This window comes from Dongshaea marina (assembly GCF_003072645.1).
GTDB classification, from domain to species: domain Bacteria; phylum Pseudomonadota; class Gammaproteobacteria; order Enterobacterales; family Aeromonadaceae; genus Dongshaea; species Dongshaea marina.
The window spans coordinates 1,857,528-1,972,870 of record NZ_CP028897.1; the positions used below are offsets into that span (position 1 = coordinate 1,857,528).

The 115,343-nt window shown below is 52.3% G+C and carries 107 protein-coding genes and 7 pseudogenes (1 of these 114 only partly in view); 67 read left to right on the top strand and 47 right to left on the bottom strand.

All coding sequences use genetic code 11. The features are described 5' to 3' along the window. The 14 genes and pseudogenes from DB847_RS08950 to DB847_RS09015 form a co-directional block, all read left to right on the top strand. Window positions 1-1,516, top strand: partial view of a DUF2169 family type VI secretion system accessory protein gene (locus DB847_RS08950; protein WP_159084495.1) — the 3' portion only. 245 nt of this gene lie to the left of the window's left edge; the window shows 1,516 of its 1,761 coding nt (coding positions 246-1,761); its start codon lies beyond the left edge, outside the window; the stop codon is at window positions 1,514-1,516. A 1,004-nt stretch (window positions 1,517-2,520) separates the two neighbouring features. After that, window positions 2,521-2,628, top strand: a pseudogene (locus DB847_RS26620) (pentapeptide repeat-containing protein); the annotation flags it as partial. Between the two features lie 39 nt (window positions 2,629-2,667). Next, on the top strand, window positions 2,668-3,441 hold the full coding sequence (locus DB847_RS08960; RefSeq protein WP_108650373.1) for a pentapeptide repeat-containing protein: 774 nt from the start codon (window positions 2,668-2,670) through the stop codon (window positions 3,439-3,441). Further along, window positions 3,428-4,453: a pentapeptide repeat-containing protein gene (locus tag DB847_RS08965; protein ID WP_108650374.1), complete on the top strand. Its 1,026-nt coding sequence runs from the start codon at window positions 3,428-3,430 to the stop codon at window positions 4,451-4,453. Before DB847_RS08960 ends, DB847_RS08965 begins: the two co-directional genes overlap by 14 nt. A 31-nt stretch (window positions 4,454-4,484) precedes the next feature. Next, window positions 4,485-5,138, top strand: coding sequence for a DUF3540 domain-containing protein (locus DB847_RS08970; RefSeq protein ID WP_108650375.1), 654 nt, complete (start codon window positions 4,485-4,487; stop codon window positions 5,136-5,138). A gap of 9 nt (window positions 5,139-5,147) precedes the next feature. Further along, window positions 5,148-5,555 (top strand): hypothetical protein, encoded by a 408-nt coding sequence (locus DB847_RS08975; RefSeq protein WP_108650376.1) that lies wholly within the window; start codon window positions 5,148-5,150, stop codon window positions 5,553-5,555. A 47-nt stretch (window positions 5,556-5,602) separates the two neighbouring features. Beyond that, window positions 5,603-5,908 carry a type VI secretion lipoprotein TssJ gene (locus DB847_RS08980; RefSeq protein ID WP_159084496.1) on the top strand — a complete coding sequence of 102 codons (306 nt, stop codon included), beginning with the start codon at window positions 5,603-5,605 and terminating at the stop codon, window positions 5,906-5,908. After that, window positions 5,905-6,165 carry a hypothetical protein gene (locus DB847_RS08985; RefSeq protein WP_108650378.1) on the top strand — a complete coding sequence of 87 codons (261 nt, stop codon included), beginning with the start codon at window positions 5,905-5,907 and terminating at the stop codon, window positions 6,163-6,165. Before DB847_RS08980 ends, DB847_RS08985 begins: the two co-directional genes overlap by 4 nt. An 18-nt stretch (window positions 6,166-6,183) precedes the next feature. Further along, window positions 6,184-7,557, top strand: coding sequence for a type VI secretion system baseplate subunit TssK (gene tssK, locus DB847_RS08990; RefSeq protein ID WP_108650379.1), 1,374 nt, complete (start codon window positions 6,184-6,186; stop codon window positions 7,555-7,557). Between the two features lie 2 nt (window positions 7,558-7,559). Continuing rightward, window positions 7,560-8,231, top strand: a complete 672-nt coding sequence (locus DB847_RS08995; RefSeq protein WP_108650380.1) for a DotU family type IV/VI secretion system protein — start codon at window positions 7,560-7,562, stop codon at window positions 8,229-8,231. A gap of 17 nt (window positions 8,232-8,248) precedes the next feature. Continuing rightward, the gene (locus DB847_RS09000) at window positions 8,249-11,653 is read left to right on the top strand and encodes a type VI secretion protein IcmF/TssM N-terminal domain-containing protein (RefSeq protein ID WP_108650381.1); all 3,405 of its coding nucleotides are present in this window, start codon (window positions 8,249-8,251) and stop codon (window positions 11,651-11,653) included. Window positions 11,654-11,655: 2 nt separating this feature from the next. Beyond that, entirely contained in the window at window positions 11,656-11,973 is a 318-nt protein-coding gene (locus DB847_RS09005) for a hypothetical protein (RefSeq protein WP_108650382.1), read from the top strand. A gap of 479 nt (window positions 11,974-12,452) precedes the next feature. Further along, a complete protein-coding gene (gene btuC, locus DB847_RS09010) occupies window positions 12,453-13,457 on the top strand; it encodes a vitamin B12 ABC transporter permease BtuC (RefSeq protein ID WP_199911780.1) in 1,005 nt (334 codons plus the stop codon). Continuing rightward, window positions 13,444-14,202, top strand: coding sequence for an ATP-binding cassette domain-containing protein (locus DB847_RS09015; RefSeq protein WP_108650383.1), 759 nt, complete (start codon window positions 13,444-13,446; stop codon window positions 14,200-14,202). The genes btuC and DB847_RS09015 overlap by 14 nt, the downstream gene beginning before the upstream one ends. 60 nt (window positions 14,203-14,262) lie before the next feature. Here the strand turns inward: DB847_RS09015 and DB847_RS09020 are convergent, their stop codons facing one another. Then, complete coding sequence (locus DB847_RS09020) at window positions 14,263-15,342, bottom strand: 3-deoxy-7-phosphoheptulonate synthase (protein ID WP_108650384.1); 1,080 nt, start codon at window positions 15,340-15,342, stop codon at window positions 14,263-14,265. 353 nt (window positions 15,343-15,695) lie between these two features. Continuing rightward, complete coding sequence (locus DB847_RS09025) at window positions 15,696-16,478, bottom strand: substrate-binding periplasmic protein (protein WP_108650385.1); 783 nt, start codon at window positions 16,476-16,478, stop codon at window positions 15,696-15,698. Window positions 16,479-16,797: 319 nt separating this feature from the next. Between DB847_RS09025 and DB847_RS09030 the strand changes: the two genes are divergently transcribed. Next, the gene (locus tag DB847_RS09030) at window positions 16,798-17,523 is read left to right on the top strand and encodes a hypothetical protein (protein ID WP_108650386.1); all 726 of its coding nucleotides are present in this window, start codon (window positions 16,798-16,800) and stop codon (window positions 17,521-17,523) included. Between the two features lie 47 nt (window positions 17,524-17,570). Here the strand turns inward: DB847_RS09030 and ppsR are convergent, their stop codons facing one another. Then, a complete protein-coding gene (gene ppsR / locus DB847_RS09035) occupies window positions 17,571-18,383 on the bottom strand; it encodes a posphoenolpyruvate synthetase regulatory kinase/phosphorylase PpsR (RefSeq protein WP_108650387.1) in 813 nt (270 codons plus the stop codon). 182 nt (window positions 18,384-18,565) lie between these two features. Here ppsR and ppsA point away from each other — a divergent pair, with 182 nt between their 5' ends. Together ppsA and DB847_RS24330 are read left to right on the top strand one after the other, a co-directional pair. Beyond that, window positions 18,566-20,929, top strand: coding sequence for a phosphoenolpyruvate synthase (ppsA, locus tag DB847_RS09040; RefSeq protein ID WP_108650388.1), 2,364 nt, complete (start codon window positions 18,566-18,568; stop codon window positions 20,927-20,929). Window positions 20,930-21,207: 278 nt separating this feature from the next. Then, window positions 21,208-21,351, top strand: coding sequence for a hypothetical protein (locus DB847_RS24330; RefSeq protein WP_159084498.1), 144 nt, complete (start codon window positions 21,208-21,210; stop codon window positions 21,349-21,351). A 51-nt stretch (window positions 21,352-21,402) separates the two neighbouring features. Here DB847_RS24330 and DB847_RS09045 read toward each other — a convergent pair whose 3' ends face one another. Together DB847_RS09045 and rdgC are read right to left on the bottom strand one after the other, a co-directional pair. Continuing rightward, the gene (locus DB847_RS09045; protein ID WP_108650389.1) at window positions 21,403-22,167 is read right to left on the bottom strand and encodes a substrate-binding periplasmic protein; all 765 of its coding nucleotides are present in this window, start codon (window positions 22,165-22,167) and stop codon (window positions 21,403-21,405) included. A gap of 92 nt (window positions 22,168-22,259) precedes the next feature. Continuing rightward, entirely contained in the window at window positions 22,260-23,219 is a 960-nt protein-coding gene (rdgC, locus tag DB847_RS09050) for a recombination-associated protein RdgC (protein WP_108650390.1), read from the bottom strand. Between the two features lie 177 nt (window positions 23,220-23,396). Between rdgC and DB847_RS09055 the strand changes: the two genes are divergently transcribed. Beyond that, complete coding sequence (locus DB847_RS09055) at window positions 23,397-23,852, top strand: GNAT family N-acetyltransferase (protein ID WP_108650391.1); 456 nt, start codon at window positions 23,397-23,399, stop codon at window positions 23,850-23,852. A gap of 18 nt (window positions 23,853-23,870) precedes the next feature. Here the strand turns inward: DB847_RS09055 and DB847_RS09060 are convergent, their stop codons facing one another. After that, window positions 23,871-24,848 carry a TIGR02285 family protein gene (locus tag DB847_RS09060; RefSeq protein WP_159084499.1) on the bottom strand — a complete coding sequence of 326 codons (978 nt, stop codon included), beginning with the start codon at window positions 24,846-24,848 and terminating at the stop codon, window positions 23,871-23,873. 115 nt (window positions 24,849-24,963) lie between these two features. On the opposite strand from DB847_RS09060, the gene DB847_RS09065 reads away from it, so the two are divergent. The 3 genes from DB847_RS09065 (at window position 24,964) to DB847_RS09075 (ending at window position 27,424) form a co-directional block, all read left to right on the top strand. Beyond that, entirely contained in the window at window positions 24,964-25,956 is a 993-nt protein-coding gene (locus tag DB847_RS09065; RefSeq protein ID WP_108650393.1) for a 3-hydroxyacyl-CoA dehydrogenase family protein, read from the top strand. Window positions 25,957-26,116: 160 nt separating this feature from the next. Further along, window positions 26,117-26,863 (top strand): M15 family metallopeptidase, encoded by a 747-nt coding sequence (locus DB847_RS09070; RefSeq protein ID WP_108650394.1) that lies wholly within the window; start codon window positions 26,117-26,119, stop codon window positions 26,861-26,863. Between the two features lie 21 nt (window positions 26,864-26,884). Beyond that, a complete protein-coding gene (locus DB847_RS09075) occupies window positions 26,885-27,424 on the top strand; it encodes a DUF924 family protein (RefSeq protein WP_108650395.1) in 540 nt (179 codons plus the stop codon). Window positions 27,425-27,479: 55 nt separating this feature from the next. Here DB847_RS09075 and DB847_RS09080 read toward each other — a convergent pair whose 3' ends face one another. Next, a complete protein-coding gene (locus DB847_RS09080; RefSeq protein ID WP_108650396.1) occupies window positions 27,480-27,683 on the bottom strand; it encodes a hypothetical protein in 204 nt (67 codons plus the stop codon). 213 nt (window positions 27,684-27,896) lie between these two features. On the opposite strand from DB847_RS09080, the gene DB847_RS09085 reads away from it, so the two are divergent. The 4 genes from DB847_RS09085 (at window position 27,897) to DB847_RS09100 (ending at window position 31,415) form a co-directional block, all read left to right on the top strand. Further along, on the top strand, window positions 27,897-28,454 hold the full coding sequence (locus DB847_RS09085; protein WP_159084500.1) for an SH3 domain-containing protein: 558 nt from the start codon (window positions 27,897-27,899) through the stop codon (window positions 28,452-28,454). Window positions 28,455-28,636: 182 nt separating this feature from the next. Next, window positions 28,637-30,184: an IS21 family transposase gene (gene istA, locus DB847_RS09090; RefSeq protein WP_108649425.1), complete on the top strand. Its 1,548-nt coding sequence runs from the start codon at window positions 28,637-28,639 to the stop codon at window positions 30,182-30,184. A gap of 9 nt (window positions 30,185-30,193) precedes the next feature. Further along, window positions 30,194-30,949, top strand: coding sequence for an IS21-like element helper ATPase IstB (istB, locus tag DB847_RS09095; RefSeq protein ID WP_108649424.1), 756 nt, complete (start codon window positions 30,194-30,196; stop codon window positions 30,947-30,949). 79 nt (window positions 30,950-31,028) lie between these two features. Further along, window positions 31,029-31,415: a C40 family peptidase gene (locus DB847_RS09100; protein WP_108652942.1), complete on the top strand. Its 387-nt coding sequence runs from the start codon at window positions 31,029-31,031 to the stop codon at window positions 31,413-31,415. A 53-nt stretch (window positions 31,416-31,468) separates the two neighbouring features. Here the strand turns inward: DB847_RS09100 and DB847_RS09110 are convergent. Continuing rightward, window positions 31,469-33,105 (bottom strand): annotated as a pseudogene (locus DB847_RS09110) (peptide ABC transporter substrate-binding protein). Window positions 33,106-34,186: 1,081 nt separating this feature from the next. Here DB847_RS09110 and DB847_RS09115 point away from each other — a divergent pair. Beyond that, window positions 34,187-35,287 carry a porin gene (locus DB847_RS09115; RefSeq protein WP_108650400.1) on the top strand — a complete coding sequence of 367 codons (1,101 nt, stop codon included), beginning with the start codon at window positions 34,187-34,189 and terminating at the stop codon, window positions 35,285-35,287. Window positions 35,288-35,373: 86 nt separating this feature from the next. Here the strand turns inward: DB847_RS09115 and purB are convergent, their stop codons facing one another. The 6 genes and pseudogenes from purB to cspD form a co-directional block, all read right to left on the bottom strand. Further along, window positions 35,374-36,750 (bottom strand): adenylosuccinate lyase, encoded by a 1,377-nt coding sequence (gene purB / locus DB847_RS09120; RefSeq protein WP_108650401.1) that lies wholly within the window; start codon window positions 36,748-36,750, stop codon window positions 35,374-35,376. 20 nt (window positions 36,751-36,770) lie between these two features. Then, window positions 36,771-37,394 (bottom strand): high frequency lysogenization protein HflD, encoded by a 624-nt coding sequence (hflD, locus tag DB847_RS09125; RefSeq protein ID WP_108650402.1) that lies wholly within the window; start codon window positions 37,392-37,394, stop codon window positions 36,771-36,773. Between the two features lie 15 nt (window positions 37,395-37,409). Continuing rightward, window positions 37,410-38,513, bottom strand: a complete 1,104-nt coding sequence (gene mnmA, locus DB847_RS09130; protein WP_108650403.1) for a tRNA 2-thiouridine(34) synthase MnmA — start codon at window positions 38,511-38,513, stop codon at window positions 37,410-37,412. A gap of 50 nt (window positions 38,514-38,563) precedes the next feature. Next, complete coding sequence (locus tag DB847_RS09135) at window positions 38,564-39,031, bottom strand: NUDIX hydrolase (protein WP_108650404.1); 468 nt, start codon at window positions 39,029-39,031, stop codon at window positions 38,564-38,566. Next, window positions 39,031-39,648 (bottom strand): annotated as a pseudogene (gene rluE / locus DB847_RS09140) (23S rRNA pseudouridine(2457) synthase RluE); the annotation flags it as partial. The pseudogene rluE and the gene DB847_RS09135, both read right to left, overlap by 1 nt. Window positions 39,649-39,790: 142 nt before the next feature. Next, entirely contained in the window at window positions 39,791-40,069 is a 279-nt protein-coding gene (gene cspD, locus DB847_RS09145) for a cold shock domain-containing protein CspD (RefSeq protein ID WP_108650406.1), read from the bottom strand. 235 nt (window positions 40,070-40,304) lie between these two features. Between cspD and clpS the strand changes: the two genes are divergently transcribed. Then, the gene (clpS, locus tag DB847_RS09150) at window positions 40,305-40,622 is read left to right on the top strand and encodes an ATP-dependent Clp protease adapter ClpS (protein WP_108650407.1); all 318 of its coding nucleotides are present in this window, start codon (window positions 40,305-40,307) and stop codon (window positions 40,620-40,622) included. Window positions 40,623-40,665: 43 nt separating this feature from the next. Further along, window positions 40,666-42,933 carry an ATP-dependent Clp protease ATP-binding subunit ClpA gene (gene clpA, locus DB847_RS09155; protein ID WP_108650408.1) on the top strand — a complete coding sequence of 756 codons (2,268 nt, stop codon included), beginning with the start codon at window positions 40,666-40,668 and terminating at the stop codon, window positions 42,931-42,933. Window positions 42,934-42,993: 60 nt separating this feature from the next. On the opposite strand, the gene infA is transcribed toward clpA, so the two are convergent. From infA to aat, 4 genes and pseudogenes are all read right to left on the bottom strand, one after another. Continuing rightward, window positions 42,994-43,212 carry a translation initiation factor IF-1 gene (infA, locus tag DB847_RS09160; RefSeq protein ID WP_108650409.1) on the bottom strand — a complete coding sequence of 73 codons (219 nt, stop codon included), beginning with the start codon at window positions 43,210-43,212 and terminating at the stop codon, window positions 42,994-42,996. A 79-nt stretch (window positions 43,213-43,291) separates the two neighbouring features. Next, window positions 43,292-43,995 (bottom strand): annotated as a pseudogene (locus tag DB847_RS09165) (arginyltransferase). A 277-nt stretch (window positions 43,996-44,272) separates the two neighbouring features. After that, complete coding sequence (locus DB847_RS09170; RefSeq protein WP_234418541.1) at window positions 44,273-44,767, bottom strand: substrate-binding periplasmic protein; 495 nt, start codon at window positions 44,765-44,767, stop codon at window positions 44,273-44,275. Window positions 44,768-45,200: 433 nt separating this feature from the next. Continuing rightward, window positions 45,201-45,902: a leucyl/phenylalanyl-tRNA--protein transferase gene (gene aat / locus DB847_RS09175; RefSeq protein ID WP_108650411.1), complete on the bottom strand. Its 702-nt coding sequence runs from the start codon at window positions 45,900-45,902 to the stop codon at window positions 45,201-45,203. Window positions 45,903-45,927: 25 nt separating this feature from the next. Here aat and DB847_RS09180 point away from each other — a divergent pair, with 25 nt between their 5' ends. After that, the gene (locus DB847_RS09180) at window positions 45,928-46,407 is read left to right on the top strand and encodes an outer membrane lipoprotein (RefSeq protein ID WP_108650412.1); all 480 of its coding nucleotides are present in this window, start codon (window positions 45,928-45,930) and stop codon (window positions 46,405-46,407) included. A 693-nt stretch (window positions 46,408-47,100) separates the two neighbouring features. Beyond that, window positions 47,101-48,198 (top strand): L-rhamnose/proton symporter RhaT, encoded by a 1,098-nt coding sequence (locus tag DB847_RS09185; protein ID WP_108650413.1) that lies wholly within the window; start codon window positions 47,101-47,103, stop codon window positions 48,196-48,198. 79 nt (window positions 48,199-48,277) lie between these two features. On the opposite strand, the gene DB847_RS09190 is transcribed toward DB847_RS09185, so the two are convergent. Then, window positions 48,278-49,522, bottom strand: a complete 1,245-nt coding sequence (locus tag DB847_RS09190; protein WP_108650414.1) for a response regulator — start codon at window positions 49,520-49,522, stop codon at window positions 48,278-48,280. A 202-nt stretch (window positions 49,523-49,724) separates the two neighbouring features. Beyond that, entirely contained in the window at window positions 49,725-50,684 is a 960-nt protein-coding gene (trxB, locus tag DB847_RS09195; protein ID WP_108652943.1) for a thioredoxin-disulfide reductase, read from the bottom strand. 589 nt (window positions 50,685-51,273) lie between these two features. Here trxB and DB847_RS09200 point away from each other — a divergent pair. Beyond that, entirely contained in the window at window positions 51,274-52,665 is a 1,392-nt protein-coding gene (locus DB847_RS09200) for a D-alanyl-D-alanine carboxypeptidase family protein (RefSeq protein WP_108652944.1), read from the top strand. Between the two features lie 370 nt (window positions 52,666-53,035). Next, entirely contained in the window at window positions 53,036-53,833 is a 798-nt protein-coding gene (locus tag DB847_RS09205) for a substrate-binding periplasmic protein (protein ID WP_108650415.1), read from the top strand. A gap of 32 nt (window positions 53,834-53,865) precedes the next feature. Here the strand turns inward: DB847_RS09205 and ald are convergent, their stop codons facing one another. Next, window positions 53,866-54,984, bottom strand: coding sequence for an alanine dehydrogenase (ald, locus tag DB847_RS09210; RefSeq protein WP_108650416.1), 1,119 nt, complete (start codon window positions 54,982-54,984; stop codon window positions 53,866-53,868). Between the two features lie 157 nt (window positions 54,985-55,141). Between ald and lrp the strand changes: the two genes are divergently transcribed. Together lrp and DB847_RS24335 are read left to right on the top strand one after the other, a co-directional pair. Further along, window positions 55,142-55,639, top strand: a complete 498-nt coding sequence (lrp, locus tag DB847_RS09215; protein ID WP_108650417.1) for a leucine-responsive transcriptional regulator Lrp — start codon at window positions 55,142-55,144, stop codon at window positions 55,637-55,639. A gap of 30 nt (window positions 55,640-55,669) precedes the next feature. Then, the gene (locus DB847_RS24335) at window positions 55,670-55,834 is read left to right on the top strand and encodes a hypothetical protein (RefSeq protein WP_159084502.1); all 165 of its coding nucleotides are present in this window, start codon (window positions 55,670-55,672) and stop codon (window positions 55,832-55,834) included. Window positions 55,835-56,172: 338 nt separating this feature from the next. Here the strand turns inward: DB847_RS24335 and DB847_RS09220 are convergent, their stop codons facing one another. Continuing rightward, on the bottom strand, window positions 56,173-57,057 hold the full coding sequence (locus tag DB847_RS09220; protein ID WP_108649240.1) for an IS982 family transposase: 885 nt from the start codon (window positions 57,055-57,057) through the stop codon (window positions 56,173-56,175). 537 nt (window positions 57,058-57,594) lie between these two features. Here DB847_RS09220 and DB847_RS09225 point away from each other — a divergent pair. From DB847_RS09225 to DB847_RS09270, 10 genes and pseudogenes are all read left to right on the top strand, one after another. Next, on the top strand, window positions 57,595-60,030 hold the full coding sequence (locus tag DB847_RS09225; protein ID WP_108652945.1) for a DNA translocase FtsK: 2,436 nt from the start codon (window positions 57,595-57,597) through the stop codon (window positions 60,028-60,030). A 4-nt stretch (window positions 60,031-60,034) separates the two neighbouring features. After that, complete coding sequence (gene lolA / locus DB847_RS09230) at window positions 60,035-60,721, top strand: outer membrane lipoprotein chaperone LolA (RefSeq protein ID WP_407644442.1); 687 nt, start codon at window positions 60,035-60,037, stop codon at window positions 60,719-60,721. Beyond that, a pseudogene (locus tag DB847_RS09235) lies at window positions 60,718-62,066 on the top strand (replication-associated recombination protein A). The gene lolA and the pseudogene DB847_RS09235 overlap by 4 nt, the downstream one beginning before the upstream one ends. Window positions 62,067-62,230: 164 nt before the next feature. After that, window positions 62,231-63,529, top strand: a complete 1,299-nt coding sequence (gene serS / locus DB847_RS09240; RefSeq protein WP_108650418.1) for a serine--tRNA ligase — start codon at window positions 62,231-62,233, stop codon at window positions 63,527-63,529. A gap of 507 nt (window positions 63,530-64,036) precedes the next feature. Next, entirely contained in the window at window positions 64,037-64,576 is a 540-nt protein-coding gene (locus DB847_RS09245; RefSeq protein WP_159084503.1) for a hypothetical protein, read from the top strand. 30 nt (window positions 64,577-64,606) lie between these two features. Further along, on the top strand, window positions 64,607-65,623 hold the full coding sequence (locus DB847_RS09250) for a glycosyltransferase family 2 protein (protein WP_108650420.1): 1,017 nt from the start codon (window positions 64,607-64,609) through the stop codon (window positions 65,621-65,623). Beyond that, entirely contained in the window at window positions 65,620-65,991 is a 372-nt protein-coding gene (locus tag DB847_RS09255) for a GtrA family protein (protein ID WP_108650421.1), read from the top strand. The genes DB847_RS09250 and DB847_RS09255 overlap by 4 nt, the downstream gene beginning before the upstream one ends. Continuing rightward, a pseudogene (locus DB847_RS09260) lies at window positions 65,991-67,141 on the top strand (hypothetical protein). The gene DB847_RS09255 and the pseudogene DB847_RS09260 overlap by 1 nt, the downstream one beginning before the upstream one ends. A gap of 240 nt (window positions 67,142-67,381) precedes the next feature. Next, entirely contained in the window at window positions 67,382-68,155 is a 774-nt protein-coding gene (locus DB847_RS09265) for a Zn-ribbon-containing protein (protein WP_108650422.1), read from the top strand. Between the two features lie 81 nt (window positions 68,156-68,236). Continuing rightward, the gene (locus tag DB847_RS09270; RefSeq protein WP_108650423.1) at window positions 68,237-68,455 is read left to right on the top strand and encodes a hypothetical protein; all 219 of its coding nucleotides are present in this window, start codon (window positions 68,237-68,239) and stop codon (window positions 68,453-68,455) included. Window positions 68,456-68,603: 148 nt separating this feature from the next. On the opposite strand, the gene DB847_RS09275 is transcribed toward DB847_RS09270, so the two are convergent. From DB847_RS09275 to acuI, 3 genes and pseudogenes are all read right to left on the bottom strand, one after another. After that, complete coding sequence (locus tag DB847_RS09275) at window positions 68,604-68,906, bottom strand: Rieske (2Fe-2S) protein (RefSeq protein ID WP_108650424.1); 303 nt, start codon at window positions 68,904-68,906, stop codon at window positions 68,604-68,606. A 152-nt stretch (window positions 68,907-69,058) separates the two neighbouring features. Then, window positions 69,059-70,299, bottom strand: a pseudogene (sstT, locus tag DB847_RS09280) (serine/threonine transporter SstT). Between the two features lie 1,159 nt (window positions 70,300-71,458). Next, window positions 71,459-72,442 (bottom strand): acrylyl-CoA reductase (NADPH), encoded by a 984-nt coding sequence (gene acuI / locus DB847_RS09285; RefSeq protein WP_108650425.1) that lies wholly within the window; start codon window positions 72,440-72,442, stop codon window positions 71,459-71,461. A gap of 136 nt (window positions 72,443-72,578) precedes the next feature. Between acuI and DB847_RS09290 the strand changes: the two genes are divergently transcribed. Beyond that, the gene (locus DB847_RS09290; protein ID WP_108650426.1) at window positions 72,579-73,523 is read left to right on the top strand and encodes a LysR family transcriptional regulator; all 945 of its coding nucleotides are present in this window, start codon (window positions 72,579-72,581) and stop codon (window positions 73,521-73,523) included. A gap of 209 nt (window positions 73,524-73,732) precedes the next feature. Here DB847_RS09290 and DB847_RS09295 read toward each other — a convergent pair whose 3' ends face one another. The 6 genes from DB847_RS09295 to pspF form a co-directional block, all read right to left on the bottom strand. After that, window positions 73,733-74,140, bottom strand: a complete 408-nt coding sequence (locus DB847_RS09295; RefSeq protein WP_108650427.1) for a hypothetical protein — start codon at window positions 74,138-74,140, stop codon at window positions 73,733-73,735. An 89-nt stretch (window positions 74,141-74,229) separates the two neighbouring features. Further along, window positions 74,230-75,015: an ATP-binding cassette domain-containing protein gene (locus DB847_RS09300; protein ID WP_108650428.1), complete on the bottom strand. Its 786-nt coding sequence runs from the start codon at window positions 75,013-75,015 to the stop codon at window positions 74,230-74,232. Next, a complete protein-coding gene (locus tag DB847_RS09305; protein WP_108650429.1) occupies window positions 74,963-76,012 on the bottom strand; it encodes an oligopeptide/dipeptide ABC transporter ATP-binding protein in 1,050 nt (349 codons plus the stop codon). Before DB847_RS09305 ends, DB847_RS09300 begins: the two co-directional genes overlap by 53 nt. Further along, window positions 76,012-76,899, bottom strand: a complete 888-nt coding sequence (locus tag DB847_RS09310; RefSeq protein ID WP_108650430.1) for an ABC transporter permease subunit — start codon at window positions 76,897-76,899, stop codon at window positions 76,012-76,014. The genes DB847_RS09305 and DB847_RS09310 overlap by 1 nt, the downstream gene beginning before the upstream one ends. After that, window positions 76,883-77,848, bottom strand: a complete 966-nt coding sequence (locus DB847_RS09315) for an ABC transporter permease subunit (RefSeq protein ID WP_108650431.1) — start codon at window positions 77,846-77,848, stop codon at window positions 76,883-76,885. The genes DB847_RS09310 and DB847_RS09315 overlap by 17 nt, the downstream gene beginning before the upstream one ends. A 3-nt stretch (window positions 77,849-77,851) precedes the next feature. After that, complete coding sequence (gene pspF / locus DB847_RS09320) at window positions 77,852-78,898, bottom strand: phage shock protein operon transcriptional activator (RefSeq protein WP_108650432.1); 1,047 nt, start codon at window positions 78,896-78,898, stop codon at window positions 77,852-77,854. 172 nt (window positions 78,899-79,070) lie between these two features. Between pspF and pspA the strand changes: the two genes are divergently transcribed. The 3 genes from pspA to pspC are packed head-to-tail and all read left to right on the top strand — an operon-like array spanning window position 79,071 to window position 80,366. After that, entirely contained in the window at window positions 79,071-79,745 is a 675-nt protein-coding gene (pspA, locus tag DB847_RS09325; protein WP_108650433.1) for a phage shock protein PspA, read from the top strand. Between the two features lie 11 nt (window positions 79,746-79,756). Further along, window positions 79,757-79,999, top strand: coding sequence for an envelope stress response membrane protein PspB (pspB, locus tag DB847_RS09330; RefSeq protein WP_199911781.1), 243 nt, complete (start codon window positions 79,757-79,759; stop codon window positions 79,997-79,999). Then, complete coding sequence (gene pspC, locus DB847_RS09335; protein WP_159084504.1) at window positions 79,989-80,366, top strand: envelope stress response membrane protein PspC; 378 nt, start codon at window positions 79,989-79,991, stop codon at window positions 80,364-80,366. The genes pspB and pspC overlap by 11 nt, the downstream gene beginning before the upstream one ends. Window positions 80,367-80,418: 52 nt before the next feature. Here pspC and DB847_RS09340 read toward each other — a convergent pair whose 3' ends face one another. Both DB847_RS09340 and cysS read right to left on the bottom strand, forming a co-directional pair. Further along, window positions 80,419-81,402 carry a pseudouridine synthase gene (locus tag DB847_RS09340; RefSeq protein WP_159084505.1) on the bottom strand — a complete coding sequence of 328 codons (984 nt, stop codon included), beginning with the start codon at window positions 81,400-81,402 and terminating at the stop codon, window positions 80,419-80,421. A 49-nt stretch (window positions 81,403-81,451) separates the two neighbouring features. Next, window positions 81,452-82,852, bottom strand: a complete 1,401-nt coding sequence (gene cysS, locus DB847_RS09345; RefSeq protein ID WP_108650436.1) for a cysteine--tRNA ligase — start codon at window positions 82,850-82,852, stop codon at window positions 81,452-81,454. A gap of 162 nt (window positions 82,853-83,014) precedes the next feature. On the opposite strand from cysS, the gene DB847_RS09350 reads away from it, so the two are divergent. Both DB847_RS09350 and DB847_RS09355 read left to right on the top strand, forming a co-directional pair. Further along, entirely contained in the window at window positions 83,015-83,506 is a 492-nt protein-coding gene (locus tag DB847_RS09350) for a peptidylprolyl isomerase (protein WP_108650437.1), read from the top strand. 94 nt (window positions 83,507-83,600) lie between these two features. Beyond that, on the top strand, window positions 83,601-84,323 hold the full coding sequence (locus tag DB847_RS09355) for a UDP-2,3-diacylglucosamine diphosphatase (RefSeq protein WP_108650438.1): 723 nt from the start codon (window positions 83,601-83,603) through the stop codon (window positions 84,321-84,323). A gap of 8 nt (window positions 84,324-84,331) precedes the next feature. Here DB847_RS09355 and DB847_RS09360 read toward each other — a convergent pair whose 3' ends face one another. From DB847_RS09360 to DB847_RS09385, 6 genes are all read right to left on the bottom strand, one after another. Continuing rightward, window positions 84,332-85,171, bottom strand: a complete 840-nt coding sequence (locus DB847_RS09360; protein ID WP_108650439.1) for a pyridoxal phosphatase — start codon at window positions 85,169-85,171, stop codon at window positions 84,332-84,334. A gap of 190 nt (window positions 85,172-85,361) precedes the next feature. Then, window positions 85,362-86,150: a hypothetical protein gene (locus DB847_RS09365; protein ID WP_108650440.1), complete on the bottom strand. Its 789-nt coding sequence runs from the start codon at window positions 86,148-86,150 to the stop codon at window positions 85,362-85,364. A gap of 32 nt (window positions 86,151-86,182) precedes the next feature. Beyond that, window positions 86,183-86,635: a SycD/LcrH family type III secretion system chaperone gene (locus DB847_RS09370; protein WP_108650441.1), complete on the bottom strand. Its 453-nt coding sequence runs from the start codon at window positions 86,633-86,635 to the stop codon at window positions 86,183-86,185. Window positions 86,636-86,835: 200 nt separating this feature from the next. Beyond that, window positions 86,836-87,219, bottom strand: coding sequence for a hypothetical protein (locus DB847_RS09375; RefSeq protein WP_108650442.1), 384 nt, complete (start codon window positions 87,217-87,219; stop codon window positions 86,836-86,838). 18 nt (window positions 87,220-87,237) lie between these two features. Next, window positions 87,238-89,109, bottom strand: a complete 1,872-nt coding sequence (locus DB847_RS09380) for a sensor histidine kinase (RefSeq protein WP_108650443.1) — start codon at window positions 89,107-89,109, stop codon at window positions 87,238-87,240. A 52-nt stretch (window positions 89,110-89,161) separates the two neighbouring features. After that, window positions 89,162-89,737, bottom strand: a complete 576-nt coding sequence (locus DB847_RS09385) for a response regulator (RefSeq protein ID WP_108650444.1) — start codon at window positions 89,735-89,737, stop codon at window positions 89,162-89,164. A 126-nt stretch (window positions 89,738-89,863) separates the two neighbouring features. On the opposite strand from DB847_RS09385, the gene DB847_RS09390 reads away from it, so the two are divergent. The 13 genes from DB847_RS09390 to DB847_RS09455 all read left to right on the top strand — a co-directional run bounded on the left by DB847_RS09390 (window position 89,864) and on the right by DB847_RS09455 (window position 100,555). Then, window positions 89,864-91,189 (top strand): HD domain-containing phosphohydrolase, encoded by a 1,326-nt coding sequence (locus DB847_RS09390; RefSeq protein WP_159084506.1) that lies wholly within the window; start codon window positions 89,864-89,866, stop codon window positions 91,187-91,189. After that, window positions 91,186-91,839, top strand: a complete 654-nt coding sequence (locus tag DB847_RS09395; RefSeq protein ID WP_108650446.1) for a response regulator — start codon at window positions 91,186-91,188, stop codon at window positions 91,837-91,839. The genes DB847_RS09390 and DB847_RS09395 overlap by 4 nt, the downstream gene beginning before the upstream one ends. 70 nt (window positions 91,840-91,909) lie before the next feature. Beyond that, window positions 91,910-92,908: an ABC transporter substrate-binding protein gene (locus DB847_RS09400; protein ID WP_108650447.1), complete on the top strand. Its 999-nt coding sequence runs from the start codon at window positions 91,910-91,912 to the stop codon at window positions 92,906-92,908. Window positions 92,909-92,925: 17 nt separating this feature from the next. Then, window positions 92,926-94,356, top strand: a complete 1,431-nt coding sequence (locus DB847_RS09405; RefSeq protein ID WP_108650448.1) for a sensor histidine kinase — start codon at window positions 92,926-92,928, stop codon at window positions 94,354-94,356. After that, window positions 94,340-94,789, top strand: coding sequence for a response regulator (locus tag DB847_RS09410; protein ID WP_108650449.1), 450 nt, complete (start codon window positions 94,340-94,342; stop codon window positions 94,787-94,789). The genes DB847_RS09405 and DB847_RS09410 overlap by 17 nt, the downstream gene beginning before the upstream one ends. Before the next feature lie 11 nt (window positions 94,790-94,800). Next, entirely contained in the window at window positions 94,801-97,266 is a 2,466-nt protein-coding gene (locus DB847_RS09415) for an EAL domain-containing protein (RefSeq protein ID WP_108650450.1), read from the top strand. 100 nt (window positions 97,267-97,366) lie between these two features. Continuing rightward, window positions 97,367-97,642: a hypothetical protein gene (locus DB847_RS09420; RefSeq protein WP_159084507.1), complete on the top strand. Its 276-nt coding sequence runs from the start codon at window positions 97,367-97,369 to the stop codon at window positions 97,640-97,642. 395 nt (window positions 97,643-98,037) lie between these two features. Continuing rightward, window positions 98,038-98,241, top strand: coding sequence for a hypothetical protein (locus DB847_RS09430; RefSeq protein ID WP_108650453.1), 204 nt, complete (start codon window positions 98,038-98,040; stop codon window positions 98,239-98,241). Between the two features lie 21 nt (window positions 98,242-98,262). Continuing rightward, entirely contained in the window at window positions 98,263-98,556 is a 294-nt protein-coding gene (locus tag DB847_RS09435) for a hypothetical protein (protein WP_108650454.1), read from the top strand. 107 nt (window positions 98,557-98,663) lie between these two features. Then, window positions 98,664-99,035 (top strand): hypothetical protein, encoded by a 372-nt coding sequence (locus tag DB847_RS09440; protein WP_108650455.1) that lies wholly within the window; start codon window positions 98,664-98,666, stop codon window positions 99,033-99,035. 138 nt (window positions 99,036-99,173) lie between these two features. Further along, window positions 99,174-99,431 carry a hypothetical protein gene (locus tag DB847_RS09445; RefSeq protein ID WP_108650456.1) on the top strand — a complete coding sequence of 86 codons (258 nt, stop codon included), beginning with the start codon at window positions 99,174-99,176 and terminating at the stop codon, window positions 99,429-99,431. 178 nt (window positions 99,432-99,609) lie between these two features. Continuing rightward, window positions 99,610-99,999 (top strand): H-NS family histone-like protein, encoded by a 390-nt coding sequence (locus DB847_RS09450; RefSeq protein WP_159084508.1) that lies wholly within the window; start codon window positions 99,610-99,612, stop codon window positions 99,997-99,999. Window positions 100,000-100,009: 10 nt separating this feature from the next. Beyond that, window positions 100,010-100,555 carry a hypothetical protein gene (locus tag DB847_RS09455; protein WP_108650458.1) on the top strand — a complete coding sequence of 182 codons (546 nt, stop codon included), beginning with the start codon at window positions 100,010-100,012 and terminating at the stop codon, window positions 100,553-100,555. A 31-nt stretch (window positions 100,556-100,586) separates the two neighbouring features. Here DB847_RS09455 and DB847_RS09460 read toward each other — a convergent pair whose 3' ends face one another. Next, window positions 100,587-100,766: a hypothetical protein gene (locus DB847_RS09460; protein WP_108650459.1), complete on the bottom strand. Its 180-nt coding sequence runs from the start codon at window positions 100,764-100,766 to the stop codon at window positions 100,587-100,589. A 162-nt stretch (window positions 100,767-100,928) separates the two neighbouring features. Here DB847_RS09460 and DB847_RS09465 point away from each other — a divergent pair, with 162 nt between their 5' ends. Further along, window positions 100,929-102,668 (top strand): ABC transporter transmembrane domain-containing protein, encoded by a 1,740-nt coding sequence (locus tag DB847_RS09465; RefSeq protein ID WP_108650460.1) that lies wholly within the window; start codon window positions 100,929-100,931, stop codon window positions 102,666-102,668. Further along, window positions 102,668-104,407: an ABC transporter ATP-binding protein gene (locus DB847_RS09470; protein ID WP_108652948.1), complete on the top strand. Its 1,740-nt coding sequence runs from the start codon at window positions 102,668-102,670 to the stop codon at window positions 104,405-104,407. Before DB847_RS09465 ends, DB847_RS09470 begins: the two co-directional genes overlap by 1 nt. A 1,769-nt stretch (window positions 104,408-106,176) precedes the next feature. On the opposite strand, the gene DB847_RS09475 is transcribed toward DB847_RS09470, so the two are convergent. From DB847_RS09475 to DB847_RS09485, 3 genes are all read right to left on the bottom strand, one after another. Next, a complete protein-coding gene (locus DB847_RS09475; protein WP_108650461.1) occupies window positions 106,177-106,650 on the bottom strand; it encodes a DUF1353 domain-containing protein in 474 nt (157 codons plus the stop codon). A 127-nt stretch (window positions 106,651-106,777) separates the two neighbouring features. Beyond that, window positions 106,778-107,254: a BUD32 family EKC/KEOPS complex subunit gene (locus DB847_RS09480; RefSeq protein WP_108650462.1), complete on the bottom strand. Its 477-nt coding sequence runs from the start codon at window positions 107,252-107,254 to the stop codon at window positions 106,778-106,780. Further along, a complete protein-coding gene (locus DB847_RS09485; RefSeq protein WP_108650463.1) occupies window positions 107,251-107,580 on the bottom strand; it encodes a hypothetical protein in 330 nt (109 codons plus the stop codon). Before DB847_RS09485 ends, DB847_RS09480 begins: the two co-directional genes overlap by 4 nt. Before the next feature lie 465 nt (window positions 107,581-108,045). Here DB847_RS09485 and DB847_RS09490 point away from each other — a divergent pair, with 465 nt between their 5' ends. Continuing rightward, window positions 108,046-109,152: an efflux RND transporter periplasmic adaptor subunit gene (locus DB847_RS09490; RefSeq protein WP_108650464.1), complete on the top strand. Its 1,107-nt coding sequence runs from the start codon at window positions 108,046-108,048 to the stop codon at window positions 109,150-109,152. Between the two features lie 38 nt (window positions 109,153-109,190). Next, window positions 109,191-112,382, top strand: a complete 3,192-nt coding sequence (locus tag DB847_RS09495; RefSeq protein WP_108650465.1) for an efflux RND transporter permease subunit — start codon at window positions 109,191-109,193, stop codon at window positions 112,380-112,382. A 138-nt stretch (window positions 112,383-112,520) separates the two neighbouring features. Here the strand turns inward: DB847_RS09495 and DB847_RS09500 are convergent, their stop codons facing one another. The 4 genes from DB847_RS09500 to DB847_RS09515 all read right to left on the bottom strand — a co-directional run bounded on the left by DB847_RS09500 (window position 112,521) and on the right by DB847_RS09515 (window position 114,601). Beyond that, complete coding sequence (locus DB847_RS09500) at window positions 112,521-112,721, bottom strand: hypothetical protein (RefSeq protein WP_108650466.1); 201 nt, start codon at window positions 112,719-112,721, stop codon at window positions 112,521-112,523. A 227-nt stretch (window positions 112,722-112,948) separates the two neighbouring features. Continuing rightward, window positions 112,949-113,398 (bottom strand): pilus assembly FimT family protein, encoded by a 450-nt coding sequence (locus DB847_RS09505; RefSeq protein ID WP_108650467.1) that lies wholly within the window; start codon window positions 113,396-113,398, stop codon window positions 112,949-112,951. Window positions 113,399-113,616: 218 nt separating this feature from the next. Continuing rightward, complete coding sequence (locus DB847_RS09510; RefSeq protein ID WP_108650468.1) at window positions 113,617-114,075, bottom strand: type IV pilin protein; 459 nt, start codon at window positions 114,073-114,075, stop codon at window positions 113,617-113,619. 70 nt (window positions 114,076-114,145) lie between these two features. Continuing rightward, on the bottom strand, window positions 114,146-114,601 hold the full coding sequence (locus tag DB847_RS09515) for a prepilin-type N-terminal cleavage/methylation domain-containing protein (protein ID WP_108650469.1): 456 nt from the start codon (window positions 114,599-114,601) through the stop codon (window positions 114,146-114,148). Between the last annotated feature and the right edge of the window lie 742 nt (window positions 114,602-115,343).

Sequence of the window (115,343 nt, forward strand, 5' to 3'; positions counted from 1 at the left end):
TCGCTCCAGGGTAAGGGTCGGTGCCGGTGTTGCCGACTGCAACAAGGTGCTGGATGTTTACGGTCCCCGCCAATGGCTGAGTAATGGTAAGGCGAGTGATCCGCTACCATTTGAGCGTATCCCTCTCGAGTGGACCTATGCAGTCGGAGGCGTCGCCAAAGATCCAATTCTGAATGATCCATTGCTTGAGGCCGAGCCCTCTCAGGATCTGCTACCGGCTTCTATCTTCTATCCATCCCATATTCAGACCCTGCGTAAGCAGAAGATCCCTGCAGCGGGCTTTGCCCAGCTGGGAATGGAAGATCCGGCCCGCCGCCAGTACCTTGGAACCTATGATAGCCACTGGCTCAAAAATAACTGGCCCGGTTTTCCCGACGATTTTGATCTGCGTTACTTTAGCGTAGCCCCTGCCGATCAACAGCTTTCGGGTTGGGTTGAGCCCGGCTCCGAATATAACCTGGTCAATCTTCATCCGGAGCGAGCAGAGATCACCGGACACCTGCCAACCTACCGGCCACGCGCCTTTATTAAACACCAGGTTAAAGATAAAGAGCACTTCAGTGAATTGGGCCTGCGCTGTGATACCGTCTGGTTCTTGCCCGATGCCGGGATGGGAATAATGTTGTATCGCGGGGTAATGGATGTCCTCGATGATGAAGCCCTGGATGTGAACGAGATCGTATTGGGTCTTGAGGCTCCGGGAAGTGAGGCTCTGGGCTGGGAGCATTACCTGGCGGAGTCTCAAAAGTCTCTGGCGGAGCGGATGGCTCCCGAGACCATGGCCGTTGCTGCAGAGGCTCAGGAAAAAATGGCCGAGGGCAAAAAGCTGCTGGCCCAAGGTAAAAAGCAGATCAGCGATATTCCCAAACTCCTCAACTTTAAGCTGGATCAGATCAAAGGAAAGACGCCATCACCGCAGATGAGCATGATGGATATGGGGCCGGCGATGAGTCGTCAGCTCGATGGACATGTGGAGCGTTTGCTTTCGATGAAAAGCTGGCTCAAGACCCAGCCGGTGGATGATAAGGCTCTGGCCTCAGTCGATAATGCTCATGCCAGCCTCCTCAAACAGCGCACCCGCATGGGCGCTTTGCCGGCAGAGCTTGCCAAGCAAAAACAAGAGGCCCAGCAGCAGATTGCCAAGGCCGAGCAGCAACTCAATCAGCAGATGACCCAGCTGCCGCAGCTGCGCCAGCACCCTAATGTCATTGAGGGGATGCAGAATCTTGAAAAGATGAAGGCTGAGTATGCCCAGATGTTTGAAACCCCAAAAACCTGGTCTGCTCAGGCCAGCCGCTTGGTGTGCCTGGCACAGCAGGGGCTTTCGAATAAGCAGGCTGAGTGCGATGAGTTGGGTTTAAGACCCATGAGCTGCCAGCGCTATCTCATCGGATATCTGGATAGGGCACACCCATTTGAGCCGGAAGATTGGCAACTCGATGAGCCCGCCGAGCGGGAGCATATAGGCCCGGGTGGCTGTTTCCCGAATACCGGGAAGGAGAGTTTACCGGTCTGACGGTTCGCCCTCATGGTTTGGATGATGGGTCGGATGAGTACCGGGTCCAGGGGAGTGCAGACCCCTTTGGAGCTCAGGCCCACCAGAGCAGGATGCTCCGGCTCTGGTGGTCGAAGATCAGCTGACGGCATATCTGCTTGCTCAGGATCTGGATGATTCGCTGCATGTGATGCTGGCTCCAACCCCTGAGAGTGAAGGGGCCGCTGAGCTTGCACAGGCGAATCCTTTACTCATACCTGCCTCTTTCTCAGAGAGCCGGGATGGTGAACGATTGGCTCCCTGGGCCGGGCTCAATGAAGCCGCCAGGCTCTGGCTGCTGCCCGAAGAGAGTGAGTCCTTAACTCAGTTTACCCGGGATGGAAAAGATAGCCGAGACTGGCTCAAGCCTTACCTTAGAGATGAAGAGCTCAAGGCCCCGATCACAGCGATTTTCGCAAGGCGATGCTGGAAAAGCACACCGGAGGGTTGGAGGTTAAAGAGTATATCCAGCAGCAGATGGAGCAGGGGCTTGTTGAGGCTCAGCAGCATATTCAGAAGATGCCGGATGGCAAGTCTCAGGAGGTTGCGCTCAAGGGGCTGTCTGAGCTTAAAGGCAAATACCAGCAGGCGTTGAGCCAGCCCCCTAAGCCCAGTAACCCGGCCGAAACCTTTAAAGAGCTCCGTGCCCAGTTGAATGAGGCCTGCCGTAAGGCTGAGAGTCAGAGCAGCGGGATCAAAACACCGCTGCCGGCCGATGCGCAACAGAAGATCGCCAGCGGCATGGACAACCTTGCCGGCTTTAAGCAGAAAATGCTGGCAACCCTGGATAAGCTGGAGCCGCTGGCGATGGAGGCTCCCAAAAAGATTGAGGAGGCGAAACAGCAGGCCGAGGCTCTTAAAAATGACCCTAAACTTGCCCAGATGAGTTTTCGTAAACTGAGTCGCCCTGAGTTGGAGCAGGCTTATGCCAGGGGGAGTCACTTAAACGCCTTGATCTCAGTGGTCTGGATCTTCAGGGGATCAAGCTGCAAAACGCTGATCTTTCCGGCTCACTGCTTCAACAGACCGATTTTAGCGGGAGCGATCTTAGTGGGGTCAGCCTGCGCTCAGCGATCGCCAATAAAATTAACCTCAGTGAAGCCAACCTTGAAGGTGCCGATCTGAGTAAGGCGATGATGCCCGAGGCACAACTGGCCGGTTGCAGGGCCAGGGGCGCCGTGTGGGATAGTGCACTGCTTAAAGGCTCGGATCTCAGTGGTGCGGATCTTCGAGAGGGACAATTTAATAAGGCCCTGCTTGAGAGTGCCAATCTTGATGAGGCATCTCTGGTGAGAGCGGATCTGAGCTCTATGTACGGGATCAACGCGCAATTGAATGGCTGTGATCTGCGAGAGAGCAGGATGGAGCAGGTGGTTTTGAATAATGCACAGCTTCGAGGGAGCAAGCTGCAAAATGTCCAAGGCCCCAAGGCTTGTTTGTGGGGGGCCGACCTCCGCCAAGCCAACTTTTCAGGTTCTAAGCTGTTTAATGTGCGCTTTGGGCCGGCCAGGCTCGATAGTGCGCAATTGGCAGATTGCGATCTCAGACGGATGAATCTTCTCCAGGCCCAGGCTCATCAGGCTAACTTTACAGGCTCCAAAATGAATGAAGCCCTGGTCAATGATTCAGTGCTGACCCAGTGTGATCTCAGTAAAGCAACGCTGCGGCGTAGCCACCTGGCCCGCTGCGATCTGGAGGGTGCCGACCTGCAGGGAGCGGATATGATGAACTCACGCCTGACTAAGGCCCGTCTGGTGGGAACCGATCTCAGGGGAGCGAATCTCTACTGCGCCGAAGTCACTAAGTTGGTGATGGGGGAGACCCGGCTGGCCAGAGCGAATCTGGATTGCACCAGTTTAGAGCGACGTGAACATCTGGTGGAGGAGATCAATCATGAACCGCAATGAGCTGCAGCAGCATCTGAAACGCTCGCCGATCATCAAAGACCAGATGTTCTGTGGTGAGGATCTCAGCGCCCTTGCCTGTGACAAGGGGATCTTTGAGAACTGCGATTTTTCGCAGAGCCTGCTGTTGGGAGCCCGCTTGCAGGGCAGCATGTTTCGTAATTGTCAGTTTGATCAGGCCCAGCTCGATGGGATTGATCTAAAGCACTGTGTGCTTGAGGAGTGCACTCTTAACCAGGTGACTCTGACCGGAGCTCAGCTCGCCTCCGCCCTGATTAAGCGTTGCCAGTTAACGGGAGCCCAGCTCAACGGAGCTCAGTGCCGCAATACCCTGTTTGAAGAGTGTGATCTCAGTGATGCCTCTATCTTGCAGGCGCAGCTTCAAAAAAGCCTGATCACTAAGTGCACACTAAAAGAGACACAGCTGTGTGATAGTCTGATTGAGTCCTGTATTCTGTCTGAGTGTGAACTGACGGGGCTCAACCTTCAGGGAAGCTTTCTGGATAAGAGTTACCTGGCTAAGCAGGATTTGCGGCAGGTGAAACTCAGGGGGGCTCGCCTGTACGCCAGTAAATTCAATGAATGCCAGATGCAACAGATGGATCTGAGCTCACTGGATATGCCGAACTGCTGTTTTATCCAAAGCCAGTTGGAGCGGGCCAATCTCAACAAAGCCCAGGTGCCCTATGGGATCTTTCAGGAGGCTGACCTCACGGGGGCATCCTTGAACCAGACACAGCTAGCCTGTAGCAACTTTGATCAGGCGAAGCTGGATGGGGCTGATTTCACGGGCAGTAACCTGAACATGTCGGTGATGACCTCGGCCGAGGGACAGTCGGTGACCTGGCGTGATTGTGATTGTAGTTACAGCGACTTCTCATATGCCAGGCTGAGCGAGGTTGATTTTGGTCAGGCGAACCTGAGCCGGGCGCGTTTTCACCGAAGCGAACTGGATCAGGTGAATTGGCAGGGGCCCGGCGCATCGGGATCCAATGGAGTGATGAGAAATTACTAAAGGCCGAAACCTGGTCTTTGAGGAGATAGATATGATGGAAAATATTGCACCTAAGCCGATCTCAGAGCCAACTCTTGAGGCGATGCAAACGGGAATGATCACAGGGATGGCACAGGGATGTTTTGAGGTGAGTTGCGGCGATGAAGTTTGGCTGGCCCGGGCTGCGGCCAGTTGCCTGCTGGCACCTGAGCTCGGCGATCAGGTCCTGCTGGCCCGCGCCGAACAGTGTTGCTGGATCCTGGCAATTTTGCAGCGTGAGACCAGCAGCCAATATCTGATGCAGGTTGAGGGATCCCTCTCGATTAAGGCCCGTGATACGCTGGAGCTCCAGGGAGAACGCACCCTGGGACTGCACTCTGCCGGCGAGACCCGAATGGTGAGCGAGCAGTTGAGCCTGGATACCAACAGTGCCGAGATGCGTTGTCAGAGTGTTGGTCTGATCGCCCGGATGGCTCGGGTCAGCCTGGGAACCTTCAGCCAGGTCGCCGAGCGACTGGAGCAGACCATAGAATCTGTTATCGCCCGCATCGGTCAGAACTTTCGGATTGTTCGCGAGCATGATGAACAGCGCAGTGGCAGTCACCGCCACATGGTGGAGGATACCCTCACCATAGAGGCAAAGAACTGCACTCAGGTTGCAGAGCAGCATATGACCATTGATGCCGAAAAAATTCACCTGGGCTAGGAGCAAGGGATGAGTGCACCGCTTTTTTACGCAAATAATCTGATGGGAATGCGGATTTCCCCGCTGGATGTTCAGCTGGTTCCTCCTTTTATGACACCAACCCCCTTTCCAAATGTGGATACCAATGCCATGTGCAACCCGGGTACCCTCTGCATGAAAGTGGTGATGGTGGGAGGCTTTGTGCAAACTCTGGCGACCATGAAGCCGATGACCCAGGGCTCTCCCCTGATCGGTTCGATGGATGGGGCTCCGGGGATGGGGCCGGCACAGAACACGGATGGCAGCATGAAGGTGTTTTATGAGGGAATGCCGGGTCACGGTGCGATGAACATGCGGATGAAAAACCTCACCAATGTCCCACCGCAACCCGTCATTCCGGATGCAGGATTTCAGACCAAGGTGATGGGGATGAGCTAGGTTGTAGCGATTTGACGCAACGGAGTGTGAATTTTATGAGACGCATAATGAAATTCTTGCTGCCTGTTCTGGTGGCAATCATTCTGGCGGGGTGCTCCAGCTCCCCGTCGGACTCTACAGCCGGAACGCCACAGCCGGTTACAAGTCCTGATCAGATCAAGTGGGACTGGCAGCCCGATGCCCTGGAGCTGACCCTGGATTCAAGCAAACAGCTCAACTGGTATGACGGCCAGTCACACAGCCTGATGCTCTGCATGTACCAGCTATCGGATATGGCAAGCTTCAATGAACTGAGTAAGACCCAGGGGGCCGTGATAAGCTCCTGGAGTGTCAACACTTCAGCGGCACCGTGACCTACCAGTATCGGCTGTTTGTTCAGCCCGGAGAGTATTCAGGCCAGACCTTTGCCCGTTATCCCAATAGTCGTTTCGTGGCCCTGGTCGCCGGTTATCAGGGCAACAGTGGTCAGAAGATCATCATCAGTGAGCCTTTCCCGGTTGAACACACCACCTCGGGTATTTTGTTCTGGACTAAATCGCAATATCAGCCGGGAAAACTGAGTATGCGGCTGCGTCTTGGAGCCCAGTCACTGCAGAAAAGCAGCCAATAGCATGATTAGGAGAATGAAGTGAACAGAAATGCCCCTCTTTATTGGCATCAGGGATTGCTGTTGCAGCCACAACATTTTCAACTGGAATCACAATATCATCAGGCCCATGTGACTCGTATTACTCAGCTCCTTGGCAATGACAGCTGGGGGGTGAATAGCCTGACGATTCATGAAGATGCCCTGGCGGAGAAGCGGCTGGTGGTGAGTGAGGGAGAGCTGCTGTTTCCCGATGGCAGCCTGTGCTCAATCCCTGAGTCTGCGAGTGTCTCCAGCCGCCAGTTTGATCATGCCTGGGTCGAAACCGGCCAGCCCTTCACCGTCTATCTGGGGCTTCGCCAGTGGCAAACCCAGGGGAGTAATGTGGCCGAGGTAGAGGCTGGCGCCAGCGGTGCCGAGCTCGATAGCCGCCTCATCACAGACTTAGATCCCCACACTGTGCCGGATCTCTATGGCCAGGGAGCTCCGGGACAGGCGCGGCAGATGCGCTACCTGGTGAAGATCTTCTGGGAGAGCGAGGTGGAGCAGGCTGGAGATTATCAGCTGATCCCGATCGCCCGCCTGGAGCGCGATGGCCCGAATATCCGGCTGTGTGAGCGGTTTGTGCCGCCGCTTTTGAATGTGCAACAGTGGCCGGGACTGCGCTTTTTGCTGACCGATCTTAGGGATCAGATGGTATCACGGGCGCGTCAGGTGGAGCGCTTTAAGCAGCCCGGCGAGCGGATGCTCGAAGAGGGGCAGTTTGATGTGGGACTGATGCTGGCGATCCAGGCCCTCAATCGCTGTGCCTGGCGGGTTCAGGATCTGGTGGAGACCCCCGTGGTGCATCCGCGGCTGATGTGGTCCTCCCTGTGCTCTATGGTTGCTGAGCTCAGCAGCTTCGTGATGGATCTGTCGGTGGCCGGGGAGCCGGGAACCGACCGTTGGCCCGAATACGATCACTGCCGGCTGGCCCAGGTGTTTGATCAGCTGCAGTATCAGCTCAAGCGAGCGCTGCGGGGGATCATAGTCGGTCCCGAGTATGTGGTGCGTCTTGAGAAGCAGCAGGGGATCTGGAGCTGTGAGCTTGAGGAGCGGGCGCTGTCGGGCGAATTCCGTTACTGGCTGCTGTTTCGTGGTTGTGAGCGGGAGAAACTGCTGGGTGATCTGGGTCGCATGGTCAAGCTGGCTTCGACCGAGGGACTGACCGCCCTGATGGCGCGGGCGGTTTCCGGGATCCCCCTGACCCCTCAGGAGAGCACCCCTCATGGTCTGCCCTATGTGGAGGCGGGCCTTTATTGCGAGATCGACAAGGAATCGCCGCTGTGGCAGCAGGTCTGTGATAGCCGCAGGCTGGGCCTGTATTGGATGAGCCCGGAAGAGGGACAGGTGACCCTCTATATCACCCGAGGATAGTTATGGTTTTATTGGGAATTTATCAGCCATTTATGGCGGCGGTGTCCCTGGTGGCCGAAGGCAAGTGCCAGCTGGAGAGCGCCGCGATCGGTGACTGGCTGGAGGAGCTGCGCGAGCAGACCAGCGCTCAGATCGGGCGTCTGCGGGGTGCCAGTGAGTGGCAGGGGGATGCGGATTTTGCGGTGTACGCCTGGGCCGATGAGATGTTGCTGCTCTCAGAGTGGGGAGTAGCCCAGGGGTGGCAGCCACTGCAGATGCGCTTTTTCGGGACCAACTGCGCCGGAGAGGAGTTTTTTGTCAGGCTTGATAGCCTTCTGGCAGGGCACCGCAAGCAGCAGACCAATCCGGCACAGCTGGCGGTGGTGACGGATCTGCTGTCTATCTACGGGGCTTGTCTGGCCAGTGGCTTCAAGGGGCGCTTTTACCATGAGGGAGAGGCGCACCTACAGCAGGTTCGCCGTGAAATCGATGAATGCCTGGGACACGAGGAGCAGGAGACTCTGTTTGATGTGCTGCATGAGAATCCGACCAGCTCACGCAAGCGAATTAAGGCGTGGCACTGGATTGATCCACTGGGGATCGCGCTGATCATCGGGGCATTGATTGGGACCCTGGTGGTGTTTTTGGTCTATCACGATCTATTGGTGACTGAGCTGTTGAATTGGCCCGGATAGAGGGATTGGAGAGCCAAATGCGTAAGTTTTTTTGGGGTTTGCTGAAGTGGCTGCTGCTTTGCCTGGTCATTGCCGCGGTTGCCGGCGGCGTTTATTACCTGGTTGAGATCTATCACTGGCCCTGGTGGGGAGGAGCAACCCTGCTCTCGGCGATTGCCGGTGTTGTGGTGCTGGTGATCGTGCTGCGTCGCTACATGCTGCGTTATCGGGAGAAGCAGTTTGTGGAGCGGGTGGTGCAAAGCGATGCCCGGCGCATCGCTGAAGCCGAGCAGGTCAGCAAACTTAGGTATCAGGAGCTGCAACAGCGCTGGCTGGATGCGGTCAAAATGCTCAGAGGCTCCAAGCTCAACCAGCATGGAAACCCCCTCTATACCCTTCCCTGGTATCTGGTGTTCGGTGAGTCGGAGTCAGGAAAGACCAGTGCGATCACTCATTGTGGTCTCACTTCGGTACTCTCCAAGGTGGGCCCCGAATCGGGGATGACCTCGACCCGAAATTGTGACTGGTGGTTTTTCGAAGAGGCGGTTGTCCTGGATACCGCCGGACGCTATGCGGTACCGCTCAGCGAGCAGGAGGATGAGCAGGAGTGGCTGGATTTCCTGGGACTGCTGGCGAAATACCGCAGACAGGAGCCGGTGAATGGTCTGGTGGTGACAGTCCCGGCTGAGAAGCTACTCGCCGGGCAGGAGCAGGCGCTGCAGGAGTATGGACGCTATATCGGCGCCCGACTGGATCGCCTGGCCCGGGTCATCGGGGCCAGGATCCCCATCTACCTGGTGATCACAAAGGCCGATCAGATCTATGGTTTCGTGGATTATGCAAAACACCTGAGCGCGGAGAAGAAACGCCAGCCCTTTGGCTTTACCAGTGCCCAGCCTCAACCCGCCTCAGGGCTTATTCTGGCCGCCGTAGACGACATGGTGGCACGGCTTAATCAGCAACTGTTGCAAACCTCATCCGAGCATATTAACAGTGGGCGGCTCGCCTTTGCCTCAGAGCTGGGCCTGTTGGCAGAGCCTCTGAAGATGTTTTGTGACAGCGCCTTCGGCCACCAGAACTATCATGAGGAGGCGTTGCTGCGCGGTTTGTACCTGACCAGCGCCCTGCAACCCGTTGCCGCTAAGAGCCAGTGCCTTGAGCAAGCCGCAAGCTCACCGGCCAGTGAGGGCAGTGAAGGGCTGTTTTTGCACGATCTGTTTGCCCGGCTACTCCCGGGCGATCGGAACCTGTTTGAGCCAATTAGCGAATTTTTGCGCTGGCGAACCTTAACCAGCAATCTGTCGCTGCTTGTGGTACTGCTGGGTACCTTTGCCGTGGTTGGGGTGATGAGCCTTGGCTACATTGACAGTGAGCAGCAGATCCGAACTTTGCATCAGCAGCTGGTACGGACCGAGGAGAGCAAGGGCTCGGTGGAGCAGGAGATCATGTCTTTGCAGGCGCTGCAGCAAACCATGAGCCGGATCCATCGTGAGGAGTCCCAGTGGTATCTGCCGAAGATGACCCTGGAAAAGCCTGTGTATATCGCCCTGCAGCGGGCGCAACAGAGCTTTGTTAAACTGTTTGCGCAGCGGGTTCTCGCTCCGGCAAATGGTCAGCTGATAAGCCAGGTGAAGACCCTGGACTCAAAAAACTCCTCACAAGTTTCAATTGGAGATGCCGTGGATCATCTCTCATGGCAGCTTCAGGTGATCCACGCCCGGTTGGATGGCTCGGTGATGCCGGGGCTCAGTGGTTGGGCGCGTGGCAGTAAGGCGCTGGCCGGGGTGGATGTGGAGTATCAAAACGCCTTTGCGCTTCTGTATTCAGACTATGTTCTCTGGCTTGGGGATTCCCAGCTCCTTCAGGAGCTGGCGACCTCGACCCGGCAAAACCTGGCAATGTTGCTGACGACTCATAGCGATCTGAACTGGATCACTCAGTGGGCCAGTGACAAGATCCCTCCGGTGCGGGCGGCCAGCTTCTGGCAGTTGCCTTTGAGCAATCCGCTGGAAGTTCCCGGAGCCTATACGGAGCAGGGATATCGGCTGATCAGTATTTTGCTTCGTCAGATCCAGGTCACCAGTGGGGTGGCTGATATTCAGGATCGGATCAAACGTTTCAAGAGTTGGTACGCTCTGCGTTACCTCCAGCAGTGGAAGAGCTTTAACAGTAATTTTGTGGCCTCGGGGCAGAACCTGAGCTCAGCGGATCGCAAGATGGTTTCACTGACCCTGGATGGCCAGGATAACCCCTTTATCAGCCTGCAGCGCCGAACCCTGAAGGAGCTCAGTGTGATCGAAGGTCTGACAACGGTTGATCTTAGCTCACTCAAACTCTCTCAGGCGATCATCAATAGCTACTGGGCACATCAGGAGAAAGGGATCGTCAGTACCACAGAGCAGGGTCAACAGCTGATGGCGAGCGCCTTTGCCCAGGACTCAACAACAGACACCCAATACTTCACTCTGATGTCCAGTGGTGAGAAAGCCTATAGCCAGCTGGAGGATGGCCTGAGCAGCATGTTACCAACGGTCAACAGCGAGTCTGCGGCTGCACGGAGTATGGGGCAGTTATTCAGCTATGCGAGTCCTCAACAGGGGGCTGTTGCTGCGCACTCTGCGGTCCAGGAGCTGCATAAGTTATTAAGCAGTAAGCATAAGGCCCAGTCGATCAATGGTGCTCAGGTCTTTTTGAATATGTATCAATTTATCATGGATACCGAGTTGGATCTGGCGGCCTGCCATCTGCAAAATCAGTGGCAGAGCAATCTGTACGGGGTGCTCAAATATATTCCAACCGCAGAGCAGCGCAGTCGTCTGTTTTCTCAAAGTGGTTTGCTCACCAAGTTTCTGGAAGGGCCGGCGAAACCCTTTATTGAGCTTAAAGCGGATGGCTGGCATCCGGCCAGTTACAATGGGATGAGCCTGCCATTTAATCGGGACTTTTTCAGCTTTATTGAGCAGGGCTCCTACCTGCAAGCCGAGAGTAAAGATTCCTACTCGGTTCAATTTAAGGCGCTGCCGCTCAATGTAAATCCGGGAGCTAAGCAGAAACCTTTCCAGTCTAGCCTTATTCTGCAGTGTGCCGCAGGAGCGCAAACGCTGCAGAATTATAACTACCCGATAACTCAAAGCTTTACCTGGAAGCCGAAGAGTTGTGGGACCACCCGGTTGCAGATCGATTTCAATGGATTGGAGCTCACCCGGAGCTGGCAGGGATCCAAGGGATTTGAAAAGTTTTTGCAGGAGTTCCGTAGTGGTGAAGTGGAGTACACGCCCGCCGACTTCCCTGATCAGGCTCAGCAGCTGCAGGAGCAGGGGATCCAGTGGATCCGTGTGAAATATCAGATCTCAGGAGCGTATCCGGTGCTTTCTCTGGCACAGGGAGACAAGCTTGCCGTTCCGATGAAGATCGCTCACTGCCAGGGAGGCTTGAGTAGCTAATTATGACTTTGTTTAGAAAAGTACCCGTTATCTTTTTTGGTGTATGGTGTCTCGGTATCCTGTTGATCCTGGTGGTTGCGGTTCACGGGAGCCAGCGCTCTTTCGGTGAGCTCAGAGTGGGAACCATGATGCAGGAGGCGGTCAATCTATGCCATGGCCTGGTCGACTCAAAGCAGAGTAACGATATGTTTTCCGAGGGTTACAAGGGCTCCCAAAGCGACACGGTTATTTTACGCCATCAACTCTATCTGCCTGAGTCATCTGCACAGGCGAGTTTGTCTGGAGCAGCAAAGCCTCCTGTAAGTCAGGAAGCGAACTGATTGCGACAGGCTGTTGATCATCCTGCATCTCACAGGGCAGGATGATCTTTTTCTCAACCATCCCGCCTTCTCCGGATATAACCGCGCCGTCGTTATCAAAATGTTTCTGTCGATGAGCGCCAGGCTTTCACCTTGTTACATCAGACCCGGACCGATCGTCCCTTTGGGGAGATGGGAATGATGAGCTCAAGAATCTTTTGATTCTGTGGATCAATCAGGTCATCATATCTAGGCCTGAAGTACCGGCTTTTAGCTGTGCTCGTCGGTGTGGCACTATCGAAGTCTGATGATTGACTCCTTTGGACTGGCAGTGCTGTGGTTTCCCTGATTGAAGTGGCAGCTTGGATCTGGGGTGATGGCCATTGCATTGCTCGATAAACTTTACCGGCCGATGATCGCGGCGCTTACTCTCAATATGGTTGAGTACTTCAGGCTTCTTTCCTCACATTAGATCTTGACTGGCAGGGTGGTAAAGGCGGGTGATTGAGCAATATCTGCGACGGGAAAAACGTCGGCAGTGGTGGGTGTTGAGTGCATTGTGCCTGCTGCTGGTGATCATTTTTTGTGTCAATCTGGTTAGTGGTGCTTTTCCTGTTAGCTTACATCAACTCATCGAGGGGCTCAGCTCACTGCAGCGTCAGGTGTTATTTGAGCTCAGGCTCCCCAGGGCATTTATTGCGGTGCTGACCGGAGCCGGGTTGGCGGTTGCCGGTGCGGTGCTGCAGGTCCTGTTACAAAACCCGATTGCCGAGCCGGGATTGACCGGGATCTCGGGAGGGGCGAGCCTGGCGGCCGTGTTGGTGATGGTTGGACTGGGACATCATTATCTCCCCGGGTGGGCGGTATCGGCCGCCGCATTTTTGGGGGCTTTGGTGGTCACAGTGCTGATGATCAGCATGGCCCGCTGGCGTAAACTGGATACGGCCCGGCTGTTATTGCTTGGGATCGCGATCGGCATTCTTACCAATGCAGCGATGAGCTGGATCCTGTTTTTCTCTTCGGATCACTCGTTGCGTGAGATCCTGTTTTGGATGATGGGGAGTCTCTCCTATGGTCAACATCGATTGGCCTGGTGGTGGCTACCCTTCGTGTTGGTGCTCGGCTGGCTCTGTAGCCAGGGAAGTATTCTGGATCGCCTGATGCTGGGTGAGGAACAGGCCAGGTTACTGGGGATTGATATGGGGCGGGTCCAGCGGCGCCTCATCGTCGGCGTGTGTCTTGTGACCGGGTTCTCGGTGGCGATGGCCGGGGTGATCGGGTTTATCGGTCTGGTTGTGCCTCATTTGGTGCGGCTTGCTTTGGGAAATCGCCAGAGGTTTGTGCTTCCTGCCTCGGCCTTGCTGGGAGCCTGTCTGTTGCTGGCCGCCGATCTTGCGGCCCGAACTCTGCTCAGTGCCGGAGAGCTTCCCATTGGGGTGGTGACTGCAACGTTCGGGGCTCCGGTATTTATCTATATGTTGGTGCGTTCCAATGCTGTCAGTTAATCATCTCTGCCTGGACAAGCGTTTAAACCAGCTTAGCTTTGAACTGGCTCCGGGGGAGCTGGTTTGTCTGCTCGGGCCCAACGGCAGTGGCAAATCGTCGCTGCTGAGTTCCCTGTCAGGCTTGCTGACCGACTATCGGGGTGAGATCACTCTGGGCGCCCATGATCTGAGGGAGTATAGCCTGGCCGAGCTGGGACGGGTTCGTGCCATGCTACCCCAGCGGGCCCAAAGTTTTCTGTCGATGCCGGGCTTTCAGGTGATGGAGCTTGGGGCATCTTTGCTCGGTGTGCCACGCTCCCAGTGGTTGAGTGCGGCAGAGGAGTTGATTGAGCGCCTGGAGCTTGAGTCCCTGGTCACCCGGGATTTCACTCAGCTCTCCGGGGGGGAGCAGCAGCGGTTGCTGCTGGCTCGTACCCTGCTACAGATCTGGCCAACCCTTAACAACCAGGGGCAGCTGCTATTGCTGGATGAGCCTTTGACTGGCCTGGATCTCCATCATCAATGGATCGTTCTTAATCTTCTGCAGGAGCTCAGCCAACAGGGGATCTGTGTGGTGTTGTCGATTCATGACTTTAATCTGGCGCTACGCTTTGGCAAGCGACTGCTGATGCTTAAGCGTGGTGAGCTGGTGGCGGATGGTGCCCCCGGGATCCTGGATCGCGCCCTGCTTAAAAAGATCTTTGGGATTGAAACGGCTCAGGCCGAGATTGATGGATATGAGGTATTTATTCCGGTTGGAATGTAGGCTCTGCTGAACATGACGAGCAGAGCCTCTTTCGGAGAAACGAAGTTATCCCATGAGATCTTAGCCAAGCTCTAGGCGGGCTCGAGCCGCATCCGCCAGCTGATGGATGAGTCGCTCTGTGTCTTGCCAACCGATACAACCATCAGTGATGCTCTGACCATAGGTCAGGGGGTGGGGCAGGTTTAGCTGCTGGCGGCCCTCTTTGATAAAGCTCTCTACCATGACGCCAGCGATATTTCGGTTTCCTTCTGCAAGCTGTGCGCCGATCACCTCGGCCACGTGCAGCTGCTTATCAAACTGCTTGAGACTGTTGCCATGGCTAAAGTCGACCATCACCCGGCTGGGTTGCTCGGCTCGAGCCAGGGCCGCGGATGCCTGCTCGATATCTTCCTGATGGTAATTTGGAACTTTACCACCACGCAGGATCAGGTGGCCATCGGGATTTCCCAGGCTCTGGAACATCGCCAGCCGGCCCTCACCATCGGCTGCACAATAAGGGTGGCTGTGAGCTGCGGCGCAGATTGCATCGATGGCGATCCGGATATTGCCATCTGTGCCATTTTTAAAGCCGATGGGGCAGGGGATGCTGGAGGCCATCTCTCTGTGGATCTGACTCTCGGTGGTGCGTGCCCCTATGGCTCCCCAACTGACCAGATCACTTATATAATCTGCGGTCAGGGGATGCAGAAATTCGGTCGCAGTGGGAAGTCCTAACTGGCAGACCGAAAGCATCAGTTTCCTGGCGGTGCGCAGGCCAAGGTTGATATCACCGGATCCATCGAGCTTAGGGTCATTGATAAGGCCGGTCCAGCCTATGGTGGTGCGCGGCTTCCTGAAGTAGCAGCGCATCACGATCTCAAGGCTGTCGTGATACTCATGGTGAAGCTTGGCTAAGCGGTTTGCATAGTCCAGAGCGGCGGTTGGATCGTGAATCGAGCAGGGACCAATCACCACCAGAAGTCGCTGATCCTTGCCATGAACTATATCTGTAATACGCGAGCGTGCAGCAGAGATCTGAGTTGCAATCTCGGGGGAGAGGGCAAACTCATTAAATAACTCTTGTTTACTAATCAGAGGATAACAGGCATTGGTGGTGCTGTTTGCTCCAGCTTGTGATTGAAGGTTGCGGCTCGATGTCATGGTACTGTTAAGCTATCCTGTTTGGTCTTGTATAGGTTTTAACCTATTCCATTACATTCAGTTATACTGCGCTTTGCTGAGGATTTCGAGTTGCATATTGTCTCAAACCATCTCAGCAGTGTTTACACATTTAGATATGCTGAACTGCCACACTGCCTTCTACCCTGATCGGATGTGACTCAAAATATAAGCCCGGAGCTGTGGCAACAGGTCCGGGCTGCGACTGCAAATCCTTTGAAGTCATAGGTGCCGAGGATAGCATAGCCACCGGAAAATACCCAGATTGTCGCAATCTGCTTAGGCGCAAAGGTTTTCTTGGTCAAATAGCAGGGTTACTTAATCCGGGGCTTAGGTTAATTCTCAGCGGCCGAGATCCCGGCTCGCTTTTTCATGAGGCGAAGCATTGGCTGATTGTTGGCTAAAAATGTATTGAACTCTTTAATTATTTTGGGGTGCTTTATGGTTGCCAGGTGATAAGCATCTTTGGTAAATGGAAGATGGCGATTAAAGACCAGAGAGCCTGGCCCAAGGATCACTCTGTTGAGCAGGAAGTTCGCGACATCAAGGTTAATATAGACGCCAGCGGCCCGCCCTCTAGCCACCATCTTCACTGCTGCTATCGCTGAATTTGAGGGAACTGTTGCGATCTCCCAGCGGCTAATCTTCTCTTGGTAGCCGATGGGACTGAAGCCCCGGATCAGTGCCAGTTTTTTTAATTGGCTTATATTGATCTTTGAGCGCTCTTTGCTGACCATCACGCCATCGATATAACTGACAACAGGTTCACTGTAATATAGCTGCAGATCCTGCTTGAGATCCTCTGACCAGTTCGGGTTTTCTGGGAATCGGAAGTCCAGATCTTGGACGGTTAAAAACTGATAATTGAGCCGGGCCACCGGCATCGCCTTGTATTCAAACTGATAGCCATAGGTTTTAGCGAATGCATCGAGAACTTGGCGATTAAATCCGGAGTATTTACCATTTTCTGACACTGAGTAGGGCAGGTACATTAAGCTTTCCACTCCGATGCAGTAAACCCTTTGTTTGGATGCCAGCATGGGCGAGCAGAGCATCAGGGCTGTAATGAGTAAGGCCCTCAGAGGCTGAACTGAAAAAAGCTGAATATCCTTGAGCATATAAAGCCCCCGGGAATACCGTCACCTCATTGTGAGTATAGCCCGGATGACTCCATCGCCTGCTGAAACCAGCACATCTTGAATGCGAGTAACTGCTCAAAGGCATAATCCTATTTTGAATTGGTTCGAAACGAAAACCTGGCAAATATAATGGCTTCTAATGTCAAGACCTTAGGTAGTTGTTTAGAGGAAGTTACTGAAGAAATGTGAAAGATCTATATGGGAGGTGATGGAATCATCCTTGGATCTTGATGATCTTTCAGTAGGAGGAGAGTCAGGATTACGGCTTTAATTTTGAGTCATTAGAGGAGACATCTTCATGCAAAATATTGCGACATCCCTGGGGGGAGTACGTCCGTCGGTACCTGGATCAATCGCTCCATCATCTCAGGATATCTTTAAGCTGGATCCACAACTTAGCTATCTTCAGCTTGGTTCAGAGGACATTATGCAATGTAAACCATATTTTATGGAGGTTTTGGCTAACTCTGAAGCGCTCAAAAGTGGGGTGACGATTGATTACAACCCTCAATCTTCAGGTTCTTATAAACCGAGTACAGGTCACATTGAGATGGGGCCGATAAGTGATCCAAAGGATCCTATGCAGCTTTCTGGTCAAGTGGCAGCACTTGCACACGAGTTATCTCATGCTAAAGACGCTCATGAAGGGCGTGTTACTGCTCGTCAAATGGCTCAGTTACATAGCCCTGATCTACAAGGTGATACAAGGGCTATGTACAAGACTGAGCTGAAAGCTTGGATGGTTGAGGCTTTGCAGAGTAAGGTTTCAATGGATGCGGGGATTCAACCAACGACTCGGATGAAAGATTTAGTTAAAGATCTGTCTACTACTGTGAATAAACGTATTGAGTTATATCGTTCACAGGCATCTCTTCCTCAAAGCTGGGGGGCTGAAAAGATATTACAAAAAACAAAATTAGAGCAGCCATTGAAGGATGCTATTGAATATGTTGAAAAGACTTCAATTTCCTCTCCAGAGGAAGCTGAGGCCGCACTCAAGGAGCTTGATAGGATTTTTGCTTGAATTTACTCGATAACCCCACACCTTTGGTGTGGGGCCTTGTTACTGTATTAGCTCAGGGTCCGTTTAAGTCCGGTCTGATCGATCACCTTGGCGGAGATCTCCTCGACCGAGTGGTCGGAGGTGTTGATGTAGGGGATCGCCTCCAGGCGGAACAACTGCTCGACCCGCTCGACCTCCCTTTGGCACTGCTCCAGTGAGGCATACTGGCTGTTGGCGCGGCGCTGGCTGCGGATCTCGTGCAGTCGGCGAGGATCGATCGTCAACCCAAACAGCTTATGGCGATTCTGTTTGAGTGGATGGGTTAACTCCAGCTGATCCATATCCTGATCGATAAAGGGGTAGTTGGCGGCCCGGATCCCAAATTGCAGCGCCATGTAAAGGCTGGTCGGTGTTTTGCCACAACGGGATACGCCAAGCAGGATGATCTGCGCTTCGTCATACTCCCTGGTTGAGATCCCATCATCGTTGTCCAGGGCATAGTTCACCGCATCGATTCGCTGATCATAGAGGCGGCGGTTATCCAGGCCATGGGTCTTATGCAGCCGGGGCTGGGCCTTGAGTCCCAGCTGCTTCTCTATGGGAGAGACAAAGTTATTCAAAAAGTCATAGCAGGCAGCCCGGCTCTGGGTGATCTCATTGCGTACCTCGGGGCAGACAATGGTATGAAATACCAGGGTTTGCGAGTTGTCCTGCTGCTGGCTGAGGTCTATCTGCTCACGTACCTGGCGGGCACGCTCGACACTATCGACAAAAGGAATGGTGATCGACTCAAACTGGGTTGGAAACTGGCTGAGAACCGCATGGCCAAAAACTTCAGCCGTGATGGCTGTACCATCAGAGATATAGAAAACGCGATGCACGAAAAAACTCCTTGTTAGTCCAATATCCCCCATTTGGGTAATTTACCCCCGGGGAGGATTAGGGCATTGTATGAGGCACAGGATGAAGGCTGAATGCCGGCTCTTACCTTAACCAAAGCCGTAGCCTGCAGCAATCCAATATTCAATAAAGCTGCAGGGCGCACCAACAGGGAGAACAGAAGGTGGAACAATATATCGCATGGTACAACGAGTTGGGAATGCAGGATATCGATCGTGTTGGAGGCAAGAATGCATCTTTGGGTGAGATGATCTGCAATCTGAGCCGGGCGGGCGTCATGGTTCCAAATGGCTTTGCAACTACCGCCAGTGCTTATCATGATTTTCTTGAGTGCAGTGGATTGGGAACACAGATCGAGGCTGAGCTCAGTACCCTGGACACCTCCGATGTAATAGCTTTAGCCCGTTGTGGTGAGAAGATCCGCAGCTGGGTTCTTGAGACTCCCTTTCCTGCCGAGCTGGATCAGGCTATTCGCCGTGCTTACGCGCAACTTACAGATAGCCATGCGGATCGCTCCTTTGCGGTACGCTCCTCGGCAACCGCAGAAGATCTCCCCGATGCCTCCTTCGCCGGCCAGCAGGAAACCTTTCTCAATGTGCGGGGGGTGGATGCGGTCCTCACCGCCATCAAGCATGTTTACGCCTCTTTGTATAATGATCGCGCCATCTCTTATCGGGTACACCAGGGATTTGAGCATCAGGCGGTTGCCATCTCTGCCGGAGTGCAGCAGATGGTCCGCTCCGATCTGGCGGCATCCGGGGTGATGTTTACCCTGGATACCGAGTCTGGCTTTGAGGATGTGGTCTTCATCACCTCCTCCTATGGCCTGGGCGAGATGGTGGTGCAGGGGGCTGTCAACCCGGATGAGTTCTATGTCCATAAGCCAACACTCAAGGCAGGCCATCAGGCTCTGGTGCGTAAAAAGCGCGGCTCCAAGGCACTGAAGATGGTGTACTCCCAGAGTGAAACCCATGGCGAGCAGGTGACCACCGAATATACAGATGTGGCAGATCAGCAGCGCTTCTCCCTGAGCCAGAAGGAGGTGCTTGAGCTTGGGCGGATTGCCATGACCATAGAGCAGCATTATGGTCGCCCCATGGATATCGAGTGGGCTAAAGATGGTTTGGATGGTCAGCTGTATATCGTCCAGGCTCGCCCGGAAACCGTCTGCAGTCAGCATGATTCACACCTGATTGAGCGTTATGCCCTGGAAGGCGAGCGACTGGTTCTCACTCAGGGACGTTCCATTGGTCACAAGGTGGGCCAGGGGCAGGTCCGAGTCATCGATAGTGTCGATAAGATGAGTGAGCTGCAGCCCGGAGAGGTGCTGGTTACCGACATGACGGATCCCGACTGGGAGCCGGTGATGAAGATTGCCAGCGCGATTGTCACCAACCGTGGCGGGCGTACCTGTCATGCGGCGATTATCGCAAGGGAGCTTGGGATCCCGGCTGTGGTTGGCTGCAATGATGCAACCCGAAGCCTTGATAATGGGACAGAGGTCACCGTCTCCTGCGCCGAGGGGGATACAGGCTTTGTCTACCAGGGGTTACTGGAGGTGGAGATCTCCTCTCAGGAGATCTCTGATATGCCGCGTCTGCCCCTCAAGGTGATGATGAACGTGGGCAATCCGGACCGGGCCTTTGACTTTGCTCGTCTTCCCCACGCCGGAGTGGGTCTGGCGCGCCTTGAATTTATCATCAACCGGATGATCGGTATTCACCCCAAGGCACTGCTGAACTTTGACCAGCAGCCTCAGGAGCTCAGAGAGCAGATTGAACCACGGATCGCAGGTTACGAGTCTCCCGTTGACTTTTATGTCGATAAGCTGACCGAGGGAGTGGCTACCCTGGCGGCAGCCTTCTGGCCGGAGCGGGTGATTGTCCGGATGTCCGATTTTAAATCCAACGAGTACGCCAACCTCATCGGGGGCAGCGAGTATGAGCCCCATGAAGAGAACCCCATGCTTGGATTCCGGGGGGCGGCGCGCTATATCTCTGATGATTTTCGTGACTGCTTTGCCCTGGAGTGTCAGGCAATTAAGCGGGTGCGTGAACAGATGGGGTTGACCAACGTTGAAGTGATGATCCCCTTTGTACGAACCGTTTCTGAGGCCCGCTCCGTCAGTGAGTTGCTGGTGGCTAATGGTCTCAAGCGCGGAGAGCGGGGGCTCAAGGTAATTATGATGTGTGAACTTCCATCAAATGCTCTGTTGGCCGATCAGTTCCTGCAGTACTTTGATGGCTTCTCTATTGGCTCCAACGATATGACCCAGCTCGCCCTGGGGTTGGATCGGGATTCGGGCCTGGTGGCGGAGATCTTTGATGAGCGTAACGATGCGGTGAAAGCGCTGCTGGCGATGGCCATTGATGCCGCTAAAAGAGCCGGTAAATATGTCGGGATCTGTGGCCAGGGGCCGTCAGATCACCCGGATTTTGCAGCCTGGTTACTGGAGCAGGGGATCAGCAGTATCTCTTTGAACCCGGATACTGTGGTGGATACCTGGTTGCACCTGGCTAAGCAGTAAAAACCATTTCTATCAAAAGACAGAGGAGTAAATCCTCTGTCTTTTTTCTATTTTTCCCCCTGAGTCTCCTGCTCACCCCTGATTTTTCCATCGGCCGATTCGCCTGCCTGTGAAAATATTGATGTTTATTCAACCTGCGGGCTTAAAGTAATAAATCCTTCTGTAATTTAAAGCTATTTTCATTAAATATCCTGTTTTGTGATCTTGCTCACGGACAGCTTTGTTATTAGTCAAAGATGCGGTAGGATCAATTTTTTAACCTTTGGAGGGAGGGACTTATGGACAAGGAACGATCTTCTTTTTGGGAGTGGCTGCGTTTTTCAGGGAGTGTTTTTGCCATCGTAGCCTTGGGGGTCATTCTTCAGCTGATGGTTCAGGGCAAGATCAATGCACCCAATCTGGTGCATTGGTTGCTGCAATAGCTGTTTTCACTCTGACCGTTTCAGAATCTCACCGGTGAGGTTAATGGCGGTTTAATTGCAGCTGGCCAGAGATGGTGGTGCTGCCTGATAGCTTTGATAGATCTCGGCAACCCTTCCGGATGTTGCCATCTGTTTGATCACTGTATTGAGCTTTTCATACTGTTTGGCGTGGGCTGAAAGGCGCGACATCCCGTAATAGTTACCAATCACCTGGCGGTAACGATAGTTTGCATAGCTATAGTCATTGAACTCATGGGCGCTGAGGGCCGACTCGATCGCGGTCTTATCCAGGACCGCCATGGTCTTAAAACGCCCGCGCATAAACATCCCCGCCATATTGGCATCGTCTTTTTGCTGATCTTTATCGATCTTGCTGTCGCTATCAAAAGGTTGGAAATAAGCTGTAGCGCGTTTGACGCCTACTTTTATCAAGTACAGATCCTCATAGCGATTAATGAGAGATTCCTGACCCTTTTTGACCAGAAACAGAATATCCTTGGTTTGACAGCCGATGGGTCCCAGGTAGAGGACGAACTCTTCACGCTCCCTGGTACGGATCAAGCGTGGCACTATATCTACACTGCCATACTTAAGGCCATGTAAGCTTCTGGGGAAGGGCGCTGCCCGCCATTTAATCTTAAAGCCTATGGCAGATACCGCTTCCTCGATAATCGTTTTGAGCGGGCCGCTGCTCTTACTCTTGGATTCGAGGATCATCTCAGGGGGACGATGACGGATATCCGCATTCAGTGAGTCTGCTGCCGGGGCTGGGGTGGTAGCGGTTAACAGAGCGATGAATATCCAGTATTCCTTCATCGGTCAGCACATGGGTTGATGGTTAGTATCTTAAGTGTAGAGGTTGGCGGGGTAGAAGGTGAGAAGGGGCCCAAGGCCCCGTCCGGATTGGGTTACCAGGGAAGATCTTCGGCTGGCTCCCGGGAGTCCTGGGAACTTTCTTCTGCCGAGGGCTCCGTTTGCTCCGCGGCAAACAGGGTGAAGAGCTCACTAAAAAATGAGCTGAGCTCACCGGTCATCAGTGCAAAGTCACTGTCAAAGCGTGCGGCCGGATCTTCATGCTCCTCGAGCTGCTCTTTAAATTCATCGCTGAATTTCAGTCGACGCAGGCTGAGATCATCCCCTAACACAAAGCTCAGGGTCTCCCGCCAGTTCAGGGCGAGCTTGGTCACCCATTTACCAGCCTCAAGGTGCGAGAGGATCTCATCACTGCTCAGATCCTGGTGGCGGCAGCGGATGATCGCTCCCTCGTCGGTTGCGGCTCTGAGCTCAGCCTCGTTTTCAACTTCAAAACCTGCCGGAAGCTGGCCATTCTTGATCCAGTCGGTCATGGTGACTTCGGCTGGCTTTTGTGGGGCAAAGGGGATGACAGGAACGCTGCCGATGCTCTTGCGCAGCAGTGAGAGTAGCTCTTCGGCTTTCTTGATTGAGGCACAATCCACGGCGATGAGATCCTGCTCCGGGTTGATCCAGGCAAAGACTCGCTCACTGCGGCTAAAGGCACGAGGCAGCAGGGTCTGGGTGACCTCCTCCTTGATCGCTTCCTTCTCTTTTTTCTTGAGGGGGCGATTGTGCTCGATCTCCAGGTGTTCAATCTTCTCCTGCATCTCTTCGCGGATCACCGAGGCGGGAAGGATCTTACTCTCTTTTTTGGCACAGATCAGTATGTTGTTGCCACATACATGGGTGAAAAGCTGACCCTCTTTACCCATGGGGTAGCTCCAGCCAAAGCGGCTAAGGTCCTGACTGCCACAGGGAGTAAACTGGTCCTGGGCTAACTGTTTTTCCAACTCTTCAGCGCTGAGGGAAAAAGGCTTGGAGAAGCGGTAAAGCTGAATGTTTTTAAACCACATAGGGGGATCTCATGAATGATTGACCCTGCAATTCTACTGTAATTTTTGCGTGTGACCAGTTCGACATTCTCAAATAAAAAAGTGGAGCTGACTCACAGCCTGCCAGATTGGCGATGGAATAATCAGTTGTCATCTTCTTAAAATCATTGATACGTACCAAGGATGGAAACGGAATTTATGATCAGGCCATTTCGACAACAGGATATGGATGCTCTGCTGGAGGTATGGTTGCTCTCTTCACTTCAGGCGTGTGATTTCATCTCGGCTTCCTTTTGGTGGCTGCATCAGGAGGAGGCTCAAAAGCGTTATCTGCATTGTGCCGAGATCTGGGTTGCTGAGGAGCAGCAGGAAGTGGTTGGCTTCATGGCCCTGGTAGGGGACTACCTGGTAGCCCTGTTTGTTCGCCCCAATGAACAGGGGCGAGGGGTGGGTAAACAGATGCTGGAAAAAGCCAAGGGGCTGCGCTCACGACTGGTGCTGCGTATCTTTGCCGACAATGATGTGGCCGTGCGTTTTTGTCAGCATCAGGGCTTTATGATCAGTCGTGAACTCATCGATGAAACGACTCAGCGATCCGAGCTTCTGATGGAGTATTCACCCCGCTCCCCCGATTATCAGCAGGCTATGTGTTGAGCTCAGCTGCAATCTTCTTTATTCGTCTGTGTCTGTGACCGGTGAGTCTGATTGAGAGGTACCTGTCTTAGTCAGAAACTGTCGGTCATAGGCGGTGCGATAGCTGGGTATAAAATCCGGAGTGAGCCAGCGTTCGATGATCTGGCGATAGTCTTGTTGCGGTCGCAATTTGAGAAGGGCCTGGTTGACCGAGTGAATGATTTTCTTTCCCTCGGGGGTCTTTGAGCAAACGATGTGTGAATAGGTATAGCCCGAGGCCTCGCAGATAGGAAGAAACTTAATCTTAGACTGGCTCTCAAGCTGCAGGGTGAAAAAACCAAACTCAACGGCGTAACCCAGGGCATAGTCGATGCGTTCACGCAGGATCATCTCGAGCAGGCGATCCGTTGAACCTCCCATTGAAACCCGCACCATATTGAGCTGGCCGCTGTTCGCCTTCAGCAGGTTGTCGATGGCTTTGCCATAGGCCCTCTCTCTGGAGATACCGATTTTGAGATGGGGATCCCTTAACAGAGATTGAAGCGAAGCGCACTTCTTGCCAAAGTGTGAGGTGTTCTTGCTGAGAAATGCGATGCCATTGGCGGGGATAAAAACGCTGGGGATTGAGTAGTAGAGAAAGGATTCGCGTTCTTTGGTTTTTTTAAAGGCGGGATTACATACATTGGGGCGTTTCTTGAACCAGTTAAACAGGGCCTCTCCCGACATTATTTTTCTCTCATGCTCAAAGCCTGGCATCTGTTGCATCAGCATTGCGCTGATCCCATCGGTGATCCCCAGGTTTTTCCATGGGCCATCAGGTATATGGTGATAGGGGGGCAGGACTACATCGGCCCACACTACCCGTGGTTTGGGTTCCGAAGCATTAGCCTGACCGCTGATAAGGAGCAGCAGTAGCCACAAAAAGGCAGTTATGCTCGCTCTTTGGCAAGGGGAGCTGGTTTGCCGGGAGCGGCGAGTCGTTTTAACCTCAATTGCATTCCCATTGCATGCATTCATTGCAGATCCAACCGAATGATCCCTCTTCTGATCTATAAGAATAGATGCAAGTTGCCTCCTGTTAAATGTCTGGATAGGCCGGTTGCCATAGGGCATTGGCTAGATCCTCGCCGATATGCGTGCCAAACTCATTAACGTACTGAAGATGAAAACTCTGGTGCGGGTGATCGCCAGGCTGGGAGGCTCGATGGATAACTCAATTGAACGCATCTGTGTGGTTGGTGCAGGCTTCATGGGATCACAAATTGCCCTATATTGTGCCAGTCATGGTCATGATGTTTGGGTCTATGATCATAGCCCGGATGCCCTGCAGAAGGCTGATCTGACGTTTCGGGAAATTTTAGCCCACCGTAGTGAACAAGAGCTACTGGAGGAGGAGCCTGCAGAGATACTGGCGAGACTGCATATCATTGATAGCCTGCACCTGGCGGTATCGGATGCGGATCTGGTGATTGAATCCGTTCCCGAGAAACTTGTCCTCAAGCAGCGGGTATTTGCCGATCTGGATGCGCTGGTGCCGGAGCACTGCATCCTGGCCACCAACAGTTCGGCTATCTGTGTGAGTCAGTTGGAGCCGAGTGTCAAGTTGAAAGAGCGGATCGTCAACATGCATTTTTATCCGCCGATCTGGCAACGGCCCATGGTTGAAATCATGGGAACAGATAACACCAAACCCGAGTGTATCAAGCAGCTCAGGGACTTTTGCTGCCAGCTTAACCTGACCCCGCTGATGGTGAGTAAAGAGAGTATGGGGTTTATTTTCAACCGGGTTTGGCATGCGATCAAGCGTGAGTGCCTGCAACTGGTTGATGAGGGGGTGTGTAGCTTTCAGGACGTGGATCGGGCCTGGATGATTGCGACTCGCTCTCCCATTGGTCCCTTTGGGATGATGGATATGGTTGGTCTGGATGTGGTGCAGGATATCGAGCTGCTCTATTTTGAAAAATCAGCTGATCCGGCAGATGCTCCCTGTGCTCTGCTAAAGGAGAAAATCAAGCGCGGAGAGCTGGGGATCAAGGTGGGGCGTGGTTTTTACCAGTATCCCCAGCCCGAGTTTCAAAGGGTCGATTGGCTGACCGGAGGGGACTCCTCCCCAAAAAAACCTTAGGGCCGGTAACGCTTTAAGCCTGAGGTAATATCCAGCATAAGGGAGACCCAGCTCTCTGTACCCGGCTTCACTTGGGAGTGTCCTCTCTGAGTGCTATAGTTCCTCGCTCATTCTTATCCGTACGGATACAAACCTAAATACAGATAGTGAGAAGGGATCTATGAGCCAATTTGAGCAACCGATTGTGGCTGATTATCAGCAGGCCACCGAGCAAGAGTGTATAGCACTTTGTGAGCAGCAGGAGCTGGTGACTCTGCCTGAACATCCACGTTGGCGGTTGGAAAACTCATACTATCGGGTGGGGCTCGATGGGGCATTGCCTTTGATGTGGGTTCGCCGCTCGGTATTAGAGCGACTGTACCGGATGCTTGAATTGATCCCTGAATCTCAGGGGATCCTTATTTTCGATACCTACCGTAATGGCGCCACCTCTCTGGCCATTTTTGAGCATATCCGGGACTCCATCTGGCGGGAACATAGTGACTGGGATCTGCAGCAGGTCGAGAGTTATACCCGTAAATTCTGTGCTCACCCGACGGATAAGGGTCATTACGCCATCCCTCCCCATAAGAGTGGCGGTGCCATCGATCTGGCGCTGTTTGAGCTCAAAACCGGCAAGATGCTTGATTATGGTTGTGAGTTTGATGATTTAACTCAGGTTGCCCAGACCCGTTTTTTTGAGACATCCTGGTCTGAGGAGCTCCCCTTTAGTGAAAAACGCTGGCTTGAGGCACAGAAAAACCGGCGCACCCTGTTTAATATGATGAAAACACTTGGGTTTGCCAATTACCAGGGGGAGTGGTGGCACTATGATCTGGGGGACTGTATCTGGGCAGAGCTAAGGAACGCGGGACAATGGCTCTATCAGGACGCCGCAGAGTTGCTGGCTGAGACACAGGCCGTATAAAGATTGAGCTGGGAGAACGATATGGATTATTTGGCGGTTCTTAAGTTCTGGTTTGAGGAGTGTACTCCCAAGCAGTGGTTTGACAAGGACCCGGCATTTGATGCACTGATTAATGAGCGTTTTGGACATATCCACCGTGCCGCCGCAGCGGGGGAGCTTTCCCGCTGGAGGGGCCATGCCAAGGGACGGCTGGCTGAGGTGATCGTGCTGGATCAGTTTTCCCGTAACATCTATCGCGATAAGCCCCAGGCTTTTGCTTATGATGGGATGGCACTCATCCTTGCCCAGGAAGCCCTGCGCCGTGGGATCGCGGTTGAGCTTGAGCGGGTCGAGCGCCAGTTCCTGTATATGCCATTCATGCACAGTGAGTCGGCCGCGATCCATGAGCATGCGCTGCTGATCTTTGATGAGGTCGGGATGGAGTCGACGCTCGAATATGAAAAGCGCCACAAGGCGATTATCGACAGGTTTGGCCGTTACCCTCACCGTAACGCCATTGTGGGTCGGGAGTCGACTGCTGAGGAGCTGGCTTTTTTACAAGAGCCGGGCTCTTCATTTTAAACAAAAGGGCGAAAGCCATGGCGGCTATCGCCCTATCTCAGGGATATAACCAGGGTTAGTGGAGCTGTGGTGGAGCGCTCAGATGTTTTCCTGAGACCACGACAGATCCAAGCTCTGCCTGAAACTCTATCACTTCATGTTTCGAATGATGGGTGATGGCAACCAGGTAGTTGGCCAGGATTGGAGCCAGTTCATCGGGGCCATTCTCTTCGGCAAACTGCTCGATAACATCCATCAACTGTTCCGCGGTTACTTTCATGATGCTACCTCCATAAGATCGGGCCTGTAACCATCCTATCAGCTTTCCCGGGATTCACGTATCTAAATCATCGGCATACAGTCAGCTTGCTCATTGATTGAGCAGGGAAACGCAAGGTAGGGGGAATTTATGCTGGTGTTTTCGAAAAGGGATCCCAGGATTGGAGCGAGGTGGTAGATTATGCTACTCAGAAACTCTGAAAAGGAATTGAGAATGGATTTGATACCGATGAAGCGACTCTGGGCTGCCGGCGTGTTGCTGCTGATATCGCACACTGTTTTTGCCTCCCAGAGGGTCTCCCTGCCGGTGACTAACCTCTTTAAGTCTCCGGCACTGGAAAGTCCTGTGGTCTCTCAGGCCCTCTATGGGGAGAAAATCCGGGTGCTTCAAACCAAGCCTCACTGGCTGTATGTCGAAACACCGGATCAATACCGTGGCTGGGTGGCGCGTTCGGCCGTAGCACAAACAGATCACTATTATAAGAACTCACAGCCTCTGACCACGGCCAACCGTCAGGTTCATATCTATCAAACTCCCAGCACCGCTCAGCACAAACCCTTGCTCACGCTGCCCTTCGGTGTAGAGCTGGCGGCTCAGGGAAGCTCTTTGCAGGGACAGCAGCGCTGGATTGAAGTGAAACTACTGGATGGCAAAAAGGCCTGGATACAGAGGGGGATATCCACCCGGGGCGCTACAATCTTTCGATTCCACAGATGGTATGCGTTTTTTGGTCCATCGCGATCACCCAATAAGATCGATAGCGATCACTGAATAATATCGATCGCGATCGCTCAATAATATCGATGGCGATCACTTTTGAGTTTTATATTATTGGGTGATCGGCATGAATATTATGCAGTCCCGACCGAAATGTTATTCATTTCAACTCCCGTTTCGCAGGTGTTTTTTTAACCGGCTATGCTCTCTGTTTGACCTCGAGCGGAGAGCCAGCCATGCCAACGGTGCATATCACCATGCGAAAACTCAAAGAGATCCTCAGACTCAAGTACCAAGGCGGCCTGAGTCACCGCCAGATCGCAAGCAGCCTGTCTGTGTCTCCGTCGACTGTGTCCAATTACTGCAAAAGGGCCCAACAGATGGGGCTATGCCAATGGCCTCTGCCTGCTGAGTGGGATGAAGAGCGGCTGCGCCGTGAGTTCCTTGAGACCCGGATCACGGTTCGTCAGACACCTCCTCTGCCGGATTGGGCCGTGGCCCATCAGGAGCTCAGACGCAAAGGGATGACGCTACAACTCCTGTGGGAGGAGTATGCTGAGCGACATCCCAAGAACCACTACAGCTATAACCATTACTGCATGCGTTATCGTGAGTGGCGTAAATGCCAGTCTCCCTCAATGCGTCAGAGCCATAAAGCCGGTGAAAAACTGTTTGTTGATTACTGCGGTCCAACCGTGCCCATCGTGGATCCGAGGACTGGGGAGGAGCGTCGGGCTCAGATCTTTGTCGCTGTGATGGGTGCATCCAGCTACACCTACGCCGATGCAACCTTGAGTCAGGGGCTGGAAGACTGGGTGATGAGCCATAAACGGGCCTTCGAATTTCTGGGGGGAGTACCAGAGATGATCGTTCCGGATAATCTCAAAAGCGGAGTCAGTAGAGCGTGTCGCTACGAGCCAGATCTCAATCCTACCTATCAGCAGCTGGCTGCACACTATGGTGTTGCAGTGCTTCCTGCCCGTCCTTACAAGCCCAAAGATAAAGCCAAGGCTGAGGTGGGCGTGCAGATCGTTGAGCGCTGGATCCTGGCAAAACTGCGCCATGAGACCTTCTTCAGTCTGGCTCAGCTAAACCAGCGGATCGGGGCTCTGCTCACCGAGTTGAACAATCGCCCGTTCAAGAAGCTGCCGGGAAGCCGTAAATCACAGTTTGAATTGCTAGACAAACCGGTGCTCAAATCGCTGCCTCAAAACCCCTATCAGTTCACCCGGGTGAAGGCGGTTCGGGTTCATATCGACTATCACATCGAGCTCGACAAGCACTACTACTCGGTTCCCTATACCCTGCTCAAACGCAAGCTTGAAGCGCATATCTGCGACAACCTGGTACGGATCTATCATGGTGGTCGCTGTGTCGCGACACATCCACGCAGCTATCAGCAGGGAGGGCAAACCACCCACCCCGATCATATGCCGGTCGCACACCAAAAGCAGATGCAATGGACCCCGGGACGCTTTCTGAACTGGGCTCAGGAGATAGGCCCCTCCACGCTTGCGGTGATCAAACAGCTGCTCTACCGAAAGTCCCACCCGGAGCTTGGATATCGGGCCAGCCTTGGGATCCTCAACCTGGAAAAGCGATATGGACGCCCCCGCTTAGAAGCGGCCTGCCAGCGAGCAGACCGAACGGGCGTTTACTATCAGAAAGGGATCCGCTCCATCCTGGAAAAGGGGCTGGATGGCCAGCCACTGCCCGAAACTCAGCCGGATCGTCTGGCGGAGCTCACTCACCTCAATATCCGTGGCTCAGGCTACTATCACTAAGGATCAAAGATGACAGAACAACTCAAACAGCAACTTCGGGAGCTGAAACTAAGTGGTATCCGGGATGCCCTGGAAAGGCAACATCAGCAACCCGGGCACTACCAGGAACTCGGGTTCGAAGAGCGACTCAGCCTGCTGCTGGAGCAGGAGCTGACGGATCGGTCTCAGCGGCGGATCGAGCGCCTTATCAAGCAGGCCCGATTCCGGCTGCAGGCAAATCTGGAGCAACTGGATTATCGAAGTGATCGCGGCTTGCATAGAGCCCAGATCCGCTCACTGGCAGAGGGATACTGGCTTAGCCTGGGGCAGACTCTGATCCTGACCGGGGCGACCGGGTGCGGGAAAACCTATCTGGCCTGCGCCCTGGGCCATCACTTCTGTCTGCAGGGACTCGGGGTTCGCTACTTCCGGTTTAAAGAGCTGCTGGAGCAACTGCAGCTGGCTCAGGCTGATGGCAGCTATCGAAAGCTGATGGTTCAGTTGAGAAACACGCCGCTTCTGATCCTCGATGACTGGGGACTGGAGTCGCTGAATGCGCTTCAGCGTAGCGATCTACTGGAGTTAATCGATGCTCGCCATGGTCACGGAGCCACACTGATCGGCAGCCAGCTTCCGCTGGAGCACTGGCACACAATGATCGGTGAATCAACCCATGCGGATGCGATCCTGGATCGTCTGGTTCATGGAGCGATCCGTGTAGAATTATGCGGAGAATCGATGAGAAAAATCACCGCAGAGTTGACGGATGCCGATCACTCAGGGTAAAAAATAACCCAGTCTGTGAGACGGGATGTTGAGGTGATCGACATCATATTATTCGGTGATCGCCATCGCGATAATACGCATGGTAAGCCTGTCGACCCGCTTTATCGGAACCCCCTATACCTGGGGAGGGAGCTCTAGCTTTGGTTTTGATTGTTCAGGTTTTGTGCAGCAGATGTATAAAACCATGGGGGTTATCCTGCCACGCGACTCTGGCCCCCAGGCCCAGTGGAAGGGTTTTCTATCGGTAAAACGCAACGCTTTGCATCCGGGTGATCTGCTGTTTTTTGGCAAGGACAGAGTGACCCATGTGGGGATGTTCCTCAAAAAGCAGCACGACAAATTGCTGTTTATCGATGCCACCGTCTCCGATAACCAGGGAAAAAATGCCCCCTACCTGCAACTCAGTGATCTGAATGCAACGTATTGGAGCAAGCTCTATCTGGGCGCGAGGCGCCTGAAATCCTGATAACAGTCCCAAAATGGCGCTAAGCGCCATTTTGGGGCTCCCGAGAAGCGGATTCAGGAGTGGGCCTTGATGTAGAGATCTTTTGAGTAACGCATCCCCATGGGGTTAAAGGAGTAGCCACCCACGTAAGATTTGACCAGCTTGTTTCCACCCGAGCCATAGATACCGGTCATCGGGAACTGCCGCTCTATGATGGCTTCCGCTTGCTGATAATCTTTAATGCGACGCTTTTCATTATTGGTTGCTCTTGCATCATCGAGCAGTTTGTCAAAAGCAGGATCACACCAGCCGGCACTATTGTTGCCATCAGAGCAGCGCATGATCCCAAGGAAGGTGGCTGGGTCGTTAAAGTCTGCCGACCAGCCCATGGAGACCACCTCGAACTGGCCATGATTGACTCTATCCAGAAATGTTTTCCACTCCAGATTGTCGTAGCTGATCTTCACCATGGGGCCGAAAGCCTGCTGCCACATCGCGCCCATGGCAACATTCAAGCGTTTTACCGATGGCGTCTTGGTGTAGGTGGTGTGAAAGACCAGGGGTGGCTGGCGCTGTAGCCCGCTTCTTTCAGCAGCTTTCTGGCTTTTTGATCCCTCTGCTTTTGGGTCCATTGTGACCATGGCAGCTTAGGGGCAATAAAGTCGTGGGTAATAAGGGGGGTAAAGCTATAGGCGGCTTGATAGCCTACATCCATCAACACATCTTTGACAATTACCTCCCTGTCGATGGCATAGGAGAGGGCTCTGCGCACCCTGACATCATTAAAGGGTGGTTTGCGGGTATTAAAAGAGAGGTAGTTGACGGTTAAGCTTGGGGAGTGGTGAAGCTCCTGGGGATAGAGCTTTTTCATCCGGTGTACCTGCATGGCCGGAACACTTGTGACATCGACACCTCCGGCCATAAAGCGGTTGATTCCCGCCTGCTCATCGGTAATCGGCAGGTAATCGACCTCCTGAACAACAGTGTTGTTGTGATCCCAGTATTCCGGGTTAGGTTTTAGGACTATTTTTTCATTCACCACCCAGTTATCGAGCTTATAGGCGCCATTACTCACCATGTGTTCGGGACGGGTCCAGTGATCACCCCATTTAGAGATGATTCGCTCGGGAACCGGGGAGAAGATATGGTGTTGCAGCATTTGCACGAAGTAGGAGACGGGCTGAGCCAGGGTTACTTGCAGCGTGTGTGCATTGATGGCTTTGACACCTAAAGTTTCTGGTGATTTTTTACCGTCGATAATTGCCTGAGCGTTTTTCAGGTTGGCCATAGCGACATAGCCGGCATAGGGGGCGGCGGTGTTAGGATCAACGGCGCGCCGCCATGAATAAACAAAATCTTCGGCTGTGACCGGGGATCCATCAGACCAGCGGGCATCTTCTCTGAGGTGAAAGGTATAAGTCTTACCATCTTTGCTGACGTGCCAATCTTTAGCAACTCCGGGTCTGACTCCACCCTCAGGTGAGGCAATAACCAGTCCCTCAAACAGATCATTGTCGATAGTGCCGCCGTATAGTCCGGATACTTTCTGGGGATCGAGAGATTGGGGTTCAGCATCATTATTGATGTGAATCACTTGCTCTTTGGCAAGCTTAACTCCGGAGGGAACTTCGGCAGCATGAACGAGTTGCAATGAGCATAGGCTTGCTCCTGCGATCAGCACAGAGGCTGTAGCCCGATTGAAATGAAACATAGTGGCTCCTTGGTAAAGGTCCCTGTCACAGCATGGGTCGGGATGAAGGCTATTTATCGATATTCTCAGAGCGTGTGATAGAGAAATTTATCTCATAAATGCACAGGCATGTAGTATGAATTATTAGATATCATGCCGGTAAACAAGCTGAATGTTTTTTTCGGTGAACTCCATGGATAAAAAATCATTCACGATGGCGACTTGATTGCTGGCATAACCTATACATATAACGCGCTCTGTTTAACCTCCTAGAAACTAACATAGTGATATCTTATTAATCAACAAGTAAACGACGGGTTACAAACCGTTACTCTTTAGTGGAGGTCAGTGCTAAGTCTTGTTTTTTATTTTGATCGTTAGACTAGAGGTGAGTTATTTCAGGTTTCCTAATAAAGAAGTGGCGTTTGCAAATACTTTTGTTATTCATTCAGTTACTCCGCTGAGGATGATGGGAATAAAAGTTTATTCATAGAGTATTACAGAACTAAATTCGAATGATATTTAATTCGTCATTTGGTGTTGCGAATGCGGTCCTTATCACGGTCTGGTGTCTATTGTGTTGATATTTAAAGGGTATTTAATTCGGTCATTAGGGTTTTTGCTATTGGATATCGGGGGTTGGCTTATGGATTCAGAGGTGGAGGCTCTGGTTAAAATTTAACTTGCTCTATAGTTGTTTACTTTCATAAATATGTGATTGATATCAAATTTTCATTGAACGCATTTTTTTCCAGTGATAGGGTTAATTAGCTCATGACAGAACATGACATGCAGCTGAAGATATAAAACTGTAAGAGGGAGCTTAATTAAGGTGCTATAACTGCATTTCAGAGGTTTATTTTTTCACTGTTTCATATGATGGGCCATGCTTTATTCATGGATCTTTTCATATAGGTATATCCTATTCATCATGATTCGATACAAATATGCCATTTATCTGATGGCTCTTTGAGTGTGCCAAAAATCTGAGTGCTTCACCTTTTCGGGGTATATCCGGTACAGGGAATAATAAAAACGGGAATAAAGAACCCGAAATAATTAGATCTTTTTTTGTTTAATTGTTTCTTTAGGTGACAGATCTATGAAAAAAACAGCTACTGCAGTCGTGGTTGCGGCTCTTTGTGCAAGCGCCGCGGCGAATGCAACCACCACGATTTATTCTAAAGATGGGAGTACCGTCGGTCTTTATGGACGGGTCAATCCACGCTTTCTTACCGGGCATGATAATAATGCCCGCCCCACAGATAACCCCGGCAGTGAGGGAGATAACACCCACTTTACCGCCAGTGCCCGTTTAGGGTTTGATTTAACCCAGAAGTTAAACGAGCAATGGGATGCGGTCAGTTCAATTGCCTGGGATGTTGCAGCCGAGCGCAGCAGTGACGGAACCTTTGATTCCAGGCAGGCTTACGCGGGTTTTAACGGGCATGAATACGGTACATTGACCTTTGGTCAACAGGCGGGAGCCTTTAGCATTCCGTGCGAAATTGCAGATATCGTCTGGTACTTTGGCGGAGATAGCTATGAGGATCGCAGCTTTGAGCAGGGTGTGGTGAACTATGCCGTATCAGTGCATGGGTATAATTTGCAGTTTACCGCCGGTGCCCATGCCTCGGGAGATGCGGATACCTTCTGGCAAACTTATGGTACCAAGGATGCGGTGCGTACCAATGTGTTTGAGGCCTCGGTAGAGCATCCCTATGATTTCAAAACTGCCGGTGTGTTAGATCTGGCAGCCGGAGTTCAGTCGGTGAGCTTTGAGACCGGTGTTCACGAAGTGAACTGGTCCGTTGGCGGCACCTATAATCTTAAGGGGCTGCAACTGGCTGCAAGCTATGAATATATGACCATTAAGAATACAGATGTGCCGGATGCCAGCAAAACTCAGGATATTGCATCCAATGGGGTGGTATTGAGTATTCAGCACCACTTTAAGCAGTGGACTCCTTATGCTGAATATAGCTACCAGAAAGCCTCTGATGGAGATGTGCCTTCAGGTGTGAGCTCAACCTTTTCTAACAACCTGGTGCTTGGCTCTAAGTACAACTTCACCTCAAATATATTTGCGGTGACCGAGTATGTGTTTAATCACAAGATCTTCAGTGAACAGGATGACTCCGGTAATCCAGTGGTGACGGATCCGGATAATCAGCTCTATGTGGGTCTCTACTATTACTATTGATCGCTTCCCTGTGCGATCTTGCTAATCGTCCAAGCCATAAAAAACCCGGTAGATGCCGGGTTTTTTGCGGGTAGTCAGAGCTTAAATTAATACTCGCCGAGCTTATCGACCAGGCTCGGTGCTGCCCCAATATAGTTGGCCGGGGTCATCGCCTTAAGCTCCCGCTTGGCCTGCTCGGGCAGATCCAGAGAGTCGATGAATTGCTGCATCGCCTGTGCATCAACGCGCTTGCCCCGGGTCAGCTCCTTGAGCTTCTCGTAAGGCTTTTCGATCCCATAGCGGCGCATCACGGTCTGAACCGGCTCGGCCAGAACTTCCCAGTTCTGGTCCAGCTCGGCAGCTAGTTGTGCCAGGTTGATCTCAAGTTTACCGATCCCCTTGAGGGTCGACTGATAGGCGATTAGCGAGTAACCGATGGCAACTCCTAAGTTACGCAGCACGGTAGAGTCGGTGAGATCACGCTGCCAGCGAGAGACCGGAAGCTTGCTGCCCAGGTGGCTGAACAGGGCGTTTGCCAGACCAATGTTGCCTTCGGAGTTTTCAAAGTCAATGGGGTTGACCTTGTGCGGCATGGTGGAGGAGCCAATTTCTCCGGCCACGGTTTTTTGCTTGAAGTGACCCAGGGCGATGTAACCCCAGATATCCCGATCAAAGTCGAGCAGTATGGTATTAAAGCGCGCCAGGGCATCGAACAGCTCTGCGATGTAATCGTGGGGCTCGATCTGGGTGGTATAAGGGTTCCAGGTCAGGCCCTGCTGCTCGATGAATTGCTGGGCAAAATTGTGCCAGTTGATATCCGGATAAGCGCTCAGATGTGCGTTGTAGTTGCCAACGGCACCATTGATCTTAGCCATGATTTCGCACGATTCGATCTGACGGATCTGGCGCTTGAGACGGTAGGCAAAGTTCGCCATCTCTTTACCCATGGTGCTGGGGCTGGCGGGTTGGCCATGAGTGCGTGACAGCAGGGGTACATCACGCAGCTCAGTCGCCAGGGCAGCAATCGCATCATGCAGCTGGTTACAGAACGGCAGGATCACCTGCTCGCGTGCTTCCTTGAGCATCAGGGCGTGAGAGACATTGTTGATATCTTCGGAGGTACAGGCAAAGTGAATAAATTCGCTTACGGCTTCCAGCTCAGGGTGTCCGGAGACCTTCTCTTTGAGGTAGTACTCAACCGCTTTGACGTCATGATTGGTGGTGCGCTCGATGGTCTTGATCATCTCGGCATCGGCTTCACCAAACTCAGTGATGATCGATTCCAGTTTCTGGTAGGCATCTTCAGAGAAAGAGGGAACCTCTTTAATGGCAGGGTGTTGTGCCAGCTGTTGCAACCAGCGCACTTCAGTTTCTACCCGAAAGCGGATCAGGCCATATTCGCTGAAGATTGAACGCAGTTGCTCAGTTTTACTACCGTAGCGTCCATCGATAGGGGAAATCGCGGTCAATGCCGACAGTTTCATTCACAAACTCCTTAGGGGGCTTAGAACTGGGTGATCATTTTTTGTGCTTGCTGGGTCAGTTTTTTACGGGAGAAGATGATGTGGTGTCGTCTCCCTCCGACCTGGCGCCACAAGACACAGGCCCGGATGCCGGCAAGCAGCAGAGCGCGGATCTTGTGCTGATAGACAGGTTGCTGGAGATATAGGGGGGTCCCGGCAACCTGAATTTTTGGCCCATTCGGGCTGATAATGTCACTGTAGATGCTGGCGAGATTGGCCAGCACCGATTCAGATGTGAGATCAAAATGGGTGAGCTGACGTTTGACCTGGCTTACCCGCTCGCCCAGCATATTCATCAGATCCCGGCGTTTGCCGATCTTACTCTCCAGGGCGATGAGACCCACGATGTAGCGGGTGATTTCGCCATTACGATCCGATGCCTCGGCACTGAGCTGGTTAATGATGGTCTGGTAACCCAGTCGCAGGTGCTGGTGGCTTCCGAACACAGCAAGGGGGTTTTGAGGATCGGTCTCAATAATGCTGTGCAGGGTTTGATAGAATTCCTGATCATCACAATTACCCTGGCGCGCCAGTTGCTGAACCAGAGCCGCAGCCTGGCAGATTCCGGCAAAGGCGAGGGTTTGAGAAGTGATTTTATCGCTCACTATGCTTCCTATTCTCTATTTGATGGGGGCTTCAATCACTCCGCCACCCAGACAGATATCACCCAGATAGAATACGGCGGATTGTCCGGGAGTGACGGCGGCAAGCGGTTCGTCAAACATCACCTCTATGGTATCGGGATCGACCGGAGTGATGGTACAGGGGAGGTCCTGTTGACGATAACGGGTTTTCACGGTGCAACGCAGACTCTGGGTGACAGGCTGACGGTCTACCCAGTGAAGCTGACGGGCGATCAATCCTTTGGCAAAGAGGCGGGGATGATCATCCCCCTGAGCCACGATCAGCTGGTTGTTCTCAAGATCTTTATCCACCACATACCAGGGTTGTTCCCCGGAATTTTTCAGACCACCGATCCCAAGCCCCTTACGTTGACCCAGGGTGTGGTACATCAGGCCCTGATGTTTGCCGATCACCTCACCGTCAACCGTAACTATATCGCCCGGTTGGGCAGGCAGGTAGCGGGCCAGGAAGTCACGGAACTTGCGCTCTCCGATGAAGCAGATCCCGGTGGAGTCCTTTTTCTTGGCGGTGATCAGTTCTTTGGTTTCGGCGATTGCCCGCACCTCCGGCTTTTCCAGCTCGCCGACCGGGAACAGGCTCTGGCGCAGTTGATCTTCACTCAGGGTGTAGAGGAAGTAGCTTTGATCCTTGTTGTGATCCAAGCCTCTGAGCATCTGCACATGGCCATCCTGGGTGTCGTGACGCCGGACATAGTGGCCGGTGGCGATATAGTCGGCACCCAGCTCCTCGGCAGCAAACTCCAGGAAAGCCTTAAACTTGATCTCTTTATTACACAGGATATCCGGGTTCGGGGTCCGCCCTGCCTTGTATTCAGACAGGAAGTGTTCAAACACGTTATCCCAGTATTCGGCAGCAAAGTTGATGGTATGCAACTCGATTCCCAGCTTGTCACAGACCGCCTGGGCATCGGCGAGATCTTCTGAGGCTGAGCAATATTCATCCGTGTCATCTTCTTCCCAGTTCTTCATGAACAGGCCTTCCACCTGGTAGCCCTGTTCAAGTAGCAGGGAGGCAGAAACGGAGGAGTCAACACCGCCAGACATGCCGATGATAACTTTTTGTGATGATTTTTGATTCATGGATTTGCATAACTTGCTAAAAGACCCGGGCATCTTAGCAAATTTCCCATTTATTGGACAGATGTGTCCCGATCACTTTGTACCAGGGTTAAAGGTGCGCGCTGCCCCCTGAGATAATCCTGAAGACACTGCAGTACCAGGGGCGAGCGAAGATTGTCCAGTTTTTCTATCTGCTGGCGGGTCAGCCAGTGGCAGGCGATGATATCACCGTCGGGATCATCTCCTCGATGCCCGATGGGCTGCTGATTCAACTTGCAGTAGAAGCAAAAACGCAGGTAAGTGATGCCGTTGTGAGGGCTGGTAAAGAGGTAGGTCCCCACCAGGCCATCGGGCTCAAGCTCAAGGCCAGTCTCCTCTTTGAGCTCCCGTGTCACCGCCTGGATCAGTGATTCTCCGGCCTCCAGGTGACCCGCCGGTTGATTGAACACCCGGGTGCCCCTATCGAACTCTTCAACCAGCAGAAAACGCTGGTTCGCTTCAACGATGCAGGCCACGGTGACATGGGGGGAAAAGCTCATAGCTCCCTCCATTGACCCGGCTCTAACCCCTCCAGGCTCCACTGGCCAATCCGGTGGCGAATAAGACGCAGGGTCGGGTGACCGATATGGGCGGTCATCCGTCGTACCTGGCGATTACGCCCCTCGTTGATGGTGATCTCAAGCCAGCAGTCAGGCACAGATTTTCGCTCTCGGACCGGCGGAGTGCGGGGCCAGATCGCCGGGGGATCGATTCGCCGGACTTTGGCGGGCAGGGTTGGGCCATCTTTGAGGGTAACTCCCTGACGTAGCTCATCGAGGCTCTGTTCACTGGGGATCCCCTCGACCTGCACCCAGTAGCTTTTATCTGTTTTGCGTTTGGGCTGGGTCAGCTTTGCCTGAAGTTTTCCATCATTGGTGAGCAGCAACAGCCCCTCGCTATCCCGGTCCAGGCGACCGGCGGCATAGACGCCGGGAATGGGGATGAAATCTTTAAGTGTCATTCTTCCGTCTTCGTCAGTAAATTGACATAGGACCTGAAAGGGCTTGTTGAACAGGATCATCCGGGTGGGTTCATTCGACAACTTTGCCGGTGAGGCGTTGCGAGTTGTTTTATGACCTGGAGAGCGTTTGCGAACAGAGCGGCGAGGCGTGGGCATAGCTTGATTCAAACGAGATTAGTTGCCGGCAGTTTAGCAGAAGAGGCGGAGACACAAAAGAGAGCGACCGGGCACAGGACAGTAAAAAAGCAGGCGCGGCCTGCTTTGAGGTTCAGAAGTGCTGATGCAGATTCTAAAAGCGTCACGCGGGAACAGCTTCAGACTCTTCAAGCTCCGTTGGAACGGATGTTTGCACAGGGAGTTGCTGGGGATCTGTGCTTACTGGCACGATCAGGGTTGCGTGAAAGCCTTTAGGACCGGCCTCGACCTCATAATGAACACTCTGGCCTGCTTTGAGGGTTTTATATCCTTCCATCTGGATAATGGAGTAGTGAGCGAAGATGTCTTCTCCCCCACCTTCCGGACAGATAAAACCAAATCCTTTGGCATTATTGAACCACTTAACTGTTCCGGTTGCCATACTTCTTACATCCTTTTGTTTGAAAAACCTTAAAGTCGTTGAGTCACTGGCGCTTGCCAAGTTATAAATATTAGCGAGGACTCGCCTGATGCGTGACGGAGCGTCACAATTTCGTCAGTTTAGAGGAACTTTTGAGCGAGTCAAGAAGTTGTTAACGAAAATGTTCGCTATCTAAACATTAATGTTGATAAATTGGTGTTTAGTCTCCTGGCTAAGAAGGTACTAAGATCCAAATATGAGTAGTGTTCAGCAACAGATTTTCAAAGAGCAGCAAACGGCTCTCGGAAAAACTAAGATAAAGCCGCCTTCGTTGTATCAGGTCGTCTTGAATAATGACGACTACACACCGATGGACTTTGTGGTACAGGTTTTGCAGAAATTTTTTAGTAAGGATTTGGATGACGCCACTCAAATTATGTTAACTATCCACTATCGAGGTAAGGGTGTCTGCGGTGTCTACACTCATGATATAGCGGAAACAAAAGTGGCTCAGGTCAATCATTATGCAAGGGAGAACGACTACCCCTTGCTCTGCTCAATGGAAACAGTTTGAGCCGACACCATAACAATGTACTGGTTGCTTTGGGGAGGCGCCTATGCTGAGAAAGGATTTGGAAGACACGCTGAACCTTGCGTTTAAAGATGCACGTGAGGCTCGCCATGAATTTATGACGGTAGAGCACCTGCTATTGGCTCTGCTGGACAATCCATCTGCCAGTGAAGTCCTGGTGGCTTGCGGTGTAGAACTCGAGACGCTGCGCCAGGAGATCACCCAGTTTGTTGCAGAAACCACCCCCCTGATCCCTGCGGACGATAGTGAGCGTGAGACTCAACCAACCCTGGGGTTCCAGCGGGTTCTGCAACGTGCTGTTTTTCATGTGCAATCCTCGGGGCGGACCGAGGTCACCGGTGCCAACGTGCTGGTGGCAATCTTTAGTGAGCAGGAGTCACAGGCCGCCTATCTTCTGAAAAAAGCCAATGTGACCCGACTGGATGTCGTCAACTATATCTCCCATGGGATCCGCAAGGAACAAAGCAGTGGTGGGTTGCCACCCAGCCTTGGGGGAGAGAGTGAGCAGTCGGTGGAAGAGAGTACCACCACCCAGATTGAGAATTTTGCAACCAATCTCAATCTGCAGGTCGAAGAGGGGCGTATCGATCCTCTGATCGGTCGTGAGGATGAAGTGACCCGTGCGGTGCAGATCCTGTGTCGGCGGCGTAAAAATAACCCACTGTTGGTGGGTGAGGCCGGAGTCGGTAAGACGGCGATTGCTGAGGGATTGGCGTTTCGGATCGTCCATGACGATGTGCCTGAGGTGATCAAGGGCCATACCATCTATTCGCTGGATATCGGCTCCTTGCTGGCTGGTACCAAGTATCGCGGCGATTTTGAAAAGCGTTTCAAGTCTTTGTTGCGTCAGCTGGAGACCACCGAGGGAGCAATTTTGTTTATCGATGAGATCCACACCATCATAGGTGCGGGCGCGGCATCCGGTGGGCAGGTGGATGCGGCGAACCTCATCAAGCCGTTGTTGGCCAGCGGTACCCTGCGCTGTATCGGTTCGACCACCTATGCAGAGTACAACCAGATCTTTGAGAAGGATCACGCCCTGGCACGACGTTTCCAGAAGATTGATATTCTGGAACCCTCTATCGATGATACCACCCGGATCTTGCAGGGACTTAAAGATCGCTATGAAGAGCATCACAATGTGCGCTATACCAATAAGGCGCTGCGCGCGGCGGTTGAGCTCTCTGCCAAATATATCAACGAGCGTCACCTGCCGGATAAGGCGATCGATGTGATTGATGAGGCGGGAGCCCAGTTCAGGGTCCAGCCTCACAAGAAACGCAAGAAGACGGTCAATGTCTCCGATGTTGAGAACATAGTCGCCAGCATTGCGCGGATCCCGGAAAAATCGGTTTCCTCTTCGGATCGTGAAGTGCTGCGTAATCTGGAGCGTGATCTCAAGATGGTCGTGTTTGGCCAGGATCGATCCATTGAAGTGCTGACCGATGCGATTCGCCTGTCCCGCTCCGGGCTCGGCGCTGAAAATCGCCCCGTTGGCTCCTTCCTGTTTGCCGGACCAACCGGGGTCGGAAAGACCGAGGTGACCAAGCAGCTTGCTTCTATCATGGGAGTTGAGCTGATCCGCTTTGATATGTCTGAATACATGGAGCGGCACACTGTCTCGCGGTTAATTGGTGCACCTCCTGGGTATGTGGGCTATGAGCAGGGCGGCCTTTTGACCGATGCCGTGCTCAAGCATCCACACTCGGTGGTGCTGCTCGATGAGATTGAGAAGGCGCACCCGGATGTGTTTAATATCCTGCTACAGGTGATGGATAACGGCACCCTGACCGATAACAACGGGCGCAAGGCTGATTTTCGTAACGTGATCCTGGTGATGACCACCAATGAAGGGGTTCGCGAGACATTGCGATCCTCTATCGGCTTCCAGCAACAGGATCATAGTCACGATGCAATGGCTGAGATCAACCGGACCTTCAGCCCAGAATTTCGTAACCGTCTCGATCACATCATCTGGTTCAACCACCTGGATATCAAGGTGATCCAGCAGGTTGTCGACAAGTTTATTGTGGAGCTGCAGGCACAGCTGGATGCCAAGGGTGTTTCTATGGAGGTGACCGATGAGGCTCGCCTATGGCTTGCAGAGAAGGGCTATGATAAGAGCATGGGAGCTCGTCCTATGATGCGGGTGATTCAGGAGCAACTGAAAAAGCCTCTGGCAAGCGAGCTGTTGTTCGGTGCTCTGTCCAATGGTGGCTCGGTGCGTGTCACGACCAGCAAGGGAGAGTTGAAGTTTGTGTTTCAGGATCAGAGTGAAGCGGTCCTTGAATAACTCGTCACTCTCTTGAGCGTTAAGCAAAACCCCGGTAATTGAAGCCGGGGTTTTTTGGGCTTAACGTGAACGGAACACGATGCGTCCTTTGGTGAGATCATAAGGCGTTAACTGAACAGTGACCTTATCGCCAGTTAAGATTCGAATGTAGTTTTTACGCATCTTACCTGAGATGTGTGCTGTTACCACGTGGCCATTTTCCAACTCAACGCGGAATGTGGTGTTTGGCAGGGTGTCGACCACGGTGCCTTGCATCTCAATGTTGTCTTCTTTTGCCATTAAATCCTCTTGTCTAAGCCTCTGAATTAAGCGATGGGATCATGCCGGATTTACTGGCATGTGTAAAGTTTACACTGGATTATTCGTCGAAATTTTGCCATCCGTGAGGAGTGAGTCGCTGATGGGGGGTAAACTGTCGCTTGTAATTCATCTTTCGGCAGCCATCAACCTGGTATCCAAGATAGAGCCAGCGTTTGTCTTGGGCCCTGGCATACTCTAACTGGCGCAGGATGGCATAGCGTCCGAGGGAGCGGTCCTGCTCCTTCGAAACAAAGAAGGTGTAGAGGGCGCTCAGGCTGTTTGACAGCTCATCGGTCACCGCAACCGCCAGCAGGCGATCTTTTTGGTAAAACTCAAAAAACAGTGGGTTGAGCCAGTTGCACAGGATAAAACGCTGGTACTGCTGCTGACGGGCAGGGTACATGGCACCCTGGCGATGCCTGGCGTCGATATATTGTTGGTAAAGCCGAAAATATTCGGGTTTGTCCTGATGGCTGAGGGTCATTTTAAGGTCGCGATTACTGCGCAGCACCCGTTTTTGGCTGGCCGAGGGCTGAAAGTTGAGTGCATCAACCCGCAGGCTCTCACAGGCCTGGCAGTTCGCACAGTGGGGGCGGTAGAGATCATTGCCATTGCGGCGAAATCCAAGCTGTAGCAGGGCTTCATAACCTTCGGGCTATGATAGTCCTGATCCTGGATCACGATCAGTCGCTCCTGCTCTCCCGGCAGGTAGCTACAGGGATAAGTTTGGGTGATGCCAACTGTCAGAGAGAGCTCGGTCATGGCTGAATCTGTTGTACCCTCCAGCACTCTGGATCCACCTGCTTTTGCTTCAAGTGTACCAGATGTTGCAAAAACTGCTCCAGGATGCGCGGATGCCAGTCGGCTATCTGGCAAGATGAGATTAATCTTAGTTCATCGCCTGCTCATTAAGCAGGACAGCACTATATTCTCTTATTAAATCAATTGTTTATGTTTATTGTAACGGCATCGGCTTATGGTTTTGCTATAGGGCATCAATCATTCGGAGGGAAGGATAGCGAGTCTTATTGGAAGAGGGCTATTGGTTTAGCCACTTATCGATCAGCTTATCTATCGTGCCATCGTTTTTATATTCAATGACTTTTTGGTTGACTGCATTGAGATGTTTTTTAAATGGCGAAAGACTGGAAAAAGCAAAGTAGAACTGTCCGACGTAAAGAGGAGTATCTAATGGGACAATTTCACCTTGCAGACCTTTATGCTTTAGCTTGATCAGGATTGGGTAGGTACCATAAGCAAAGTAATCGATACGGCCTGCGCGCAGCTTTCCTATATTCTGCTCCATATTATTAACCAATTGGTGTTTTATACTGTGATCTTCCAGGAAATCCTCAAAGTCCTGGCGGTATTTATCTCCCCGAACCTGCCCCCCGACCTTACCGATCAGATCGCTCCATTTGTTAAACTTAAACTCCTTGCCTTTTAGAACAAAAATAGATGCCGGGTTATCCATGAAGGGTGTTGGAACATAATCCAGGTACTTCTGCCGGGTTCTGTTTTTATAGATCCCCACGATAAAGTCGATATCCGCTGATTCTGCTTTTTTCTGTACCCGCTTCCAGGGCCAACATACAGGCTTTGGGTCTTAATGTTGAGTTCGGTAAATATAATCTCGGCCAGCTCGGCTCCGATGCCTATGATTGCTGAATCCTGGCGATACATCACAGGATTGAACTCCGGGTGACCGGACATGATCAGCGTCTCTTTTGCCTGGCTCGGGGCACTAAGAAGAGTGAATGATATGAGTACAATCAATAATACTTTCAGCTGCATCGAATACGCTCAGAATTATTCACTGTTCAGGGGGCTGTGTATCTCCTGAGAGGCCCTGGGGAATCATGATCTCAGTCCTGCTCTCAGTTCCAGTGCAGCATCTCCCACCATTTAGTCTCGCTGGGTCGGCTACAGCAGAGTTTACAGCTGATCCCAATAGCCACAGAGCTTGGTCATAGCTGGATCTGCTGTAGCTCCCAGCACTCAGGAGCAACCTGCTTCTGTTTCAAGTCTACCAGATGTTGCAAAAACTGCTCTCTGGAGCACTCGATGGCACCCAAGCGTTCCAGATGTGGGTTGGTGACCTGGCAATCGATCAGCTGTCCACCATGCTTGATAAAGTGCTGACACAAGCCCCAGATAGCGAGCTTGGACGCATCCTGACGCAGGTGAAACATCGACTCACCACAAAAGAGTTGTCCGACACTGACGCCATAGAGTCCGCCGATCAGGGTATCCTGGTCCCAGCACTCGATGGAGTGGGCAACCCCCTGTTCATGAAGTTTGCTGTAGGCTTGGATCATCTGCTCGGTGATCCAGGTGCCGGTTTTAAGGTGGTGAGTTTGGGCGCAAAGCTGGATCGTCTGGCTGAAGTCCCGGTTGATCCATAGTTGACAGGCATGACGCCTGAGGGTTCGCTTCAGGGAGCGTGAGGGACTAAATCTATCGGGTCTAAGAATACAGCGGGGATCCGGACTCCACCACAGTAAAGGCTGATCGGATTCAAACCAGGGAAAGATCCCGCTATGGTATGCTGATAGTAGACGCTGGCAGCTCAGATCTCCTCCGATGGCCAAGAGGCCGTTGGGCTCCTCAAGAGCCTTGCAGGGATCAGGAAACAGCAGGTTATCGGATGAGAGCTGATAGAGCGGCATAATCGAGTTAACAGGAGGATCAAAGATGATTGGTGTAAGGGGGATCTTATCGGGAGTATTACTGTTTGTCATCTGTAGTGGGGTGGCAAATGCTTATCAGCGCAATGTAGCTCGTCCGGTGAACTCGGTGGTTTATGGCAAGATAGACAGTGTTCGCTACATAACCGATCAGGAAGTGATCCGCTCTAAGCATAGTGGCTGGAAGACATTGGCAGGCGCCGTGATCGGAGGCTTGGTGGGTAACCAGTTTGGTGATGGTCGTGGCAGAGAGGTGGCGACTGTTGTGGGTGCCTTGGGCGGGGCGGCGGTTGGCTATCAGCCGGGTCAGGATAAGGTGATTAACTCGAGATTGGTCGAGCTTCTGATCCGCACTGAGAAGAATAAGTTGGTTGACGTGATTCAGGATGTGGATCCCCAGATGACTTTTAGCCGGGGGGATAGAGTACGGATCCTGTATTTTGATGATGGGGTTCGGGTTGATACCACGGATGATGATCTCTACTGATCGCTCTGCGATTACACAAGATTTGGATCCTCGAAATACCGATCTCTGATTCAGAGGTCGGTATTTTTTGTGTGACACAAATCACAAAACGGGAAGCGGGTGGAATAAAAGTGTGATCTGCATATTCAAATTGCACTGTAACAATCACAATAACGCGATCTGTGTCACTTAGTGTAACAATGGTTTGAGCCTTTCATAGGGGTGAGTGATAAAGATGCCAGCCAAGCTGCTACTCTTCTGCTGTTAATTCCTTTGCTGATAATGGATTAAAGCCCGGAGACTTCAAAATAACATCTTCTGCATCGGATGGTGACATACGATGTCGCAAGGGGTTCATTGTAACTGATGGTTTCGTTTTTGTTTCGGTTTGATTCGGGATGATGATTTAAGTTTTCATAAGTTCTCCATCTGGATACCTGAGACGATATAGATTTCAGCATAAATTGAGAGAAAAGATATTTATGAATTAACTTGGGATTCGAATGAAAACTTGTTATGGCCTTCAGCTATGCTAGTATCCCTGTCCACAAATTTTGGGCTGCGGATTGCTGGGGTGGAATAACACTGTAAGTGAATCTTAAGTTGGCTTGCAGATGGGGTGCCCAGGCATCTTTCCCATGATATGTAGAAACTATTTATAAGGTTATTTCATCACCTGTTTTTTCCTGCTTATATTGGTATAAGGAAATATTAATGTCTTTCTCCGTTATTTTGCTGGCTGTGATCCTTTGTATCGTCGCCGGGTTCCTGAATGGCTCTTTTGCAACACCCACCAAATGGATGGAACGGTGGCGTGAGGAGAATATCTGGCTGGGCTACACCGTATTCTGTTATCTGTTGCTACCCGTACTCAGCCTGATGGTGATGGACTCTTCAATTTTTAGTCAGATCAGTTCGGTGCCAAGCCATTTCATCTGGGTATTGGTATTGGGTGGATTAGCCTGGGGGATTGGTCAGGTCTTTTTCGCCCTGGCGTTTAAGCATATTGGACTGGGCGTAAACTTTGTCATCAATATCTCCATGGGTACCGCCGGTGGCGCCCTGCTGCCGATGCTTTGGACCAAGGGGGCGATTGGAAGTACCTATAGTTATATCCAACTGCTGGGTGTTGTGATCTTTGTGATGGCGGTAATTTTGACTACCGCTGCTGGTGCGGCCCGCAATAAGACGAGCTCAGGAGATGACAGCTCTAAGGGACATGCCAGTGTCTACCTGATCCTGGGTGTCCTGTTTGCAATTCTCGCCGGGGTTGGGAGTATTGCTCAGGGGAACTCCTTTGCCTTCTCTAATCCAATCATCTCCAAGACGGCCCTGGAGAATGGGGCGAGCCTGATGCCAGCGAATACGGTTGCCTTTGCACTGGTGTTTTTTGGTGCCTTCATTCCGAACTTTATCTTCTTCATGGTCAAGAATATCAAGAGCTCCAGCCTGCACTGTTTTGCCGCACCCAAGACAGGTAAATACTGGTTCTATCTGTTCCTGATGGCCCTTGGCTCATGGGGATCGATTGTGGTGTTCTGTAAGGCTCAGGCTGTGATCGGTGGAGACCTGGCTCCGACCATCGCCTGGCCCCTGTTTATGGCATTTATCATCCTGACCGCGAACTTCTGGAGCTTCATGACCGGTGAGTGGAAGGGGGCGGGCCGCAAGGCGATCAGCCTGATGTCGGTCAGTATTGTACTGCTGGTTTCTGCAGTGGTGGTATTTGGCGCCAACTCGATGAATAAGCCAGCAACTGGCCAGCAGGTCGTTAAGGTGCAGACGCTCAAGGATAGCAAGCCTTCTGCCTGATATCGAGCAGCTTGAGAGCGATAAACTGAACAAAAAGAGCGCGGCTTAATGCCGCGCTCTTTTTGTTTTGACGGGGAGATTAGTCATCCCCAACCACCAGGTTTCGGCCACTCTCTTTGGCTTCCCTGAGGAGCAGCACAGCGGTGTCGAGCTGCTTTTCCAGGGTATCGGCCAGGATGGAGGTGACGCCGGCGCTAAAGCTAAACCAGATGGTATCTCCCTCCCAGTTCATGGCACTTTGCTCCATCCGCTCTTTGAGCTTATTCAGACGTTCCTGGGCCGTTTGATTATCCAACCCTGGCATGATCAGGCAAAAGTCCTCACTTCCCAGGCGAATGGTCGTGCATTTAGAGAAAACGGTTTTCAGGGCGTTCGCCAGCTGTTTCAAAATCGCATCGCCAGCCCTGTGTCCATAACTTTCATTGATATCTTTGAGGTTGTCGATATCAACGACCGCCAACGAGAAGTCACTCTGCTCATCCCGGGCTCGCTTGAGCATCGGCTCTCCATATTCATACATATAGCCACGATTGTAGACCTGAGTCAGGTGATCCCGATTGGCATTTTGTTTGATCTCCTCCATCAGCTCCATGGTTTCCAGGGTCCGGAAGATCCGACACTGCAGCTCTTCCGGGACAAAGGGTTTGGTGATGAAATCATCGGCGCCGTGTTTAATAAACTTGGCAGAGAGTGCCTTATCGTTACTTCCGGAGATCCCGACGATGGCGATGGCCCGGTTATCAAACTGGCTGCGAATGCTACGAACCAACTCGAATCCATCGATGATCGGCATGTTGTAATCGGTCAGAACCAGCCGAATATCCTTATGTTTCTCTAAAAGCTCCAGTGCCTGCAGGCCATCTTCGGCCTCGAGTACGGGAAATAGCTGGCGCTTGAGCATTTTGCTGGTCATGGTGCGTGAAGTGGCTGAGTCATCCACCATCAGGATCTTGCAATACTGGTTGCGGCGCAGTCGGTCGAGTAGCTTTAAGGCGTATTTAAAGGAGTAATGGCTGTCTTTGATGATGTAGTCCAGGGCGCCTTTCTTCAGAAACTCCTGGCTCTTGGTCTCGTCAAAGTCACCGGTCAGGACTATGGTTGGCAATTTATGTTTGAGAACCTCATCGATGACTTCACCATCGGGTGAATCAGGCAGGTGGAGGTCGACCAGGGCCGCAAAGTAGTCCTGGCATTCGTTGAGGTGCTTAACGGCTTCGGCCATGGTTTCGCAAGCATCGACCGGAATACCAAGTTTTTCCTGGATCACTTGCTTGAGGAGTTTTCTCAGGGTTGAGCCATCTTCAATCAATAATACACGGTTCATGGGAGCATCCTGCTTTTACACTCTATCTACAGTGTAATGGATAGCTGAGGTTTTACTCAGTTGACAATGGATTGTTGAGCATCGACCTATTGGTAATAGGAAAGAGCCCTTGAGGCGGAAGAGATCAGAGTGAGTGAATAAAGGAGGAGGGCAGGCTGGATCGAGAGGCAGAGGCGACTAGATAGCCGCCCCGGGAGCTTGATTAGCCGCTGATATGATCCAGGTATCGTTCCGCATCCAGCGCGGCCATACAGCCGCTTGCTGCAGAGGTGATCGCTTGACGATAAATATTATCCATCACATCACCTGCGGCAAATACGCCCTCAATGCTGGTTTGGGTTGCATTGCCGTTGCGTCCGGATTGAACGCGCAGGTAACCACTTTCCATCGCCAGTTGCCCTTCAAACATCTCTGTATTGGGGTGGTGGCCAATTGCGATGAATACTCCCATCACTGCCAGCTCTTCAGTTTCCTCGGTCTGCAGGGTATCGCGTAACCGAACTCCGGTTACCCCCATGGCATCGCCCAGTACTTCGTCGAGGGTGCGCTCCAGGTGAAGCTCTATCTTACCCTCTTCCACTTTCTCCATCAGGCGAGACACCAGGATCTTCTCAGCTCTGAATTCGTTACGACGATGAATCAGGTGAACCTTGGAAGCGATATTGGCCAGGTAAAGAGCTTCTTCGACCGCCGTATTACCACCACCCACAACCGCAACTTCACGGTTACGATAGAAGAATCCATCACAGGTTGCACAAGCAGAAACACCCTTGCCTTTAAACTCCTCCTCGGAGGGGAGTCCCAGATATTTGGCGGAAGCCCCGGTGGCAATGATCAGTGCATCACAGCTGTATTCACCGCGGTCACCATGAAGGACAAATGGCTTTTCCAGAAGTTCAACATGATTGATGTGATCATTGATGATCTCTGTGTCAAAACGGCTGACATGCTCTTTCATCTGCTCCATCAGGGCCGGGCCTGTCAACTCAGAGTGGCCTCCGGGCCAGTTCTCGATCTCGGTCGTGGTGGTCAGCTGTCCACCCTCCTGGATGCCAGAGATAAGCACGGGCTCCAGGTTGGCACGAGCCGCGTAGACTGCTGCGGTGTAGCCTGCCGGACCTGAGCCCAGAATAAGTAGTTTGCAATGTTTTCTTTGAGCCATGATCGCTTGGTTCCTTACATTCAGGGCACCGATTGTAGATAAATCGTTATAGAGGGTAAAGGGGTGTTGTGATTTCTTCACATCCAGGCTCTGTTGATATTTCAGATCTGGTTCTGTGGTGAGCGTTTTTCGACCAACAAGGCTGGGGATGGGGGGAGTGATCCTGCATGGGGATCGGATAACCAGGGTGGCTTGAAAAATAGCCACCAATCCATGGGGCGCGCCTGAAAAAATCTCAACTTATTGTTGCTTAACACTCAATTAGAGCCGCCAAAATAATATGATTAGGGTCGCGAACAGAACATTTTCAGAGGTAGCAGGTTTAAAGTAGGAAAGGTCAACAGATTCTAAAGTCAAAAACAGGCGCAGTCTGAAAAAAACCTGAGGGGCCCGTAGTGAGTATAAAGTGATGAATTTTATAAATAGCCTTATATATCATGCGGTTGCCTTTAGGTTAGGGTTGGTGGCTTTGCAGAGGGACAGCAGGGAGGATTAGTGTTCTTTGGTTAAATGGGGTAGCATGCGCTTCACAAATATTGAGATACACTCTCACCGCGACCTGAACAACTTGAAACCTATTGTGCTTATGATGCAGAGAAAAAAAATCTCCAAGATATCCCTGGCTGCGGCGATCGCAGCTCTTTTAGCTTCAAACGTTGCGCTGGCTCAAGGAGCAGATCCCTCTGAAACAGCGCTCCCGGCGGCCGATTATTTTGCGGCGACTCAGTACACAGATGCAGCTGCACCACTGAACAGCTATGGTGCGGTCGATGTTCAGGCTAATGTGGCTGAGCATCTACAGGTTCCAACCGCTCCGGCTGAAGCCGGTGGTGTGGACGGGATCCCATCGACCCTAGCCGAACAGTGGCCACAGCATGTGTTGTTTGCCCCTAAACTGCAGGCAAAATCCTATATCCTTGTGGATGGAACAACCGGCCAGATCCTGGCTGCCCACAAGGCAAATCTGCGGATGGCTCCGGCCAGCATCACTAAGCTGATGTTGCTTTACATCGCCGAGCAGAAATTGGCCAATGGCTCAATCTCTCTGGATTCGAAGGTTCAGGTGCCGCGGGTTGCCTGGCATACCGGTGGCTCACGTATGTTCCTCAAGCCCGGATCCTATGTCACGGTGAAGGATCTGCTGCAGGGGGTTATCGTTGAATCAGGTAACGATGCAGCTGTGACTCTGGCAAACTATATTGCGGGCTCCCAGTCTTCATTTGTCTCCATGATGAATGCCATGGCGGTGCAATTTAAGATGAAGAATACCCATTTCACCGATGTGATGGGTCTGCCGGCACCGGCGCACTTTTCAACTGCCTATGATCTGAGCTTGCTCGGTCAGCATGTGATGAATGACTATCCCCAGTATTTTCACTGGTATGCCCAAAAAGATTTTGAATATAACGGGATCCGTCAGCCTAACTTCAACCGCCTGCTGTTTACCTATAAATATGCAACGGGTATGAAGACCGGAAGCACTAAGGCGGCGGGCTACTCTCTGGTGAGCTCTGCCGAGATGCCGGGTAACCCGATGAAGTTGGTAGCCGTGGTCTTGGGCACCAAGTCACTCAATGATGTGGCCTCCGAGAGTAAGTCTTTGCTGACCTATGGCTTCCGCTTCTTTAAGCAGCAGACTCTGTTTGCCAATAACGACAAGTTGTCTGAGCAGCGTGTTTGGGGTGGGCAGCAGGATAAGGTTTCTGTGGGGGTCAGCCATCCATTGACCCTGGTTCTGCCGGCAAGTGTCGATGCCAAGCAGCTGGAGAGTTCCCTGAAATTTGATGGCAACATCAAGGCGCCGGTTACCAAGGGCGAAAAACTGGGTCAACTGACGGTTACCTATAAGGGTAAGGTGATTCAGAGCGAGCCGCTGGTTGCCCTCAATGGCGTGGAGCAGGGTGGGCTCTTTACCCGGATGACCGCAAGCGTCTCTCTCTATTTCCATAACCTGCTGGCCTCTCACGATATCCACGTGTAAGCCACCACAGAGTTAGACTGACCGATAAGGGGCATGCTGTGCATGCCCTTTTTTGATCCTGATCCTAGGCTCTGTTGACGTTTCTAATTTTGAACCTGTTGCCTCTAAAAATGGTCTGTTCGCGACGCGAATCATGAGGTTTAGTTGTTCTAAATGAGTGATGAGCAACAATGAACAGGGCTTTTTCAGGCGCAACCCGCAGGGCAGTGGCTATTTTTCCTCCCAGCAGCGTTATCAGATGCTCATGTAGAGCAACTACACCACACATCTTCTGCCTTGCTGGATGAAAAAATTGCCAACTGCAGAGCCAAATCTGAAACGTCAACAGAGCCTTGGTTGCTAAGCTTTGAGTAGCGACAGGGAGTACGGGATGCGGTTTCTTCTTCTATTTGTTCTGGGATGCTTCTCAAGTGTATCAGCCAGCCCAGTGGTTCGGCTTGCAACACTGACCGATTACCCACCTTTTTGTTTTTACCAGGAGGGAGCAGAGCGGATCATCCATGAGCAACTGGCACCGGGAGAGGAATCCAGACGTTTTACCGGTTTGGCCTATGATGTGGTGATCAAGAGTTTCCACAAGGCCGGGTATAGAGTCGAGCTCACCATAGCTCCCTGGAGCCGGGTCATCAAGCTTCTGCAATCCGGGCTGGTGGATGCTGTTTTTCCAGCGGTGAAAAACCCGGAGCGTTTGGCACGCTACCTGTTTTCTGAGTCCCTGGTGTATCCACAAAACCACTACCTGCTATACGTCAGCCGTAACCGGCCATCAACTTTGAGGGGCGATGGATTGGCGATGTTGAGTGGATTGAGGGTTGGGGTGTACCGTGATTTCTCTTACGGAACGCGTTGGGAACAGTTAATCGAGAGCAACTTGCAGATCCACCGTCATCGCTTCAGTGAATTTGAGCATGGCTTCAGGCTGTTGGACAGGGGCAGAATCGATGCCCTGGTTGGCTATGAGTTATCATTTGATTATGCGCTGCACCGTTTGGGGTGGAAGGAGAAGTTTCGCAAATTAGAGCCCTTTGCCATCTCCCGCTCCTATCTGATGCTGGGTAAGGATCAGGGGAGGATGCGGCAAGAGTTTGATTTGGGATACCGAGCGCTGGTAGCGGACGGAACCTACCATCGGTTATTAAAGCGGTGGGGAGTTGAAGGTGATGAATAGCCGCCGGATAGACTATCCGACGGCTGGGCTATTTATCCGTTTAACGCTTCCGCTGGGTCGATATAGCTCATCTGGTGAGCCTCAGCGACCTCAGGACAAGTGAGCTTGCCGTGGATCACGTTCAGGCCTGCCAGCAGGTGCTTGTCTTCCAGTAGTGCTTGCTTGTAGCCCTTGTTCGCCAGCTTAATGATATAAGGCAAGGTTGCGTTGTTCAGGGCATAGGTCGAGGTGCGAGCCACAGCCCCTGGCATATTGGCTACACAGTAATGGACCACGTTGTCGACCATGTAGGTTGGCTCCTGATGGGTGGTGGCCTTTGCTGTTTCTGCACAGCCGCCCTGATCGATCGCCACATCTACAATGGCGGCACCCGGCTTCATTCGCTTGATATGCTCACGGGTGATCAGCTTAGGCGCAGCAGCGCCCGGGATCAGTACGCTTCCCACAACCAGATCGGCTTCCAAAATGTGGCGTTCGATAGACTCAGCGGTTGAGTAGACCAGACGAGCCGAGCCCTGGAACTCACTGTCCAGATGGCGAAGGGTGTCGATGTTACGATCCAAAATGGTTACATCGGCACGCAGGCCAACCGCCATCCGCGCCGCATTAGAGCCGACCACACCGCCACCGATGATCACCACTTTGGCTGGCTCAACACCGGGTACCCCGCCCAGCAGCATGCCGCGTCCGCCATGGGATTTTTCCAGTGCCAGAGCTCCGGCCTGAATCGACATGCGTCCGGCGACCTCAGACATGGGAGCCAGCAGAGGTAATCCGCCATGGTTGTCGGTGACGGTTTCATAGGCGATGCACACCGCGTTGCTGTTGATGAGCTCCTCTGTTTGTGGGAGATCCGGAGCCAGGTGAAGGTAGGTAAAGAGGATCTGATCCGGGCGCAGCATGGCGCGCTCAACGGCTTGAGGCTCCTTTACCTTGACGATCATCTCTGCATTAGCAAAAACTTCCTGAGCCGTTCCCAGGATCTCTGCGCCGGCCTGGCGATAGTCATCGTCACTAAAGCCGATACCACTCCCCGCCTGGGTTTCTACAAATACCGAGTGGCCGTGTGACGTCAGTTCTCGTACACTGGCTGGGAGCATGCCAACGCGGTATTCGTGATTTTTAATCTCTTTAGGTACACCGATGATCATAGGAACGCCTCTTGTTATTGCTATAGGTTGAGCCGGGAGTGGCTTATGGTCATTAAGTTTGAGCTAGTATATTCTCTAGTTATAACTTTTTGTATCAACAAAAGACAACAAGTTAGTGATTTATTTCACACATTTTACGATAAACAGGAAAAGTGGGATGGAAGATAACAATAAGACAGTGAAAGATCTGGATCGCATCGACCGTAAGATCCTCAATGAGCTGCAGCATGACGGGCGTATCTCTAATGTCGAGCTTTCAAAACGGGTTGGATTGAGCCCAACCCCCTGCCTGGAGCGGGTAAGGCGTCTGGAGCGTCAGGGGTATATTGAGGGATATTCGGCTCACCTCAATCCCAGCTACCTGGGGGCAAACCTGTTGGTGTTTGTTGAGATCACTTTGACCCGCAGCGAAGTTGATATCTTTGAGCGCTTTAATCAGGCGGTCCTGGAACTGAAAGATATTCAGGAGTGTCACCTGGTATCGGGGGATTTTGATTATTTGCTCAAGGCCCGGGTCAGCGATATGTCTGCCTATCGCAGTCTGTTGGGGGATACTTTGCTGCGACTGCCAGGAGTCAGTGATACCCGAACCTATGTGGTGATGGAGGAGGTGAAGCAGAGCAATTGTCTGGAGATTGATACTGAAAGTAACTAGAGCATTTTCTCCATAAATGGAGACAACGCTGTGATTAATCTCAGACTTTACAGGCTGAATCGCAGTGCCGTCCTTGGCCGCTCTGCTGCAGCGGGTATCTTCCCTGATACCCGCCTCCAGTTCAGCATCCTGCTGCTCGTTTCGCTGCTTTGCAGCTACACCCTTGCTGCAGAAGGTCAGCTTAGCAAAGCCTGAAATTCTCTTAGTCGAGTCGAATTTGATGATTCTGATGAATCTGAAATAGCTCTGAATAGATGCTTTGAACTTGGCAATATCTGCCGAGATGAGTATCGAGACGAACTCTGCATTGATTCATCCATGCTCAAGCGCATCGGCTATCATTCCTGAGAGCTGATGCCAGCCCGATGTCAGCTGCAAAGGATGAGCGGATGTCATGCAGGGGAGAGTGACAGATAACGCTCCTGCACCCCTTCAAAGGAGTCGACAGCCATTTGCCCCTTTGACACAGGGGCTGATTGAGCACACTTCAGTATTGCCCGGGTATTCTTCTATGCTTGGGCTGTTATTTAACCTCAGATCTGCATAAGCGCTTCCTTTTCAAGCCGAGACATTCGGATGCTCGGCTTCTTTTCCTGGAAGGTATATGCAATGAGGCCAGCAAGGAGATTCACCATAAAGCTGACGCAGCTACGATGCCGTGAGTGTTCTATCTGAGAGATGTTCTTCAGCTGATCAAAGACGGTTTCAATGATGAAGCGTTTGCGAAGCATCAGCTTATCCCATAGCCGCATCAACTTTGGTTTCATATTCTTCCTGATGCTGGTAATTAATGTGACCCCTTGGTCTGCCAGCTCTTCTGCAAGTGGTCCTGAAATATAGCCTTTATCTCCATAGAGTGAACCCCAGAGCTGCTCGCACATTTCAGGAAGAGGAGTTCTGTCATCAACATTGGCTGGGGTTAATTTGACCGAGATAACACCACCTTGATCATTGATAATAAGGTGCAATTTAAATCCATAAAACCACCCCATGGTTCCTTTGCCACGCTTGGCAGCACCTTGAAATACTTGATGTCGAGGGATGCGAAGGTTATGGCAAACCTGAAGTTTTGTTGAGTCGACGAATGCAATCCCAGTAGGTTTTGCTTGTCTGTGGGTGAGATAGGAGCACAAAGGGACAAGGGTCGTTTGCATCAATTTCAACATCCGGGTGTAACTCACCAGGCCGGGGAACTCGCTTTTCCAGTACTTACATACGAACTGAAGATAATAGGATTTAAAGTCTCGGAATCCCAAGCGATGGAATGCGATGACGATGGTCATCACTTCACTGACAGCCAGGCGAGAGGGTCTGTTCCGCTGCTTCACACCTAAGGAGATCTGCTGTTTTTGCCAAGCGGGTAGAAAGACCTGACAGAAATCATCGACATCAACGAAAATAGCTTCTAAATTGATCATGCCCAAGCTCCTTGGCGATTGATGGTTCTGGACAAACGATCAGATCGCAGCTTGGGCTTTTAGTTCCCCTCTTATGCGCAGCTCAGGTTATTTAGCAGATTGTTTCAATCCGAAAGGCGTTTATCTGGGGATCTCTCAGGGCCATACCGTGAAGGAGAGTCTCTACTCCCGTCCTGTAGGTTTTTTGGTCGTAACTTAGCGCGAATGGGTCAGGGGTCTGTCTGTGTGCCATTGAGGTAGCAAATGTTTGCGGGCGCCTCTTTCCTGCTTTCTTGCTTGAACTTTCTCCTGACGATCCATGGAGCTTGTTTGATGTGCATAGATAAAGCAACCATCTGATGGACGACCTGGATAAAACATCAGCAATCACCTCCCTGAGCCTAAAAGGGGCTCCTTCGCGGTTTGGGTGCATGCCACTGTCTTGTTACAATGAGCAGAATTAACTAATTTCCAGGGCGAGAGTTTATCGCCCCTGGCTGATTGCTTGTACAATCAAAAAGGAGTCGTTGTTTGGCCGCAGGAAAAGAGAACAAGGCGATGTCAGCTCTATCAAGGGTCATGGAAGCGTGTTTAATCATAGTCGGGGTCAGTGCCCTGTACCTGTTGATTGCACTCATCTCATACAGTCCGGCCGATCCGGGGTGGTCTCAAACCGCCTGGAGCGGGCCGATTCATAATGTAGCCGGGCGCTTTGGAGCCTGGGTTGCCGATGTGTTGCTGTTTGGCTTCGGCTTCTGGGCATACCTGCTGCCTTTCTTGTTGCTGTTTATTGCGAAAGGCCTCCTCTGGAGACCTAAGCCTTTCTTTGAATGGGACTTTTTGACCCTTGGCCTGCGGCTCGTCGGCTTGTTGCTGATCTGGGTGGGGAGTTCGACTCTGGCCAGTTTCAATACCTCGCTGTTTGGTATCTTTGCAGGGGGAGGCCTGATCGGTGAGGTGATGATCCGCCTGTTGTGGCCCCTGCTTGGAACGCTGGGACTCACTCTGTTACAGCTTTGCCTCATCGGAGCAGGGTTTCCTCTGTTTAGTGGTTGCTCCTGGCTGTTGGTGATCGAGAAGGTGGGAGCCGGGGTGATTCAGGGGGCGATGTGGCTGTGGAATATCTCAGACACCTGGCAAAAAATGGCGCAGGGATTACCGCGCATCCGCCTGTGGCCATTGCGCCGTGCCTCGGCCGAACTTGAAGGGGGCATGGAAGATAGCGTCCCGACTTTCCTGGAAACTCCGGAGCCGGCACCAGTCAAGCGGCTTCCCCGAAAGCCTAAGCGTAAACAGGAAACGCCGCTGGAGCCCGTGTTGACCACCCCTGAGATTGAGGAGGAGTCTCCCATCCCAATGGTCGACCCGGAGATTGAGCCTCAGGCTTCCCCCATGGGAGATATGCCCTGGGAGACCGAGTCCGGGGAGACGAGCCAGGCTCCCTGGCAGGTGGCTCAGGTTCAGCCTGAGGAGTTGATCCCGGGGCAGGAGAGCCAGGAGGCCCTTGAGCCACTGCCTTCGGTGGAGCTTTTGGATCAACCCAAACAGCAGGAGACCACCATCAGTGAAGAGGAGCAGCAGCGAATGGCTGCTCTGGTGGAGAGCAAGCTTGCAGATTACAACGTGCTGGCCAAGGTGGTCGGGGTTTACCCCGGGCCTGTGATCACCCGTTTTGAGCTGGAGCTGGCGCCGGGAGTGAAGGTCAGTAAGATCACCAACCTGTCTCGCGATCTGGCACGTTCGCTGTCGGCGATGAGTGTACGGGTGGTTGAGGTGATCCCGGGCAAGCCCTATGTGGGATTGGAACTGCCTAACCGTTTCAGGCAAACGGTGTTTTTGCGTGAAGTCTTTGATAGCGAAGCGTTTCGCGATATAGACAACCCCCTGGCTCTGGTACTTGGACAAGATATCGCGGGTGATCCCGTGGTGGTGAATCTGGGCAAGATGCCTCACCTTTTGGTTGCGGGAACCACGGGCTCGGGTAAGTCGGTCGGGGTCAATGTGATGATCCTCAGCATGCTATATAAGGCATCTCCGGAAGATGTGCGCTTTATCATGATCGATCCCAAGATGTTGGAGCTCTCTGTGTATGAAGGGATCCCGCATCTGTTGAGCGAGGTGGTCACCGACATGAAAGAAGCGGCCAATGCCCTGCGCTGGTGTGTCGGTGAGATGGAGCGTCGTTATCAGCTGATGTCTGCCCTGGGGGTGCGTAATCTTAAGGGGTATAACAGCAAGATAGAGGCCGGAATTAAGAGTGGTCAACCTTTGTGCGATCCGCTGTGGCGCCCTGGCGACAGCATGGATGAGATGCCACCGGCCCTGGAGAAGCTGCCCAGCATAGTCGTGGTGATCGATGAATTTGCTGACATGATGATGATCGTCGGTAAGAAGGTGGAAGAGCTGATTGCGCGGATCGCCCAGAAGGCCCGTGCCGCAGGTATTCACCTGATCCTGGCAACCCAGCGCCCGTCGGTGGATGTGATCACCGGTCTTATCAAGGCCAACATTCCGACCCGGATCTCCTTCCAGGTCTCCAGTAAAATTGATTCCCGGACCATTTTGGATCAGCCGGGCGCCGAGTCTTTGTTGGGGATGGGGGATATGCTCTATCTGCCGGCAGGGGAGAGTGCACCGACCCGGGTTCATGGTGCCTTTGTTGATGATCATGAGGTCCACCGGGTGGTGGCTGACTGGAAGCTGCGGGGTAAACCCAACTATATTGAAGCGATTCTCAGTGGTGAATCTTCCTCTGATATTCTACTACCGGGTGAGCAGTCGAGTGATGAAGAGCTCGACCCGCTGTTTGATGAAGCGGTGGCCTTTGTGGTGGAATCACGACGAGGCTCCACTTCCAGTGTGCAGCGGCGCTTCAAGATAGGGTACAATCGTGCGGCTCGAATTATTGAACAGATGGAAGCCCAGGGCATAGTGAGTCCCCCGGGCGGTAATGGTCAGCGAGATGTGCTGGCTCCTCCCCCGATGAAGGAGTAATTTAGTGAAGCGATTTTTTATTGGCTGTAGCTCACTGCTACTGGCACTGTCGTTGCAGGCCCATGGGGCAACAACGACCGGCAGTTCATCGAAATCAACGGACCGCTCTATGGCAAGCTCCGATGTATCTCATCTGAGCTATGCCGCTCGCCAGCTGCAGCAGCGGCTGGCTTCAATCAAGCAGTTTAGCGCTGACTATCAGCAGATTGTTTACGATAGTACGGGTCAGGAGCTATCCCGCTCTTCGGGTAAGGTTGAGATTGAGCGCCCGGATCGATTCCGCTGGCAGGCAGAAAAGCCCGGGAAGGAGCTTTTTGTTTCAGATGGCAGCTCTTTGTGGATTAGTGATCCCGAAGTGGGGCAGGTGACCGTGATGAACCTTGCCGATGCGGTGACTAATACTCCGTTTTTGCTGATAAGCTCAGGTACCGACAAGTTTTGGAAAAACTATTATGTGACCTATGACGATCCCGTGTATACGGTCACCAGCCGAGATCCCGCACAGTTGCTGCATAGCTTCCGGGTCACCTTTGATCGGACCAACAATGTGAGTCGCTTTGAAGTGGAGCAGGCCCAGGGCCAGCGCAGTGTGTTTATCTTCAAAAATATCAATGATAACCCGGGACTTAAGTCAAGCCTGTTTAAATTCACTCCTCCGGCCGGGGCGGATGTGGACGATCAGCGCCGATGAGTAACTTCTCTTTTGATTTTGCACCGGATTTTCGCCCTTTGGCAGCGCGAATGCGGCCGCAAAATCTTGAGCAGTATGTTGGTCAGTCCCACCTGCTGGCACCGGACAAGCCCCTGCGGCGTGCCATTGAGGCGGGGATGGGTCACTCGATGATCCTGTGGGGGCCTCCCGGAACCGGCAAGACCACCCTGGCTGAGCTATTGGCCCGCTACTGTGAGGCGGAGGTAGAGCGACTGTCTGCTGTGACCTCCGGGGTCAAGGATATCCGTGAGGCGACGGCGCGAGCCAAGGATAATCAGCAACTGGGGCGCAAGACCCTGCTGTTTGTCGATGAGGTCCATCGCTTTAATAAGAGCCAGCAGGATGCGTTTTTGCCACACATCGAAGATGGCACCTTCATCTTCGTCGGGGCAACCACTGAAAACCCTCCTTTGAACTTAATAATGCCCTGTTGTCCCGGGTGCGGGTCTATCGGTTGCAGCGCCTGACTGAGCTTGAGATCGACAGCATGCTGGAGCAGGCCCTGAGTTCAGAGCTGGGCCTGAGTGCTGAATCCCTTAACTTTGGACCCGGGGTGCGTGAGTTATTATGCCAGCTGGTGGATGGGGATGGGCGCAAGGCGCTGAACTATTTGGAGCTCTTGTGTGACAGTGCCCCGATAGAGCAGGGGGTGAAGCAGATCTCTAAGCCACTACTGGCTGAAGTCACCGGGGAGCGGGTTGCCCGGATGGATAATCAGGGCGATCACTATTACGATCTCATCAGTGCCTTTCATAAGTCGGTACGTGGTTCCTCGGTGGATGGGGCTCTCTACTGGTATGCTCGGATCATCAGTGCCGGCGGCGATCCTCTGTATGTTGCCAGGCGACTTCTGGCGATCGCCTCTGAAGATATCGGTAATGCGGATCCCAGGGCGATGCAGGTGGCGATGAGCGCCTGGGAGTGCTTTGAGCGCATCGGTCCGGCCGAGGGAGAGCGCGCGATAGCCCAGGCGGCGGTGTATTGCGCCACTGCACCTAAGAGCAATGCCGTCTATACCGCCTGGAAAAGTGCCCTGGCGGATGCCAAAGAGGCTCCGGATTATGAGGTGCCGGTGCACCTTCGAAATGCCCCGACCGAATTGATGCGCGAGCTCGGGTATGGCGACGAATATCGTTATGCCCATGATGAACCCGGCGCCTATGCTGCCGGAGAGTGTTACCTTCCACCAGAGCTTGCCGGGCGAAACTACTATCAGCCTACAGAGCGTGGCCTGGAGAAGCAGATCCGCCAAAAGCTCGATTACCTGGCTGATCTGGATCAAAATAGCCCACAAAAACGGTATAAAAAGACGCCGCTCGGTTAATTGTTGAATGAAATATGGTTTAGACGCTTTTAAGTTACTGCGTCTTTGGTAGACTGTGGGCTCGTCCACTCGTTTGTCTGTCGATGGCTGCAAGCTTTTTAGCAGTTAAGATCTGCGAACCGAGGGACTCGGGACATAGATAAGTTACAAAAAGTAGGTTTACGATGCTTGATCCAAAATTTTTGCGTGCAGAGGTCGAAGAGGCGGCACGTCTTCTCAAAACTCGTGGTTATGAGCTAGACGTAGAGACTCTTCAAAAGTTGGAAGCGCAGCGCAAGGTGCTGCAGGTACAGACTCAAGAGCTTCAGGCTGAGCGTAATGAGCGCTCCAAGTCGATCTCGTCCGCCAAGCGTCGTGGAGAGGATATCCAGCCTCTGATCGCTGAAGTGGGTGAGCTGGGCGATAAGCTTGAGCGTTGCAAGAGCGAGTTGAATACCGTTCTGTCTGAGATTGAAGCGATTGCACTTTCGATCCCGAACCTGCCTCATGAGTCGGTTCCTGTGGGCAAGGATGAAGAAGAAAATGTTGAGGTGGTTCGCTGGGGTGAGCCTCGGGTCTTTGATTTTGAGATCCGCGATCATGTGGATGTGGGTGAGGGCCTGGCAGGCATCGATTTTGACTGTGCCCGTAAGCTGGCTGGCTCACGTTTTTATGTTCTCAAGGCCGGCGTGGCTCGCCTGCACCGTGCAATTGCTCAGTTCATGCTGGATCTGCATACCGAGGAGCATGGCTATCAGGAGTGCTATGTACCTTACCTGGTAAATGCCGAAACCCTGACCGGAACCGGTCAGCTGCCTAAGTTTTCTGCGGATCTGTTCCACACCTCTTTCGATGGTGAAGCGGATGTTGAGCAGGCTTCTCGCCGCTTCTCGCTGATCCCAACCTCTGAGGTTCCCCTGACTAACTTTGCCCGTGATGAGATCATCAATGCCGATGAGCTGCCGATCCGTCTCACTGCACATACCCCATGTTTCCGCTCCGAGGCTGGCTCTTACGGCCGTGATACCCGCGGGCTGATCCGGGTTCACCAGTTTGACAAGGTTGAGATGGTTCAGCTGGCTCATCCTGAGAAATCATTTGAGCAGCTCGAAGAGATGCGTGGCCATGCCGAGAAGGTGCTGCAGCGCTTAGGCTTGCCATACCGGGTCGTGACCCTGTGTACCGGTGACATGGGCTTTGGTGCGACCAAGACCTATGATCTGGAGGTTTGGTTGCCAGCACAAAACACCTATCGTGAAATCTCTTCAGTTTCTAACTGTGGTGACTTTCAGGCGCGCCGGATGCAGGCTCGGGTTCGGGGTGAAGATGGTAAGCCGATGCTGCTGCATACCCTCAACGGTTCTGGTCTGGCCGTGGGCCGTACCCTGGTGGCGATCCTCGAGAACTACCAGCAGGCCGATGGCCGGGTTGAGATCCCAGAGGCGCTGCGCCCTTACATGGGTGGCAAGACCCATATCGGTTAATTCAGCAACTGCTTAGTTGCCCTTTGATAAAGCCACGCATTGCGTGGCTTTTTTATGGCGCTTGCCCAATTCCTTCGATGAGAAGGCTGATTTTATGAGTCTTATTTCTCAGCTGATGAGCCACAGATATGGAAATTAGCACGGGGATCACCCATCCAGCGTTGTCCACCCACGGACTAAGATTTTTAAAGTTCCATAATTTCTAGCATATTTTGCCCTGGTCTTAGGTTTTTACCCGAGTCTCCCCTCAGATTAGATCTCTTAAACTTGTAGTGGCATTGAAGATGGTTGACACTCATATGGGTCTATCTTTGGACTAAGGGTTACGACATTTTTTGTGCCAGGGTTAAGTGCGGCTATTATCAGTAAAAGTGATTTATACCGTATTTAGTTAGCCCTTCACTGAAAGAGGGGATAAGCAGCAAGTCCCCCTTTGTGGGAGCTGTTACTAATCGGAATCGAGGCCTGTAAGCCGGGGGAGTAAGATTGAAGCAGGGGATTAACAAAGTGGCAAATTCGGGTAGAAAGTTATGGCTGATCGCAGCAGTTGTGCTTCTGAGCGTATTTTATCTCTATACACTTTACCTTGCGACCCAGCCTAAGGTGAGCCTTTCCTATCGGCTCTACTACCTGGAGGGCAAGACCCTGTTCTGGCAGGGTGATTCCAAGATGATCTATCGACCCGGGCAGATCATGAACTTTGTTACCCCCAGCCCCTTTCTATCCCGCAAGGGCTGGTCTGATGAGATCTCTACGGATGGAGTGACCCTGGAAGGAAAAGGTGGGCTCTATTTTGGGTTAGCACAAAAGGTTAAAGGCCTGAAAGCAACGGTTTGGCTGGAGAGCCCTAAGCCTGGAGCTGTGATCAAGGTCTCTTTAGAATCGGGGTGGACTCATACCATCCGGCTGGCCAACAAGGGAAGTCAGGTGTTAACTTTCGACCTTCCTGGCGCTTATTTGAAAGCTGCGCCTAACCAATTGAATTTTTTATCATTTACCGCAAACCAAGTGCTGAACTTTCGCTCTTTGCAGATGAAGGCTGAGTGATCATTCGCCCCAATACAAGGATATCATTCCATGTCGAATAAAGAATTTAGCATCTCATTAGTCGTACCTGTCTATAACGAGCAAGAGAGTATTGAAAGCTTCATCGAGGCGATCGATCAGGAGCTAGAGCCTCTCAAAGAGAGGCTTGAAATAGTTTTCATCAATGATGGAAGTAAAGATGCGACCCGTGAGGCGGTGGAGCAAGCGATCGAGAAGGATCCCAGGATCACCCTGGTGAACCTTGCGCGAAACTTTGGTAAAGAGGCGGCGTTGACGGCCGGGCTTCATCATGCCAAGGGAGATGCGGTGGTACCTATGGATGTTGATCTGCAGGATCCTCCTTCACTGATCCTTGAGTTTGTCAGACTATGGCAAACCGGTGACTATGATACCGTCTATGGCATTCGCGAGGATAGAAGTGCGGATACACCGATGAAGCGGGTGACGGCAGGTGGTTTTTATCGCCTGTTTAATGTGCTCTCCAATCAGACCCAGCTTCCTGAAAACGCAGGGGATTTTCGCTTAATGGATCGCCGGGTGGTCGAGGCTATTAAGCAGCTTCCTGAGCGAAACCGCTTCATGAAAGGACTGTTTGCCTGGACTGGTTACCGTTCTGTAGGAGTCCCCTATGAGCGGCCGGCGCGACACGCCGGCGAAACCAAGTTCAACTACTGGAAGCTATGGAATTTTGCGCTGGATGGTTTGCTCAGTTTTACCAGCTGGCCGCTGCGGGTCTGGAGTTATGTGGGGATCGGTGTCTCTTTTGTGGCTTTTCTCTACATTCTCAAGATCATCACTAAGGTTATTTTCTTTGGGATCCATGTTCCGGGTTATGCCTCGTTGATGTCTGTGGTGCTATTTCTCGGCGGGATCCAGCTCATCTCACTTGGGATCATAGGTGAGTATATCGGCCGGATGTTTATCGAGATCAAGCAGCGTCCCATCTTCCTTGTCGAGGGGGTCTATGGCCAATATGCCAAAGAAGATAAACCGGATGAGCAGGAGATACAGGATCAGCCAACCTCACAGGAGAAGCAGGGCTCATGATTGCGGCTCAGGAGTTTTGGCGGCTGTTTCGTTTTGGCCTGGTGGGGGGCGGTGCAACCCTGGTGGATCTTGCCACCTCGGTTGCCCTGTTTCATGTATGGCCAAACATCTCGGAGCACCTGGTGACGACCCTGGCCTTTGCGGTAGCCTTTTGGTTCTCCTTTTTTGGACATCGTTATATCACCTTTCAAAAGCATGGGGCAGCCGGTAAGTTCTTACTGGTGGCACTGTTTGCATTGGCGGTGCGTAACTTGTTGCTGACGGGGTTGCTGTGGGGCGGTTTATCTGGTTTGTTACCTGTGGTGATCGCCACCCTAACCGTCACCATTCTTACTTATCTACTCTCTAAAATCTGGGTATTTACATAATGTCTGATATCGAACAGAGAACAGCCTATCGACCGAGTCTGCACCTGAGCCTCAGGGACTGGGGGCTGGTGATATCTGCATTTGTGATCAGTCGAGCGGCTTTGTTTGGCCTGGCGGCCGTGGCCGTGCACCTCTACGATCTCTACCATCAGCCTACCGGACCCCTGATGGCCTACTGCCGATTTGATTGCATCTGGTATAAGCATATCGTTGAACTGGGTTACGATCAGATCCCTCACTGGCTAGGCTCCGGGGATGCAGCGAGCTGGGCTTTTATGCCGCTTTTCCCCATGCTCAGCGGGGGCCTTGCCTCTGTGACCGGGCTGGATGCGATCAGCTCGCTGATCCTGGTGGCGAACCTGGCTTTCTTTATTTCCCTGCCGTTGATGCTATTGTGCCTGCGACAGCTCAGGCTGGGTGAGGATACGGCACGCTTCGGAGTCTGGCTGCTCGCTTTCTCTCCCTTCTCGGCCTATTTTGTTTCGGGTTATACCGAGCCACTTTTTATGGCCCTGATGCTGGCAATGTTCCTCTGTGCCTATCGCCGCCAATGGTTATGGGTCGGGCTACTGGGGGTACTCCTGTCGGGGACCCGAAATCTTGGGGTCATGATGGTCTTTCCCGTGCTGATCCTGGCATGGCAGGCTTATGGCTGGCGTGAGCTTGTGCGTTTTAGTGAACGCTCCTTAACTGTGATCCTGGGATTTGGCTGATCCCCCTGGGGCTGTTTGCCTTTATGTTTTACCTCTACCATCTCACCGGAGATGCTTTTGCCTTCAAACATATTCAGATCGCCTGGGGTCGGCATATAGCCAATCCTCTCCATTGGTTAGGTGAGGGCTTTGATGAAGGGGGACGTAAGCTTTACCTGGCTCTGATGGTGCTATTTGGTTGGGCACTGAACCTGTGGCTGCTGAGCCGCAGATACTGGGCCGAGGCAGTGATGATGTTTATCTGCTGTATGATCCCTCTGATGACAGGATTGGATGCGATGCCGCGCTACATCTTTGGTCTCTATCCCAGCCTACTGGCGATTATCCTGCTCACTCGTCGCTGGCCATCGCTGCGTCCTGCTATTCTCGGCCTGTCAGGGATGGTCGCCTCCTTCATCGCAATGGGCTTTATCGATCACCTGTTTTTTACTGTGTAAGCTCATTTCGGGCCATGCAGGGTATAAGCTCCCTCATGGCCTTGCCCGGCGTACAGCTCCATAGATTGTGGAGGCAGAGCCATTGCTCCTCAAAGCTTGATCATAAAACTTTTTCATCCCCAGAGCTTTTGTGTATAGTCAGCGCCAGATAAAGATCCTGCTGGATCACTGTCGCTGACTATCTCATCCCATGGGGTCTTGTTGGTGAGCTGTTCCTCATACCTGATATCGGAGTCTCCTATGTACACCGCAGAGCTAACCTTTGAATGTTATCAAGATACCACGATCACAGCGGTGGAGCGGGCGATTAGTCAGTACCTGGAAGCGTTACGTTATAACGGACAGATTTTAGGCCGGGAGTTTCCAACCTCAATGCAGGAGGGAGTCTTTGTTGCCAGGGTCGTCTGCCCCGAGGGTGATAGTGTCAGTGAGCGCAACCATTCGCTGCAGGTTAAGAAACTCAAGGCACTGCTACATAGCGCCGGGGTGTTGGAGCCTAAGGTCAGGGTGACGGGACAGGATCTCTTTTCGGATCATACAGATAACTGCCAGGAGCGAAGCTGGCAGATTCTGTTCACCACTTTTCTTAGCACCTGCTCACCGCTGCGCTGTGGTGAGGACTTTGCCCCAATCCCTCTGTATTGGCTGCCGGAGCCGGTGGCCAACGGCGATCATAAGGCGGTGCTGAAATGGCAACAGGAGTGGTGTGCGGCCGATGAGCTGCAGATGGGAGGCTCGGTACTGGAGCACGAGACCCTCGATGAGCTGGGAACAACCCAGAGCCGGTTGTTTCGCCGCGGCTATGATCTGGCCAAGCGGATCGCCTATATCAGTAAAACACCCACCTATTACTATCTGTATCGGATCGGTGGGGCCAGCAAAGAGCAGGAGTTGGCTAGATTATGCCCGCGCTGTGGCGGGGAGTGGCGCCTCGAGCAGCCGATCCACGATATCTTTGATTTTAAGTGTGATAAGTGTCTATTAGTGAGTAATCTGAGCTGGGATTTTAAATAATCGGCCTTTTTCCGGCAGTTACTTTAAGGGGCTGGTTCGCTACAGTGGAAGATCCTGTTCCCTGAGCCTGAGTGAGGCTGGATGACTACTTATACGATCTTGCTTGAGGTTGATCCTGATAAGTTAATTGAGGTGCTACTCGACAGAGGTAGCAAAGAGTTGGCGGCTCGTTATGTTCATGAGTTTTATCCCGGGTGTCGATTGTTGAGCCTTGAGGAGGGGATCCCGGAGCGGCCTTTCACTCAGCGCAACTCAAAACACGGCTTTATCCGGCATGATGATGAAGGGTCGGGAACATAGCGTACGCTTTGTTTATTCAGGGCTTTGTATTGCCTCCCCCCTAAAACAAGTCTGGATATGGTTAAATTTAGGGATTCAGGCATTTGCGGATGAGCCGATAAGCTCTCCAGCTTGCCCGACAGAATAGTGCCCTCTTACCCATGGATCTCTATTCAAAATAGATATTGCCCTCTTTGAGGATCACCCGGTACGCCTTAATCGGATGACAATTCTCATAGGGGCGGTTCATCACCTTGCCGGTTTTAAGGCTAAAGGCGATCCCATGTCCGGAGCAGATGATCTGCTCATCGGCAACCCGACCATCATCCAGTGGAATTCCAAAATGCCCGCAGCGATTTTCGACAACATAGTAATCGTTGGGAGTATGCACCAGCAGTAGGGCTATCTCGTCAATCAGCAGTGGGTAGATCCCCTGAGCTGCAAAATCCTTGATTGGGCCGATTAATGTCATCCGTGCTTCCTTCAACCTTTCAGTGTTATCTATTCAAGTCTATGGCACGGTGAGTCAATTTGAGAAATAACCCCTTGAGGCAAGGTCAAAGCGGCTTGTGGCGAAAAAAAGAGGGGGCAGCAGTCAACAGACTGCTGCCAGCGGGTGATCATTTAGCTGGTGGGTTGAAGCTCGCTTGCTTCAAGCTCCCCGGCAGCCTGGCAGGCCGCAGCTGTGAATAGCACATCGGTAGAGCTATTCAAGGCTGTTTCCGCGGAGTCCTGAACTACCCCGATGATAAAGCCGATCGCAACCACCTGCATCGCGATGTCGTTGGATATCCCGAACAGGTTACAGGCCAGTGGGATCAGCAGCAGCGAACCTCCGGCAACCCCTGAGGCTCCACAGGCCGAGATAGCGGCGACCACACTCAGCAGGATTGCTGTGGCAAAATCGACCTGGATCCCGACGGTATGCACGGCGGCCAGGGTCATTACGGTAATAGTGATTGCAGCTCCCGCCATATTGATGGTCGCCCCCAATGGGATCGAGACCGAATAGGTGTCTTCATGGAGCTTAAGGCGTTTGCACAGTTCCATGTTGACCGGAATATTGGCTGCAGAGCTGCGGGTAAAGAAGGCGGTGACGCCACTTTCTCGCAGGCAGGTCAGTACTAGAGGGTAGGGGTTGCGACGGGTCATGAACCAGACAATGAGAGGGTTTACAACCAGGGCGATCACCAGCATGCTTCCCAGCAGCACCATCAATAGATGTGAAAAGCTTGCCAGCGCTGAAAAACCTGTCTGGGCCACCGTATTGGCGACCAGGCCAAAGATCCCCAGCGGGGCCAGGCGGATCACAAATTTAACCACGCTGGACACACCATCGGAGAGATCGGTGATTACCTTGCGGGTGGTCTCTGAAGCATGCTTGAGGGCCAGGCCAATAGCGACAGCCCAGGCCAGGATCCCGATAAAGTTACTGGTGCTCAGGGCGTGGATCGGGTTATCCACGATCTTAAACAGCAGAGTATGCAGGACTTCTGTAATCCCTCCCGGAGGAGTCGCCTCGGCCATATGGCTGGTCAGAGCCAGGGTGGTGGGGAAGAGAAAACTCATCACCACCGCCGTCAGTGCTGCGGCAAAGGTTCCGACTAGATAGAGGATCAGGATCGGGCGTACATTGGTTTGTGTCCCTTTTTTATGATTTGCCAGCGCCGCGATAACCAACACAAACACCAGGATCGGGGCAACAGCTTTCAGGCCGCTAACAAACAGGGAGCCTAACAGGGAAAAAGACAGGGCGGTGGTGGGGACAGGGTTGCCAGAATGGTACCGGCAATAATGCCGATCAGAATCTGGAGGACAAGGTTACCTTGATAGAGTTTCATTAGGATCATTTTAAGATAATTCATTACACTGCCTGCCTTTATCTGGTTTGAGGAATATCCGGGCCCGGAGGCTTATCGGGTGATCTTTATATTTTGAGCGCCACCCTGAAGGTATCCGCCGCGACAATTGATGTCACAGACGCGGATTATTGAAAGTAACACCAAATTATCTGTTTTGGTAGCTTTAAAAATAATCAGAATATATGGAGGGTATTCGGGGGATTACTGGTGAATTTGGCTCAAAGAAGGGGATTCGCTTCGTAATTCATCCCGTGACTCTTACATTTATTGGAATAAAAGAAAGCTGGCGATAGGCTTTTTCTGTGTAACAGAGTCTCTCATGGTGCCCATTTACTCTATTTTGCAACAATTTCAGTGTGCAGTTCCTGCAGGATGAGCAGCTTCAAAGCCTGCGCAATTTCTTGAACAGCTGATCAGGCACATTCAGATTGGCGGCCATATAAATTCCGCTTTTATCCACGAGCAAAAAAGTTTTTTAAGTTGTTCCATATCAGAGTTGTGTTGCGTATTCGCAGGCCAAATAGGCCAGCGGAGCCCGGTGCGAGATAGATACGCCCCCGATAATGCTTCACCATATTTTGCCAGGCTTTGTTGACCCTCTGATTGTGAATCCCCTCATGCAAGCCCTTTGAGTCCAGTAGAACCTGACCCAGAACATAGGTCTGATATTTTTTCAGATCTTCAAAACCCGTGGCTTGGGTATCCGGGCGGTTTTTTAGCTTGTAGAGAAAATAGCGATGGGAATAGAGTGGGTCGCTTCATTTAAACAGAGCTTCATGCTTTTAAGTTCGGCTCTGGTGAATAAGATGCGATTTGGACGCTTAAGCGTTAGCTGGTAAGTCCGTTTCCAGGCATTATCTTGATATTGTAATCAATCTTCGATTTTAGAAGCGTCGCTTCGACCCCTTAGGTACTGAGCCCAACAATCTTATCAGGCAGAAAGTTATAGGGTTCTCATTTCCCGGTTAGAAACAGCGGGGCTCTGTGTTGCGGAATGGCATAGAAACTAAGCTAAAGATCAGCAGCATTATTCCCTGCAAAAAAGCCTGAGATACATTGTGGAATTGCCGAACAAGAGAGCGTTTTCAAGTAGAAGCATTATGGAGAGATGGGACAAAAGAGCAGGTGGTCGCCTGCTCTTTTTAAGGATTGTATTATGGGATTAAAGGTTTGGATTCACCACCACCCGGCCGGTGACCTGGCCTTTGACAATCTTATCAGCAAACTCAATCGCCTGCTCTAAAGAGATCTCTTCACAGGCCTGCTGATAGAAACTCTCAGGAAGCAACTCGGTCAGCTGTTTCCAGGCAGCTTCACGACGATCCTTGGGGCAGTACACGGAATCAACGCCTTGCAGTCGCACATTACGCAGGATAAATGGCATCACAGTTGTTGGCAGCCCAAATCCACCGGCCAGGCCACAGGCGGCAACGGTTCCGCCATAGTTGATCTGGGTCAGCAGCTTGGCCAGGATCTGATCACCTGCGGTATCTATGGCACCGGCCCAAAGCTGTTTGTCCAGGGGGCGAGCAGGCTCCAGCAGGGTATCCCGGGAGACGACTTCGCTGGCTCCGAGCTCCTCGAGCAGAGGGCCATTTTCAGGACGGCCGGTGACGGCGGCGACCTTGTAGCCGAGCTTGGACAGCAGTGCAACGCTAACGCTTCCGACACCACCACTGGCTCCTGTTACCAGGATTGGTCCCATATCCGGGGTGATCCCACCATCCTGAAGCGCCATCACACACAGCATAGCGGTGAGTCCGGCGGTGCCGATCGCCATGGTTTGTTTCTCATCCATGCCCTGGGGAAGCTTCACCAGCCAGTCACCCTTGACCTGTGCTTGCTGAGACATGCCACCCCAGTGATTTTCGCCGACACCCCAGCCGGTCAGGACCACTTTATCGCCCACCTGATAGCGAGCATCGGCAGATTCGATGACCGAACCGACCAGATCTATGCCTGGGACCATGGGGAATTGGCGGATGATCTTGCCGGTTCCTGTGATGGCAAGGCCATCTTTGTAGTTCAAAGAGGAGTAGGTGACCTGAATGCGAACATCACCTTCCGGGAGTTGTTCTGGCTGGAGCATCTCAACAGAAGCTGTGGTTTTTTTGTCCTGTTGGTTCAGTAGCAGTGCTTTAAACATAGGATTATCTCAGCTAGCAGCGTGTAGTTGTACAAAGTGTAAGGGTAATTTTTTCATGCATGAAATGAACTTTAATCACACTATTAATGCATAATGTGCATAGATGAGCAATCCCTTACCGAGGTCATGAGGAAATATGGAACTCGAATCACTCTATCGTCGCGATGTGCGTCTGCTGGTTGCACTGCAGATCCTGCTGGAAGAGAAGAGCGTCACCCGGGCTGCTCAACGGCTCAGTCTCAGCCAGTCCGCCATGAGCCGAGTGTTGGCGCGGCTGCGGTTGCTGCTCGATGATCCTTTGTTTACCCGGGAGGGGCAATCTCTACTGCCCACGGAGCGGGCTCTTGAGTTGGGGCGTCTTTGTGCCAGCCCGCTGGAGGAGCTTCGCGAAACCCTTTCACCCTCCGACTTTGATCCGACCCAGTGCAATCAGCTATTCACCATAGCCACTACCGATTATGCGATGCAAACCATTTTGCCCTTCGCGCTGCCCCGGGTTTATCAGGAGGCGCCCAACATAGCGCTGCATTTTGCTCCGCTGCGTGCCGATCAACTGACGGCACAACTCACCACAGAAGGCGCCGATATGGCGATCTGCCGGGTGACTTCAACGCCGGCGCCGCTTCAGCGCAGCTCTCTTGGAGCCGTGAGTGTGTTTTGCCTGGTGCATGCCAGCCATCCTTTGGCCGATAAAGATCTCAGCATAGAGGATTATCTTAGTTATCCGCATGCAATGATTGCGATAAGCGACGGGGTTAAGGCTCTGATTGAGGTGGCACGCCAGGGTTATGGAGAGCCACGAGAGGTGCTGAGGGCTTATCACCTGGGAGCTGCATTGGCGATCATTGATCAGCTGCCTCTGATCATTACCGCGCCAGCGGATCTCGCCTATCTTGAGGCGGCCAAGCATGATCTGGTGGTCAAACCCTTACCCTTTGCGTTTAAGCCTTTTGATTACTCACTGCTGTGGCACCCTCGTTGTCAGTACTCTCCGGCTCAGGAGTGGATCCGCCAGGTGATCACCGAGGAGTGCAGCCGACTGATTAGTCAGCGAGTCGAGCAGATGGGGCTGGAGACTTAGGCTCTGCTGTCGCTCTCTCTTTAGAAGCTGTTACCTCTGCAAATGTTCAGCGCAGGGAGCAGCAATGAGCTGGTTTTGAAGGCACAATCCACAAGGCTGCTGGTTTTTTACAACCCAGTGGCAGACGAGCTATGTTGTCGCTGATTCATATCAGTAGTTGATCATGATGAGGGGTGGAGAAATTGCCAGTCCCTGCTACAGCGTTTACGTTAATCCTGAAAAATTGAGATATCCCCTCGGCATACCGGCCCTTTGATATGGGCCATATTAAATGAGATTTTCTCGCCGAGTGTGTAGCCTAATAAGCTGATTTTGCACTCTTTATCATATTCGATAAGCTCTTTCATCTCCCGGGTGATGAGATCACTGTAACTCTTATTTTCAGGATGAAGGCAATTATCGAAGTCCTCGATAACGCCTGTAATGGAGTTATCTCCCCAGAGATTGGTGATCCGCACATGGAGTGAGAGCTGGTGCTCACCGGCGGTGAGCTGAACGTAATCGCCGATATCAGCTGTCCAGCCGGTGTGATTATGCTGAATGCGCCACTCGATTGGCAGTACCTTATTTTCCCAGATATCAAGGGGTTGTCCGTATAGCGGATTGGCGATACTCATCCTTAACCTCCGAACTTTGACGCCTGATCCGTATTCAGCAAGAGTCAGGCCAAGATGAGCTTAGTTTGTCATCAGCTGTCGTATGGAGGTCATAATCGAAACTCGTTATAGAAGCTATCGATCAGTCGCTGGCTGATCGGGTGTTTGGGTTTGGCGAGGATCTTCTGGCTGCTGCCTTTTTCGATGATCCGTCCCTGGTGCATGATCAGTAACTGATCGCTCAGGTGACGGATGAGATCGATATCACTGAAACAGATAATCAGGCCAAGTTTTAGCTCCAGACGCAGCTTGAGCAGAAGGTTGACCATCTGAGCCTGGGCCGTCCTGTCCAGGTGTGATAGAAAATCATCAGCCAGCAGCAGCCGCGGCTTGACTATAATTGCCCGGGCGATGGCGACCCTGATCCTTTCACCCAGGCTAAGCTGATGGGGGTAAAAATCGTAATGCTCCGGGAGCAACTCGACTAAAGAGAGGGCCTCAAGGATCTGCTGGTGGCGCTGCTCTGCAGATTCAATGTTGGTATGCAGCAGAGGCTGCTCCAGGTTTTTACCGACACACAACAGTGGGTTGAGGCCATGGTTCTGGGTGGTGAAAATCATCCGGATGCAGTGGTGGCGCGGCGGGAGTTCTTTCATTTTGGGCAGAGCGCAAAGCTCGATTTTTCCACTATCCGGAGTATCGATACCTGCGAGCAGGCGCAGCAAGGTGGTTTTTCCCGATCCCGAGCCTCCCGTAACCGCCAGTACCCGTTGAGGCTGGAGGGTAAAACTGACGTGATCCAGGGCCCGCAGCGTAAAATGGTTGAGCCAGCGGCCACGGCTCTTATAGCTTTTTGTCAGGCCCTGAACTTTGAGCAGGGGGGCTTTCGGGATCATCAGTAGGCTCCATGGTAAGCGGGAAGTGACAACGGTAGCTGCGATTTTTCTCCTGGACAAGGGGAGGGGATTGCACACATTTTTGTTGGGCGCTGGGACAGCGCGGGCCCAGGCGGCACCCTTTGGGAAGGGCGCTCAGAGCCGGAAGGGTTCCCTTGAGAACTGGGAGTTCGGCCTGATGAGGAAGCGCCCGGTAGCTCTGAGGGCTGGCATTGAGTAGAGCCTGGGTGTAAGGGTGACGGGGGTGCCCCAGAAGCTCTTCGGCGGGACCAGACTCGACTATCTGCCCACAGTAGAGAATGGTCAGCCGGTCTGCAAAGTGTGCGATGCTGCACAGATCCTGGCTAAACAGCAAAATGGTGGTGCCATTGAGCTGATTGGACTTGGCCAGAAGTCTGAGGATCTGGGCCTGAGTCTGAGGCGGCAGAGACTGGAGGGGCTCGTCTGCGATCAGTAACCTTGGCTCACGGGCCAGTGCCATGGCGATCATCACTTTTTGGCAGATCCCGCGGGTGAGCTCCGCCGGGTAGGAGTTCATCACCAACTCGTGTTGATTGATCCCAACCCTGTGTAGCAGAGCTGCGATCTGCTGCTGTTTATCGACTTTTTTAAGACGCTTTTGTTTGCCCTTACGCCTGTGGTAGCGAAGAAGCTGCAGTCCGACCTGTTTGGCAATCGTCATCGAAGGGTCGAGACAGGCGATGGGATCCTGGAAGATCAGTGCGGTCTGCTGTTTGATGGTCTGACGGCGCTCTTTGAGGGAGAGCTCCAGTAGATCGACCCCATCAAAAAATAGCCGATCCATGTGTAGCATCCAATCCGGTTTATACAAGCCCATCAGGGCCCGGGTGATCAGGCTCTTTCCGGATCCTGCGTTACCTATGACGGCATGGACCTCTCCCTCATTGAGGGTCAGGTTGATGGCATCCAGCACCCGGATCGGTTGAGGCTGGTGCTCAATATCCAGGATCAGGTTACGAATATCCAGCATCGCCATCAGTTGAGCTCCTGATCAAAGATCCGCTTGATTCGGTTTCCCAGCAGGTTAAATGTCAGCATGCTCAGGAAGACAGCAATGCCCGGAAGGAGCAGGTTCCAGGGGGCAATAAAAAGAAGCTGATGAGCTTCGCGCAGCATCAGTCCCCACTCGGCCTGGGTTGCCCTGGCTCCAAGGCCCAAAAAACCCATGGCGGCAATCAGCGCAATGTTCCTTGAGATGGTTTGGATCGACAACAAAATGAAGTGAGGGAGCAGATTGTTGAGGATCCCACAGCCTAAGAGCTGCCATGGGCGGATCCCGTCAAGCCTGAGGGCCTGCACATAGTCTTTATGCATCTCCTGCTCAAGAATATCGTGAGACTCCCGGATGAAGCGCGGGATCTGTGACAGGGTGATCGCCAGTAAGGTATTGGTAAATCCCGGGCCCAGCATGGCGACAATTGCCAGTACCAGCAGCAGGGAGGGGATGGCGATAAAGAGATCCATCAGGTGGTTGAGTACCGAGGCACGAACTCCCCGGCTGATGGCGCTCGCGAACCCGATACCACAACCTATGGGCAGCGCAATAATCAGTACCAGCAGGGCACCCCCGACCGTATACTGAGCTCCCGATAGGATACGAAAGAACAGATCTCGGCCCTGTTCATCGGTGCCAAACAGGTGATCCAGGTTCCCCTGGGTCACCCAGGCGGGTGGCAGCAGCTCACTTGAGCTTTGAAATACATGGCTGGATAGAGCTGAGAACAGAGGCCCCATAAACACAAACAGCGTCAGCCAGAAGACTCCCCAGAAACAGATCACTGACAGCCATTCGCTGCGAAACTGTTGCCAGCAGCGTAACAAGGGAGGAGCAAACTCATTGGCCTTGCTACTGGGTTTGTTCATGATAGGCAAGCCTCCGGGCAGGAAACAGCAGCAGCGACAGCAGATCCAGGGCGGTCGCAAACAGGATCACAAAAGCTGAAACCATCAACACTCCGGCACTGAAGGTCGCGTATTGATGCTGGTGGATATTAAACAGCAACCAGCGCCCCATGCCGGGCCGATTAAAGATGATCTCTATGATGAGGGCGCCGGTCATCAGGTGGCCACTGAGAAAGACCAGTTCAGGGATGACCAGGGGGATGGAATTTCGAAATCCGTGGCGGAGCATCAGCCGGGCGGGCTGCACCCCACGAGCCATCGCAAGCTGCATATATCCCTGTTGCTGAACTTTTTCGATTGAATCCTGAATAAAGCGGATCATCTCACAGCCGATGGGCAGTGAGAGGACTGCAACCGGCAGCAGCAGATGCTTGAGAGCGCTCCATAGGGCGGCGCTCCGGTAGGGGCTATCCGAGAGCAGGATATCGATGATCTGAGAGCCAGTGACTGCCTTGATCGGATAGAGCAATCCCAGTGAGCCAAACAGGGGAAGTTTATCCGGGTAAGCCGCGGCGAGCATTAACACCAGCAGCGCAAGCCAGAAGATAGGAAAAGAGGAACCGATCACACAAAACATCCGTACTAACTGCTTGAGGCGCTGCTTTGGGGTGATGGCACCGAGAATCGCAATCGGTAGGGCGATTAGGCCAGAGATCAGCAAGGTGGCACAAAAAAGTTCCAGGGTCGCAGAGAAGTGGTGCATGATCTGGCTAAATGCGATCGGTTTACTATTGCTGCCGATGACAAAGAAACCCTCAAACAGTGTCCCAATAAAATTGAAATAACCCAGAATATATCCGGATTGCATCTCGGGGTTGAGTAGCTCGATCTCCAGCATGAAGATGAACAGGCTCAAAACCAGCAGGGTGATCGTCATCAGGATCAGGCGACGTAGCAGATAGTTAAACACCGATCACTCCTTCTCTTCCCGGAAACTCTGATCACAGGGATTTATCTTGCCACCCCCCGCAGGCTCCGGGGAGGTGCGTCTTAGTATACCTCTTAATTGATGATAACTGAGTCCCAGTAAACCGGCAGCTCTTCGTTGATTAAATTGGCTCTGCTGCAGGGCTTGTCGGATCATCTGCTGCTCCAGGTCTGCAAGATACTGTTTGAGATTGACCGGGAGTAGAGGGGGGGCCTGATTAGGCTCGGCCTCTTGATCATCCTTGGGCCATTCACATGCGAAGGGATCGATCACCAACTGCTGCAGGGGTTCGTTGGGATCGGCCTGGCGATAGATGCTTCGTTCGATCACATTTTTTAGCTCGCGGATATTACCCGGCCAGGGATAGCCCATGAGCTGCTTCCGGACGCCTTCACTGAGCCCCAGGAAATGTGGATAGTTGAGCTCCTGGGTCATCTCAATGGCAAAGTGTTCGGCCAGTAGCAGAATATCTTGTTGGCGGTGGCGCAGGGGAGGGAGAGTTAGTACGTCAAAGGCCAGCCGGTCCAGCAGATCGGAGCGAAACTCGCCCTGAGCAGCCAGCTTGGGGAGATCCTGGTTGGTGGCACAAACTAGGCGGACATCCACCTTCAGCGGTTGGCGTCCCCCCACTCTTTCAAGCTCACCATACTCGATCACTCTGAGAAGCTTCTCCTGAACCCTGGATGAGCTGGTGGCCAGTTCATCAAGAAACAGGGTTCCGCCATTGGCTCGCTCAAATCGTCCCTTATGTTGCTTGTTGGCACCGGTAAAAGCACCAGCTTCGTGACCAAACAGTTCACTCTCAAGCAGGTTTTCATTGAGTGAGGCACAATTTAGCGAGATGAAGGGCTGGCTCCAGCGCTCGGAGAGGTAATGGAGACGCCGGGCGATATGCTCTTTTCCGGTGCCTCGATCTCCGACGATAAGAGCAGGCTTATCCAGGGGAGCCAGCTGTGAAACCCGCTCCAGCAGGGCCATGAACAGCGGACTCTCTCCGAGCAGGGGGGAGTTGTTTTCGTTGGCACTGGCCATTACAAATTCCTTGGCTAAAATGACCACATTTAGGTCAATTTAAACACTTATTCTTGAGGTTTTCCAGTGGATTAAAATATTTTTTCATAAAAATCAATTAGCTAGTGATTGAGAGCGGTTGGCATCAATTCTGCTCTACAGAGGGAGTGAACCAACCGATGAGGACAGAGCAATGGGTATTTTTTCGCGTTTGGCTGATATTGTGAATTCGAACATCAGTGCTTTGCTGGATAAGGCGGAGGATCCGCAAAAACTGATCCGGCTGATCATTCAGGAGATGGAGGAGCAGCTGGTTCAGGAGCGATCAAACCTTGCGCGTTTTCTGGCGAATCGTAAGTCGATCGAGCGACGGATTGAGGGGCTGGGGGCCCAGATCCTGGAGTGGCAGGCGAAAGCTGAGCTGGCAATCAACCATGGTAAAGAAGATTTAGCTCATGCGGCACTTGTGGAAAAACAAAAACAACAAAGCTTGCTGGAGAGTGTTGAGCATGAGCTTGAGCTGGTGATTGAGTCGGTAGATCAACTGGGAGAGGCGATCGCTCTGCTTCAGGAAAAGCTCAAGGATGCCAGGGAGCGTCAAAAAGCACTGGTTTTACGCCATCAGGCGGCTAGTTCTCGGGTCAAGGTGCAACAGCAGGTTGAAAAGGGAACCAGTCAGCGAGTCTTGGATAAGTTTGAGATGATGGAGCAGAAAATTGAGCGGATGGAGGCTCAGGCTGAGGCGTATAGTGCAACTTCCAGTGAGCTGGAGCAGGAGTTTGAAAAGCTTCAGAGCGATGATAAGGTCAAAGAGGAGTTGGAGGCGCTCAAGAAGAAGCTGGGGCGTGATAGCAAGAGCAAGAAGTGAGAGGATGATTGATGGCTGCACTATTGGAAACTCTGGTGGTACCCCTGTGTATCTTTTTGATCATCGTGGCTCCGGTGTGGTTGGTCCTTCACTATCGGAGTCAGCGGCGTCGCCAGGAGCATCTCGACAAGCAGTCCCTGGAGCGGCTGGATCAGCTATGTGACACGGGCGAGCGATTGCAACACAGAGTTGAGAATCTGGAAGCACTACTGGATGCTGAATTGCCGGGCTGGAGAGAACGTCATGAACGCTAATGGTTATGGGCTATACCGGGATCCGGCCCGAGGTGTTTTGGGAGGCGTGTGTGCCGGCATTGCACGCTATTTTGGTGTCGAGATCTGGGTGATCCGGGTGATTGCAGTCGTTCTGCTGCTGTTCTCAATGCCGATCTCAGTCCTGCTGTATCTGGTGGCCTGGTTGTTTTTAGATAAACGCAGTGATCAATCTTTTGAAAATCCCGGTGGCTACGGGAGTTCACCCTCGGGCCACGGGGGAACGCCCAAAGAGCGATTGCAGCGTATCGAGGATCAGTTAGACGCACTTGAGCCCAGAGTACAGCGACTGGAGCAGGAGCTGACCTCTGAGGCGTTCAATCTGCACCGAAAGTTCAGAGATCTCTAAGCCCAATACCGACAAACCTCCGGCCCCGCCGGAGGTCATCTAGAGCAGATCTCTATCGGGGTTCGCATATCCCGACCTTTTCACAAAAATTAAGCCAATACTCAGAGCGAGTTGTATCTGTCAGGATTTGACCACCCGGGCAGTTGAGTTCGACCCGGTAGGCGTGTAGCAGATGATGGGGCGAGCCAAGAGTCTTGAGATCCTGTTCACTGAGGCCATCTTTACAACGTTTGAGAAAGTAATGGCCCCCGTGTGCATAGATCTTATCACCCACTATGGGATGACCCAGGTGGGCGAGGTGGGCCCGGATCTGATGCTTGCGCCCCGTCAGCAGCTCGCACTCGATGAGGGAGAACCCATCACCGCGTTGCAATACCCTGAACCGGGTTTGAGACTCCTTCCCCTTTTCGTCGGGGTGGCAGATATGCATCTGGCAGCGGATCGGTGAGTCATCCCGGGGACTGAGCTTGCAGCTGAGGGTATAGTGATCCCATTGAGGCTCGCCATGAACGATGGCACGATAGGTTTTGCGAGCCAGCAGGGATTTGAGCCGGGGTTGCCAGCGCTGGGCCGCCTGCTTGTTTTTCCCAAGCAAGATGATCCCCGAGGTTTCTTTATCCAGGCGGTGCAGAAGATGCACATCAGGCCAGGAGGATTCCCGCCCAATGAGTTGCACCAGGGTGTTATACACATTGCGGGTGGTGCGGCTGACCGGTAGTCCGGCAGGCTTATGTACCGCAACCAGCTCACTGTTTTCCCACAATAGTTGCCAGTCGGTGGGGACTTCGGGCTCCTGGTAGCCCCGGATCCGGTAGCTTAGTTTCTGCCCTGGTTGAAGGCGCAGCTCAGCTTCGGCTCGTTTTGTATCCAGGAGCACCGCTCCTTCATTGATGAGGCTTTGCCACTGCTCGCGGGATTGCCTGGGGATGCAGGTTTCAAGGTAGTCCAGTAGGTTGAGCCCGTCAGCGGACTTTGGGGTCTTCGATGAAAACTCTGTAGCGCCAGGGAGTTGGGTATCGGAGGTATTTTGAGTCATGATGCGGGGAGTCAAACTCCCCCGCGCCGGGCACGGGGGAGTGTTTTGCTTACTTACGGCGCCAGCTGGTTCCGTTCGGACCATCTTCCAGCTCGATCCCCATGGCGTTGAGCTTGTCTCGAACCTCGTCAGACAGGGCCCAGTCGCGATCGATACGCGCCTGGTTACGGGTCGCGATCAGGGCCTCGATATGGGCGATCTCATTGCTGTCACTGTCTTCGGCATTCGCCGAGGACTGCAGGAAACGCTGAGGATCCTGCTGCAGTATGCTTAAGATCCCGCCAATGCGCTTGAGGCCTGCGGCAAGGCTTGCGGCCTGTGCCGGCTCTTTGGCCTTGAGGCGGTTGATCTCGGTGACCATATCAAACAGTACAGAGTAAGCTTCCGGCGTGTTGAAATCATCATTCATCGCCAGCTTAAAGCGCTCTTCGAAAGGTGCGATGAGCTCAGGCTGCTCATCGACACTGGTATCCAGATCCCGCAGTGCGGTATAGAGGCGCTCCAGAGAAGCACGGGCCTGCTTGAGGTTTTCCTCGGAGTAGTTCAGCTGACTGCGGTAGTGACCAGACATCAGGAAGAAACGTACCGTCTCAGGATCATAATATTTGAGGACATCACGGATGGTGAAGAAGTTACCCAGAGATTTGGACATTTTCTCCCGGTCGACCATCACCATTCCGGAGTGGATCCAGGTGTTGACGTAAGGGGTGTCAAAGGCGCAGCAGGACTGAGCAATCTCATTTTCATGATGGGGGAACTGTAGATCAGAGCCGCCACCATGAATATCAAAGTGGGTCCCCAGTAGCTTGGAGTTCATCGCGGAACACTCGATATGCCATCCCGGACGACCCGCTCCCCAGGGGGAGTCCCAGCTTGGCTCGCCAGACTTGGACATCTTCCACAGCACAAAATCCAGTGGGTTACGTTTGGCCTCTTCAATCCCAACCCGGGCACCCGCCTGGAGCTGCTCAAGATCCTGACGAGAGAGCTTGCCGTAATCCTTAAAGCTGTCAACGGCAAACAGTACATCACCGTTGTCGGCAACATAGGCGTGTTCACGCTCAACCAGCCGCTCGACAAATGCAATGATCTCAGGGATATAATCGGTGACCCTGGGTTCGATATCAGGGCGGGCGATTCCGAGTGCATCATAGTCTTTGTGCATCTCGGCAATCATGCGGGTGGTAAGCTCTTCGCAGCTTTCACCGTTTTCGTTGGCGCGTGCGATGATCTTATCATCAACATCGGTGACGTTACGCACAAAGGTCAGATCGTATCCCAGGTAACGGAAATAGCGGGTCATCACGTCGAAGGCGACACAGGTTCTGCCATGTCCGATATGGCAGAGATCATAAACGGTGACACCACACACATACATGCCGATTTTTCCCGGAGTGATCGGGGTAAAGGGTTCTTTCTTACGAGTCAGGGTATTGAATATTTGAAGCATTACGTCTATGAACCTTATTTAATTTGCACCTCATTCTAACCCCAAGCGCGGGATAACACGAGTCAAAATCAGGCTTTTGGCTCATCCGGGTCGATCTGCTCTTTTCCCTGAGTTGCGCATAAGATAGAATCGCCGAGATTTTATCTTATTGAGGAATAGCGAATGGTAACCTTACACACCACTTATGGACCGATTAAGCTTGAGCTGTTTGCTGACAAGGCACCGGCGACTGTCGAGAACTTCCTGCAATATTGCCGCGATGGTCACTATGATGGCACCCTGTTCCACCGGGTTATCGATGGCTTTATGGTTCAGGGCGGTGGTTACATGCCAGGCTTTGAAGAGAAGGGCACCCGTAAGCCGGTTAAAAACGAAGCCAACAATGGTGTTTCAAATAAGAAGGGCACCCTGGCGATGGCACGGACCAATGATCCTCATTCTGCGACGGCTCAGTTTTTCATCAATGTGAATGACAACAACTTCCTGGATTTCAAAGCTGAAAATATGCAGGGCTGGGGCTACTGTGTGTTTGGCGAAGTGGCCGAAGGGATGGATGTGGTCGAAAAAATCAAGGGTGTTGCAACTGGCAGCTATGGCTTCCACCAGGACGTACCGGTTGAAGATGTGCTGATCGAGCGCGTTGAAGTCGAGTAATCTTCAGGGGGAGCCTCTTAAGTGGGCTTCCCTGAATCTTTCTCTGTTATAGTCTTACCTGCCGCCTTCCTTCGATTACGCTAATGGGGTCCGAGTGTCACGAGTTCTGCTAATATCTGATCTTCACCTGAGCGAGGAGCGTCCTGGGATCACCGGTAAGCTGGAGCAGTTTCTTCAGGAGCAGACTCCTGAAGCCGATGCTCTCTATGTGTTAGGCGATCTCTTTGATAGCTGGATTGGCGATGATGATCGCAGCTCATTTCACCTGAAAATAGCCGGCCTGTTTAAGGCGGTATCAGACTCTGGTATTCCTCTGTACCTGATGGCTGGTAATCGTGATTTTCTGCTGGGCAAGCGCTACGCCAAGCGTGCTGGGATGCAACTGATAAGCGATCCTCACCTGGCCCGGTTTGATGATAGGCCGGTTCTTCTGACCCATGGCGATCTCTTATGCAGCGATGACGAAGGGTATCAGAAGTATCGGCGTACCGTGCATAAGCCTTGGCTACAGCTACTGTTTCTTAGCTTGCCGCTATGGGTTCGGCGGAAAATAGCTAAAAAGATCCGCGCCTCCAGTGAAGCCGAAAACCAGGAGAAACAGTCCGGGCTGATGGATGTCTCGCCACATACAGTTCTCGACTATCTGGAGCGTTACCAGGTTTGCACCCTGATTCATGGACACACCCACAGGGCTGCAGTTCATCCTCTCAAGCTCGGGGAAGAGAAAGCGCAGAGAATAGTGTTGGGGGATTGGAGTGATACCTGCGGCAGTTATCTTGAATACCAGCATGACGAGTTCACTCTGCACTCCTGTTAAATAGAGATCTATTCCTGGCTACAGAATTCCGAGGTTAGCAGTGGCTCCAGCACATGGGCGATACCGCTGAGCTCATTGCTCAGAGTCACTCGGTCGGCCTGCTCCTTGATATTCTGATCGGCGTTGCCCATGGCCACTCCCATGGCTGCGAGTTGCAACATGCTGAGGTCGTTGTAGTTGTCACCAAAAGCGATCAGCTCCCGGGGCGAGATGTCATCCCTGATCAAACACTGGGCGAGCCGACTCCCCTTGCAGTTCCCGGCCAGGGCGACATCAACCCTGTCATGCCAGGACCATTCACAGCTCAGGGGAAGGGCATCACACAGCTTGCTGACAAGCTGTTGCAACCGGTCGCTATGTGAGTCTGACAGCACAAATTTCCAGATGGTGTCTCCGGCTTGGATTCTTTGCTCAAAGTTTGCGAGATGACGGAGCCTGGGTCTGAGGTTCTCCGGGCGATCCTGGCCATGACGCTGCATGCTCAAAAGGTGCTGTGTCGGCTCCTCATAGGTCATGGCATCGCTGAGATACATCAGCAGGTGGACCCCACTCTTTCGAGCCATCTCAACAATCTTAAGCGCCTGCTCGGGGTTCAGAGGGTTTCCATCGAGAACCTCCTGATTGATCCTGTCATAGCTATAGGCACCGTTACAGCAGATAAGCGGCGTTTCAAGGGCGAGCTCGGCATGGTAGCCGATAGCACTTGAGTGATGGCGTCCGGTTACCAGGTAGATCTGGTACTGCTGCTCACGGGCAACCTGCAACAGTTGACGGGTTTTGGGGTCAATCTGCTGCTGGCTGTTGAGAAGGGTACCATCCAGATCCAGGGCGATAGCGCGATAGGTCATTTTTCACCACCTGTGAAAGAGTTTCGTTCCATGGAGGATCAGCATACCGATCCCTGGGTGGTTTTAAAATGACAGAAGCTGAGTTGTGCTGCCGGGATCAATAAGAGATTGATGTTCGGTGCGTATTTATAAGTTCGACTCCACTGGATTTAGTGGAGTCGAAAGTTGGTCTAACTGTATTTATGTACCCCTAGGATGTAACTACCTGATTCGCCTCACTCTTGGGGATGAGGTCTGTGAGCATCTGGTCGAGCCTTCCTTCAAGTACGGCTACCATGTTTTCCAGCTCCTGCTTTCGGTCGGATGTTTTTGGGGTTGCATCCATGTAAGCTCCCCAGATAGATGAAGCAGATATTTTAGCCGTAGATATACCACTCATATAGGAAGCTGCACTTCCAACCACAGAGGCGGCTGGAGCGGCAAAGCCGGTCCAGATGGTCGCCAGAGTCAGGGCGAGTCTGCTGATGACAGATGTGTTGCGTCCCCAGCTTTTTGCGCTTTCATCACTGCTACCAAGAGTGGTGGCCAATGCATGAACGGCATTGGCCAATGAGTCTCCTCCCATGGCGAGGCCTTCGCCACCACCGGCTTTATTACGCCAGTCATAGAGAGCACATCCGGCATCAGCGATAGATAGCAGAAAAGCAGCACCAGCCAGGGCAACAAGAGGGGCTCCGGTGCCTCCGGTCAAAATGGTTGTCGCTATGGCTAGCCCCAGCGCAACGGTTGATAATCCCAAAGTGATCATCTTATTAACGAACTCTTTTTTTGCTAAATCGATCCCGAGTTGTTTGGCTTCCTTGGTTGCAGCTTCCGCCCTATCCAGAGCCTCATTCGCTTGTTTTTGCAGGCTATCAGTCGGACTCACATCTCTTGGAGGGCTAAGAGAGATATCTTGAACAGTGGTTTGGGTACTTTTATCGACACTTGCTGAGTGCTGAATTGACAGGGAGCCACTGCTCCCGGATATACGTTCCATATTTATTTCCTGTATGTGTTCGTTGGTAAAGGCTACAGCGTGAGTAGCAGGGAGTTTGCCAGCTCTCTTATCTGTTCATGCTCAGGGTCTGAGTAACTTTGCTGGACGGCGGTTTGCAGAGCATCCCTGGCTGATGAGAGCTCTCTGAGCTCGATAAGGCACTGGGCGATTCGGTAGGAGGGCAGGGGATCACAGGCATCCATAAACAGAGCCAGTCCAAAGAAACTCAGGGCATCCTGGTATTGGCCGAGGTTTTGAAGAGTCGAGCCCAGGGCGATATGAAAACGCCGGTCCCAGGGGTTATGGATCACCAGGTAACTGAAATCTTCCAGGGCGCAGGAGTAACAGCCATTTTGGTAGCTATCAAAAGCCCGGGAGTAAACTCTTTCCAGCTCCTGAGGTGAAATATTTTTCAATTCAGCCAGGGACTTTCCCTGCTCCAGCACTTGTTGACAAAAAAGGCTCAGCTCTTTGAAATCACTCATGGGACAACATCTCTTGCTATAGGATCTCTTATCAGTAGATGGTGTCTTTTTTTAAAGAAATAATCTTTTTGAAAAGTTGAAAGGCTATTACTTTTGGGGAGCCAGCTATGGGGCTTTGAGAGATATACTTGTCTCGTTCTCGATTTGGGATCTCGCCTGGGAGAGGCTTTTAATCTCAGTCCCAGGCCTCCTTCTCACTTTTATGAATGCTCAACCACCGCCCGTTTTCGTTTCGGAGTGTGGCGAATGATGTGGATCACCTCCCGCACAAAGGCACATTGGCACTGGTTTTCGCAGCGAGCAAGCAGATCCTTATGCAGGCAGTAGCAAGGGCAGTCGGGGTCACCGGTCTTACGTTCCTGATAGATGGTATGGGGGTAGAGCGCCTTAAAGTCGCAAACCTCAATGGCGATGGTGGAGCCACATCCCTCCTGGCGGTGGGTAAACAGAAACAGTCCCTGCTCCAGATCTGTAAAATCGACCTTATAGCCCTCTAATTCAATACTTGGATCGGCTAAAAACTCTTCACGACAACGCCATCTCTCATGGCAGCAGGGACATTGTTTAAAATGGGATGATGCCATTGATATCTGCTCCTTGAGCTAGCTTGCTCTGCTTTGTTGTTGCTCACTGACAGGGAGCCATACGCTAAAGACACTCCCCGTACCCAGGGTACTTTCTACCCCAATCTTTCCACCGTGCTCTTCCACGATTCCATGGCTGATCGATAGTCCGAGTCCGGTTCCCTTGCCTATGGGCTTGGTGGTAAAGAAGGGGGTGAAAAGCCGTGCCAGGGTTTCGTTGCTCATCCCCTGGCCTGTATCTTCAATCTCGACCACCACAAAGTCTCCATCCCGGCGGCTACGTACGAATATATCTCCCTTACCATCTATCGCCTGAGCGGCATTGACCAGCAGGTTTAAAAAGACCTGTTTAAGTTTACCCTGGCAGCCGTTGACCGGTGGCAGCTCGAGGAGCTCTTTATGGATCTGGCAATGATATTTGAGCTCATTCCAAACCATTCGCAGGGTTGACTCTAATAACTGGTTAATATCGACCCGAAATACTTCGGACTTATCACTGCGTGAGAAGCTGCGAAGGCCCTCAATGATCTCTTGGACTCGCTCAACCCCTTCTAAGGATTCTGTCATCAGGGGCTTGAGATCTTGCAGTACAAAGGCCATATCCTGATCATCGAGATCCTGCATCATCTTGGGTAACTGTTGAGGCAGATCCGCCTCATGCTGATGCTGGTAACAGAAATTAACCAGTTTGAGAAACAGGTGATGGTACCCATTGACGGTATTGAGGTTACTCTTGATAAAGCTCAGGGGGTTGTTGATCTCATGAGCAATACCGGCGGAGAGCACTCCGAGGCTCGCCATCTTTTCGGACTGGAGCAGCTGATCCTGGCTTTGCTGATAATCACCGTTGAGTTTTTCCAGTGCCATGTTTTGCTCTTTGAGGGTGATCTCCCGTTGCTTGATGGCTCTGACCATTCGATTGAAGCTATGCGCCAGCTGATAGATCTCAGTGACCTTGTAGTTTGTTTTGAGGCGCTTTCCTGAGCCACTCCCGGACTGGATCTGGATGATGGCATTTTTCAGCAGCTCTATCGGCCGGCATATATAGCGGGTTGCGTAGTAGTGGGTGATAAAGGCAAATAGCAGGGTGAGTAACCAACCGGCGATGATGAGTCCTATCAGCAGATGGTTACGGGCGGAGTAGAGTTCGGTGGTATCCACCTCAAAGAAGAGATCCGCGCCATGGATATGCAGGCTATTGGATAACTTTGAGGGAGGTGTACTCTTGGCACCAAAGCTGTGGAGCAGTTTCTCCTTATGGAACAGACTAAGCTGCTGCACATTAAGCTCTGACATCTTGTCCAGCACCCGGGTAAAGAAATAAAGAGGCATCTCAATCACCAGGGCTCCCAGGATCTGCTGGCTGTGCTTAACCGGAACCGCAAGGATCCACCCATAGCCTTTCTCAAGCATGACGAGATCGATGAGCTGGCGCTTCTCTCCTCTGAGCAGCTTTGCGAGCTTGGGATCAGACAGGTAGACTGGGTGGGGGTTATTGCTGTACAGAAGTTTCCCGCTGGTATCAAGCAGGCTAAAAACATGCTGTTTGCCATGAAACTCAAGCTCGCTCAGGATCTGAACCGTGGTGTTCAGCTCCTGAGCCGGATTCATAAGCCCCTGGGTCACCAAAGAGAGCCCGGCAAAGTTTTGGAGCATGCTGATCCTGTCATGAAAGAACAGATCCATGTTGCGTAGAATATCGCTGCGGGCATGATGGATAGAGTCCTGTTTTAGCCTGGATATCCCCGAGTTGACCTGAAAGATGGTGAGTAGCAAAAAAATAAGGCCCAAAAGACTCATGCTCAGAACGATTAGCCGGCTCATCAGGCTGACGATACTGATCCTATGCGTTGTTCTGCGGGAGCCGGTTTTTGGGTAGCGTACTCTCATCCAGTGACTCCGGTCCCGGCTCGCTGGGGGTGAGTGAGAGCCCGCTTCATCCTCATGTCTCCTTCATCCCTTCACCGAGTAGTTGAGTGATCTGCTCAAGCAGCTCGTCGCTTTCAAAGGGTTTGGCTATAATCGCGTCTGCACCATGCTCCAGAGCCTGCTGGAGCTTCTCCTCAGCGAGTGCCGAGATCACCAGGATCCGGATATGCTCTGAAACGCTGCGGATCTGCTTAAGGACAGCAAACCCATCCATATCCGGCATCCCCAGATCCAGGGTGACCAGCTGGGGTTTGAATTCGCCTAAGGCAACCCCGGCGCTGAATCCATCGTTGACTTCGCGACACTCGAACTTGTGTCGATGCAACAGTCGGCCGATGGCGTGGGTGACCTCTGGCTCATCATCGACGATCAGTACCCTGGGACGTAACAGGGGCTGAAGCTCCTGAGGCAGCGGCATATTGTGTTGTTGGATAAACTCGATAAAGGCATCCAGGGGGATCCGGTTATTGCCGCGTCCCGGCAGTTTGTAAGCTCGCAGATATCCCTTGTCTATCCAGCGGATGACAGTTCTCAGGTTGACCTGACAATACTGAGCAACCTCTCCTGTGGTCAGCACCTTTTGCTCCATTGCATCCCGCCTTTGGGCTATGGCTCTGTTACAAGGTATAGCCAGCCAAATGCTTTTAGACAAATGTGACACTTGCGTCATCTTGTACTAGTTGTTGTAGATAGATGAATCGCTATGGAGTCCGTCATGGCATCTTGTGCTGAACAGAAAACAGATTACTCATCCTTTGCGATCCTGCTGGTGGATGATGAATCTTTTGTATTACGCTCCTTGCAGCGGTTGATGCGAAGCCTGGGATGCCGGGTGCATATTGCGGAGTCTGCGGCCGATGGGTTGCGCGTATTGGAGCAGGAGACTATCCACCTCATCATCAGTGATATGCGCATGCCCAATATGTCGGGTGCCGAGCTGCTCGCTGAGGTGGCACAAAAGTGGCCGGATACCGAGCGGATCATTTTGACAGGATATGCGGATCTCGACTCTGCCATCGCTTCGATCAATGAGGGGCAGATCCAACGCTATGTTCGCAAGCCCTGGGATGATCGGGAGCTGCTTGGGATCGTGCGTGAATCTCTGGATCTGGTTGCCAAGCGTACCCGGGATAAGCTTCACCGGGTCAAGGCGAGGGAGCAAAACTACAACCTTAAGATGATGAATGACTCCCTCAAGCAAAAAATTGTGGTCAGTAGCTCAAAACTTGAGTCCTATGAACAGAACCTGCAGCGCGCCAATAAGGAGCTTAAGAGCAGTTATCGCTCAACGATCCAGCTATTTAGCTCCCTCATTCACCACAGGATCACCAACAAAGTCGACAATCAACAGATCCTCGCCGAGATTGTGCTGCACATGGCACATCAGCTGGAGTTCAGCGAGGCCGATTGCCGCTCGCTCAACTATGCCTTCATGTTGCGGGATATCGGAAAGATCACCTTTAGAGATGAACTCCTTGAAACCTCTTACTGCAAGCTGGATGTTGAAAAACGCAGTGCCTTTCAGCAGCACCCGGTCAATAGCTTTGAGGCCTTGACCACGATCAAACCCCTGAAAGACGCGGCGCAGTGGGTGTTACAGCACAAGGAATACCTGGATGGAACGGGTTACCCATCTGGCCTTAAAGCGGAGCAGATCCATCCTGCGGCGCAGCTGCTAACCATAGTGAATGACTATGATGAGCTTCAATCCGGGCGCTACTACGCCGAGGATTACAGCTCGGAAAATGCGTTGGCGTTTTTGCAAAAGCGGGCCGGGAGCAAGTATAACGCCCGCTATCTGGAGTTGTTCTCCAAGGTGCTGGATGAGTTTTTCCAGCAGGGGCTGATGTCCCAGGATTGCACGGTTCGCTCGGGTCAGCTCGGCAGTGGTAATCGCCTGAGCCGGGATCTTTTGAACAAGAATAATGAGCGGGTCCTGGCCAAGGGAACTGTCTTGACCAACGCCATGATCCTGCATCTTCGACAGATTGAGAAAAACCAGGGACAGCCACTGGATATCTATGTGGAGCGAAACCAATGAGCCTGAGAGTTCTGATTATTGATGATGAGACGGCAATTCTCTCCTCGCTGCAACGCACGCTGCGACCCTTGCAGGTCGTGGTCACCGCCTGCAGTGATCCCGTTGAAGCCCTGGTGTTGTGTCAGCGGGAGTCGTTTGATCTGGTGATCAGTGATCAGAGGATGCCAAACCTGACAGGAATCGAGTTGCTGCGTAAAGTCCAGCAGCTTCAGCCCCAGTGCAGCCGGATGATCTTAAGTGGCTACACAGATTTTGATTGTGTTGTGGGGGCTTTTAACGATGGTGTGATTGAAAAATTTATCGGTAAACCCTGGGATGACACCGAGCTTAAGCAACTGGTGACCCACAGAATCGAACGCTTGGAGTCAACCCCAAGTGAGCCCGTGGTGGTACAGGAGCGGATCACAGACGAACTCCAGGTCTGTGATGAGATAGCCGAGCCTGCGGCGGGACATCCAGCCCTGAGTTTACGGGCGCGAGAGCAGATCAAGCGCTACCGCTTCGTCAGTTTCCGCCACTACTACCGCACCAAGTCTTTGTGCCGGATCGATTGGGAGATCCCAACCTGGCTATGGTCGAGTCTGTTTTGGGACAGTCACTCGCCCTGGGAGGATTGGCGAGATGTTGGCAGAGGCGGTAGGGGAGAGTAACGACCCAATTGAGATCACAAAGTAGCGCTTCTCTGGCTCAGTTTTCAGGAGGCAAGGATAGGAGTTAGGCATGAGCAAGGGATGGCGAGTGGCTTCCATTGTCCTGTTAACGGCACTGTTGGTGGTTGGGAGTGGCTTTGGGATATACCTGATGACCCGGCCGGCACAGGTAAAAATCCGGCTTGGCTTAGCCCTGCAGCCCGCATCCGCTCTGGTGATGATTGCACTCGAACGAGGCTTTTTTGAGAAACGGGGGCTGCAACCTGTGGTGAGCTCCTATCCCAGTGGTAAGCGAGCCCTGCGCGAGGGGTTATTGACCGGACAAGCGGATGTGGTGACCACAGCGGATGTTCCTTTTGTGGCCGCCGTGCTGGAGCAATTTCCCCTGGTTGCGGTGGGCTCCATTTACTACGCCTATAACATGAACCGAATTGTTGCTCGCCGGGATCTTGGGGTGAATCAAGTCGCCGATCTTCGGGGGAAGCGGGTCGGCACTCAAAAATACTCGGCCGTGCACTACTTCTGGCACCTGTTCCAGCAGCAGCACCAGCTCCAAGCCGAAGAGCAACAGACCCGTTTCTATCGGGCCGAACAGCTGGTGAATAAGTTACAGGCGGGTGATATTGATGCCTTCTCAATGCGTGAACCCTATGTCTCCGAGGCGATACGAAGGATGCCCGACAGAATCCGGGTGTTCTCCTCGCCGGGAACCTACCTGCAGTCTGAACTGGTGGTCGTCAAGCGTTCCTACTCCCGTGACTCTCCCGAGATCATGCAGCGCCTGATGGAGGCTTTGATGGATGCTGAGCGTTACAGTAAGCGGCATCCGGAAAAGGCCAGTGAGATCGTTGCCAGAGCGCTTGGGATCTCCGGAGCGAACCCCATGTTTCTTAATCCCGAGGTGCGTTTTGAGGTCGAGTTTAGCCAGCGTCTGCTGGAGTCTTTATCGGCCCAGGCGCTCTGGATGAGAGGAGGTGACTCAAAGGGGAATGGTGTGTATCTGATGGATGCGATTGATGTATCTCATTTATCACTGCTGGACAGTGAAAAAGTCTCGATTATCTGGTAGCCGGAGGGATCAGGACCATGAAACAAGTCACTCTCAGCACTTTTGCAAAGTATGGAGCAGTGTCTTTTGTGGTATCTGTGGTGGTGTTTAACCTTCTGTTCGTTTTTATCTATACCCGGGAGGTGCAGCACAGTGAGATCCAAAAAAACTATCAGATGATCCAAAAAGACTTCAGGTTGCTGTTCAGGATCACTCATGAGTTGCATCACCTGAATAACAGGCGCGCCTATCTTCAGATGGAAAAACTGATGAAGAGAATTAATCGGGGCCTGAGGACGCTGGATTATTATGAATTCTCTGAATATGAAAAGCGGGCGATGAAGAGCCGACTGCAACGGATGGAGGTTTCGCTGACGGAGCTTGAGTTCTGGGTTGGAAAAGAGAGGCTCTCCTCGGCTCAGGAGAAAAAGCGAGAGCTGCAGATCTCTTTTATTTCGGGGCTTCAGGAGAGCTGTGATGCCCTGCTGATGACGGTCGTTCAGCGCAATGACATGAGCTGGAAGAAAACCCTGCTGCTCAATTATGGCTCCCTGATCCTTCTCATCCTGATCTTCTGCATCTGTGGTCTAATTGGTTTTATCTTTTTATACCGGCGGGTGATTATCCCCCTGACCCGGCTCCGCGGCGCCCTGATCGCCCTGGGAGAGGGACGGTTTGATATCCCGCTCACCTATGCCCGTGATGATGAGATCGGGGCACTGATGAGTAGCTACAACAAGATGCGGCTGCAGTTAAAGGCGAGTACCGAGCAGCTTCGGGAGGCAAATGCGGAGATGGAGTCCTTTTCTTACTCGGTTTCTCATGATCTGCGGGCACCGCTTCGCTCTTTAGATGGCTTTAGTCAGGCGGTACTCGAAGATTATGGGGAATCACTCGATGAGGTTGGCCGGGATTACCTGGAGCGGATCCGCAATGCGGCGAAAAAGATGGGGAGTCTCATCGATGACATCCTGATGTTATCCAGGGTGGGACGGCGCGAAATGAGCTGGCGTGAAAATATCGATCTGCAAACCTTGCTCCAGGGAATTTGGAGTGAGCTAACCAACGAGAGGCTGGGGCCCGAGGTGCAGTTTTCTGTGGAGCCCTGTAATTGCTTGTGTGGTGATCCCGGGCTGATACGGGTCCTGTTTCAGAACCTGCTGGGAAATGCGCTGAAGTTTACCAGCAAGGTGGAGTCCCCTCGTGTGGAGGTAATCTGCTCTGAGGAGGGGGTGATCTGTATCCAGGATAATGGTGCCGGATTCGACACCGGCCGGATTGATAAACTCTTTACACCATTCCAGCGTCTGCATGGCAGTCACGAGTTTGTCGGAAGCGGGATCGGGCTTGCGATCTGTAAGCGGATCGTAAACCGTCACCAGGGAGAGATCTGGGCTGAGAGTGAAGAGGGCCAGGGGGCTCGTTTTTATCTGAGACTGGAGGGAAAGAGCAATGGACAAGGAAGCTAGACATATTTTATTGGTTGAAGATAACCCGGATGATGTCCTGTTAACCCGGCGGGCCATCAAAAAAGCGAAACTACTCAATGAGATGCGAGTTGTGACCGATGGTCAGCAGGCACTCGACTATCTGTTTTGCAAAAACGACTATTCCGAGCGCGATCCCTACGATCTCCCTGGGGTGGTCTTGCTTGATCTTAACCTGCCCAAGGTTGGGGGGCTTGAGGTGTTGGATCAGATCCGTAAGTCACCCCTGACCAAGCTGGTCCCTGTGTGTATTTTGACCTCATCCAAAGAGGAGAGTGATCTGATCCAGGGCTATGAGAAGGGGTGTAATAGCTATGTACGCAAGCCGGTAGATTTCAACGAATTTCTGGATGCGGTCAAGCATATGGGAATGTACTGGATGGTACTCAATGAGTTGCCATCGGAAATTCGATAAGGGGCATCACGGTGAGCTATCAGATCCTGATTGTGGAAGATAACCCAGACGATGCATTTCTGACCCAGCGGCAGTTAAAAAAACAGGGGATGGATGTGAGTTTCCATGTGGTTGACTGTCGTGATGATTATTGCAGAGCCCTGGAAGAGAAGCGTTGGGATGCAATCCTTTCCGACTACAACCTGACCGATTTTACCGGGGGCGATGCGCTGGCTCTTTATAAAGAAACGGAACTCAGCTGCCCCTTTATCATGGTTTCCGGGATGATAGGTGAGGAGAAGGCGGTTCAGCTGATGCGTCTGGGGGCTCATGATTATGTGATGAAGAATAACCTGGAGCGTTTGCCTGGGGTGCTGGAGCGCGAGCTTGGAGAGGCAAAGGTTCGTCAGGAACGGATCATTTATCTTGAAAAACTCAAAGAGAGTGAGCTGCGTCACCGTAACCTTATCTCCATGCTTCCGGATGGGATCGCCCTGGTGTCTCAGGAGGCGATCTTTTATCTCAATGACACGGCGCAACATATTCTCAAGCAGACTCATAAGTCACTTCCGCAGTCATTTGCTTCCCTGCTGATGCCCGATTGTGCCGAGTTTTTTACCAACCAGCTTGCGGAGCTCTTTGAAACAGGCCTGCCCTTTGATGACTTGGAGGTGAAGACACAAAGCAACCTGGATGATCAGCGTTTGCTGCGGATCTCCGGGCGGTTACACAATGATGGGGGACAATCTTCGGCCCAGCTGGTGTTTCGTGATATTACGGATCATCGGGAAAATATGTTTCAGCTCAGGCTATGGAAACATATTAAGGATTATTGCACCGAAGGGATTATGGTCCTGAGTAGTAGCCGCAGTATTTTACTGGCCAACCGAGCCTGCTGCACCATGACGGGGTATTTGTCGGCGGAGCTGGAGGGGCAGGATTACCGCTTCCTGCACGCTGCAATTCAGCCGACCTGTAGTTATCAGGAGATGTGGAACTCACTGGAGCTTGATGGCTACTGGCAGGGGCAGATCATCTGTCTGAGTAAGGATGGTGCCGAATTTCCGGTGTGGATGACATTTTCCTGTGTGAGCAACCAGGAGGGAGATACCACCCATTACATTGCCATGTTTGTGGATATCTCTGAAAAGGAACACACCCGGCGTAAGATTGAGTACCTGGTCTCCCATGATCCCATTACCTCATTGCCGAACCGCGAGCAGTTGATGGAGCTTCTGCGGATCCGAACCCAGGACAGCCGAGGAGCTTTGAAGCTGCGCCCTTCGGTCTGTGTCTGTATCCGCTTTCAGGAGTTCGATAAGTTTCTGGCCCTGTGCGGGATCCAGGCCGGCGATCAGGCGATTTCGGATGCCAGTGTCCGGCTTGGCGAGCTGGTGGAGTGGCGCGGAGAGCTGTTCTATTTCGGCTCTCAGGAGTTTGTGATCGTCACCGATCCCAGCCTCAATGAGAGCGAAGTGATCCTACTCTTAGATAAAATTCAAAGTCGCCTGGCCGAGCCCTATCTGGTAGAGCATCAGGATATGCTGTTAAGCACAGTACTGGGGGTCAGCTGGTTGGGGCGTGATGCCTTTGATGCAGAAGAAGCGATAAGCCATGCTCAGGCCGCCCTGCAGATCGCGGAGTCCCAATCGGAGGGGCTGCGGTTTTTTGAGGCCGATGAAAATGACAGGCTCAAGGATAGTTTCTGGCTGCAAAGAGAGCTTCGCCAGGCGTTGTCGCGCCAGGAATTTGAGCTGGTGTACCAGGCCAAAGCGGATGCCAGAACCGGCGATCTTGTGGGGGCAGAGGCTCTGATCCGTTGGCATCACCCCAGGTTGGGGCTGATCCCTCCGGGCCGCTTCGTACCGATTGCAGAAACCACAGGATCGATCATCGATATTGGTCAATGGATCATCGACCAGTGTTGTCTGCAGATCCGCCAATGGCTCGACGATGGTTTGGTGCCGCCTTGTATCGCGGTGAATGTGGCCGCCCCTCAGATCTGTCAGGGAACCCTGTTCGATGATATATCTAAGGCACTATTGCGCCATGGCTTAAACGGCACCGCCCTTGGGATTGAGGTGACAGAGAGCCTGTTGATAGGTGACCCGCTTCAGGCCAAGCTCATTTTATCTTCGGTACGGGAGCTGGGGGTACAGATCTACCTGGATGATTTTGGGACCGGTTATTCAAGCCTGACCTATCTCAGTGAGTTGCCGATCGATAATCTTAAAATCGATCAATCCTTCATCGCGGATGTCACCAAGAACCGAAACAATGCGGTGATCGCCCTGGCAACCATAGATCTGGCGCATCGTTTGGGCTGTAAGGTGACGGCCGAGGGCGTTGAGGATGAAGGGCAGCTTGATTTTCTCAATAGCAACCAGTGTGATGAGATCCAGGGTTACCTGTTGAGTCAGCCCCTGTCTCCCAACGAGTTTTGCGAAAGATTTCTCAAACAGGGGGTGCCACTACAGGTATTAAGAACTAACAACTGATGGATCCTCTGTATACTTCCGGGGCTACTTTTCGCCCCATAGGAGCAGGGATGGGCTATATCTATACTAAATAGGCGAGCAGGAGAGCTGGAAGCGGACTGTGTCTAACATAATTATCATAGTGACATGTATCCTGATACTGTTTTTGGCACCCGTGGGGCTGCATATCTATGTGGCAACCCAGCGCACCTCTGATTCGACAGAAAGGGAGATACTCAAAACCCGCCATGAAGCCAGAAAGTGTCTGCGGCTGGTGTCGAAAAAGAGATATAAGTCTGCCCTGGTGGTTTGTGAGTCAGCGACCAACAAGAGTAGTGACCCAGCGGTTTTGAGGGCTTATGAAAAGGCGAAAACTGAGCTTCAAAAGAGTGACTAATCCTGTTCGGTTTTGCTGCGGTTTCTAATTCTAAAATCACGTCCGGGCTATTTTCTTCCCCACCCGCGTGAGCTGATGCTCATGTGGAATCCCCACATCTCCTCAGCCTTGCTGATGGAACAAGTTGCCAGCTGCAGAAGCATACTTGCAAGCTCGGCAGGGCACAGCGGGTTTTAAGGGGAAAACCTCATGCCAATCTATCCTGTGTTTAACTACCATTGCTCTATAGCTGGCGGCCGCTTGCAACGGTTCTCCAGGCCTCTGGTCGCCGGCTGTGTCGAATTCTACCACTGTGATCCCCATCCTCAGGGTGGGGATTTTTTATCTCTCATCCCTCTATCTGGCCTACTCCGTGCTAGTACCTGTTTGGAGCCAACTATTTGACTGGAGCAGGTATGAACGCACGACAGAGGCTAGTCCAGGCTCTCAAAGAGATTGAAGCCGAGGAGGGAGTCGAAGTTGCAAGTACAATCCTGGCTGCATCGCTTTTGACCATCGCAGAGAGAGCCTCAGATGGCCGGATGTCATGGGCCATTGATTCCGGGATTGTGAGCGGTGAGCTGGTGGCTGAGATCAGGCAGAAACTTGTAATCAATTAGAGACAGGATAAGGGTTCAGGGATGATGGAGCTTGGATGGGATACTCATAATATCTGGAACAGGGCTCAGGATCTCTTACTGGAGGTCAGAGCTGAGAAACAAAGAGCCTGGCTTACCACATTAAACCAGACCTATTGCTATCTGGTGGAGATCACGGCTGCCGATGAGCACAGTTTTAAGGGAGAGGTTAAGAAGATCATTCCCGGACTGAACTATCCAACCCGGGGGGCTGCGAATCCCGGGTTACCTAAGCATACCGGAATGGAGGCTCAATTCTCGGCGAAGCATATCCTTGATGTGTCGGACTTTTTTTAACGGGTGCAGAGGGTTCCTGACTTTGTTGATCTGAGTCGTATGGCTCACTTTGTGGGTCTATACTAAAACTGTGACAAAAACCTGTCAGATCTGACAATGGAGTCTTGATGCAGGGATTCAAAAAATGCTCAATGTGCTCTCATCAATGGAAAACCAGAGCCGAGTTTATTGCTGATCCCTATGTCATCCTCATTGGATACAAGGCCGACTTTCAGAATCTTGACGAAGGGTTATTCCTGTTTACTCATCAGACCGGGGAGTGTCAGTCTACCTTGGCCCTTGAGGTCGGGGGTTTTAAAGATCTCTACCATGGCGCTCTTTACACCGAGCGCAAAGCCGGTGGCCCGGAGTGCCCGCTCTACTGCCAAGATGTGAACCAGCTAGTCAGGTGCCAGGCAAAGTGTGAGTGTGCTTACATCCGGGAGGTGATGCAGATTTTCAGATCTGAAAAAGATCTCAAGAACGAGGAGCCCTCTTAACCCTGCTGTTTTAGCACTTGGTGGTCATTTAGATGCCCGGGATGATTCAGTGGGCCGGGTTTTGTGTCATTTCTGTCAATTGCCCTGTACAGGCAAACTCTCTATGTTGAGCCTCTTTAGGATAGCACGGGGCTATGGATGGCTATCGAGATTATCAATTGGATCAACCTAGGATTTGGCTTTTTTGCAATACTCTACCTATCCATCAACTTCATGGGCTGGATAGAACAATTATGGTGCGACATGGGGGAGAGTGCTTCTAACCAGAGCCCGGCACGCGGGGTTTTAGAGTATTCAGCTTTCTACATCGGTGTGATCTTTTTAACCGCTTTGCTCTGGTGGATCTACTTTTCGTGGTTGGAGCAGCTTAGCGGGATGGAGTTTTTTGATTTATAAGCAACCCGGGATAATCCGAAAGTGTTCTAGTGAGTGATGTGTCACGAAACCCCTTATACAACAGGGCCCTGTTATCGTTCGGTGCTATGCTGTAAGTAACAACCCGCATGTTTTGTAAGAGTGCTTTGGCTCCCTGCCGTTGAGGTAGGGAGCCGGGGCTCGTCGTTGAGGATGCATGATGAGTGACTTTTCAAAGACATTGCTGAATATTCGTCGTCTGCGTTCCCACTGCCGAAAATTGACGCTTGAGCAGCTTGAAATGGGCGTGAAAAAGCTGAGCCGGTTGGTTGAAGAGCTGAGGTGCGATCAGGAGCGCGAGGCCGAGTCTCGTTCCCGTCAAAAAATGAATATTGCGCAATACCTTCAAAACAGACTTGCAGATGGCATCAGTCCAGGAGATCTGTTTAAACAACTCAATGGTAAAAGTAGTAAACATCCGGCGCGTTACCGTTACTGGGATGAGCGAGGTGTCATCCACACCTGGAATGGCTATGGACGTCAGCCTCAGGTGATTCAACGCGCTTTACACGAGGGGCATCGTCTGGATGAGTTTTTAATCAGGTTGTGAGGGCTGCTGTATGGGGATCATCGACCTTCGTTGTTATGAATGCATGGGCTCCGGGCTTGATCATCAGGAGATGTCTCGCTGTCGGATCTGCAAGGGACATGGCGAGTTTGACAGTGAGTATGAGCTGCTACAAGCCGTCATTCGCCAGGCGGAAGAGAAACAACTGGTCGTGATTGAGCGGATTTGTGAATTAGTGTTCAGCCGAGTTCAGCAGGCGCTACATACGGATAATGGCTGGGTGAAATCGAAGAGCGAACGCCACCAGGAGCTGTGTGATGTTTTTTTTGCGCCGAGCCATAATCAGCTGATGATGCCCTGGGATGCCTGGGAGATCTATGCTCTGTATCGTGGTGTTTCGGGAGCGCTCTCCCGGTTGGGAGCTCAGGTGATGCAGCAGTGCCATGAGCACCAGTGGCAAAGGTATGCCAATGAAGTTGGCCACCGCAGTGCCCTGCGGATGATCCGCCGCGCCAAGCGAACGCCGAAAAAAACAGCCGAGCGCTGGCAGTATCTGTTATCTGAGAGTTGGATGGATCAAGAGGGACAAACATCCTGAGAAGAAGCGGTTTGTCCCGATGTTCCGTTTGCTACTCATCTCTGTCATAGCTACGCTGCACCAGCTTCCAGTGGTGCTCGGGATCCCGGGTCTTAGGAAGTGCTCCATCAACCATCACCCGAAGATAATTATCCAGAAGATTTCCATCCTGATCTATCTCTTGGTATAGATCGCCAGCTCTGGCCTCTTGTTCAGGACTTTTGATGACCATGCTATCGCCTCCATTAACCTGCTCACTAAAAGTTTAGTGGATCCTGGCTGACTCACCCACAGGATGAATTCTGCTTCTAACTCCCCAGCTGGCTGCAACAGAGATTGCTGCTGTCGGGGGAGTTTGTTACATTTGCAGTTCCTCTTTTTTTTTGAGTTACCTATGAAGGTTTTTTGCCGGTTAGCCTGGTTTTTTAAACGTTATTGGCGTCGTTATCTGGCTGCCGTGTCGCTGCTATTTCTGGTTGCCTTGCTCAACTTGATCCCACCCTGGATCGTCGGACGGGTGGTTGACCGGTTCCTGCACCAGGGGCTGAGTGGCGCACAATTTCTGCTATTCATCGGGAGCTTGCTGTTAATTGGACTGGCGGTGTACGCCCTTCGCTATCTGTGGCGAGTGTTACTGTTCGGGGCTTCCTATCGGCTGAGCTTCTTATTGCGCAATCAGCTCTACCAACACTTTCTGGCGATGGACCGGGGGTTTTTCCGCAAGCACAATACCGGCGAGTTGATGGCCCATGCCACCAATGATGTACAGGCGGTCGAGATGGTCGCGGCCCAGGGGATCCTGACCCTGGTTGACTCCCTGGTGATGGGCTCTATGGTGCTGGTGGTGATGGCCAGTGGCTATAGCTGGCAACTCACGATCCTGAGCTTACTGCCGCTGCCCGTCATGGCGTACCTGACCCGACGTCTCGGGCAACAGATCTACTGCGGGTTTCATGAGTCTCAACATGTATTTTCCGAGCTCAACAATAAGGTACAGGAGAGCCTGTCTGGGATCCGGGTGCTTAAATCCTTTGCCGTCGAATCCCTTGAACAGGAGAGTTTTTCAAGGCTAACCCGACAGGCGATGGCTGCCAATATGCGAGTGGCCCGTTTAGACGCACGGTTTGGGCCGGTGATCCACCTGTGTGTGGCGTTTTCTTATCTGTTCGCAGTTGCCGGTGGTGGTTATCTCATTGTGGATAAACAGATGACCCTGGGAGAGTTGACCAGTTTTACTCTCTATCTGGGGCAGCTGATCTGGCCGATGTTTGCTCTGGCCTGGCTATTTAATCTTCTTGAGCGGGGCAATGCATCAAGTGAGCGGATTGAGCGCCTGCTGGCCGAACACAGCCGGGTCGCAGAACCAAAGTCACCCCGCGAGTTTGCCAGTCATTTTCCCTTGGAGGCACGGGGGCTTGGATATCATTATGGATCTGATGAGTTTTCCCTTAGCGGCATCGACTTTTCTTTGCAACCCGGGCAGATGTTGGGGCTGGTTGGCAGAACCGGGGCGGGCAAGAGCTCTTTGCTGCAGCTTTTGATGCGCCTGGACGATCCCTCCCGGGGGCAGATCTTGCTTGGGGGTGTTCCCCTGAGCCAGCTGCCTTTAGCTCAGGTGCGGACCCAATTTGCCTGTGTTCCGCAGCAGGCATTTTTGTTTTCAATGACCATCGCTGAAAATATCGCCATCGGCAAGTCCGGCGCCACCCAGGAGGAGATCGAGTGGGCCGCCCGAATCGCCTGCGTGGATCAGGATATTTGCCGACTTGAGCACGGCTATCAAACCCAGGTTGGTGAGCGTGGTGTCACCCTGTCCGGCGGGCAGAAGCAGCGTATCGCCATTGCCCGGGCGCTGTTACTGGATGCTCCCTACCTTATTCTGGATGATGCTCTGTCCGCGGTGGATGCGCGAACTGAGCATCTGATCCTCAATCATCTGCTCAATGCCTGTCAGGATAGGGCGCTGATTATCGCATCCCATCGCATGTCTGCGGTTGAGCTGGCGAGTGAAATTCTGGTGTTAGAGCGGGGCGCTATCACAGAGCGGGGCACCCATCAGCAGCTGATGATGAATTTGGGCTGGTATGCCCGAATGGTTCGTTTTCAGCGAATTGAGCAGGATCTGGAGGCATGATGGGCGGAGCGATTGGTCGGTTATTTAGTTACTGTCGCGGGCAGAAGCGCCTGTTGTTGTGGGGAGGCGGGTTACTTCTCATCGCTACCGTCGGGGAGGTGACCGGCCCCATTCTGATCAAGATATTTATCGATGATTACCTGACCCCGATGAAGCTTGAACGCAGTCCGCTGCTGTGGCTGACCGTCGGCTATTTGGTGTTGAAATTGATGACGGCTTTTAGCTCCTGGCTCCAGTCTATCCTGTTTAGTCAGGCTGCGGAAAATATCGTGGTGTCGATTCGAACTGAGGTTTTCACAACCGCGATACAGCTTCCCGCCAGTTACTATGACAGGGCCCAGACAGGTCAGCTGCTCTCGCGGATCACCAATGATACCCAGGCGATCGTGACCTTCTATCAGCAGGTGATCAACACCTTCTTACAGCACTCAGTGCTATTAGTGGGGACCCTGGTGGCGATGGCGCTGCTCGATTGGCAGATGATGCTGATCTGTTTTGTGATGTTACCGCTGCTGATCCTGGTGATGATGATCTATAAGCGGCTCAGTGCGCCGATTTTTCGAAAAGTCCGGGCTCTTCTCGGGGATATCAACGCACGGGTGAGTGAGTCCCTGCAGGGTATCGAGGTGATTCGCTTGATGGCTCAGGAGCAGCGATTTAGCAGTGAATTCAGCGAGCTCAATGACAGGCACCGGCTGAGCCGGATGCGTAGCATCAAAATCGATGGTCTGCTGCTAAGACCCCTGGTCGATCTGGTAAAAATATTTGCGACCATAGGTTTGTTGTGGCTGTTTGTCACTCCCGAACTGTCGGGTGGGATCAAGGTTGGTGTCCTGTACGCCTTTTTGAGTTATTTGGGCCGGATGCTTGAGCCTGTGATTGAGATGATGAGTCAGTTTAGTCAGCTTCAGCAGTCCGCTATCGCCAGTGAGCGGGTGTTTGCCCTGATGGATGAAGCTGTCGAGAGCGACTCAGGCCAGCCCCTGGAGTCTATTGAGGGGCGGGTTGACTTCAAAGCGGTGAGCTTTGCCTATCAGGAGCCAAGCTGGATCTTACAGGGGGTTAGCTTTTCGCTGGAGCCCGGCAAGATGCTGGCGATCGTCGGTCAGACCGGCTCCGGAAAATCGACTATCATCAGTCTGCTGATGGGTTTTTATCCTTTTCAACATGGTGAGATCTCAATCGACCATCAGTCTCTGGGGAGCGTTTCCAGCCAGTCTCTTCGAAGACAGGTTGGTCTGGTGCAGCAGGATCCTTTCATCTTCAATGCAACCCTGGCGGATAATATCAGTCTCAAGCGTGATGGGATTGATGAGGCTTGGATCTGGAGGGCTTTAGAGCGGGTACAGCTAGCAGAGTACGTGAAGAGCCTGCCTGAGGGGCTGCAAACCCAAATGGATGCCGGTGGAGCGAACTTCTCGGCCGGTCAGCGTCAGCTACTCTCCTTTGCCAGGGCTCTGGTCACTGAGCCAAAATTGCTGATCCTGGATGAGGCGACCGCCAGTGTCGACAGTCAGACTGAAGCGGCACTGCAGCGTATCCTGAGTGAGCTTCGCCAGCAATGTACCCTGCTGGCGATTGCTCATCGATTGTCCACCATTAGCGATGCCGATGAGATCATCCTGCTCGCTCACGGTGAAATTGTGGAGCGGGGCAAGCACCTTGAGTTGATGGAGCGCGAGGGCCACTACGCCAACCTCTACCAGATGCAACAGGGGCTGGTAAATGGCGGTGGCTAACCGCTGCGTTGCGCAATTGCCTGGCCGCGGGCAGCGGGAAGAGAGTATTGCTTGTCCAATACCCTCTTCACTCCCAAGGGCACCCGATATTTGCTTCATCCTCATGCTTCATCAGATTCACTAGCTTGCAGACAGAACGTCCCTGTTCTGGCTGCGCTTCAATCACATCCGTGTGATTGATACGTTCATCAACAATGAAGCCTTCGGCGCAAATAGACGGGGCCCAAATCCCAATCAGTTAGCTCAGTGATGATATCAATAATGTTTCTCTGTTCTGACTTCAGATCTGAAACAGAAAACTTCAAAGACACAGAACCTTTGGTTTCAAATCGAAGAGAGATAGTTTGATCCCCCATGAGCGAGCGCCGAGGTGAAACATAGAGGATTGGAGTTGAGCAACAGGACGTTGCGAAAGCGTAGCCAGACCATGGAAGGTCTGTCTACGTGGTGCTTCAATCATCAGGTGAACCGAGGATTAAGCGAGGTCCGGGGCGCGAGGGGATTGCAAAGGGGAAAGGCGTTTGCCCCTTTGCTCGCTGTCGGGCGACCCCGACATTCATGCAGCGTAGCTGCAGATTAGCCGTACGCAGCACAACCAATGATGGTGATTTGACTTGCGGTCAGCTTAATTTGTGCCTGCGGCACATTTGCCCGGCCGCGGGCAGAGAGTATTGCTTGTCCAATACCCTCTTCACTCCCAAGGACACCCCGGTATTTGCTTCATCCTCAAGTTTCAAATTCGCAGAGGTACAGGCAAACAGTACCTCCATGTACTGATTGTCTTTTCGTGGCATCCTTGCCACTCACCCTTTGCTCCTACTTGAAACCCTCGGCGCAAATAAACGGGGCCCAAATCCCAATCAGTTAGCTCAGTGATGATATCAATAATGTTTCTCTGTTCTGACTTCAGATCTGAAACAGAAAACTTCAAAGACACAGAACCTTTGGTTTCAAATCGAAGAGAGATAGTTTGATCCCCCGTGAGCGAGCGCCGAGGTGAAACATAGAGGATTGGAGTTGAGCAACAGGACGTTGCGAAAGCGTAGCCAGACCATGGAAGGTCTGTCTACGTGGTGCTTCAATCATCAGGTGAACCGAGGATTAAGCGAGGTCCGGGGCGCCCCGGGAGATGCAAGAGGGTGCGGGCGGGCGCACCTTCTTGCCTGTCGCCTGTCGCCGGTCAGCACCGGCATGCAGCGTAGCTGCAGATTAACCGTACGAAGCACAACCAATGATGGTGATTTGACTTGCGGTCAGCTTAATTTGTGCCTGTGGCACATTTGTCCGGCCGCGGACTGCGGGTCAAGGGAACTTGCTCACCCAGTCCCCCTAACAACCCCGAGGGTGTCCCCCGATTCGCATATTTCCTCAAAATCATTTGCTCCTTGACGGTTAGGAAACTCAAACCTTGTGCAGTAGTGGTGCAAAGAAAGCACTCAGATAAGCGGTATAGATATTAACGCTATAGCTACTTATCTGGTTTGTTATGCGATAGCTTCTAAAGCATAAGCGATCCCGATCCAGGCTGATGCCCAGCTGGTTAAGCACCATAATACCTGACCCAGAGTTTTCTCACTGCGACACATACTCAATCCCCCAATAGATATCTGACAACGTCCGTATATTTGATAAGCAAATCACACCTGTCCGACACTATGGGAGTAGCTAAGGGTTGGCCTTGATCTCAATCAAAAATACCCCACATGTAGGGAACGTTCCCGTCGTTGTGTAAATTTAAGCGAAACAGGGGCCCCTTCAGGCATCTGGTGTTAACTTTCCGCTTCGGTCTCGGGGCTTTGGTTACCCTCTTCAGTCATCTGCCGTTGGTAACTTTCGGGAGCGTAGAGAGTTGGTCGCTTGTTGGCCGGATCGGTGGAGGATTTGCCAAAGTAGTGCACCGCCCGGTATACCCACCAGGCGCGAAGCCGTGACATTCCGTCTTCGAGGCACTGCTGCTGTAACAGCCTGTCTGCATCCTCTTTACAGTTGGGGGGCAGAAGTTGCTCGCGCATCAGTTGATAGAGGGCATCGTGAACCAGGGAGCCACGCATGAAGTTTTGGGTATCCAGGGTCGGGCCCGAGGGGCCATCCCAGGCATAACCGGCCTTAATCAGCAGCTCACCCTCTGTCGACAGGGTAATATATCGGGTGTTGATAGGCTGCTCGGGATTGAGCCCGATCTGTAGTGAGTAATCCCGGCTGAGTTGATACTTGTAGCCCTTCTTGTAGGCAATCCCTTGCATACAGCCTCCTGTCCCTGAGAGCTGTGATATCTATAGAGAGTTTAGCGGCAATTTGCTTCTCAGACAGGCATGATCCTTCATGCTTTGCTGAGAAGGCAAGGGTAAACCGATTTGGCGCTAGGCGGGATTATTTGCCCTGCTGATAAGGATCCAGGGCTGCTATGGTCTGGATGATCCGCTTGGACTCTTCGTTATCCTTAAAGCGCAGGATCAGCCGTGCGATGTGGCGCACCCAGTGAAAGCGCTTGTGTAGCTTGAGTGCACACAGCCATGCGCTATCGGGGGCCAGATCGCGCCAGTTACAGATCGCCTGGCCGATCGCCTGGGGATCGACCTTGGGTGCACGAAAGAACTCATTGAGCAGGATCAGAAAGTCGCGGGCCATCACCGCCGGGGTGGGGTTATCCACATACTCTTCTAAGTCCAGAAAACAGACGGTGTGCGCTTCATTGCAGGTGATGTCCCGCAGCGCAGGGCGGCCATGGGCGACCCCGGCACGGTGCAGGCTGCCCAGTGCCTGCATGGTTTGCTCCATCCAGTAACCCGGGTTATCCCCCCGTTCCAGCTCATGCTGCAGGTTTTTCCCGCCATCCAGGGTGATCATCCAGCTATCCCCCAGGCCGCTAAATTGACCACCGGCATCTGCGCTTTTCCTAAACGCAGCAGCACATCGCGCTCCTTCACCAGCCGCTCTTCGGCCGCAAGATCGACATTTGAGGCCAGAAGTTTGCTACCGAGCAGCGGACGGATCCATTTTCCAAGGGTATGCCAGAAGGTTTTTTCACTGGGCACCGCCTGCTTGAGCCAAAAGCGTTGTCCCGCGATATCCCGGCTGGAAACGGACTCTGGATTTTGTGAGCGCCATTGCTCTATCAGGCTAGGGGTCAACGCAGAACGATATTCGGTGGCTATCTCACAGACTTGGCTCATAGATTGGGTTCTTATATCTCTTGATGGGGCAGATGCGATCCGCTGATTTTAACGACTTCTTCAGTGGCCCGCAATCTGGCGGCTGAAATCCCGGGACTTGATGATGTCGCCGGGTCTGTGGTTGGTGATATCTCATCTTTTTGTGTCTCAAAATCCAAAGAAATGACTCATTTGAGTGGGGGAGGGAGACACAAAAATGTAGTATGAGCCACTTTTATGTAGCTTATTTTGATTTGAAAAATAAATCATATGATTGACAATCTTCTCTTTCTGATTAAATATCTGCCCGGTAGGTTGTTATAGCCGGGCCGTCAGGGCCGTTTGTATCTATCAAATGAGAAGAGTGTTAGTCTGGATGAGTCAGGTTTGGTATCAAGGAAGAGCTGAGCATGATGGTGGGAGTACCAAGGGTGCCCTGTGACCGGACAAGCCTCTCTTCTGAATGGAAAATAATGAGGAGAATCTATGCTGCAAACAGGAGTAAAGCGCACCTTGATCGCGGGGGCATTGTGCGGGCTCATCACCTTCAATGCCTATGCACTTGATATGGACATGAAGGCCACCAATGACAATGCGGTGACAGTGGCCACGGTGCAGGCCGAAAAGGTCCCTTTTACCAAAACCATCATAGGCCATCTGGTCTCTCCCGATGAGGTGAGTCTGATCGCCCGGGTGGGTGGTTTTATCAAAGCCAAAGATTTCACCGATGGTGGCTTTGTCCATAAGGGGCAGCTCCTGTATCAGTTAGAGGAGCAGCCTTACAAAGCTGAGGTTGAGCAGGCGAAGGCCCAGCTGCAAAAGCAGGAGTCAGAGCTTGCCAACGCCAAGCTGAGTCTCAAGCGTCAGGCGCGGCTTCTGAAGAAGGGTTCGACCTCTCGCGAGGCGTACGATAATGCGCTGAACGATCAGAAAAAGGCCGAGGCGGATCTTCTCAATGCCCAGGCCGATCTTGAGATTGCCCAAACCAACTTTAGCTATACAAAGATCACCGCTCCCTTTGACGGGCGGATGAGCTTTGCCAAATACAGCGTAGGCAACTACGTGGATCAGAGCAGTCAGCCTCTGGCAAGCATAGTGCGCATGGATCCCATCTATGTGGACTTTAATCCTTCCGAGACTCTTTATGTTGCCAACCAGGCGGGTAAAGACTCTTTCTCTAACGTAACCCTCAAGTTGAAACTCTCGACCGGAGCCGTCTATCCCGAAACGGGCAAGATCATTGCGGTCGATAACAGCGTCGATTCAGGAACCGGAACCATTGCCGTACGGGGAGAGCTGGCGAACCCGGATCACAAGCTGCTGCCCGGCCAGTATGTGCAGGTGATGCTTGAAAAGAGTGCGGCCAATAAATCCCTTCTGATCCCACAGCGAGCGGTGGTGATGGGCAGCCAGGGCGCCTATGTCTGGGTGATCAAGGCCGATCAGCATGTTGAAAGACGCCCGGTTGAGCTGGGGATGCCCCATGGTAAGCAGGTTGTGGTCACACAGGGTCTCAAAGCGGGAGAGCAGGTTGTCACCACCGGCTTGCAGCAGCTGGACCCTGCGAAGAAAGTGCTTATTAAGCAGCCCTGAGTTTGATCTGTTATGAATAAACCAAAGAAGGATTTCGCATGATTGGTCATTATTTTATAAAAAGACCCAAATTTGCGTTCGTTATCTCAATCGTCATCATGATTGCCGGCCTGCTCTCTATCTATGCGCTGCCGATCACTCAATATCCGGATATCACCCCACCGACCGTGGTGGTGACGACTTCCTATCCGGGAGCCAATGCAGAAACGGTGCAAAAGACAGTGATCCAGCCCCTGGAAAATGAGATCAACGGGGTGCCGGGGATGCTGTATATGTCATCGGACAGCTTCAACGACGGTAGTGCCTCGATCACTGTCACCTTTAAGACCGGCTCAGATAATGAGCTTAATACGGTCAATGTGCAGAACCGTGTCTATGCCGCGATGGCCAAGCTTCCCGATGAAGTGGTGAATAACGGGGTGTCGGTCAGTAATAAGTCGACCGATATCATGGCGGTGATTTCGCTCTCTTCACCGAATAAAACCTATGATGAGATCTACCTCAATAATTATGCGACCAACCATATCGCCAACGATCTGTCGCGGATACCCGGGGTGGGTTCACTTAAGGTGTTCGGGGATAAAGATTACGCGATGCGTATCTGGCTCAATGCTAATAAGCTCGCCTCTTTAAACCTGACCTCACAGGATGTGGCCAACGCGATTCGTGAGCAGAATGTGCAGGTTGCTGCGGGGAGCATAGGTGCTCAGCCCTCGGGGCCACAGCAGCAGATGATGTACACGGTGCAGACCCAGGGACGTCTCAGCAGTGTGAAGCAGTTTGAAAATATCATCATCAAGACCCTGCCCAGTGGGGCGACCATTCGCGTGAAAGATGTGGCCCGGGTCGAGCTCGGAGCCAAGAGCTATGACTCGGTTGGTAACCTGGGGGTTGGGGATAAAGAGCCCGCGGCCCTGATGATCATCAACCAGCAGCCGGGAGCCAATGCCCTTAAGACCATCAGCCAGGTGAAGGCCGAGATCGCCAAGTTTAAGCAGACCATGCCGTCCGATATGAAGGTTTCGCTCTATTATGATGCGACCAAGAATGTCGAAGAGTCTATCTATGAGGTGATCGGGACCCTGATTGAGGCGGTGATCCTGGTTGTGGTGGTGGTGTTCCTGTTCCTGCAGAGCTGGCGTGCGGTGCTGATCCCGACCATCACCATTCCGGTGGCCCTCATCGGTACCTTTGCGGTGCTGCTGGCGATCGGCTACTCCATTAACCTGATTACATTGTTTGGTCTCATTCTGGCGATCGGGATCGTGGTCGATGACGGGATCATCGAGATTGAAAACGATAACCGCCTGATGGCCGAAGAGGGGTTAAGTCCCAAGGAGGCGGCTTACAAGACGGTGACCCAGGTGACGGGGCCAATTTTGGCAACCACCGCTGTGTTAATGGCGGTATTTCTGCCGGTGGCCTTCTTCCCGGGGCTGACCGGTGAGATGTATCGTCAGTTCTCGCTGACCATAGTGATTGCTGTGGTTTTGTCATCAATCAACGCCCTGACTCTGAGTCCGGCGCTATGTTCCTCCATCCTGCGTCCGCCACAGGAGCAGAAACAGATCAAATTCTTTGTCTGGTTTAACCGGGGCTTTGACTGGCTGCGCGATAAGTATGGATTGACGGTTGCCTATCTTATTCGGCGCCTGCTGCTGGCCTCTATGCTGTTTGGGGTGTTGCTGGTAGCTTCGGGCTGGATGTTCCATAAACTGCCCAGTGGTTTCATCCCGATGGAAGATACCGGTAAGTTCATGATCAACATCGAGCTGCCACCGGGCGCAGCCCTGCCACGGACCAAGGAGGTGGTCAAAGAGGTGGGCGAGATCCTGGAGAAAACCCCGGGCGTTAGCCATTTCATGAGCATGACAGGATATAGCGGCTTAACCAGCTCCTACTCCAGCAATACCGCTTTTATGATCGTGGTGCTGGATGACTTTAAGGATAGAGAGGGATTCGACAAGATGTTGTTCCCGATCATCATGAAGCTGCGGGGTGAGTTCGCCCATATCAAGGGCGCCAATGTGATGCCCTTTATGCCGCCTTCGATTCCGGGCTTGGGTATGACCGATGGCTTTAACTTTGTCATTCAGGATACCAGCAACGGTTCACCGCAGCAGTTGGCGGAGGTGACGGATAAGCTGGTGAAGGCGGCGATGAAGCGCCCCGAGATAAGCTTTATTATGAATACCTTTAACACCAATGTGCCCAGCCTGCAGGTGGATGTAGACCGACAGAAGGCCAAGGCGCTGGGGGTGAAGATCACCGATATATTCTCGGCTCTGCAGGACAATCTGGGGTCAACCTATGTCAATGACTTCAACAAGTTTGGTAACAGCTATAAGGTCATTTTGCAGGCGGGGATCCCATATCGCAGCACCATCAATAATATTGGTGAGCTGCAGGTGCGCAACGATAGCGGCAAGATGGTGCCTCTGAGTACCCTGGTGACGGTCAAGCGCATTGAGGGCCCCAATATGCTGCAGCGTTTCAATATGTACTCCTCGGTGACCCTCAATGGTATGGCCGGAGCGGGATACAGCTCTGGCCAGGCGATGGCGGCGATGGAGCAGGTGGCGAAACAGGTGCTGCCTAAGGGCTATAAGTACCGCTGGACCGGCATGTCCTACCAGGAGCAGCAGGCTGGCAACAAGGTGATCTATATTTTCGCCATCTCGCTGCTCTTCATCTATCTGTTCCTGGTGGCCCAGTATGAGAGCTGGATGATAGTACTGGCGGTAATGTTTGCGGTTCCGGTGGCTGTGTTTGGTGCCGTGGTGGCCCTTTTTGGGATCAACCAGGTGCTGCCGCTTATCAACAACAACATCTATGCGCAGGTCGGGATGGTCCTGCTGTTTGGCCTTGCCACCAAGACGGCGATCCTGATCGTTGAGTTTGCCAAGGTGAGCCGGGAGGAGGGGATGTCAATCATCCAGGCGGCCCGCCACGCGGCTCATCTGCGCTTTAGAGCCGTGGTGATGACAGCGCTGGCCTTTATCCTCGGAACCTTCCCGCTGGTGATTGCCACCGGGGCTGGCATGATGAGTCGTCGCTCCATAGGTATGGTGATCTTCGGTGGGATGATCTCGGCGATTATCATAGGGACGGTATTGATCCCCGTGTTCTATGTGATTTTCCAGAAGATCATTGAGCGCTTTAGCAAAAGCCCGGTGGAGTCGCTTGAGGATCACTCCTCGAAGGAGCAAGCCGACAAGCCTGCTAAGTAGAGGCTCTTGGCAGTGAGCTCAAATTAAAAACCGCCTCTGGACAGAGGCGGTTTTTTGAATGGTGCAGCCGTGAGGTGCTGCTTATTCGGGGGCTGACTGGTTTGGAGCAGAACTTACACCAATCAGAAGAGGGAGAACTTAGCTGGTTGCTTCGGCATCGGCTGTCCAGTCGACCTGCTGCTGCTTGAACAGCTTGGCCAGCTCGGCGCGTAGCTCTTTGACCCGGGTGTTGAGTTGCTGATAACGCTCCTCATCGGCACCATGCCAGTGATCACGCTGTTGCTCGGTTTCTTCTAAAGAGCGTAACAGCTGCTGGATCTTAAGTTCGATCTCTTCCATGTAACAACCTCCTTGGTTTTAATAAGGTTTACTCCCCACAGCAGTGCATTATTGCACTGCTGTGGGGCGTGAACAGTCTGGCCTAACTGTCGGCAATTGTCCACCATTGTGTTTGTGAGGTTATCTCTTTGTTAATGCAAGGTGACATCTACAGTCGCGGTTTTTGAACATCTGTCTGAATGCCTAAGCCGCATCATCCCACCTGAAACGCTCATCAAGTCTATGTTTTAACAGCGGATAGAGGCCGGGAGCTGGACCCTGGAGTGGGTTGTTTTTCCCGGGATTTCCGCGTATTTGATGTAACAGCTTTCCGGATGACTGGTTCCCCTTGGGGTGAGGAGGATGCTGTGATCTGCTCCGGGTTGAATATTCCAGTCTTGGGGCGAGATCTCCAACAGGTTTTGAATATTGGTGCTGCTTGATTGAAGCCTGTGGTGAGTGAATTTCAGAGGATGCTCATCAAACACTGCCGAGTTTGGCTGTCGATGATCTGAGCTTTCGAGAAGCTCTATCAGGGCGAGATCTTGTTTGAAGGTGTGGGCCGTATCCTGGAGAAGGGCTTTTCGTGCGTTGCCCAGCGCTCCCTTGAAGTAAAAGCTTCCGCTCGCGGCCAGTACACTCGCGATGATGATGCATGTGGTTAGTTCTAACAGGGTGAATCCCTTGTGTCGCCTCATCCCTCCTCCTGAATTTTTATTCCTTCTATGGAGTCATGGTAGAGGCTGGTTGGAGCGAAACAAGAGGGGTAATACCTCAAAGGGGGCATGTGGAGTGGAAAGAAGTCAGCCTATCCAAGGTAATTCATTGTTATATCAGGGAAAGGTTAAGTCTCATTTGAGATCTGGGTTAAACTCCTCAAAATCTTGGGGCCGGGATCACCTCGGTGGCTCCAAGGTTAGCCACACGCCAGCTGGTCGGGGAGTTCGATCCGCTGCGCCAATCCGTCATGGGCCTGGATATAGCGAATATAACAGTTCTTGGCATAGTCTTCTGAGACGCCGCGTGGTCTGAGCAGCAACTCATCGGAGCCGGATTTTTCAATCTGCCAGTCGTGGCCGGAGATCCCAAGTAGCATCAACATATTTTGCTCTGTGGCACTCAGTGAGCCTGAGCTCAAAGTGTACTGCTCTCCATCCTGGTTCATGGCTCCCTTGAGATTCCCCCGGGCGCCAGCCATCAGAGCGACCAGCTGGCTGTTTTGCCGAAGGGCCCGGCTGGTGTCTTGGACCAGGGCAACCTTGGCCTGGCCCACGGTATCCCGATAGAAAAAAGTTGAGCCAGCAGCCAGCACGCCGATCACAACGATAGAGATCAGTAACTCAATCAGGGTAAAGCCTTGTTGACGCTTGTTCATGGGGATCACCTCAAGTTGCTTATGCTATCGGGGAAGGGGAGCCGCCCATGGTGGGCGGCACATAGAGCTATTAGCTGCAGTTCAGATTAGAAGGGATAGAGACCTTATCGTATTTTTGACCACGGCCTGCTGAGGTATACCTGATGTGGCAGGTTGTATAATGAGATGAAACATTCTTTGGCCATAGATCAATAGTGTAACCATTAGTTGTAAGTACCCAGTCCTCCTGTGAAATACCCAGGATGTTCACGATATTTGGTTTGGTTGCAGCTAGTGTGTCTTTTGTAAGCTTGAAGTCTTTACCGTTGATAGTGACGTAACCCTTGTCTAGGCTCTGGGCATTGGCCAGGGTATGCACCAGTGCGGTGTTCTTTTTCAGCTGATAGGCTGTGTCTTTGATCAAAGCAATCTTTGAATCGTGAATTGCATCCTTGTAATAGAAGGTTGCGCTGATTGCCAAAATACCGATGATGATAATTGCGATGGTTAATTCAATCAGGGTAAAACCGCCATTGCTCTTTCTCATTACAACAACTCCAATAAAGTTAATGATAGATATGTGCTAGTGTCTAACAATGTTCCGGCGCTGCCGGGAATAGCTCTTAAAGTTCAAAGCCAAGCTAAATCTGCAGCGCATCTTACGGATTCAGAAAACGAACACAATAGTTTATTTTTTGAGCGGCCTGGTTTTTTTTGTTTTTGCCAGTGAAAATCACGCGGCTCGCGCATAACATATTGTTTTTAAAGAATTATATTGGTTTTCAGATAGGTCCTAGGTCAAATGCCTGAACTTTCAAAAGGGGGTTCTTGCTATCGGTAATCGGCTGCCTGGTGAGAGCTTAAGCCCTGGGTTGACCTTGATGATTTTGATGAGTCTGAGAGTATGAATTTTGATTAAAGAGGGGAGCTTTTTATAGCTATTGGAACAGTATTGGCTTGAGGGTTTGATCTACGGTCAGGGATTTTGTGTTTGTGCACACGGTCGCTGGCGCCGATGAGCATGGATGCTCGAATGCAATGATAGCTAAGGACAGCGTTCCTTTAAGAGTGCCGAGGATTCAGCGAGATCCGGGGCCCGATTCTTGTCTGTGCTCAAAATCATGGTGTATTGATGCAAATCGAAGACAGTATATTGAAGTATTCCTTACCTATATTCATAAAGTTTATGCTCACAAATGAGATAGTGAATCTTAAAAGCAGTCGTGAATTGTGAACAACTATTTTGGGTCATGTCTCAGAGCCGTTGCTTATGCAAAGGTGTGCCGATT

Bases quoted from the DNA above. Each gene is read 5' to 3' on its own strand.
- DB847_RS08960 (WP_108650373.1), top strand. From the start codon at position 2,668: ATGATGCCCGAGGCACAACTGGCCGGTTGCAGGGCCAGGGGCGCCGTG.
- DB847_RS08965 (WP_108650374.1), top strand. From the start codon at position 3,428: ATGAACCGCAATGAGCTGCAGCAGCATCTGAAACGCTCGCCGATCATC.
- DB847_RS08970 (WP_108650375.1), top strand. From the start codon at position 4,485: ATGATGGAAAATATTGCACCTAAGCCGATCTCAGAGCCAACTCTTGAG.
- DB847_RS08975 (WP_108650376.1), top strand. From the start codon at position 5,148: ATGAGTGCACCGCTTTTTTACGCAAATAATCTGATGGGAATGCGGATT.
- DB847_RS08980 (WP_159084496.1), top strand. From the start codon at position 5,603: ATGAAATTCTTGCTGCCTGTTCTGGTGGCAATCATTCTGGCGGGGTGC.
- DB847_RS08995 (WP_108650380.1), top strand. From the start codon at position 7,560: ATGGTTTTATTGGGAATTTATCAGCCATTTATGGCGGCGGTGTCCCTG.
- DB847_RS09000 (WP_108650381.1), top strand. From the start codon at position 8,249: ATGCGTAAGTTTTTTTGGGGTTTGCTGAAGTGGCTGCTGCTTTGCCTG.
- DB847_RS09005 (WP_108650382.1), top strand. From the start codon at position 11,656: ATGACTTTGTTTAGAAAAGTACCCGTTATCTTTTTTGGTGTATGGTGT.
- DB847_RS09015 (WP_108650383.1), top strand. From the start codon at position 13,444: ATGCTGTCAGTTAATCATCTCTGCCTGGACAAGCGTTTAAACCAGCTT.
- DB847_RS09020 (WP_108650384.1), bottom strand. From the start codon at position 15,342: ATGACATCGAGCCGCAACCTTCAATCACAAGCTGGAGCAAACAGCACC.
- DB847_RS09025 (WP_108650385.1), bottom strand. From the start codon at position 16,478: ATGCTCAAGGATATTCAGCTTTTTTCAGTTCAGCCTCTGAGGGCCTTA.
- DB847_RS09030 (WP_108650386.1), top strand. From the start codon at position 16,798: ATGCAAAATATTGCGACATCCCTGGGGGGAGTACGTCCGTCGGTACCT.
- DB847_RS24330 (WP_159084498.1), top strand. From the start codon at position 21,208: ATGGACAAGGAACGATCTTCTTTTTGGGAGTGGCTGCGTTTTTCAGGG.
- DB847_RS09045 (WP_108650389.1), bottom strand. From the start codon at position 22,167: ATGAAGGAATACTGGATATTCATCGCTCTGTTAACCGCTACCACCCCA.
- rdgC (WP_108650390.1), bottom strand. From the start codon at position 23,219: ATGTGGTTTAAAAACATTCAGCTTTACCGCTTCTCCAAGCCTTTTTCC.
- DB847_RS09055 (WP_108650391.1), top strand. From the start codon at position 23,397: ATGATCAGGCCATTTCGACAACAGGATATGGATGCTCTGCTGGAGGTA.
- DB847_RS09060 (WP_159084499.1), bottom strand. From the start codon at position 24,848: ATGAATGCATGCAATGGGAATGCAATTGAGGTTAAAACGACTCGCCGC.
- DB847_RS09065 (WP_108650393.1), top strand. From the start codon at position 24,964: ATGCGTGCCAAACTCATTAACGTACTGAAGATGAAAACTCTGGTGCGG.
- DB847_RS09070 (WP_108650394.1), top strand. From the start codon at position 26,117: ATGAGCCAATTTGAGCAACCGATTGTGGCTGATTATCAGCAGGCCACC.
- DB847_RS09075 (WP_108650395.1), top strand. From the start codon at position 26,885: ATGGATTATTTGGCGGTTCTTAAGTTCTGGTTTGAGGAGTGTACTCCC.
- DB847_RS09080 (WP_108650396.1), bottom strand. From the start codon at position 27,683: ATGAAAGTAACCGCGGAACAGTTGATGGATGTTATCGAGCAGTTTGCC.
- DB847_RS09085 (WP_159084500.1), top strand. From the start codon at position 27,897: ATGGATTTGATACCGATGAAGCGACTCTGGGCTGCCGGCGTGTTGCTG.
- istA (WP_108649425.1), top strand. From the start codon at position 28,637: ATGCCAACGGTGCATATCACCATGCGAAAACTCAAAGAGATCCTCAGA.
- istB (WP_108649424.1), top strand. From the start codon at position 30,194: ATGACAGAACAACTCAAACAGCAACTTCGGGAGCTGAAACTAAGTGGT.
- DB847_RS09100 (WP_108652942.1), top strand. From the start codon at position 31,029: ATGGTAAGCCTGTCGACCCGCTTTATCGGAACCCCCTATACCTGGGGA.
- DB847_RS09115 (WP_108650400.1), top strand. From the start codon at position 34,187: ATGAAAAAAACAGCTACTGCAGTCGTGGTTGCGGCTCTTTGTGCAAGC.
- purB (WP_108650401.1), bottom strand. From the start codon at position 36,750: ATGAAACTGTCGGCATTGACCGCGATTTCCCCTATCGATGGACGCTAC.
- mnmA (WP_108650403.1), bottom strand. From the start codon at position 38,513: ATGAATCAAAAATCATCACAAAAAGTTATCATCGGCATGTCTGGCGGT.
- DB847_RS09135 (WP_108650404.1), bottom strand. From the start codon at position 39,031: ATGAGCTTTTCCCCCCATGTCACCGTGGCCTGCATCGTTGAAGCGAAC.
- cspD (WP_108650406.1), bottom strand. From the start codon at position 40,069: ATGGCAACCGGAACAGTTAAGTGGTTCAATAATGCCAAAGGATTTGGT.
- clpS (WP_108650407.1), top strand. From the start codon at position 40,305: ATGAGTAGTGTTCAGCAACAGATTTTCAAAGAGCAGCAAACGGCTCTC.
- clpA (WP_108650408.1), top strand. From the start codon at position 40,666: ATGCTGAGAAAGGATTTGGAAGACACGCTGAACCTTGCGTTTAAAGAT.
- infA (WP_108650409.1), bottom strand. From the start codon at position 43,212: ATGGCAAAAGAAGACAACATTGAGATGCAAGGCACCGTGGTCGACACC.
- aat (WP_108650411.1), bottom strand. From the start codon at position 45,902: ATGCCGCTCTATCAGCTCTCATCCGATAACCTGCTGTTTCCTGATCCC.
- DB847_RS09180 (WP_108650412.1), top strand. From the start codon at position 45,928: ATGATTGGTGTAAGGGGGATCTTATCGGGAGTATTACTGTTTGTCATC.
- DB847_RS09185 (WP_108650413.1), top strand. From the start codon at position 47,101: ATGTCTTTCTCCGTTATTTTGCTGGCTGTGATCCTTTGTATCGTCGCC.
- DB847_RS09190 (WP_108650414.1), bottom strand. From the start codon at position 49,522: ATGAACCGTGTATTATTGATTGAAGATGGCTCAACCCTGAGAAAACTC.
- trxB (WP_108652943.1), bottom strand. From the start codon at position 50,684: ATGGCTCAAAGAAAACATTGCAAACTACTTATTCTGGGCTCAGGTCCG.
- DB847_RS09200 (WP_108652944.1), top strand. From the start codon at position 51,274: ATGCAGAGAAAAAAAATCTCCAAGATATCCCTGGCTGCGGCGATCGCA.
- DB847_RS09205 (WP_108650415.1), top strand. From the start codon at position 53,036: ATGCGGTTTCTTCTTCTATTTGTTCTGGGATGCTTCTCAAGTGTATCA.
- ald (WP_108650416.1), bottom strand. From the start codon at position 54,984: ATGATCATCGGTGTACCTAAAGAGATTAAAAATCACGAATACCGCGTT.
- lrp (WP_108650417.1), top strand. From the start codon at position 55,142: ATGGAAGATAACAATAAGACAGTGAAAGATCTGGATCGCATCGACCGT.
- DB847_RS09220 (WP_108649240.1), bottom strand. From the start codon at position 57,057: ATGATCAATTTAGAAGCTATTTTCGTTGATGTCGATGATTTCTGTCAG.
- DB847_RS09225 (WP_108652945.1), top strand. From the start codon at position 57,595: ATGTCAGCTCTATCAAGGGTCATGGAAGCGTGTTTAATCATAGTCGGG.
- serS (WP_108650418.1), top strand. From the start codon at position 62,231: ATGCTTGATCCAAAATTTTTGCGTGCAGAGGTCGAAGAGGCGGCACGT.
- DB847_RS09250 (WP_108650420.1), top strand. From the start codon at position 64,607: ATGTCGAATAAAGAATTTAGCATCTCATTAGTCGTACCTGTCTATAAC.
- DB847_RS09255 (WP_108650421.1), top strand. From the start codon at position 65,620: ATGATTGCGGCTCAGGAGTTTTGGCGGCTGTTTCGTTTTGGCCTGGTG.
- DB847_RS09265 (WP_108650422.1), top strand. From the start codon at position 67,382: ATGTACACCGCAGAGCTAACCTTTGAATGTTATCAAGATACCACGATC.
- DB847_RS09270 (WP_108650423.1), top strand. From the start codon at position 68,237: ATGACTACTTATACGATCTTGCTTGAGGTTGATCCTGATAAGTTAATT.
- DB847_RS09275 (WP_108650424.1), bottom strand. From the start codon at position 68,906: ATGACATTAATCGGCCCAATCAAGGATTTTGCAGCTCAGGGGATCTAC.
- acuI (WP_108650425.1), bottom strand. From the start codon at position 72,442: ATGTTTAAAGCACTGCTACTGAACCAACAGGACAAAAAAACCACAGCT.
- DB847_RS09290 (WP_108650426.1), top strand. From the start codon at position 72,579: ATGGAACTCGAATCACTCTATCGTCGCGATGTGCGTCTGCTGGTTGCA.
- DB847_RS09295 (WP_108650427.1), bottom strand. From the start codon at position 74,140: ATGAGTATCGCCAATCCGCTATACGGACAACCCCTTGATATCTGGGAA.
- DB847_RS09300 (WP_108650428.1), bottom strand. From the start codon at position 75,015: ATGATCCCGAAAGCCCCCCTGCTCAAAGTTCAGGGCCTGACAAAAAGC.
- DB847_RS09305 (WP_108650429.1), bottom strand. From the start codon at position 76,012: ATGGCGATGCTGGATATTCGTAACCTGATCCTGGATATTGAGCACCAG.
- DB847_RS09310 (WP_108650430.1), bottom strand. From the start codon at position 76,899: ATGAACAAACCCAGTAGCAAGGCCAATGAGTTTGCTCCTCCCTTGTTA.
- pspF (WP_108650432.1), bottom strand. From the start codon at position 78,898: ATGGCCAGTGCCAACGAAAACAACTCCCCCCTGCTCGGAGAGAGTCCG.
- pspA (WP_108650433.1), top strand. From the start codon at position 79,071: ATGGGTATTTTTTCGCGTTTGGCTGATATTGTGAATTCGAACATCAGT.
- pspB (WP_199911781.1), top strand. From the start codon at position 79,757: ATGGCTGCACTATTGGAAACTCTGGTGGTACCCCTGTGTATCTTTTTG.
- pspC (WP_159084504.1), top strand. From the start codon at position 79,989: ATGAACGCTAATGGTTATGGGCTATACCGGGATCCGGCCCGAGGTGTT.
- DB847_RS09340 (WP_159084505.1), bottom strand. From the start codon at position 81,402: ATGACTCAAAATACCTCCGATACCCAACTCCCTGGCGCTACAGAGTTT.
- cysS (WP_108650436.1), bottom strand. From the start codon at position 82,852: ATGCTTCAAATATTCAATACCCTGACTCGTAAGAAAGAACCCTTTACC.
- DB847_RS09350 (WP_108650437.1), top strand. From the start codon at position 83,015: ATGGTAACCTTACACACCACTTATGGACCGATTAAGCTTGAGCTGTTT.
- DB847_RS09360 (WP_108650439.1), bottom strand. From the start codon at position 85,171: ATGACCTATCGCGCTATCGCCCTGGATCTGGATGGTACCCTTCTCAAC.
- DB847_RS09365 (WP_108650440.1), bottom strand. From the start codon at position 86,150: ATGGAACGTATATCCGGGAGCAGTGGCTCCCTGTCAATTCAGCACTCA.
- DB847_RS09370 (WP_108650441.1), bottom strand. From the start codon at position 86,635: ATGAGTGATTTCAAAGAGCTGAGCCTTTTTTGTCAACAAGTGCTGGAG.
- DB847_RS09375 (WP_108650442.1), bottom strand. From the start codon at position 87,219: ATGGCATCATCCCATTTTAAACAATGTCCCTGCTGCCATGAGAGATGG.
- DB847_RS09380 (WP_108650443.1), bottom strand. From the start codon at position 89,109: ATGAGAGTACGCTACCCAAAAACCGGCTCCCGCAGAACAACGCATAGG.
- DB847_RS09385 (WP_108650444.1), bottom strand. From the start codon at position 89,737: ATGGAGCAAAAGGTGCTGACCACAGGAGAGGTTGCTCAGTATTGTCAG.
- DB847_RS09390 (WP_159084506.1), top strand. From the start codon at position 89,864: ATGGCATCTTGTGCTGAACAGAAAACAGATTACTCATCCTTTGCGATC.
- DB847_RS09395 (WP_108650446.1), top strand. From the start codon at position 91,186: ATGAGCCTGAGAGTTCTGATTATTGATGATGAGACGGCAATTCTCTCC.
- DB847_RS09400 (WP_108650447.1), top strand. From the start codon at position 91,910: ATGAGCAAGGGATGGCGAGTGGCTTCCATTGTCCTGTTAACGGCACTG.
- DB847_RS09405 (WP_108650448.1), top strand. From the start codon at position 92,926: ATGAAACAAGTCACTCTCAGCACTTTTGCAAAGTATGGAGCAGTGTCT.
- DB847_RS09410 (WP_108650449.1), top strand. From the start codon at position 94,340: ATGGACAAGGAAGCTAGACATATTTTATTGGTTGAAGATAACCCGGAT.
- DB847_RS09430 (WP_108650453.1), top strand. From the start codon at position 98,038: ATGAACGCACGACAGAGGCTAGTCCAGGCTCTCAAAGAGATTGAAGCC.
- DB847_RS09435 (WP_108650454.1), top strand. From the start codon at position 98,263: ATGATGGAGCTTGGATGGGATACTCATAATATCTGGAACAGGGCTCAG.
- DB847_RS09440 (WP_108650455.1), top strand. From the start codon at position 98,664: ATGCAGGGATTCAAAAAATGCTCAATGTGCTCTCATCAATGGAAAACC.
- DB847_RS09445 (WP_108650456.1), top strand. From the start codon at position 99,174: ATGGCTATCGAGATTATCAATTGGATCAACCTAGGATTTGGCTTTTTT.
- DB847_RS09450 (WP_159084508.1), top strand. From the start codon at position 99,610: ATGAGTGACTTTTCAAAGACATTGCTGAATATTCGTCGTCTGCGTTCC.
- DB847_RS09455 (WP_108650458.1), top strand. From the start codon at position 100,010: ATGGGGATCATCGACCTTCGTTGTTATGAATGCATGGGCTCCGGGCTT.
- DB847_RS09460 (WP_108650459.1), bottom strand. From the start codon at position 100,766: ATGGTCATCAAAAGTCCTGAACAAGAGGCCAGAGCTGGCGATCTATAC.
- DB847_RS09465 (WP_108650460.1), top strand. From the start codon at position 100,929: ATGAAGGTTTTTTGCCGGTTAGCCTGGTTTTTTAAACGTTATTGGCGT.
- DB847_RS09470 (WP_108652948.1), top strand. From the start codon at position 102,668: ATGGGCGGAGCGATTGGTCGGTTATTTAGTTACTGTCGCGGGCAGAAG.
- DB847_RS09475 (WP_108650461.1), bottom strand. From the start codon at position 106,650: ATGCAAGGGATTGCCTACAAGAAGGGCTACAAGTATCAACTCAGCCGG.
- DB847_RS09480 (WP_108650462.1), bottom strand. From the start codon at position 107,254: ATGATCACCCTGGATGGCGGGAAAAACCTGCAGCATGAGCTGGAACGG.
- DB847_RS09485 (WP_108650463.1), bottom strand. From the start codon at position 107,580: ATGAGCCAAGTCTGTGAGATAGCCACCGAATATCGTTCTGCGTTGACC.
- DB847_RS09490 (WP_108650464.1), top strand. From the start codon at position 108,046: ATGCTGCAAACAGGAGTAAAGCGCACCTTGATCGCGGGGGCATTGTGC.
- DB847_RS09495 (WP_108650465.1), top strand. From the start codon at position 109,191: ATGATTGGTCATTATTTTATAAAAAGACCCAAATTTGCGTTCGTTATC.
- DB847_RS09500 (WP_108650466.1), bottom strand. From the start codon at position 112,721: ATGGAAGAGATCGAACTTAAGATCCAGCAGCTGTTACGCTCTTTAGAA.
- DB847_RS09505 (WP_108650467.1), bottom strand. From the start codon at position 113,398: ATGAGGCGACACAAGGGATTCACCCTGTTAGAACTAACCACATGCATC.
- DB847_RS09510 (WP_108650468.1), bottom strand. From the start codon at position 114,075: ATGAACAAGCGTCAACAAGGCTTTACCCTGATTGAGTTACTGATCTCT.
- DB847_RS09515 (WP_108650469.1), bottom strand. From the start codon at position 114,601: ATGAGAAAGAGCAATGGCGGTTTTACCCTGATTGAATTAACCATCGCA.